Origin of the sequence: Methylomonas koyamae, from assembly GCF_019669905.1 — a bacterium.
In the GTDB taxonomy this organism is placed as follows: Bacteria; Pseudomonadota; Gammaproteobacteria; order Methylococcales; family Methylomonadaceae; genus Methylomonas; species Methylomonas koyamae.
The window spans coordinates 4,470,958-4,586,300 of the sequence record NZ_AP019777.1; the positions used below are offsets into that span (position 1 = coordinate 4,470,958).

Here is a 115,343-nt window from a genome sequence, read left to right on the forward strand (position 1 = left end):
AACGAGGATAGCCATTTGTCTCCTAGCGCGTCCTGGCTGGCGCGTAACGAAGATTGCAGCCATTGGTCCCAGGGTTCGATGAATTGGCGGGGCAAACGCCGGCTGACGAAATCGCCTAAGCTAGGAACTTTGCCGAAAAAACCGACTGCCGCCGGCTCGACGTTGGTCACAACGCCTCCGGACAACGAAAGCTTTGGTATTCGCTAATGCCGAACGGATTGTTTACGCTGGCGGCGTGCAATTCGAAACGGGCGCTGAAACCTTCCACTTGTACCGTCAGATTGAAGCGGTCCGGCAAGCCGGTCGGCTCAATGTTGAATTCGTCGAACATACGAAACAGCGCCCAGGCGCCATCTTTGGCACGGCTGACTTGCTTGCCGTCCAAGGTCTCGAATACCACGCGCACCCCGGCGCTGTTATTGCTTCCCGGCCATTGAAATTTGGTCAACTGTTCCGGCCCGTGGCGATAGACCAATTCCTGGCCTTCAACATTGAGCCGAAAGGTGCCGACCCTGTCGTCCAGCGCCAAGGGTTTCAATTCGAACTGCACCTGAGGTACGGCGCCCCCACCCGGAAAAAACGCATCGCGGATTTTGGCGGCAATCTGGAATTGGCGGATGCTGGCCGGCGCCAAGCCCAACGCATTGTCGGATTTAAGCTCTTGCCACTGTACCGCGGCAATATCGACGAACGGTTTTAAATTGGCATTGAAGAACTGGTCGACGATACCGTTCGCGGCGAATACCTTGGCAAAATCGGCCAGCAACACGTCTTGCTGGGTGTTTTTCGCAAACGGATACCGGCCGGCCAATGCCGCTTTGCATGGTATGGCCACGGCGGTTTTCAACATTTCGTTGAGCTGGTTTTTTGCTCCGCTCTTGATTTGTTGGCCGCCGGTGGCGGTCAAAGCATTTAAAGAAGCCGCAATAGGCCCCGGCAAACGGGCGAATTCCATTTTCGCCGCCTGCAGCGGATCAATACCGCCGCCCGCGGCTTTGGCCGCTTCGGTGGATAACGCCTGGCCACCGGCGTTGCTGGCGGAACCGATTTGCATCAAGTAGTCGTGCAGATTCTTAATACTGGCCAGCGCCGAAGCGATTGGCGCCGGCCGGTCCGCCGCTCCGCGCACTTGCGCGTTAAACGGCTCGAAATACGCCTCCAAGGCTTTTACCGGATCGATGCCTTGTTCGCTTTGTTTAGCGACCGCCAGCAATTTTTGGGTGGCCGCTTCCGGCACGGCGATGCCGCCGGCCGCTTTGCTAAGGCTGTCCGCCAATTCGGCCGAGAGTTTGCTCAACGAAGTATTTTTTTCCACTAACTCGAGCAACAGTTTCAGCGGCGAATCCGGTCTGGACAATAGATCCAAGGTATCGACCAGTTGGCTGGTGCCTGCCTGCGGCCGGAATTTAACGGCGGACAATACGCCGTCCCAGGTTTTTTGGTAGTCGGCCAAGTACAACCGCTTGAAATCGCCGTATAAGCGGTCGATTTCGGTCAACGTGTTGCCGCTTTCTGTCCCCAATACCCAATTCTGCTCGCTGGCTTCCTTGACGTAAGACATGCCCTTCTTCAAAAACAGCTCGGTATAGCCATAGGCGGTGAACACGCCAGGCACTACGATCGACTCCAGTTCTTTGCCGTTGGCCGCGACGAAAACCCTGCCGCCATTGGGCGCCAATTGAGCGGCAACGATCAGGTCGCGGCTATGGTCGAACAACGCTTCGCTTTTAAAGCGGCTGTAAACTTGGTTGACCAATGGTATCTGGCTGAGCTTGTTGCGAACCGCGCCGACAAAGTTGTTATCGATCGCGACCGGGTCGAGCGGAAAAGCCAGCAAATTGTCCAAATGGATTTGCAGTTTCGCCTGCGTCTCCGGGTCGGTCGCGAACATTTGTTCCCAATCCAGTTTGACCCAGGGCTGAGCAACCTTAGCGTCCATCCGCTGCGGTTCGCCGAACATCAGATAGACGCGCAGCAATTGGTACAGTACGTCCAGATTGGCGCCTTCTTCACTCTGCATGCGCTGTTGCAAGCGCTGCACGATTTGTACGGCAAAGCCTTCCCGTAACAAGCGCTGGTAAGCCATGTCCACGCCGGAACCGATCTTATCGCCCTGATCCAAACCGAAACCTGTGGTCCAGCCGGCTTGCCGGTAAACGTCCGCCGCAGCTTGTAACGCGTTCAGCTTCGGCAGCAATGCCAAAAATCCGGTGCGTGCATCCCGAGCCACGATATTGCTGGCACGGTAAGCTTCTATCTGTTTATCGACCTCGGCTATCGCCATTTTGTTGGCGGTAAAACTGACCGACCAGACCAACGCCGCAATCGCGACAAACACAAAGGTTGCGCCATAAGCGGCGAGCGTCATCAGCCGGTATCGCCGCTCGATCCGCGGGTCGGTGCCGACCAGGTCCGCTTCCGGAAACACCACCTGTTTCAATAACTTGGTCAGAAAATAGCTTTTGCCGCGGCCGCTCAACAGCGGTACCGCTTGGCGGTCCAGTCTGAAACTGGCGGCCAGGGCCGACATGATGCGGTCGATCGGAGTACCTTCCTGCGTACCGCTGCTGAAGTACACGCCGCGTAATAAAAACGGCTCTTCATAACGATTGGTCGAAAACGTGGCTTGCAAGAAATCACTAGCCACTGTTTTGAACAGCCGCATTTGCTGCGGGAAGTCGAATATGGCAGCACGCCGCTGAACATCGCGCTCTTCCTGCATCCGTTTCAAGCGCCGTTGTACCAGACGTTCGACCAGTTCGTCGTAACCGCGATCGAACTGTTGGATGTGCTCGGCCGGATTATCGCTGGCGGAATCGGTACGCAGAAAGGTTTCACCCCAAACTTGGCTGCGCTCGTCTTCGGTCAAGTTTGCGAAGAAGTCGTTAAATCCGGCAATCAAATCGGTTTTGGTAAACAGCACGTAAACCGGCAACTGCACGCCCAAGCGGTCGTTCAGCTCCATGATTCGACGCCTGACCGCGGCCGCGTGCTGCCGCAACTCTTCTTCCGTTTGTTGCATCAAGTCGCTGACGCTGACCGCAACGAATACGCCGTTTAAAGGCCGACGCGGCCGGTATTTCTTCAGTAATTGCAAAAAACCTTGCCAAGCCGAGGCATCGACTTCCTTGTGGCTGTCCTGCGTGGTATAGCGGCCGGCGGTATCCAGCAGCACCGCTTCGTCTGAAAACCACCAATCGCAGTCGCGGGTACCGCTGACACCCTTGACGGAGTGTTTACCCAAGCGCTCCGCCAACGGGAAATGCAATCCGGAGTTGATCAGTGCCGTGGTTTTTCCGGAGCCCGGCGCGCCGATAATCGCGTACCACGGCATTTCATAGAGAAACTGCGAGCCGCGTTGTTGCTTACGTCCGCTGGTTTTCAACAAAGCCAACGCTTCGTCGAAGCCGCGGCTCAACACATCCAACTCGGCTTCCGCTGCCGCTTCGGTGCCATGGGCGTTATCGGCGGGGTCTTTTCCTGTCAAATCGGCCATCAAATTTTGGTCGCGCTGCCGCGAGAAACGGTAGGCCAATATTCGATAAATCAGCCATACCGTTACCAATAAGCCGATCGATATACCTCTAGCCAATTCCGCTTCCAGTGGCGCAACCCCGGCAATTGCAACCAATGGCCCGATAAACCAGATCAACAGCGCCAGAAACAGCACTCCGATCAGTTCCAACACCCATTTACGTTTGAAAAAATTGATTATCGGTTCCACGCGCAATACTCACTTAATCAGGATGTCGACACGGCGGTTAAACGCTCGATGTTCCGGGCTGTCGTTAGGCTCCAACGGCTCGCCGTCCGCCCGGCCTTCGGCGCGGACGCTTCCGCGCAATTGGGCGGAAGCGGTCAGAATTGCCAAAACATTTTTCGCGCGGGCGGTCGACAAATGCCAGTTGGACGGAAAGCGGGCAGACACAATAGGCCTATCGTCGGTATGGCCGGTAACCAAAATCGAGTCTTGCTGGTTCTCGAGTTCTTTGGCGATTTTTTTTAACATCGGGATGAATTCGGGTTTCACTTGGTCGCTACCCGAGGGGAACGAATTACGAACCCGGATAATGCTGTCGTCTACCACTTCCACCATGTTCTTGGCTATTTCGTCGCGCAATAATGGAATGAAGCGTTGTGCGCGATTAGGGCTTGGCAGGGGAATAACCGGCGAAACCGGAGTGGCAGTTTCAACCGCTGCCAACAAAATTGGCTCTTTGCTCAGCTTGAGCAACTCCTTGTAGGTAGGGTCGGAAGCGGTATTGATAAAAAATGCGAAGCCCAAATAACACAGTAGGGCCAAACCTCCGGCAATGGTCGCAAACACCCATAGCGGCACTCGAGATATTAGAGGATGGACTGCAGTTTTCTGACCTTGCCAACGGGGCGACAACTCCGCCGGATAGTCGCCGCGGACGCGTTGGATTAACTGGTAAAGTTCAAGCCTTTGCTTTTCCAGCTCGTTCATGCCATTCGCCATGATACGAAATTTGCCTTCGAAACCGAAGCTCAATAGTGCATAGCCGAGTTCAATCAGAGCCAGATTCTGAGCGGGTTGCTTTACTAATTGATCGAGAATTTGAAAAAACCGTTCGCCGCCCCATGCTTCCTTGTGAAAAACGATCAATAAGCTCTGATGCCCCCAGTTGCTTTGCGATCCCCAAGGCGTGTTCTGAATGATCTCGTCGAGAAAAGTACACAAGCCGTAACTGGCGATGCGGACGTGTTCTTGCTGTAGGCCCGCGGCTAGCGCCCGATTCTCGAACTCGCTGATCTCTTTAGCCAGTTTTTGTTTTAATTCGTCCACCGCCGCATAAGCGACCGTCACCCTTAATCTGGCGGCCAAAGAAAGCAACCCGGCGGCCAAATCCAACAACGAAGCGGACGCGGACGGCGCCAAAGCACTTATCGGCGGAATATTTTGGTAGCTGGCGGGCGGTGGCGTTGTCGGCTTTTGCCCGGCTCTGCTGATCGTGGCCGAGTCGGGTGAGCGCCCGCCCGGAGAAGGCCGTAAAACGGTTTTATCGTCGTCACCGAATGGACCATTTTGTGTCATCGCCGCCTACCCTTTTTTTATTGCCCAAAACTCCAGTTCCAAACCGGGAAAATTGCCACCGATATGGAACGCAAAACCGCCTGATTCAGCCATTTTCTTCCAATAAGGACTCTGCTTATCGAGTTCGAAATACGAACAGCCCGCGTGGTATGGCAATTGCCTGGGCGCGACCGGCAAAGGGTGTATCGCAATTCCGGGCAAAGCCGCCGTGACTAATTGCGTTATCTCTTCAACCGGGCCGATTTTAACTTGGGGCGGGAAGTGCATGCGCAGCATCTCCGAAGACACTTGCGCACTAGCAGCGAGTATATAGATCGCATTCTCCAACAGCTTTACGTCCGGACGCCCGGAGTAATAAACCGATTGGCTATGCTTGGTAAGCGGTATTTGAATTGCATTTTGTTCCAATACCATACTTAACAAACGCCGTAACTCGTCGATTAACGGGATAAAACAACGACGCAAATCATCGTGCTGGTAGGGTGGAATATTGGCCGGACGCTTGTTCTGTCGGTAAAAAGTTGAGAGGTCGCCCATTATCTGAAGACATAAAGAAAACAGGCTTTCAGGATGCAATGAACTATCGGCCGCCAGATGTTCGAGCAGGGGTTCGTAGCGATTGATGGTTTGCAGCAACAAAAAATCGGCAACTTCGGCAACAGCGGCGCCATGCGACGCTCCTGCAACGCGTGCCGCCAGTGCTTCCCCCCGGGTGTGCAGCAAGCCTTGCAATTCACGGACAAACCCCGCCAGGATGCGACTAGCTGTGGATTGCAATGATGCGGGAATGTACTTTTCGTCCAGTACGACTGTTTTATCCGCTCGAACTTCGACGATATTGGCGACACCGAGGCACAAATAGCCGGAACGCTCCTGCGAAGCCAGAAGTAAACGAGGCCGCATACTCGCAATTTGCACCGGATACCGGCCATCATATCCGGCGTTATTGTCTCTGACTTCCCGATGGTTTATTCGATAACGAGCGAGTCCGTCCGGATTGTGTTCGCTATCGACCTCAATGCCATCCGGCCGCACCAGCGGCAACGCTAAGTAAACTATTTCATTACTTGTTCCCGGTGGGACATCCAAGGGCAACGGCAATTCGTCTTCATGCGGCATATAAAACGGCGTACCGTCTTGGAAAATCCCTCTGGCTTCATTCAGACAAATTTTGCCTATTGCCAATTGGCTAATGTCGATTGCAAGGGTAGACAGCCCCCAGTCGTGAGACCGAATTCCGCGGCAGCGCCCGTCAACCAGCGTATGCAGATAGCGGTCATGCTGTTGAAAGTGCTGCGGCCGCAGAAACATGCCTTCAGTCCAAACAATCCTATTATTTATAGACATACTCTGTTGATCTCTGATTTGTTGGCTTGCATTCGAACCTTGGGCTCTTTAACTCTCAGCGTCGGCTGAATAAATGCATTTGTTTCTCGTACGCGTCGGCGAATTCGTCCCCAAAAAACTCTTCTACGGCTAACGTCTTTAGTTCCGGATATTTTTCACAATAAAGCTCCCAACATCTCGCTTTCTTCTGAAATAACAATCCTTCTCCCAATGTTTTTTCGAAGGCTTCGGGTTCAAATCTCCGCAATATCTCCGCCAATGACGCTTGAATACCCGCTGTGACTGCCATCTGATGGTACTTGATATCCCTGAAGGCTTCACTCACTGCGGCATCCGGGGCGATGAATGCTGGATTGTTTGGCGCCAACATAAGTTTAAGCACACTTTCCACATCGGGATTGAATTTTAGCGGGTTATTTTCCGTTGACCGGATTGTTGTCACCGAAACGCGGAATTCGCTTTTCATCTCCGCACGTACGCGCAAGACATCCATCAAGCCCTCAATCAGATTTCGGAATAATTTCCCTGCGGCGTTCATCGCGGCGCGGCGCTGGGATTCTGGCACAAAATCCAAATCGCTAATTCCAGCACCTCGCATAAAACAACTAAACAACTCAGCGCTATCGGCCGTTGATTCAGGTTGGGGCCTCGGAGCTACTGGGCTCGCGCTTTCGTTTAACTCCGCGAGCGGCGTAAGGTTCTGTGGCTGAGCATTGAATTGCTGATTCGTGCCGGCATTTATGTCTTGAACTGGTTGATCCGAATAAGACGTATCGTCCACTTCGAATGGGGCTGGCGCCGTGGCACCTGGATTATTCCCGCTAGCTAACGGGTCAATTATCGACGCTGCCGATAACGAATCCAACCCTTTTAAAAATTCAGCGATGTCTTTTTCCTGGGCTTCAATTACGTGTACGTTCGCCGATTCGACTTCTGGTGGCGAAAAACTATCTTGGAATGGTTGACTGGGTCCTAACTCTTGGAACGGGAACGGCTTTTCCACCTGTTGTTCGAATACTGAAGGGCTTGACGAGTAAGCAAACGGCGAATCAGGCTCGGTGGCAAACGACTGCGAAAAAGGCCCACGGTCGATTGCCGCTAGATCTATTGCTGGAATATCTCCAGACTCAATTTCAACCTCGACCAGAACCTCGTATTCCCCTATACGCAATATCTCCTTGTCTTGCAGCCTAATTTGCTGGCCTGTTACGTTAATATCGGCATTGACCAGATATGTGCCATTTTTGCTAGTATCTTTTAACTGATATTGACCATTTTGGTACAAAACCTCTGCATGATGGCCTGAAACGAAATTTTCCGGGTCGATCAGTACTAGCGTATTCCCATTTTTCCTTCCTATTGAACCACCGCACTGATTGAATGTAGCAGATAAATTAGTACTTGAAGGAGCACCCTTATATGAGATAACTCTTAGTCTTAGAGGCACGGCGTCATTCCTATATCAGAAGAACTATTAATATAGTATGTTATTGCAAGCAAACCCAAAATAACAAAATTACAAGTTATTAGCTTCCTCATACCGAACCAGAACAATCAAGCCCGCAACTTCATCAAACCCAAAGCGTACCCAACTCTTCGCCTACAAATCTGTAGTTATTTGGAATTAGTAGAGGCGCATTTATTCGCAACTTTGTCTTTTACCAGTAGTATTTCCTCTCCGGGACGAATTAACTTCCCATAATCTGATCTGGCGACGCCTTATAGCGGCGTACTCGACATTAGCCTAATAACTTAAATTGCTATTTTTGTTTGTTTTGAGCTTCTTCGGTAGAAGATACCAAATTTGACATACAATCGACTACACTCTCAACGTAGTTAGAATGCGCATCTGCAAGCGTCTTTGCATCTCCAAAGTCTTGTCGTAACTCCTCTAAGGTTTTTTTCGGATCACCCGACTTATTGAGCTTCAACATTTTTGTATAGTTTTTATAAGCCCGCCTGCGCTGAGGGTCTATTAAAAACAAACCTGGCATATTTGATGACGACGTGTCCACGACGCATTTAGTCATTTCTTCCGGAGCTATTTTATAGTCTTTAATATCCTTTTCCGTTTTCATCTGCTCCAAAATCTCATTTTGATACTCGTCCTTTTCTGCACACCCCATTAATAACAATAGTGAACAAACCAATATAACTTTCTTCATTTCGCCACTCTTAAATTCGAAATATTAATTCTGATTAAAATTATTTCTAATCCGTATTTTTATCAGAAGTTTACACCAAAAAAAACCCCCGCTATTTTTCAATAGCGGGGGTTTGTCGTTAACCTCTAAGCTTTTGATCGCTTAGAGCACTTTCAAGTTTTAGATGAAAGTCGGGATCAGCGGAGCGTCAACAGTTACCAATTGACGGTTGCCGTTTGCATCCCAGAAGAACAACAAGCCAGCGAAACGGCTGTCTGGGTCATAGATCAAGTCAGCCAGACGGTAAACTTCCCAAGCAGCATCAGAAGCGGTAACTTCGATAGTACGGGTTTCACCTGGAGCCAGCGGGCTGTTATCGCTAACAGTCAGACCCTCTTCAGCCAACAAGTCGTCAGGATAGTTGGTGTCATCTTCGTGAACAGCAGGATCCAAGAAGCGAACGCCAGCTGTGTTGAATTCACCCAAACGGACAGCAGAATCGCCGTTGTTTGTTACTGTCAAGGTCATTTGCATTGCACGACCTGGTACACGGTATGTAGCGTCATCAACTTTAACTGAAACAGTAGCTTCAGGCATTTGATAAGTTTTCATACCACGCAACAAACCAGCTTGCAGCGGAGTAGTAACAGGGTATTTTTCGTTAGTAGAAGCCATAGAAGCCGCTACGATAACCATGGTACCAACGCCGAACAACATACCGACTTTTTTGTCACCAGACGAGATCAAAGAGTCTGCTTTACCTGTGCTAACAGCGATGTGACGTGGAACGAAAATCGGACGTTTGACCCAAAAGATCAACCAAGCGAACGCGATTGCGAACCATACAGCGTGCCAGAAGTAAACGTTATCCAGAGCGTAGTTTTCCAAGTTGATGGTTTGACCAGTCAAAGTGGTAACAGGGTTTACGAACTCGCTCATAGAACCAGTTACAGTTACCCATTTACCAGGACCGATGATTGGACCACCGCCTTGTACGTTCATCATAGAGTGAACGTGCCAGTCGCCAGGACGACGAGCTTTCAACAGTACTTTAAACTCATAAACTTCGCCCAGTTCCAAAGAAACAGAACGTGGAACCAGTTGACCGCCGATCCAAGAACCAGCACGAATGAATACTGGACCAGGGATACCAACGTTCAAAAATGAAACTTCTGGTTTATCAACAGTTTCTGGCCATCCTGCGAATACCAGGAATTTACCGGAAATTGTCATAGTATCGTTGACAGCTACTTCTTCTTTTGACCAGTTCAAGTCAAACCAGTGAATAGTACGCATACGCATGAACGCAGCCTGTGACTTTTCACCATGAGCAGATGCTGCTGGAGCGTAGAACATCGCTGTTGCCATTGCAACCAACAGTGCGACAAAGGACAGTTTTGCAACTTTGTCTTTTATTATTTTCATATTTCCTCCTCTATTACTAGAGAATCTTGTAATTAAGACCTGCTGGCACTTTTATGGTGCTCAGCTTTCATTTTCAATCAAAACTTCAGATTAGGATGCGTCGTCGGCGATGAATCCGGTTTGAGCGAACCATCTGCCAAAGAAGTGCCACAAGAAGTAGATGATGATAGAAACGAATCCAGAGAAGAACGCTGATACAGGAGCAACGTCTTTACCGAAAGTTCTTAATGTACCTTTCTCAACCATACGGATGTACTCAGGTGTACCGGTACGAACATAGTGGTAACCTTGCAAGTCAGCCAGGGTCATCATCATGCCGTTGTACTCTACAGGAACGTGCAGAGGAGCAATTACCGGCCAGTTGCCTGGGTAGAACAACAAACCGTAAGCCAAACCACCCAAAACAGCAGTCAAGGTCATGCTGTTACCCAACATCAGGATCACGTCAAGAACGATAGCGCCTGGCAGCAGGTTAGATGGGAAGCAAATGTTTACTGGGAAGTAAGTCCAACCCCAGAAGTTCATGTAACGGTTGATCCACTCACCAACCATCAGAGCAACAACAGAAATGGTTGCACCGATTGGCAAACGGTATCTCCACCACAAGCAAGCTTGAACAGCCGCAGGAAATGTAATAGAAACGATAGGCGCTACGGTTACCCACAGACGTCTGTCTTTCCAGTCGGTCCAGAAGTCCCAGTCACCACCGGTCAACATGTAGTGAATGTGGTAGCCACCCAGAACCGCGGTGAACAGTGTAAAAAGAATCATCCAGTCGAACGTACGGGAAACTTGAACCGCTTCCGCACGAGAACGTACAGCTGATTGAGATGCGCTCATTAGCTTACCTCCTAAAGAATTAAAATTATATTTTTTTCACTTCTCTTTATCCTACCGCCACCCTTTAGATTAGAGCAGCGGCAGGAAAGGAGATAGTATTTTACTTTTTAAAGATAAGCTATTAAGCCAGATCTTTTTTCAACAACTTGGCGATGCACATTACTTCGTAGTTCACAACACCCATAACAGCCAGAGCCGCCCAACCAAAGAATACGAAACCGTAGTGCAATGGAGCAACGAACAACTCTTCCATAAACCAGAATGTGTGACCCCATTCATTCAAACCAACGTTTGGCAGAATCATGAATGGACCGATAACCACAACCAAGTACATCAGGTGCAGACCTTCTTGGTAAGAAGGCAGTCTGGTTTTTGCATACATGAAAGAAGCTGAACCAGTGATGATGTAGATTGGGTATGACAGGTAGAATTCGATGATGTGACTTGGAGTAAAGTCAGTATCACGAACGATTGTTTGGTGCCAAGTACCGTCTTGCTCGGTGAAGTAAGAAGCGCCCCAGTAGATAGCCCAACCGTAGCAAACCAACCAAGTCCAGTGTGTGAAATGACGACGCAGTTCTTCACGTGGAGTGATTGACATTACTTTGCGATCACGAGTTTTCCAGATGTAGCCGTTGATACCAGCAAACAACAGTACTTCGATAACGATCTCGATGTACAGCATGTTCATCCAGTATGTTTCAAACTCAGGTGCGAATGAGTCAAGACCAGCGGACCAGCCGTAAACACCTTCATACCAGCGAATGAATGAATAGAAAACCAAGTACAGAGCAACGCCCGCCCATAGGTTTCTTTGATTTAAAAGCGGTGCTTCCGCAGCATCAGCCTTAACTGATTCAGTTGTAGCAGCCATTTCTACCTCCTAAAAGATTATCTAAATCCCCGATCGTATCGGGAGTTCTTTGTTTTTCCTTATTACCAGACTTCTTACGAAGACACCCGCGTCCCTTAAGGTGCGAGGCAGTCTACCACCTAACAAATTGTTGTCAAGCCAAATTCAACTTTTTCCATTCCGTTCTCATCCCCCTAACTTCGTATGATCGGATAATGGATAGATTCATTTGCATTAGCCACTAGAACTCACGCTTTTCGTCTCCTCAAGCCAAATTAACACATGTGCCGAGCAGTTTTTTGCTTAGTCGGGAAGGAAGAGTAGTTTCTCGGGTCGTAGGTCGATTTGATTTCGCAGACTGGCGAGCGCAAATAGACGCGTTGTAGCTGATTCAGCCATAGTGAACTGACCGCCGTGGCTGTAACAGGCGCTTGAGCATGAAGAAGTTGGAGGAGATTCTTCGCGCCTGCTTTGAATCTGCAAGCTCGGCAGGAGACGCTTAAGGCCGGCACGAGATAGCAGCCGCTGCTAAAGGCCGCTATTGCGATGATTCGCTCCTCCGTGCTGGTAAGTTGAAGAAGGTGTGCGATGTTGGCGTGGCTTGCCCGCTGGAGGCGCGTTGTTGGGGCGTTATGAAGGGGGCAAAGCGAGGGGCAAAAAAAAGCCCGTGGTTAGACGGGCTTGATATTTAAGAGCTTGGCGATGACCTACTTTCACATGGCAACCTGCCACACTATCATCGGCGCTAAGCGGTTTCACTTCCGAGTTCGGGATGGGATCGGGTGGTTCACGCTTGCTATGTTCACCAAGCAAACTGGTTTGGTTGGTTTAAGCCAACCGTCATGCACAGGGATCAATCTAGTCTCTGCTAGACCTTTCAAGTAGTTTGACACGTTGTGCCTTGTACTTTTCACCTGTTTTCATGGAAATCTGTATGAGTTGGTATCGTTCTCAGGTTTTGTTCAGCGATTGTCGTGTGACAACCCAAACGCATTGGGTGTTATATGGTCAAGCCTCACGGGCAATTAGTACACGTTAGCTACGCCCATTACTGGACTTCCACACCGTGCCTATCAACGTCGTCGTCTCCAACGGCCCTTCAGGGGACTTATAGTCCCAGTGAGATCTCATCTTGGGAGGGGCTTCCCGCTTAGATGCTTTCAGCGGTTATCCTGTCCGAACGTGGCTACCCGGCAATGCCATTGGCATGACAACCGGAACACCAGAGGTTCGTCCACTTCGGTCCTCTCGTACTAGAAGCAGCTTCCCTCAAATCTCAAACGCCCACGGCAGATAGGGACCGAACTGTCTCACGACGTTCTGAACCCAGCTCGCGTACCACTTTAAATGGCGAACAGCCATACCCTTGGGACCTGCTTCAGCCCCAGGATGTGATGAGCCGACATCGAGGTGCCAAACACCGCCGTCGATATGAACTCTTGGGCGGTATCAGCCTGTTATCCCCGGCGTACCTTTTATCCGTTGAGCGATGGCCCTTCCATACAGAACCACCGGATCACTAAGACCTACTTTCGTACCTGCTCGACTTGTCCGTCTCGCAGTCAAGCACCCTTATGCCTTTGCACTCATTGCCTGATTTCCGACCAGGCTGAGGGTACCTTCGTGCTCCTCCGTTACTCTTTGGGAGGAGACCGCCCCAGTCAAACTACCCACCAGACACTGTCCCTAATCCAGATAATGGATCGAGGTTAGAACTCCAAACATACCAGGGTGGTATTTCAAGGTTGGCTCCACAAGAACTGGCGTTCCTGCTTCAAAGCCTCCCACCTATCCTACACAAGTAGGTTCAAAGTCCAGTGTCAAGCTATAGTAAAGGTGCACGGGGTCTTTCCGTCTAGCCGCGGGTACACTGCATCTTCACAGCGATTTCAATTTCACTGAGTCCCAGGTGGAGACAGTGTGGCCATCGTTACGCCATTCGTGCAGGTCGGAACTTACCCGACAAGGAATTTCGCTACCTTAGGACCGTTATAGTTACGGCCGCCGTTTACTGGGGCTTCGATCAAGAGCTTCTCCGAAGATAACCCCATCAATTAACCTTCCAGCACCGGGCAGGCGTCACACCCTATACGTCCACTTTCGTGTTTGCAGAGTGCTATGTTTTTGCTAAACAGTCGCAGCCACCGATTTTTTGCAACCCCCTTCCGCTTCAGCCGCGAGGGCTTACACGTACCAAGGGCATACCTTCTCCCGAAGTTACGGTATCATTTTGCCTAGTTCCTTCACCTGGGTTCTCTCAAGCGCCTTAGAATTTTCATCCCACCCACCTGTGTCGGTTTAGGGTACGGCCACTATTAACCTGAAGCTTAGAGGTTTTTCTTGGAAGCAGGGCATCTATCACTTCGCGTTTCTTTCGAGACACTCGTCATCACATCTCAGCATAAAGCACCCCGGATTTGCCTAAGATGCCTGCCTACTTGCTTAAACGGCCACTTCCAACAGACCGCTGATATAGCCTTCTCCGTCACCCCATCGCAGTTAATACTGGTACAGGAATATTAACCTGTTTTCCATCGACTACGCTTTTCAGCCTCGCCTTAGGTGCCGACTAACCCTGCGTCGATTAACGTTGCGCAGGAAACCTTGGGTTTACGGCGAGGGGGTTTTTCACCCCCTTTATCGTTACTTATGTCAGCATTCGCACTTCCGATACCTCCAGCCGACTTCTCAATCGACCTTCGCAGGCGTACGGAACGCTCCTCTACCACTCACGCAAAGCGTGAATCCGTAGCTTCGGTACTATGCTTAGCCCCGGTGAATCTTCCGCGCAGACCGACTCGACCAGTGAGCTATTACGCTTTCTTTAAAGGGTGGCTGCTTCTAAGCCAACCTCCTGGCTGTCTGTGCCTTTCCACATCGTTTCCCACTGAGCATAGATTTGGGGACCTTAGCTGACGGTCTGGGCTGTTTCCCTTTTCACGACGGACCTTATCACCCGCCGTGTGTCTCCCGTGCTGACACTTGCTGGTATTCGGAGTTTGCATCGGGTTGGTAAGTCGGGATGACCCCCTAGCCGAAACAGTGCTCTACCCCCAGCAGTGATACACGAGGCGCTACCTAAATAGCTTTCGAGGAGAACCAGCTATCTCCGAGCTTGATTAGCCTTTCACTCCGATCCACAACTCATCCCCTACCTTTTCAACGGGAGTGGGTTCGGTCCTCCAGTCAGTATTACCTGACCTTCAACCTGGTCATGGATAGATCGCCCGGTTTCGGGTCTACACCTTGCGACTAAACGCCCTATTAAGACTCGGTTTCCCTACGCCTCCCCTATTCGGTTAAGCTTGCCACAAAATGTAAGTCGCTGACCCATTATACAAAAGGTACGCAGTCACCCCACGAAGGGGCTCCTACTGCTTGTACGCATACGGTTTCAGGTTCTATTTCACTCCGCTCTCCGCGGTTCTTTTCGCCTTTCCCTCACGGTACTGGTTCACTATCGGTCAGTAAGGAGTATTTAGCCTTGGAGGATGGTCCCCCCATATTCAGTCAACGTTTCACGTGCGCCGACCTACTCGATTTCATGCTGAAGACGTTTTCGTGTACGGGGCTATCACCCTGTATCGCCGGACTTTCCAGACCGTTCCACTAACGTCATCAACACTTAAGGGCTAGTCCCCGTTCGCTCGCCACTACTAAGGGAATCTCGGTTGATTTCTTTTCCTCCGGGTACTTAGATGTTTCAGTTCTCCGGGTTCGCTTCAGTGAGCTATGTATTCACTCAAAGATGACGAGGTTATCCTCGCCGGGTTTCCCCATTCAGACATCTCCGGATCACAGGCTGTTTGCCGCCTCCCCGAAGCTTTTCGCAGGCTACCACGTCTTTCATCGCCTCTTACTGCCTAGGCATCCACCGTATGCGCTTATTCACTTGACCATATAACCCGAATACGTCTGCTTTCACTTAGCTTTCGATTTGCATCTCCGGCTTCGCTAGGCTTACTATTTAAGTTATTTGTCAGCTGACATGTTCGCTGATGTTGCTTGAGAACGATTCGCGGTTTACTTTCGGCGTTTATCTTTCGATAATTGCCTTTCATAAACTGCAACTCGTTTCAGTTTTGATCGTTTCCGATCAAGACTTGGTTACAGATTTCCATATTGTTAAAGAGCGTATTGATCCGAGGACCAATTCTATAAAGTCTGTTGCCAAACGTTATAGAGATGATCGCCTTCACGGCTACGGCAGACGCGGGTGCTTGGTTTGCTTCTGGCTAGTGGTGGAGCCAGGGAGGATCGAACTCCCGACCTCCTGCGTGCAAGGCAGGCGCTCTCCCAGCTGAGCTATGGCCCCGAAAACAGTCAAAAGACTAAAGCCGAAACCCTCAAGATCAACACAGGAGCAATCCAACGACTGTCTCTTGCTTGTTCAGTTGCCTTGCTGCTTTCGTCTTGCTTTTCGCGTTGGTGGGTCTGGGAGGATTTGAACCTCCGACCTCACCCTTATCAGGGGTGCGCTCTAACCAACTGAGCTACAGACCCAGGTGCGTCTTTCAATCGAAATAATTTGTTGTGGATACGTGTAACGGCGTTCTGTCTTTGTAAGGAGGTGATCCAGCCCCAGGTTCCCCTAGGGCTACCTTGTTACGACTTCACCCCAGTCATGAATCACAAAGTGGTAAGCGCCCTCCCGAAGGTTAAACTACCTACTTCTTTTGCAACCCACTCCCATGGTGTGACGGGCGGTGTGTACAAGGCCCGGGAACGTATTCACCGCGGCATTCTGATCCGCGATTACTAGCGATTCCGACTTCATGCAGTCGAGTTGCAGACTGCAATCCGGACTGGGACCGGCTTTGTGGGATTTGCTTGACCTCACGGTTTCGCTGCCCTCTGTACCGGCCATTGTAGCACGTGTGTAGCCCTACCCATAAGGGCCATGATGACTTGACGTCGTCCCCACCTTCCTCCGGTTTATCACCGGCAGTCTCCCTAGAGTTCCCGACATTACTCGCTGGCAACTAAGGATAAGGGTTGCGCTCGTTACGGGACTTAACCCAACATTTCACAACACGAGCTGACGACAGCCATGCAGCACCTGTCTCTCGGTTCCCGAAGGCACCAAGTCATCTCTGACAAGTTCCGAGGATGTCAAGGGTAGGTAAGGTTCTTCGCGTTGCATCGAATTAAACCACATGCTCCACCGCTTGTGCGGGCCCCCGTCAATTCATTTGAGTTTTAGCCTTGCGGCCGTACTCCCCAGGCGGTCAACTTAATACGTTAGCTCCACTACTAAGTTCTTAAAGAACCCAACAGTTAGTTGACATCGTTTACGGCGTGGACTACCAGGGTATCTAATCCTGTTTGCTACCCACGCTTTCGTACCTCAGCGTCAGTTTGAGTCCAGGGAGCCGCCTTCGCCACTGGTGTTCCTTCAGATCTCTACGCATTTCACCGCTACACCTGAAATTCCACTCCCCTCTACTCAACTCTAGTTGCCCAGTATCAAATGCAGTTCCCAGGTTAAGCCCGGGGCTTTCACATCTGACTTAAACAACCGCCTACGCACGCTTTACGCCCAGTAATTCCGATTAACGCTTGCACCCTCCGTATTACCGCGGCTGCTGGCACGGAGTTAGCCGGTGCTTCTTGTATGGGTAATGTCAGTCTACCGGGTATTAACCGATAGGTGTTCCTTCCCATTGAAAGTGCTTTACAACCCTCAGGCCTTCTTCACACACGCGGTATTGCTGGATCAGGCTTTCGCCCATTGTCCAATATTCCCCACTGCTGCCTCCCGTAGGAGTCTGGGCCGTGTCTCAGTCCCAGTGTGGCTGATCATCCTCTCAGACCAGCTACGGATCGTCGCCTTGGTAGGCCTTTACCCCACCAACTAGCTAATCCGACATAGGCTCATCTATTAGCGCAAGGCCCGAAGGTCCCCTGCTTTCATCCGTAGATCGTATGCGGTATTAGCGTGAGTTTCCCCACGTTGTCCCCCACTAATAGGCAGATTCCTATGCATTACTCACCCGTCCGCCACTCATCAAAGGTGCAAGCACCTTATCAGCGTTCGACTTGCATGTGTTAAGCATACCGCCAGCGTTCAATCTGAGCCATGATCAAACTCTTCAGTTTAATTTTGGTTTGCCGCTAAGAAAGATTAGCGACCAATCTTGACTCGATTACAGAACGTAATTTATAAGCTTAAATTGACGTGGTCTGTATCGATAGTTTCTAACAGAAACGTATCGCTACACATACCCACACAAATTATTTCGATTCAGTTTGTTAAAGAGCCAGAGCATTTCGCCCTGTTGAGCCGACATATTCTACAGCAATCAGAAATCATGTCAACCACTTTTTTTTAACCGACTTTCAACTCTCAAAATCCAACACAAGAACCGAAGCCAATCAAAACAAGCAATTTGCCATCACCAAAAGCAACCAGCAAACCACTCGCCCTCACCACTCAAAGGATTTAAACTTCAAATCCCTAAACAGCTCAGCAGTGAAGAGCCGCTCATTGTATTCACTTCAAACCTCACTGTCAACTACTAATCGTCACTCGCGCGACTTTTCTTCACTTTCTCGGGCTTTCCGAGACCGAGGGTGAGCTTTATCGTACACACTGGCCAAGTGCTGAAAATCCAAATGAGTGTAAATTTGCGTTGTAGCAACGCTGCTATGCCCCAGCAATTCCTGCACGGCTCGAATATCCTGGCTAGATTCCAACAAATGACTAGCAAAAGAATGTCTTAACATGTGCGGATGGACATGCTCATCGAAATCGAGCTTCGCAACCCACCGATTCAACCGCAACTGAACGGTTCGTTGAGATAACCTTCTCCCCGCAGACGATATAAACAGTGCCGGGGTAGAAAAATCCGGCCGCACTTTCAGCCAAGTCTTGATCGCTACAGCAGCTTTAGACCCCAATGGCACCTGCCTTTGTTTACCGCCCTTGCCGAAACGCACCCTCAGAAAACCCTCTGCGAAATCAAGATCGACATCATCCAGCATTACCAACTCGCTCAATCTGAGCCCGGACGAGTAAAATAGCTCGAACATAGCAACGTCTCTGATTTCAAGCACGGAACCGGCTTCGGCATCCAATATTCCAGCCATCTGGTCAACATCCAATACCTTCGGTAATCGCTTGGGCGCCTTAGGCGCTTTGACGTGCAAAGCTGGATTGACAGCAACCCGATTACTTTTCAACAAAAATCGGTAAAAACTGCGCAACGCCGCCAGATCGCGGCGAATGGTTTTACTACTGATTCGGTCCTTATGCCTCGCGGCTATATACTGGCGGACATCGCTAGCCTGCACGTCAGTCCACTGCAAAATATCCTTCGCTTTGCAGTAATCGGCAAACCGCCTCAAATCTGATTGGTAGCTGATCGCCGTATGCTCTGCAACCCTTTTTTCTTCGCGCAAGTAACGCAGAAATAAATTAACTGCTTCGTCTTCAGCGACATACACAGCGTTAATCCAATTGCTGCAACAACGAAATCAATCGCGTCCCGATAATCTCGCTCATCTGAGTCAGAAACACGCTCCCCATGCTGTAATGAAACCGGCCCTCATCGCGACTACCGATGGCCAATATGCCTTCTAGCTGAGTAAACACCATCGGAATAATCGCACATGACCTGACTTCCATAGCTGCATCACCGAACAAGAAAGTCGCTTGCGCCAAAGTCGGCCGCCCGCATTTCGGCTGATTGGTCGCCAATTCGTTTGCAAAATGCTTCAAATTCGGCTCGTCCGCTGTGACGAACAAATTACTGATTGGCGAGCACCCGCCGTCTCTGACGATTTTGATACCGACAAAATCGGTCAAAAAGCATTCCGCCAACACCTCGCTCAAATTAGCCACCGCATCCTCCAGAGAATTCGCTTCCAACATCGCCAGCGTCAGTTCGTGCATCCGATTAAACGAAGCATCGTTCTCCCTGGCAATATCGATCAACGCATTCAATTGGCTCTCTTGCTCTTGATGTTTGGCTCGAAAAATCTCCAGTTGCTTGGATATCAACGAAATTGCGGTACCGCTGGGGTGCGGAATATGCATTTGTTCCAGCAAATCCAGATGCCGGTGAAAAAAATCCGGATGAAGGCGTAAATAGTCGACCACCGCTGCATCCGTGATCTCTGTTTGATGCTCTTCGATCATATGCTTATTCGTCCTTCAAATACCTTAACCGCCGGCCCGGTCATCAACACCGGACACCCTCTGCCCTGCCAGGCGATCTGTAACTCGCCGCCCGGCAAACACACATTAACCTGGCTATCCAACAATCCCTGCTCGATACCCGCGACCGCCGCCGCACAGGCACCGCTGCCGCAGGCCAGAGTTTCCTCCGCCCCCCTTTCGTAGACCCGCAATTTAACGCGCGAACGATCGATGACTTGCATAAAACCGATATTCGCTCGCTGCGGAAAAACCTCATGGCACTCCAAACGCTTTCCCAAACTCGCCACCGGCGCTTGCTCGACGTCGTCGACAATCAACACCGCGTGCGGATTACCCATGGAAACCGCCGCAAACGCAATCGATTCGCCATCGATTTCCACGTGGTAAACCGGCAACTGCGTTGGCGCATTTAGCGGAATTTGAGCAGGGTCGTGCCGGGGCAACCCCATATTAACCGTCACCAAACCGTCCCGACCAATGCCGAGCACCAACTGACCCGCATCGGTATCGACGACTATTTCATCCTTATCGCACAAGCCTTTATCCCACACGAAGCGGGCAAAACACCTGGCACCGTTGCCGCATTGCGACACTTCTCCGCCATCGGCATTAAAAATGCGATATTTAAAATCGGCATTTGCGCTAACCGGTTTCTCCACCAACAACAATTGGTCGCAACCGACACCGAAATGGCGATCGGCCAAAAAGCGAACTTGCTCGGCGTTCAAATCAATCTGCTGCGAAACGGCATCGATGACGATGAAATCGTTACCCAAGCCATGCATTTTGGTAAAAAGAATCTCCATAACTTTCTCTATGACAACAACCGTTCCCCGGCCCACAGTTGTTGAACGGTCTCCCGCTCCCGGACCAGATGGCAACTGTTGCCGTCCACGATCACCTCAGCAGCCCGCGGCCTGGAATTGTAATTCGAGCTCATCGAGAACCCATAGGCGCCGGCAGAACGCACAGCCAATAAGTCGCCTGGAGCCAGTTTCAATAAGCGGCCTTTACCCAAAAAGTCGCCGGTTTCGCAAACTGGACCGACAATGTCCCACTCCAACTCCTGTCCTGAATCTGCCAACTCGGCCGGCACGATATCCTGCCAAGCACTATACAGTGCCGGCCTGAGCAGGTCATTCATCGCCGCATCGACTATCGCAAAATTTTTATTGGCAGTTGGCTTTAGATACTCCACTTTGGTCAGCAAAATACCGGCGTTGCCGACAATCGCCCTGCCGGGCTCCAACAAAATCTCGAAATCACGACCACCCAGGCGCTGTAGCAACGCTGCGACGTACTCCGCCGGCGAAGGCGGAAATTCGTCGCGATATCTAATTCCCAAGCCGCCGCCCAAATCCAAATGCTGCAGATTGATCCCTTCCGCCGCCAGCAAATCCACCACAGCCAGCACCCGATCCAGCGCATCCAGAAAGGGATTTAGCCCGGTCAACTGCGAACCAATGTGGCAATCGATGCCAACCACTTTAATATTCGGCATAGCGGCAGCGCGCCGATACTCGTGAATAGCACTATCGATGTCGATACCGAATTTATTCTCTTTCAACCCGGTTGAGATATAAGGATGGGTTTTGGCATCGACATCGGGATTAACTCGAAATGATACCGGTGCCAATACGCCCACTTGTCCGGCCAACTCGTTGATACGATCTAGCTCGCCGCTGACTTCGACGTTAAAGCAGCGAATGCCGGCTTTCAGCGCCGCCAGAATTTCATCCGCTCGCTTACCTACACCGGAAAATACGATATCCCCAGGGCGACCGCCAGCCGCCAATACCCGCTGCATCTCGCCGAGCGAGACGATATCGAACCCGGAACCCAAGCGGGCTAACAGATTGAGCAGCGCAATATTCGAATTGGCCTTCACGGCGTAACAAATCAAATGCGGATGCGCACCGAAAGCCCGGTCGAAGGCCTGCCAATGTTGCTCCAATGCAGCGCGGGAATAGACATAACAGGGCGTGCCGTAATCGGCGGCAATAGAGGAAGCCGCAACGTCTTCGGCAAACAAGGCCTGTTGCCGGTAGCTAAAAAAATCCATGTTTATTTTTCTTGTTTGGGAACGTAAATCGGTGGCGGACTATCCGGCATATATAAAGGTCCAGTTTGGCCGCAGGCCTGCAATAGCAGACACCATAGAATCACAGTAAGCAGTCGTTCGGTTGGCATGAGTAAAGAATACAGGTTACGTTGGTCGGCGGAATATACCATAGCCCGCAAACCGAAAGAACGCGGCACCGCCCGGCAAGCGGCGAGATCACGAAAAAAGGGGCTAACGCCCCTTTTGCCCGACCGCGCCTTGACCAGGAAGGCAACTATTTGGCGCTCAAAGATTCCTTGACAATTTTAGGCGTTATGAACACCAACAATTCTTTCTTGTTGTCGGTTTTTATGCTCTTTTTGAACATCCAACCGATGACCGGCAGATCGGATACCCAGGGCACGGTGTTGTACGAATCCTGCACCGTGGACTCGTAGATCCCGCCCAGGACCACGGTCTCGCCATCCTCGACCTGCACCTTGGTTTTCAACTGCCGGGTATCGATCGGTACGGTAGCATTGCCGCCTGTCGCCAGCGGCGTACCCGGCGAATCCTTTTTGATATCTAGTTGCATAATCACACTGCCGCTCGGCGTAATTTGCGGAGTGACGTTCAGTTCCAACACTGCGTCGACCAACTGCGTGACCGGGCCGGTTGCCTGGCTTTGGGTTTGATAAGGAATCTGCACACCCTGTTTGATCGAAGCCTGCACCCGGTCACTGGTCATGACGCGCGGGTTGGATACCAATTCACCCTTGCCGTCGTCTTGCAAAGCATTGATTTCCAGATTCAATAAGTAGTCTGCGCCCCTCGCCAGAGTCAACGCCAACGCCCCCCCGCTGGAAGCGGCCAATGCCGATCCCAGATCCGCCAAAATTTGCGAGTTTTCACTCGTATCGACACCGGCGCCGGTCATACCGTATTGCGTCCCGCCGTTGACGTCGGTCTTATGGGCGACGCCAAATTTGGTTCCCAAATTCTGGGCAAAAGAGGTATCGGCAATCACAATGCGCGACTCGATCAACACCTGCCGAACCGGAACGTCCAGCAATTTGATCATCTTGCGCACATCCTCCATCGCTTTCGCAGTGTCTTTAACGATCAAGGTATTGGTCCGCGCATCGACTATCGCGGTACCGCGCGGCGACAACAACCGCATACTCGCCGCCCCGCCCAATGCACCGGCTTGGCCGCCGACACCCAAGCCGGAGGGGCTGGAAGTAGCTCCACCGCCGCATCCGCCAGCACCACCGCTAGAACCGCCTGCTCCCGACTGTCCGCCTTGGGAATTATTGCCAATACCCATCAGTACGCCACAGATTTCTGAAGCTTTAGCGTAATTGATCTGGATATTTTCGGTTTTTAACGGCTCCAGCTCTTCGAAAATTTTCTTCGAGTCCAGTTCTTCCTGCTCGATTTTCATAATCTCGGCCACCGGCGCCACCATTACCACGTTACCGTTTTGCCGTTTCGCTAATCCTTTGGCTTTTAGTATCAATTCTAAAGCCTGATCCCAAGGCACATCGTTCAAGCGCAACGTGACGTTACCGGCCACCGAATCGGCGGCGATAATGTTCAACTCGGTAAAATCGGCGAGAATCTGCAACACCGAGCGAACCTCGATATCTTGAAAATTCAAAGACAGCTTGTTGCCGACATAGGGAAACTTTTCCTTTTGTTGAGCTTCCTTTTCCGCCGGAGTCAGCGGCCGAAACTCCACCGTCAACAAGTTATCCGCTTGATACGACGAGTAGTCGTAATTGCCGTTGCTCGGCGTTATGGTGATGTTGACGCTATCGCCCTTCGGCACCGCCTCGATTCTTTGCACGGGCGTAGCGAAGTCCGACACGTCGAAGTTCTTGACCAAGGATTCCGGCAAACGGGTGTTCAGAAAATTCAATACCACTTTGCCGCCGCTCTGTTTGGTATCCACCACGGTATTGGCTGCGGACAAGCCCAGCAACAGACGCCCTTCGCCATTCGGCCCGCGCCTGAAGTCGATACTCTTGATATTTTGCTCAGGCAAAAACTTGCTTATGGCGGAATTCTTAACCGCAGATGGCGCTTGTTGGACTGTGCTATTGACAGCGGAAACCGTACCGGCCGATTTTAAAATCACGTAATACTTGTCGCCTTCCACCCGGGTTTCGTAGGGAACCTTCTCGACCAGGTTGATAATGACCCGGGTGCGGCCCGACGCCTCCACCACGTATACGGTACCGGCCGCACCTTGATTGATCGGAAAACTTTTTTTCGCCAGATTACTTTTGACGCCGGCAAAATCCAATGCAATTCTGGACGGATTATCGGTTTGAAAAATTTTCGGTTCAACCAAGCCGCCGCTGGTTTCCAACTGAATTTGGACTTGGTTACCGGCCAAAGAAGAAAACTCCAGATTATTGATTGCCGCATCTTCGGCACGTACCGATAACCCTGCCAACCACAACACCAGAAACAAAAGGCATTGTTGGCTCGCCAACCGTCCCAATCCAATCCGTACGTTACTATTTAGTTCAATGCTCATTATTTATAACCCTTTGTCATCGGCCATCGCCAACGCGGACTGTTGTTCGCGCCAGGAGCCCGGTTTGTCCGGAACGATTTCCATCAGCTCTATCCTGTCGTCGAGAATGCGCAAAATTTTGCCGTAGTTTTGCCCCATGTGGTTACCTACTTGCACCCGGTGTATGGTCCCGTCATTCGCCCTGACCAACCCCCAAAGCCCGCTCTCGTTGCGCAGAGTACCCACCATGCGCAAGGTATCCAGCGGATAAGCCTCCAGCTCTTCCTTTCGCCGTTCGATGTCGGGATGAATGCCGCTGACCCCGGATACGTCGACGTTACTGTCTTCGTTGGCTCTCTCGCTCGGCCGAAACGGGTCGCGCAAACCGTCCGGCTTGAAAATAAACGACTCTACCACTTTGATTTCCGGCAAAGGCTCGATCGGCGCCTTGGGACGCGCCTTGACTTCCTGAATATACTTATTCAGATCGCTGACATCGTCGCCGCCGCAGCCACCCAACAGCAACAGCGCCAAACACGCCGGAGCGATTCTGCATTCAACGCCCATCACTGACCTCTCCGTTTTTTCGCTGCCGCAGCACCGGCTTGCGCGGACTCGCCCTCGTTATAGGTTTTGATCGTCGCCGACATGCTCATCCCGTCTTTGCCGTCTTTACCCAACGGCGTAATTTGCACGTCGTGTACCGTAACGATACGAGGCAAGGAAGCCAAGCCGCTGACAAACAAGCCCAGTTCCTCGTATTTACCGAGTACCTGGATGCTGATCGGCAATTCGGAATAAAACTCGCGATTGATCTCGCCGCCGGGCTGGAACAATTTGAACTCCAAGCCGCTAGCCAGACCGGTCTGAGAAATATCCACCAACAAACTGGCAACCTCGGCTTTGGTCGGCATCTGTTTCAACATATCGCCCAACGAGGCCTCGATCTGCTCCAACTGGTCGCGGTAGTCCTGCAAATTGATCGCTTTCTTCTGCTTAACTTCGAACGCACTCTTCAAACTGGCCTCTTGTTTTTCCAAAGCATCCAGTTCATCCAGTTGCGGAATCGTTACAAAATACACGCCGGCAGCACCGGTCAACAGTGCAAATATAACGATGACGATAATTTTCAGCGGCGTCGGCCAGCTACCGGCGGCGTTTATGTCCCAATTGACTTCCGACAAATTCATTTAGCCGCCCCTCCCTGAGCCTTATCGGCTTTCTTGCCCTGTTTAGCCGTCAAGGTAAAGTCATTCATCGTGCCGCTTTTTTTACCTTCGCCGCGAATCACTGTAAGCACCGAACTGTTCAACCACTGCGAACTATCTATCGCCCGCATATAAGCCGACACGCGGGCGTTGGATTCGGCTTTGCCGTCTAACGTCAACAGCGAACCCGCTTGGACAAACTTGGTCAGATAGACCCCTTCGGGCGTAGTTTTGGCCAACTCTTCGAACAGATGCACAATTTCCGGTCGGCTTTCCTGCAACTTTTGAATGACTTCGATCTTGGTCAACAGCTTATTTTTCTTGTCTTCGATTTCTTTGATTTCCTGAATACGCTTGTCCAGAACGGCAATTTCGTTTTGCAGCATCGTGTTGCGTAAGGTTTGGTATTCCTTCAAGCCCTCTATGTATAAATAGACCGCTACCAAAACGCACGCCGTCGCCAATATTCCGGCGCCGATACCGGCAACGAATTCCTGTTGCCGCCGTTTCCTGAGCTCCTCTCGCCAAGGCAGTAAGTTAATTCTGGCCATTAGTCGAAACTCCTTAACGCCAAGCCGCAAGCGATCATCATCGCCGGCGTATCGTTACTGAGACTTTGCGGCTTAACCCGATTGGACAGCGCCATATTGATAAACGGATTGGCGATATAAGACGGTATGCCCAAATCGCGTTCGACCAATTTGTCCAAACCCGCGATAGATGCGCAGCCGCCGGCGAGAATTAACGCATCCACGCCGCGGTTGGCACTGGACGAAACGAAAAACTGCAATGACCGGGCAATTTGCTGCAACATGGCTTTTTTGAACGGTTCCAACACATCTGCCGCATAGTTGTCGGGCAAGCCGCCATGTTTTTTGGCTAATCCCGCCTCTTCGTAGGAAAGTCCGTAGCGGCGCTGGATTTCCTCAGTCAATTGTTTGCCGCCGAACCCCTGCTCGCGAGTGTAAACCGTCTTTCCGGCATGCAATATATTCAATGAGGTCATCGTGGCGCCGATATCGGCAATCGCCACGGTCATGTCGCCGGTCCCCTCCGGTAGCTGGTCCACCAGCAACGAAAATGCGTTTTCCATGGCGAATGCCTCGACATCGACCACTACAGTCTTCAGTCCGGCATAGGCCAACGCGGCAACGCGGTCTTCGATATTTTCCCGCCGGGAAGCGGCGAGCAATACGTCGACCATGTCCGGATTGCTTTTGGTAACGCCTTGGACTTCGAAATCCAAATTTACCTCGTCCAGCGAATACGGAATATATTGGTCCGCTTCGACCATAATCTGTTCTTCCATCTCGGCATCGGACAACGACGCCGGCATCGATATGATCTTCGTCATCACCGAAGAGCCGGCGACGGCGACGCTGGCGTGCTTGGCTTTAGTGCCGGACTGTTTGACTGCGGCCTTGATCGCTCCGCCAATTTGCTCGACATTAGTGATATTCTTGTCGACGATGGCATCCTGGGGTAGCGGCACGACGGCGTAACTCTCGACTTTGTATCGCGCCCCGGCTCTACTTAGCTCCAACAACTTTACCGCCGCAGTACTGATGTCCACACCCAACACGGCCGACGGATTCCTGCTGAACCAGCTCATGAACAAACCCTTTTTGAATCATAAAAGACTAAACTTAGCTCGCACAGCACAACCTCGGCTCGCAGAAGCTCTACGGGCCAAGTATAGATGGTTTTTTTATTTTCATCCTGTTAGATGAACCACTTTATAAGTAACTTTAGCTTATCGGACACATGTGCAGGAATTTCCTGAACCGATATCTGGAAATTCCCTAGCGCATTTTTACTGCTGTGCCGATTAAAAAAGCTCCGAAATCAGGCTCTTTGCTAAAGTCGCTGATCAAGTGGCTAGTCTTTTTCGTTTTTGCGTTTTTTGCCACGTTCGCCGTGGCGAGTTATTTTTTCTTTGTCGAGCTCGACAAAGAACTGCCGGACATCGAGCAGTTGCAAAACGTGCAATACCAGATGCCTTTCAGCATCTACAGCCAGGACAATTTGTTGATAGGCCAATTCGGCGAAAAACGCCGAATCCCGCTAACCATCGGCAAAGTACCGCCGCAACAAATCAAGGCTTTTATCGCCGCGGAAGACGACCGGTTTTTCACCCACATCGGCATCGACCCGACCGGTTTGGCTCGGGCAGCCACCCAACTTGTAATGACCGGCAAAAAACGCCAAGGCGGCAGCACCATTACCATGCAAGTTGCGCGTAATTTTTTGCTGAGTAACGAGAAAACCTATTTGCGCAAACTCAAGGAAATCCTGCTGGCCTTGAAAATCGAACGCCGCTACTCCAAGGACCAGATACTGGAACTTTATCTGAACAAGATCTATATGGGCCAACGCGCATACGGTCTGGCCGCGGCCGCTCAAACTTACTACGGCAAGGACCTTGCCGAATTGAGCCTTGCCCAACAAGCCATGATCGCCGGACTGCCCAAGGCCCCATCCATATACAATCCGATCACCAATCCCGAACGCGCGCTGCAACGACGCAATTACGTGTTACGGCGCATGCTGGAATTAAAACACATCGACGAAAACAGTTACCGATCGGCGCTCGGCACGGCCGACGACGCTGCTTTGCAACCGGTTAACGTCGAATTTCAAGCGCCTTACGTCGCCGAAATGGCCAGACAGGAAATCATGGCGCAATTCGGCGACTCGGCCTATACCCAGGGCCTGAAAGTGTATACCACCGTACCCAGCGAATTTCAGCGCGCTGCCGACCGCGCATTGCAGCAAGCCGTACACGAATACGACGAACGCCACGGCTACCGCGGCCCATCGTTCAAAAACGCACGCAGGGAGGGCGCCACGTTGACGGATAGCATTATCGGCGACTGCCGCCAGGCGCAAATCGTCGAAATCGCCGAATCCGGCATTACCGCAAAAATTCACAACGGCAACCAGATTCAGGTAGACCGCCATAATCTCGAATGGGCAATGCGCACCAATTCCCGTCGGCTACCGCTGCAAGCCGGTGACATCATTTGGGTCAGACAACTCGAGGATGGCGAATGGGCGCTGACCCAAGTACCGGAAGTGGAAGGCGCATTTGCAGCATTGAATCCAAACAACGGCGCGATTCTAGCGCTCTCCGGCGGCTTCGATTTCTACCACAGCAAATACAATCGCGCCACGCAGTCCAAACGCCAACCCGGCTCCGGATTCAAACCAATCATTTACACCGCGGCTTTAGAGAAAGGATTTACGCCGGCCAGCATCATAAACGACGCACCGATCGTGATCGAAGACCCTTCGCAGGAAAACGACTGGCGACCGGAAAACTACAACCGCCGTTACCTCGGCCCGACACCGTTGCGGGTTGCGCTACGCGAATCTATAAACCTGGTGTCGATCCGACTATTGCAGCAAATCGGCATTCCCCAAGCCATCGACACCGCAAAGCGCTTCGGATTCGATAAAGACCAGCTACCCGGCACCTTATCGCTGGCCCTGGGCAGCGGTTACGCCTCACCGCTAAGAATGGCAGCCGCATACGCGGTTTTCGCCAACGGCGGCTTTCTGGTAACGCCCTACCTGATCGAACGCATCGAAGACAATGAAGGCAATGTTCTGTTTCAAGCCCAACCGGCGACAGCCTGTGCCGATTGCAGCGAAACCCCAAATTTGCAAGGCACCGCGTCAGCGCGGGCGATCTCGGCGAAAACCAACTTCCTGATAAACAGCTTACTGCGCGATGTCGTCCAACGCGGTACTGCGACGCAAGCCAAACAATTGGGTCGTAACGATCTGGCCGGAAAAACCGGCACCACCAACGAACAGAGGGATGCTTGGTTCAACGGCTTTGCCACCGGTATCGTCGCCTCGGCCTGGATCGGTTACGACAACTCGCTACCGCTTGGCCACGGGGAAACCGGAGGCAAAGTTGCATTACCGATGTGGATTAAATTCATTCGCGCGGTGCAACACCATTTTCCAGAAAAACCGGAATCCGTACCCGACGGCATCGTGCAAGCCTATATCAATCCCCGCGACGGCTTGTTACTAGATCCGAACGAAAAAGGCGGGATATGGGAATATTTTACTGCGGAAACCGTACCGACGACGTTGTCGACACCGGCTCAACCGGAAGAAGACTTGGAAGAGGAATTTAACGAGGAAGGATTGTTCTGACAGTGGCCGACACTCAAAGCCGCCAAAAGCTTGGCGGCCGAGCGCAAGCCGGAAACGATATTATTTTCCGAATTTTTTGCGGAATTTATCCACGCGGCCGGAAGTATCGACTACGCGTTGCTTACCGGTATAAAACGGATGGCACGAAGAACATACTTCGATATGCAAATCGGAACCCAATACGGAACCGGTTTGGAAAGTATTGCCGCAACCGCATGTCACGGTGATTTGTTTATATTGTGGATGAATTTCTGGTTTCATAGCGCTCACATACCCTTTTCGGGACACATACTTGATAGAGAACTGCTTATGATACGATTTAGCTAACGGTTCCGCAAGCCGAAGGCAAGCGCGGCGGTTAATTTCGATTTTATGGCGTGGCAGGCCGGGACCGCATCAACAATATCACCAAGACAATTGCCGGCACACCGATAACAGCGGAGTACACGAAAAAAGCGGCGTAACCAAACTCGGCGACCAAATCCCCTGAAATACTTCCAATCAGCTTAGCCGGCAAAGTCATCAAAGAGCTGAACAGCGCGTACTGAGTTGCAGTGTAAGCGGAATTCGTCAAACTCGACAAATAGGCAATGAACGCAGCCGAGGCTATGCCGCCGCTTAAGTTGTCCGCACTAATCACTCCGGCCAACAACAGGATATCCGGCTTCGCCAGCGCCAAAGCGGCAAACAGCAAGTTGGTTGCAGCAACGATCACCGCACCGAACAGCAGCGGACGCATAATGCCGAAGCGCGCCACCAGCACGCCACCGACCGAGGTACCGACGATAGTCATCAGAAAACCGAACACCTTGGTGACGTCGGCGATATCCTTTTTGCTGAACCCCAGCTCCAAATAAAACGGATTCGCCATAATCCCCATTGCAATATCGCTCATCTTATAGACCGCGATCAGCAGCAAAATCCGCGCGCCGCTCCTGCCGTTGCGTTGGAAAAACTCGACAAACGGACCGACAACGGCGTCCGAGAACCAACGCAACAATCTGGTAGGCAAGGCGCCCGACTCGGACAAACCAAGCGCAATCTCCACGCTTTGCTCGATCCGCCCGACCCGCTCATCCTCCAGCCGAATCGGCTCCGGCGCCAACAACGTCGCCACCATACCGATGGACATCGCCAGCGCCATAACCTGATAAGCCACGGCCCAGTTCTGGTATTCCGCGATATAAAACACTCCAGCCCCGGCAAGCAACAGCGAAAGGCGGTAGCCGAATACGTACGTCGCCGCCATCGCGCCTTGCAGTTCCGGCGCCACAATTTCAATCCGATAAGCATCGATTGCAACGTCTTGAGTCGCGGAGCAGAACGCCACCCAAACAGCCAACCAAGCCATGCGCGTCAACTCTTGGTGAATATCCAAGCCGCTCATAGCAAACAAGCCCAACGCTATACCGACCTGAGCGCCGAATATCCAGCCACGCCGTTTACCCAGCCATCGGCATAACAGCGGGAACGGCAAGCGATCGACCACCGGCGCCCATAAAACTTTCACCGAATACGCAACGCCGACCAAGCTGAAATAGCCGATTAGGGATAACGACACATCCTCGTCAGCCAACCATGCCGACAAGGTCGATGAAGTCAATGAAAATGGCAGACCGGCTGAAAAGCCTAGAAAGATCATTCCCAGCACGCGCGGCCGGGAATATATAGAGAAAGCGTTGCGCCAACTGCTTACAGCTTTCGCCACACGCTTTCTCTAATACCTCAAGCGGGTGAATCTAAATCAACCGTTGATCAAATAATGCGTCACGATACTGGCCGCATAACCGGCGGCGATCACCGGAGTCCATTTCAAGTGGCTGAAGAATGTGTATTTGTGATTAGATTGCCCCATCAACGCCACACCCGCAGCCGAACCGACCGAGAACAGGGATCCGCCAACGCCGGCGGTCAACGTGACCAGCAACCATTGGTAAAGATCCATATCCAGATTCATGTTCAATACAGCAAACATTACAGGGATGTTATCGACTACCGCAGAAATGATACCGACCAGAATATTGGCTGTGGTTTGGCCCAGACCGTCATACATTGCGGCAGACAGCAATTCCAGATACCCGATGTAGCCCAAGCCACCGACCGCGAAAACCACGCCAAAGAAGAACAACAGCGTATCCCACTCGGCTTCTTTTACCCGGTCGAATACATCGAGACGCACCTCATCCGCTGCGGAGAAGCGAACCTTAACGTAATAAATGAATAGCATCAGGATGGACAAACCAGCCATCATGCCCATGAACGGCGGCAAATGCAGGAACTGTTTAAAGCTGACCGCCAAACCGATGGTGATGCCGAACAAGCCGCACACCACCCAGCCGCCCGGCTTCAATTCCACTGCAGCTTCGTTGGTAGCCTCGGGCTGACCGCTTGGAATCGCTTGGGACATGAAAAACGCCGGCACGACAAAGTTCACTACCGACGGAATAAACAACTTGAAGAAATCAAAGAATTCCGCGTAACCAGCTTGCCACACCATCAAAGTGGTGATGTCGCCGAACGGACAAAACGCACCGCCGGCATTCGCCGCAATAACCAAATTAACAAAACCGATAGAGACGAATTTTTCGTTATCCGCACCTACCGCCATTACCACGGCGCCGACCAATAAAGCAGAGGTCAGGTTGTCGGCTACCGACGACAGGAAGAAGGTAATGATGCCGGTAATCCAAAACAGCTGTTTATAACCAAACTGTTTTCTAATCAGCCACGAACGCAGGGCTTCGAATACATTGCGCTCGGCCATAGTGTTGATATAGGTCATCGCCACCAGCAAGAACAACATCAACTCGGCATATTCTTTCAAGTCGTGTTCGAAAGCCTTATGCAGCTCTTCCCCGGATACACCAGCCTCCTGCGCCAGGATTGCCACATGCCCCCAAATCACGGCCGCCGCAAAAATAACCGGCTTGGATTTACGCAAATGCGTAAATTCTTCGGCCATCACGAAACCATAAGCCACCAAAAAGATCAGAACGGTGTAAATGCCCCGCTCGGTTCCGGTTAAACCGAGGTTATGAAACTCTTCGGCCATGGCCACTTGCGGCAAAAACAACAGCCCGGCCAAAATCAACAATAAGCGCAACAAGGTATCCCCCTTTATCCTCTATGTTTTAGTCGTTATTAAAAGCAAAAAAACTAACCGGGCATGTTATCACCATACAATATTCTTTGTCATTTAATCCCGGCCGTTATATTATTCAGATACCTAGCAAAATAGTCAGTAAACCACGCATCATCGCTAAATGTATCAATATAACGAGCAAGATCAAACACTTATTGAAGAACGCGCCAATGAGTTTCGCGGCCAAACCCAGCGTTTTTTGAACGGAGACCTGGGAGCCGACCAATTCAGAGCGCTACGTCTAATGAATGGGCTGTACCTGCAGACGCACGCGCCAATGCTGAGGGTCGCAGTCCCGTACGGCCTGCTTTCCTCTAAACAATTACGCAAGCTGGCTTCGGTGGCCCGCGATTACGACCGCGGATATTGCCATTTCACGACCCGGCAGAACGTCCAATACAACTGGCCGGCCCTGGAACGGGTCCCGGACCTGCTGGCGGAATTGGCGACAGTACAGATGCACGCCATTCAAACCAGCGGCAACTGCTTAAGAAACACAACATCCGACCACTTGGCCGGCATTTGCAAGGACGAAATCGAAGACCCGCGGCCTTACTGCGAAATTATCAGGCAGTGGACAACGCTGCATCCAGAATTCGCCTTCCTGCCACGTAAGTTCAAGATTGCCGTTAGCGGCGCCACCCATGACCGGGCCGCAGTGCAACTGCACGACATTGGCGTTTATTTGGTGAAAAACGCGGCTGGCGAAACCGGTTTTCAAATTTTGGTCGGCGGCGGCCTGGGCCGTACCCCAATCATTGGCCAAACCATCCGCCCCTATCTGGAAAAGCAGCATTTGTTGTCCTATCTGGAAGCCATCGTGCGGATATACAATCTATTCGGCCGCCGCGACAACAAATACAAAGCCAGGATCAAGATACTGGTCAAAGAAACCGGCCTGGAGAAATTCAAGACCATGGTCGAGCAGGAGTGGGAACGCATTCGCGACAGCATGCCGCTCAGCGAGCAACGCATCGCCGAAATGAAGGCGCATTTCGCGCCGCCAGCTTACGAGGCCACCGCAAACGACGCCCCCGACTTCGCCAAACAGCTTGCCGATAACGCCGACTTTGCCAAATGGGTTAAATACAACACGGTCGAGCACAAAATCAGCGGTTACCAAGGCGTCTACATCTCTTTGAAAGCGCCCGACTCGCCGCCAGGCGACATTACCGCCGAACAACTTGAAGCCGTCGCCGACCTAGCCGACCGACACAGCTTCGGCGAAGTCAGAAGCAGCCACCGCCAAAACCTGGTATTGGCCGACGTCAAACAAACCGACTTGTTTGCGGTTTGGCAAAAGCTCGACGCAAACAAATTGGCCACGCCCAACATCGGCACGGTCACCGACATCATTTGCTGCCCCGGCTTGGATTTTTGCTCGCTAGCCAACGCCAGCTCCATCAGTGTCGCTAGAGAATTGAACTCCCGATTGGACGATATGGATTACATCCACGACATCGGCGACATCAAAATCAACATGTCCGGGTGCATGAACGGTTGCGCGCACCAAAGCGTCGGCCATATCGGCATCCTTGGCGTCGACAAGCACGGCGAAGAGTGGTACCAGATTACACTGGGCGGATCATCCGAAAACGAAGCCGCCATCGGCGAACGCCTGGGGCCGGCCGTTGCCAAGGACCAAATCGCGACGGTAGTAACCGATATACTCGACGTTTACGTTCAGCAACGCTTGGAAGACGAAGCATTCCTACAAACCGTAAAACGTGTCGGCCTGGAGCCGTTTAGGGAAAGAGTTTATGCAAATCATTAAAGACCAACAGCTAATCGAGAATACCTGGTCCTTTATCGAGGACGACGCCCCTTTACCCGAAGGCGATATCACGGTCAGCTTGCCGCGCTGGCTCAGCGAAAAAGAACAATTGCGTCAGCGTAGCGGCAGAACCGGCATTCGCTTGGTGCCTGGAGATCAAACCGAATCTCTGTGCGCCGACTTTGACAAAATCGATCTGATCGAACTGGACTTCCCGATCTTCGGTGACGGCCGTCTGTTTTCGGTAGCCCGCTTACTGCGTAGCCGGGACGCTTATCGGGGCGAAATACGCGCTGTAGGACAATACCTTCCCGATCAGGTGTTTTATTTATCCAGAGTCGGCATCAACGCTTTCGACTTGAGCAGTCAGAACGACGCAGACCTGGTTTTGGCCGCCATGAGCCAGTTTTCCGTGCGCTACCAAGCATCGACCAACTAAGCCGGGGTAGAGAGGGCAAGACTACACCTCTCACCCCCTGAAAACAAAAACCCCGGCTTGGCGTCAGCCAACCGGGGTTTTATTTTGCCAGGAGCCCGCCGGAACCAGGCTGAATTCCGGCGGCAAACACTTGGACGAAACGACTAACGCCGCATGATGCTGATCCCTTTCAATAAATTCAGCGCCTCATGCAAAGGATAGTCTCGCATATCGGCATCGGACACCTCGGCCGCATCGCCATCCTTCTCCGGCGCATCCTTAACGTCATCACCATCCTCTTCTTCGGACTTTTTCTCCGGCTTGGCATTGCCGTTGGTCAGGTGATGAGTCAAATCCGCTTCTTTGACGGTATCCAGCTTAGCCTTATCCATCGCAGCCAACTTCACTCTGGCCAACGTCACATCGGGCTCGATGCCTTCGGCCTGAATCGAACGTCCGGACGGCGTAAAGTAGCGCGCCGTCGTCAGCTTGACCGCCGCACCGTTACTGGTCGGCAAAATGGTTTGCACCGAGCCTTTGCCGAACGACTTTTCGCCCATGATGATGGCGCGTTTGTGGTCTTGCAACGCACCGGCGACGATTTCCGATGCAGAAGCCGAACCGCCATTGATCAGCACCACGATCGGCGCACCGTTGATCACGTCGTCCGGAGTGGCGTTAAAGCGCATTTCCGAATTTTTAATCCGGCCTTCGGTGTAGACGATCAAACCAGACTCGATAAAAGCATCGCTGACATCAACCGCCGCGTTCAACACGCCGCCCGGATTGTTGCGCAAATCCAGCACAATACCCTTTAACGGGCCTTCGTTTTCTTTTTTTAGCTCGTCGATTGCGTCCAACAAACTCTGACCGGTGCCGGATTGGAAACTACTGATACGCAGATAACCGTAGTTTTTTTCCAGCAGCCTATTCTTCACGCTCTTAACTTTAATGATATCGCGGGTCAATGCAAACTTCAGCGGCGCCTCTTCCCCCTCGCGAATCACGGTCAACACGATCTCGCTGCCGGGCTCGCCGCGCATGATTTTCACCGCATCGGCCAGCGTCATGCCTTTTACCGGCTTGTCGTCGAGACGAACGATCAAGTCGCCGGCTTTGATACCGGCCCGTTGCGCCGGCGTATCGTCAATCGGCGAAACCACTTTGACGAAGCCGTTTTCCATGCCAACTTCTATACCCAGACCGCCGAATTGGCCGGTAGTGCCTTCTTGCAGCTCTTTGTATTCTTCGCTGGCAAGATAAGCCGAATGCGGATCCAAACCGGACAGCATGCCGCGGATGGCGTCTTCCAAAAGTTTTTTGTCGGAAACGGGTTCGACATAGTCCTGTTTGATACGGCCGAAGATTTCGGTAAACGTGCGCAATTCGTCGAACGGCAATGCCTGTAGCTCATCGCTTTTAGCCGCAGCCGGCGCCGCTTTCTCGGCAAAGACGCTACTGCACAAACTCAGCGCGACACCCAAAATAAATCCGACCAACAAGACCAATATGTTTCTGTTTTTTAACATCTGAATTAAAACTCCAACAACCTGTTTCCTAAAAATGATTAACCTTTGGTCGGTTTACGGCACCATTGCTCCGGGTCGACGGGCCGCCCGTTCTTGCGGATGCCGAAATACAAGGCCGCGTCGGCTCGGCCGCCACTCCGCCCCACCGAGGCCAATACCTCCCCGGCTCTAACATGGTCGCCCACGTTTTTATGCAGACTTTGGTTGAATGCATACAAACTCATATAACCCTTGCCGTGGTCGACAATAATCATCAACCCGTATCCGCGCAACCAATCGGCATAGACGACCTTACCGCCGGTCACCGCACGAATATCTGCCCCTTCCCTGGCGCTGATAACGACGCCGTCCCAGGTCGTTTCGTAGCGACGACTGCCAAACCGGGCCGTCAGGGCGCCCTGCACCGGCCAAGGCAATTGGCCGCGCAACTCCGAAAACGGCTGGCTTGCGAGCTCGCTAACCGGTCTAGCTGGCATTTGCTTGGGAAGTTCCCGCTGCTGAACCGAGGCAGGTTCGGGTTTTCGCGGTTCGGGCGCAGGCAAAGATTCGTCGGCGGCATTATCATCAGTTTTCTGCAAAGACGCCACCAAGGACTGCAATTTTTTCTCGTCCGCTACAAGGCGTTCCAACTCGCCGGCCTTGGCCGCATAGTCCCGTTCGATCCGAGCCAACAACGTTTCGCGCTGGTTCTTCAGCGCTTGCATGGCATCGGATTCTTGCTGTTTTTTTTCCAACGAGGCCTGAAGGAGCTGGGCTTCGGTATCCTTTTGCGCCTCCAACTGCCGCAACTCTCGAAAAGATTCGGCAACCGCGTTAAGTTTTTCGACCCGCGCCTTGCTGATGTAATCGTAGTAAACCAACATGCGGCTGGACACGGCCGGATCGCGTTGGTTCAGAATCACCTTCAAACCTTCCTTATCGCCGCCCATGGCATAAATTGCCTTGATCAATCCTTCGAGCTCCTGCTGCTGTTCATGCATGCTGCGTTGCGTGGCAGCGCTTTTGCCCCGCAAATCCTGCAGAGACTGCTCCTGCTGCCTGATCTCGGCTTTCAACGAACGCAGACTATTAGCCAGCTCACCGTATTGCAGCTCTAATTTTTGCAACTGGTCCAATGCCCGATTTTTTTCAGCTTGCAAATCGCGGACTTCACCGCCGACGCGGTCGATTTTCGACTGGACATCGGCCAAGGTTTTTTCTCCGGACGGATCGGCCGATAGCGGCAAACTGACTGCAACCCCGAAAACAGCCCCAAGCATGTAGCGAGTCAACGCTGCCAACCTAATCGACGCGAATTCGACAAGCCATAAATCGCCGAGGCGGCACCGGGATTCGTTTTTTTTGCAATTTGCAAACTGGTTAGGAAGCGGCGGCAGGCAGCTTGACCGTTCTAGCATAAGATTAAGAATCTCCAAGCTTTAACAATATGAATCGGGCCACGGTTAGACAGACTTTGGCGGTTTATTGCGCCGGCTCAATTTCCAGGTATTGAACAATAAAGCCTACTCTGTTAGATTTGCTCGCCTCTTTTTGCTGATTAGGTTCGCAGCCTGACCGCTCCAAACTCAAGCAAGGCATTATACCAGCACCGCCAGCCGCCATAATCCGAAAAAAAATGCCGCGGCCCGCTTAGCGGCCACCTTTGCCACGCTCTATCGTAATTAAATGGAAGACCAAGACGATAATATTCAATATGACGACAGCGATATCAGCCGCGCGGCCCGCTGCCTGAAAGCCATGTCCCATCCTTTGCGCCTGAAAATTCTTTGCGTATTGGGCAGCAACTCGATCAGCGTACAAGACATTGTGGAACAGGTCGGAACCAGCCAGAGCAATATCTCGCAACATTTGGCGATATTGCGGGATAAAGGCATTCTCGACTATAAAAAGGAAGCCAACCGAGTTTATTACTTCATCGACGACGAACGCGTCATTCATCTGATTCAAATGATGCGCAGCATATTTTGCGGCGTTTAAACAGCGAAAACCACCAACATGAATGCACCCATAGAACAATATATCGAATTTGCCACCAACCATTATTTGCTGGTATTTGCACTGGTCTGCGTAATTTTCCTGCTCATTCAGGACTTGATTGCCAATTCTTTCAATAAGTACGAAAACATCTCGCCGCTGATCGCCGTCACCAAAATGAATAGCGACGACGTTGTGGTCCTGGACGTCCGGGAACAGCACGAATTCACCAAAAGCCATATCGAGAATGCGCTGAACATCCCGCTCGGCAAAGTCGAAGAACAGCTGACCGCACTGGAAAAACACAAAAAACACCCACTGATCGTTACCTGCCAAACCGGAGCCCGTTCGACCGCCGCTTGCAAAACCCTGACCAAAGCCGGCTTCGAACAGGTCTACAACATGATTGGCGGCATGCAGTCATGGGAAGATAACAAACTGCCGATCAAGCTCGGCAAAACCAAAGATTAACCAACCAACCCGCAAATCAAGACCATGGCCGAAAATAACGCATCCAGCGAAAAACAATTCATCATTCAAAAGATCTACACCAAAGACATTTCTTTTGAAACCCCAAACTCACCAAAAATATTCACCCAAAAATGGGAACCGGCGCTGGACCTCAACCTCGGTACTAACGTATTACCTATCGAAAACTCAATGTTCGAAGTCTCGCTGACATTGACCGTAACCGTCAAAGTCGGCGAAAGCACAGCCTACCTGGTTGAAGTCAACCAGTCCGGCGTGTTTCTGATCGCCGGCTTTACCGAGCAGGAAATGGGGCCCATGCTGGGTAGCTTTTGCCCGAACATCCTGTTTCCCTACGCTCGCGAAGTGATTTCCGACTTGGTCAGCAAAGGCGGATTCCCGCAATTGATCCTGGCTCCGGTCAATTTCGACGCTCTGTACATGCAACATCTGCAGCAGACACAACAATCTCCGCAAAACAGCGAAACAAAAACCCTGAACTAAGAGCAGGATGCCGCCATCAATCAGCATCCTGGGCGCCGGATCATGGGGAACCGCCTTGGCGATCCAAGCGGCCAGAAATGGCTGCGCCACATCGCTATGGGGACATAATCCGCAACACATCGCAGCGTTGCAGCGAGCCCGCGAAAACCACCGTTACCTGCCCGGCGCCCAATTCCCGGTGACTCTCGAGCTTACCGGCGACATCGGCAAGGCGGTAGCGTTTAGCCCGCTGCTGTTGATTTCGGTTCCGAGTCACGCCTTCCGCGATACTTTGGCAACCATAAAACCCTTGCTAGCGGAAAAACCGATGATCGCCTGGGCGACCAAAGGTTTCGACGGCCGCGATGGCGCCCTGTTAAGCCGGGTCGTTGCCGAAATTCTGGGTGAGGATATCGAGACCGCCGCACTATCCGGGCCGACTTTCGCCGGCGAAGTAGCCGCCGATCTGCCCACCGCAGTGACTGTGGCCTCGGCATCCGATGCCTTTTCCTCCCGCCTCAGTGCGATACTGCACAACCAGCGCTTCCGGGTCTACACCAGCCGCGACATCATCGGCGTCCAGGTCGGCGGCGCCTGCAAAAACGTTTTGGCTATCGCAGCCGGAATCGCCGACGGCCTGGGCTTCGGCGCCAACACGCGCGCAGCACTGATCACTCGAGGCCTGACCGAAATCATGCGCCTCGGCATCCGCCTTGGTGGCCAAGCCGACACCTTTATGGGCCTGGCCGGCCTAGGCGACTTGATCCTGACCTGCACCGACGACCAATCCCGCAACCGCCGCTTCGGACTGGCGCTGGGACGCGGACTCGGCCAGCCCCAGGCGCTAGCGCAAATCAACCAGGAAGTGGAAGGCATCTCCGCCGCCCGCGAAACCTTCGGGCTATCGCAAAAATACGGAGTCGAAATGCCTATCACCGAGCAGGTCTATAACGTGCTCTTCGAGAATCTCCCACCCAAACAAGCCGTACAGAATCTGCTGAACCGGGACCAAAAGCCCGAACAAGCCTGATTCATCTCTCCCTGCTGGCAACATTCGCCCGGATAATCTCGCCCATCCAAGCGCAATTTCTTCCGATAACCCCGACTCCCGGCAAGCCTCGAAATCCGGCTTTTCGGCAAAATCACCTTATAAAATTGAGTATTAGCACGTATTAATTGCGATTTACATCAAAAATCGGCATTAACGTTTTGATACCAATCGATTTTACCCCATTCCCCACCAGCCGCCCGCACCGCCCCCCCCAACACAGCGTAAGTCATTGTAGAAAAAGAAAGAATTTAATTTGACTGCCTCTTGACTAAGCCCATTTTGAAAACTATAGTGGTGCAAAAATGATGTAAAGTGGGCATAAATGGATTTTTTTGGCTTTTTGAGGATTTGATTTGTTTCGAGGCATTAGTTCAATCAGTTTGGATGCGAAAGGGCGCGTTGCGATTCCTACCCGCTATCGGGAGGAGTTACAGGAGTGCTGCGACCGCCAATTGGTTGTGACTGTTGCGGTCGACGACAAATGCGTGGGCGAGCCCGGCTGCCTCTGGCTTTACCCGTTGCCGGAATGGGAAAAACTGGAACAGACCATCAGCAAATTACCCACGCTGAACAAAATGGCCGGAAAGCTGCGCCGTTTTGTCATAGGCAACGCCTCGGAATGCGAAATGGATGGCCAGGGCCGGCTGTTGCTACCGGAAAAATTGCGCGAGTTCGCCGGCTTGGAAAAACACATTGTGCTGGTCGGCCAGCTCAACAAATTCGAGATTTGGAACGAAGACGCCTGGAAGGCGAAAGAACGGGAATGGATGGACGGTAACGACAACGAGGGCCTCGAAGAACTTGGCTCTTTGTCGTTTTGACGGAGATGCCGGCCCACCAGACCGTTTTATACGCCGAAGCGCTTGAGCAACTCGCGATAAAACCGGACGGAACCTATCTGGATTGCACTTTCGGCCGCGGCGGCCATAGCCGCGGCATTTTGGCCGGTTTGGACGAATCGGGCCGGTTGCTGGCACTGGATAGAGATGCGGATGCGATTGCCAGCCCGGAAGCGAAGAAATTGCGCCAGGACCCCAGATTCGAACTGCACCACGCCAGCTTTGCCGAATTGGCCGCAGTGGTCGGACGCAAAGGATATGCCGGCAAGATCGACGGGATTTTGATGGACTTGGGCGTATCGTCGCCGCAACTGGACATCGCCGAGCGCGGTTTCAGTTTTCTACGCGACGGGCCATTGGACATGAGAATGGATACCGGACGCGGCATGTCGGCGGCGGATTATCTGGCTCGGGTTGAAGAAAACGAACTGGTGCGGATTTTATTCGAATACGGCGAAGAACGGTTTGCCAAACGCATCGCCCGCGCGATCGTCAGCCAGCGCCAACAGGCTCCGATTACGACCACGCTGGAATTGGCGAGATTGATAGAACACAGCGTACCGTTTCGCGACAAGCACAAACATCCTGCCACGCGCAGTTTCCAGGCGATCAGGATCGAAGTCAACCAGGAGTTGGAACAGATAAAAGCCGGTTTGCAGCAAGCGCTCGACACGTTGGCGCCGGGCGGGCGGCTGGTGGTCATTTCTTTCCACTCGCTGGAAGACCGGATCGTCAAACGGTTTATCCGCGACCAATCCGGCGCGAAGACCGACCCCGGCAAATTGCCGGTCAGAGAACAAGACATAGAACAAGGGCAGCTACGCAAAATCGGCAAGTCGATTCGTGCCCAAGCGCAGGAACTGCGCAATAACCCCAGAGCGCGCAGCGCGGTAATGCGAGTCGCGGAGAAGCGTTAATGGTATTTGCACGAAACATCCTGCTAACGATATTGGTGGCGGCGCTGCTGATTTCCGGCATTGCCGTCATTTACAGCAAGTACCAATCGCGCCTGCTGTTTATCGATATCCAAAAAAAGGAAAAAGAACTCGACGATTACGAAGTCGAATGGGGACGTTTACAACTGGAATTGACCACGCTGACCGAAGAAAACCGGGTTGAAGTCGAAGCCAGATCGCGGCTAATGCTGACCCTGCCGGCGCAAGACAAAATTATATACATCAAGCCGTAATGCGAATTTTTACCGGTTCAGCCCCAGCGCCGCGCCTTAATACCGATTTTCCGATACGGCGCAAGTTGCTGCTGTCGACGATGATGCTGGCGATGGCGGCCCTGGTAGGACGCGCGGTTTACCTGCAGATCCTGGACAAGGATTTTTTGCAGGACAAAGGCGACATGCAACACGTCGGCGTGGTTTCCGTGTCCGCTTACCGCGGCCAAATCAAGGACCGTAACGGCGAGCCGTTGGCTATCAGCACCCCGGTGCAATCGATCTGGGTCAATCCGCGGCAATTGAAGGACAGCGAACAAGACAAACTGACGCCGATGGCCAGAATTCTCGGCTTCCCGGAAAAGGAACTGCGTGCGCTGTTGAAAAAGGAAAAGGACGCCAACAAGCGTTTCGTCTATTTGCGCAGGCAGATCAATCCGGATATCGCCGAAAAAGTTAAAGACCTGGAAATTACCGGCGTGTATTTCGAACGCGAGTTCAAGCGCTACTATCCGGCCGGCGCAGTATCCGGCCATTTGCTGGGTTTTACCAACATTGACGATATCGGCCAGGAAGGCATCGAACACGGTTACGAACACATATTACGCGGCCAACCCGGCAAAAAGCGGGTGATCAAGGACGGCAAAGGCCAGATTATCAAGGACGTGGAGAACATCGAAGAAGCGGTGCCGGGCCGCGATCTGATTCTGACGATAGACGAACGTTTGCAATATCTGGCCTATCGGGAATTGCAGAACGCGGTGATCCAGAACAAGGCGCATTCGGCCTCGCTGGTGGTATTGGACGCTAAAAACGGCGACGTATTGGCTAGCGTCAGCCAGCCGGCATTCAACCCGAACAATCGCAAGGAATTGAGCAGCAACCGTTACCGTAACCGGGCCATCGTCGACAGCTTCGAACCCGGCTCGACGGTAAAACCGTTCGTGATCGCGGCGGCGCTGGACGGCGGTTACATCCATCCGAACACGATGATCGAGACCCACGGCGTTTACCACCTGGGTCGCAACGTGGTCAAAGACGTGCACAACTACGGCACGATGGATTTGACCCACGTATTGCAAAAATCCAGCAATATCGCCGTCACCCAGATCGCGATGACGATGCCGCCGGAATATTTTTGGGGGATATACAACAAGCTGGGCTTCGGTACTTCGGCCGGCGTCGGCTTCCCCGGCGAAGCCAGCGGCTCGTTGCTGGATTACCAAGGCTGGCACGAATTCGACCAAGCGATTTTGTCGTTCGGTTACGGCGTATCCACCTCGATTTTACAACTGGCCAGAGCCTACACGGCGCTGGCCGACGACGGCATCATTCACTCGGTGACCTTATTGAAGCGCGACGAAGACCCGGACGCACAAAGGGTGTTTAAACCGGAAACGGCCAGAAAAGTTAGGGAAATGCTGGAACACGTCATCAGCAAGGAAGGTACCGCTTACCAAGCCAGAGTCGAAGGCTACCGGGTCGCCGGCAAAACCGGCACCGTGAAAAAGGCCACGGCCGGCGGTTACTCCGACGACAAGTATTTATCGGTCTTCGTCGGCATGGCGCCGGCGAGTAACCCGCGTTTCATCATCGCGATCGTGGTCGACGAACCGACCAGCGGCCAATACTACGGCGGTCTGGTCGCCGCGCCGGCCTTCTCCCGGGTTATGGCCGGAGCGTTGAGAGTTTACGGCGTAGAGCCGGACGGCATGGAAAACATGCACTTACTGTTGAGCAAACGATGAAGCTGAGCGAATTGCTGAACGGATATAGCGAAACCGAAACCGATGCTGACATCTCCGGCCTGTCCCTGGATAGCCGCCGGACGGCAGAAGGCGATGCGTTTTTCGCCCTGAGCGGCTCCCGGCAGCATGGCCTGGCCCATGCCGAACAGGCGGTCGGAAGGGGCGCCAAAGCGGTGGTATTCGATCCGCAAGGCAGCGCGCGGCATTTAACGGCACTAACCGGTGTACCGTTTATCGCGGTTACCGGGCTGGCGCAAAAACTCGGCGAAATCGCCGCCCGTTTTTACGGCCGGCCTTCGGAAAAACTCGACGTCATCGGCGTGACCGGCACCAACGGCAAAACCACCTGTAGCCAATTGATCGCGCAGGCGCTGCCGGATTGCGGCGTGATCGGCACGTTGGGCTGGGGCGACGTTGGCCGCTTGCAGGCCACGGCCAACACGACGCCGGACGCGCTGGACATACAACGCATATTGGCCGAATTCGTCAGCCAAGGTAAACGCGCCGCGGCAATGGAAGTGTCCTCGCACGGTTTGCAGCAGGGCCGAGTTAATGCCGTGCGCTTCAAAGGCGCGGTCTTTACCAATTTGAGCCGGGACCACCTGGATTACCACGGCGATATGCAGAGCTATCTGCAAGCCAAGCTGGAATTGTTCAAAACGCCGGGCTTGCAATTTGCCGTGGTCAATTTGGACGACCAAAGCAGCGTGCAGGTATTGGACAGTATCGGCCAAAACGTACAGGTCTGGACCTTCAGCACTGGCGGCCGCACGGTAGCAAACGCGGAATGCGTCACGGCCGAAAATGCGGAATTTAGCGCAGCCGGCATCGAATTCGACGCCGTTTGGCGCGGCCAACGGCATAAAGCCGCCAGCGGCATTGTCGGCCGGTTCAATTTGGAGAACCTGCTGGCAGTGTTGTGCGTATTGCTGGCCCAAGGCACGCCGTTCCCGACCGCGGTAGCGCGCTTGGCTAATTTATCGGCAATTGCCGGCCGGATGGAAAAGTTCGGCGGCCACGGCAAACCCACCGTTTTCGTGGACTACGCCCATAGTCCGGATGCGTTGGAAAAAGTACTGAAAGCCATCAAAGGCAAGCAACGGCTGCGGCTGGTGTTCGGCTGCGGCGGCGACCGCGACAAAGGCAAACGCCCGGAAATGGGCCGGATTGCCGAGACCTGGGCGGATCAGGTCATCGTCACCGACGATAATCCGCGAAGCGAAGCTCCGGCCGCCATCGTCGCCGACATTTTGGCCGGCTGCCGCAGCGAAAAAGTAACCGTAATTAACGACAGAGCCACGGCCATCAACACAGCCATACAACAAGCAGCCCCCGACGATTGCGTACTGATCGCCGGCAAGGGCCACGAAGATTACCAAGAAATCGCCGGCGTAAAATGGCCGTTTAGCGATAGCGCGCTGGTGCAACAGACCTTGGCGGAGTGGCGTAAATCATGAAAATGCTGCTCAGCGAAATCGCCCAAGCCGTCAACGGCACCCTGGTCGGCGCAGACTGCACCGTCGAATCGGTCAGCATCGATACCCGCACGTTGAAACCCGGCGAACTTTACCTGGCCTTGAAGGGCAAGAATTTCGACGGCCACAGCTTTATCGACAAAGCCGAGCAGGCCGGTGCCGGCGCGCTGCTGCTGGCACACGCCTGCGCTTCCGAGTTACCGCAAATCGTCGTCGCCGACACCCATCTGGCGCTGGCCGAGCTGGCCGGCTACTGGCGCCGGCAATTGCCGGTCAAAGTCGCCGGCGTCACCGGCAGCAACGGCAAAACCACGGTCAAAGAAATGATCGCGGCGATTTTTGCGACCCAGGGGCCGACCTTATCGACCCAGGGCAACCTGAACAACGATATCGGCGTGCCGCTGACCTTACTGAAACTCGATGCCTCGCACCGTTACGCCGTGATCGAAATGGGCGCCAACCATATCGGCGAAATTGCCTATACCAGCCGCTATGCCCAGGCCGATGTCAGCGTCATTAACAACGTCGGCGCGGCCCATATCGAGGGATTCGGCGACCTAAACGGCGTCGCCAAAACCAAGGGCGAGATCATCGAAAGCCTGGGACCGGAAAGCGTCGCGGTGTTGAACCGAGACGACGCCTTCTTCGACTTCTGGCTGACCCTGGCCGCCCCGCGAAAAACCTGTAGCTTCGGTTTCCATCCCGCTGCTGACGTGCGCGCCGAGCAAATCGAAACCGGCCTGGACGCCGCGGGCTTTGCCACCCGATTTCGAATGCAAACCGGCGGCGAATCCGTCGATATTCGGTTAAACCTGGCCGGCGCCCACAACGTCAAAAACGCCCTGGCGGCAGCGGCGGTAGCGCTGCAATTCGGCATCGGCCTCGACGCTATCAAAACCGGCCTGGAACGCTTGCGGCCGGTCGTCGGCAGGATGCAACCGTTACGCGGCCGCCGCAACAACATCGTCGTCGACGACACCTACAACGCGAACCCGAGTTCGCTGCGCGCCGCCTTGGAAGCCATCGCCGCGTGCGGCGAATCGGAGATTTGGCTGGCATTGGGCGCGTTCGGCGAACTGGGCCCGGATAGTCCGGCGATACACCGGGAAATGGGCGAATCGGTCAAAGCCATGGGCGTCAAGCGCCTGTTCGCCACCGGCGAATTGGCCCGGCACAGCGTCGCCGGCTTCGGCGCCGGCGCTCGTTATTACGACACGCAGGAACAATTGATTGCAGACCTGACCGCGGAACTGAGCGGCAAGGAAACTTTATTGGTTAAAGGCTCGCGCGCCCAAAAAATGGAAAACGTGGTGGCGGCGCTGGTCGACAATTTTAGAGCGGCATAATGTTACTTTTACTCGCAGACTTTTTAAGCAGTATCGACAGCGGCTTCCGGGTCTTACATTACCTGACCTTCCGCGCCATCTTGGGCGTATTGACCGCATTGGCGATTTCGCTACTGAGCGGGCCGATGGTGATCGAAAAGCTAACTCGTAAAAAAATCGGCCAAAGCGTGCGCGACGACGGTCCGCAAAGCCATTTCTCCAAATCCGGCACGCCGACGATGGGCGGCGCGATGATTCTGTTCGCGGTTGCAGTTAGCACCCTGCTCTGCGCCGATCTGAGCAATCGTTACATCTGGGTGGTGCTGCTAGTGACGCTGGCGCACGGCGTAATCGGTTTTATCGACGATTACAAAAAAGTGCTGCTCGGCAACAGCGTCGGCCTGTCCGCCAAAGCCAAGTATTTCTGGCAATCGGTGGTCGCGCTGGGAGCCGGCATCTATTTATATAGCACCGCCCAAGTCGCCGCGGAAACCCAGTTCATCGTGCCGTTTTTCAAGAACGTCACGTTGGATATGGGCTGGATGTATATCGTGCTGACCTATTTCGTCATCGTCGGCTCCAGTAACGCGGTCAATCTGACCGACGGCCTGGACGGCTTGGCGATCATGCCCACCGTGATGATTTCCGCAGCGCTGGCGATCTTCGCCTATTTGTCCGGCCACGCCAATTTCGCCCAATACCTGCAAATTCCGCACATCCCGAAATCCGGCGAATTGGTGGTGTTCTGCGCGGCGTTGATCGGTTCCGGCCTCGGTTTCCTTTGGTTCAACGCCTATCCGGCCATGGTGTTCATGGGCGACGTTGGCGCGTTGGCGCTGGGTGCCGCGCTGGGCATCGTCGCGGTACTGGTGCGCCAGGAAATCGTGCTGGTCATCATGGGCGGCATTTTCGTGGTCGAAACGATATCGGTGATCATTCAGGTCGCTTCGTACAAAACCCGCAAAAAACGGGTATTCCTGATGGCGCCGATTCACCACCATTACGAACTGAAAGGCTGGCCGGAGCCGCGCATCATCGTCCGTTTCTGGATCGTTTCGGTAATTTTGGTCCTGATCGGCCTGGCGACATTGAAACTGAGATAGCCATGGATACCGCGCAACTACTCGCCAATCTCGAACGCCACTTCCAACTGGATCCGGCTAATGCCCGGCTGCTGATCGTCGGCCTGGGCGCGACCGGTTACTCGGCCGCGCAATTTTTGCAAAAAACGCCGATCAAATTCGCCGTGGTCGACAGCCGCAAGCAGCCGCCATTGATCGACAATCTGCGCGAACAAATGCCGGATGTACCGGTATTTTCCGGCGGCTTCGACCAAGCCGCGCTGGATGTCGCCACCCACTTGCTGGTCAGCCCCGGCGTATCCTTGCACGAAACCGCGATCCATAAAGCCGTGCAGGCCGGAGTCGTCGTGATCAGCGACATCGATTTATTCGCCTGCGCCACCGACAAACCGATCATCGGCATCACCGGTTCGAACGGCAAAAGCACCGTCACGACGATGCTGGGCGAAATGGCCAATGCCGCCGGAGTGAAAACCGCCATCGGCGGCAATCTGGGTACGCCGGCGCTGGACCTGTTGCAACAGAATGCCGATTTATACGTGCTGGAACTGTCCAGTTTCCAATTGGAACGCACCCGAGCTTTGAACGCCAAAGCCGCAACCGTGTTGAATGTCAGCCCGGACCATCTGGATCGCCACGCCAGCATCGAAAGCTACGCCGCCGAAAAGCAGCGCATATTCCGCGGCAGCGGCACCATGGTTTTAAACGCCGACGATGCGCTGGTGATGGCGATGCGCGACGCTAGCCGGCCAACGTTGACGTTTTCGATCCAAGGCCCCGCCGATTTTTATCTGCAACGCGGCGAATCCGTCAATCTGATGCACGGCAACCAAGTCTTGATGCCGGCCGCTCACCTGCGCCTGGAAGGTTCGCACAATCTGGCCAACGCCTTGGCTGCCCTGGCCTTGGGCAGCGCGGTCGGTCTGAGCATGACCGCGATGTGCTCGGCGCTGCGCAATTTCAAAGGCCTGCCGCACCGGATGCAGAAAGTCGCCGAAAGAGCCGGCATCAACTGGATCAACGATTCCAAAGCCACCAACATCGGCGCCTGCGTCGCCGCGTTGCAAGGCTACGACCGTAAAGTGGTGCTGATCGCCGGCGGCGACGCCAAAGGTGCCGACATGGCCGAATTGGCACCGGCAGTGCGGGAAAAAACCAAAGCCGTCGTTCTAATCGGCAAGGACGCACAATTGATCGCCGATGCGCTGCAGGATTGCGTGCCGGTCAGATTCGCCGGCACCATGAAAGAAGCGGTCAAAACCGCCGCCAGCCTGGCCGATGCCGGAGACAGCGTGCTGTTGTCGCCGGCCTGCGCCAGCCTGGACCAATACCGCAGTTACGTCGACCGCGGCAACAAATTCGCCGAAGCGGTGATGGAGCTGCCGTCATGTTGAAGCCGACGCCCGCGCCGAAGCCGCGGCAAACCCGCTTGCATACCGATCCGCTGCTGATGCTGGCCTGCTTCAGCCTGCTCGGCATCGGCTTCATGATGGTGACGTCGTCTTCGCTGCACCTGGGCGTGAAGATGGCCGACGACATCTCGCATTATCCGTTCAAACAATTGGCCCACATCGCCTTCGGCTTGGCCTTTGCCGGCTTCGTGTTGAACGTGCCGATGAAAAGTTGGGAAAAGATGGGCCAAACCCTGTTTATCGCCGGCCTGGCTCTGTTGCTGGTCGTGTTGATCCCCGGCGTCGGCGTCAAAGTCAACGGCAGTATCCGCTGGCTGTCGATTCTCGGCTTGCGGATTCAAGTGTCGGAGGTGGTCAAATTCATTTCGGTGATCTATATGGCCGGCTACGTCACCCGCCACGCCGAGCATGTAAGGCGTTCCGCCTTCGGCCTGGTCAAGCCGCTGATGCTGTTTTCGGTGGCCTGCGTGTTGTTGTTGCTGGAGCCGGACTTCGGCTCGGCCGTCGTAATTCTGATCATCGCAATGGGCATGATGTTTCTGGGCGGGGCGCGGATTTCGCAATTCATTATCCTGTTGGCACTGGTCGCCGGCCTGGCGGTGATGCTGGTCATCGTCTCGCCCTACCGGCTGGCGCGGGTCACCAGCTTCCTCGACCCGTGGGCCGACGCCAAGGACACCGGCTTCCAGTTGACCCAAGCCTTGATCTCGTTCGGCCGCGGCGAATTCTTCGGCGTCGGCCTGGGTAACGGCCTGCAAAAATTGTTTTATCTACCCGAAGCCCATACCGACTTCTTGTTCTCGGTGCTCGGCGAAGAATTGGGCTTGCTGGGCGTGCTGACCATCATCGGTTTATTTAGCGCGCTGGTGGTGCGCGCTTTTGCCATCGGCGAACAGGCGGAACAGGCCGGCCTGCGCTTTTCCTCGCTCGCAGCCTACGGTTTGGGCATCTGGTTCGGCTTCCAGTCCTTCGTCAACATGGGCGTCAACATGGGCATGCTGCCGACCAAAGGTTTGACGCTGCCGCTGATGAGTTACGGCGGCGGCAGTATGATCGTGATGTGCGGCGCGATGGCTGTGTTGTTTCGGATCCATTACGAAGTAACCGAACACAACAAGAGCAACGTCAAGGGGAAACTAGCATGAGCGGCCGCATCGTGATCATGGCTGGCGGCACCGGCGGCCACGTATTTCCGGCATTGGCGGTGGCCCAGGAAATGGCGGCGCGCGGCTGGCAAGTGAGCTGGCTGGGAACACAGACCGGCCTGGAAGCCAAAGTGGTACCGGCGGCCGGCATCGACATCGATTGGTTGGCGGTGGCCGGCCTGCGCGGCAAAGGCTTGCCGGCTAAATTCGGCGGCATCTTCAAATTGATCCAAGCCTGCCGCCAAGCCAGACGGATTTTGCGCCAGCGCCGGCCGAACGTGGTGTTGGGCATGGGCGGCTTCGTCGCCGGTCCCGGTGGCCTGATGGCAAAACTGCTGGGCATCCCGCTGGTAATCCACGAACAAAACCGCGTCCCCGGCACCACCAACCGTTGGCTGGCTAAACTGGCGGCAGGCAAAATACTGGAGGCCTTCCCCAACAGTTTCCCGGCCGGCGTCGGCGCCGAATGTACCGGCAACCCGTTACGCCGGACCTTCGCCGCCCTGCCGGACAAGCAGGTATGGACGCCGGAATCGGGCCGCAACTTGCGTGTTTTGGTACTGGGCGGCAGCCAAGGCGCCAAAGTATTGAACGAGACCGTGCCCGCGGCATTGGCCGGCTTCGCCAAGCTCGACGTCAAACATCAAACCGGTGCCGCGATGCAAGCCGAGGTAGAAAACGCTTACCAGTCTTCAAATATGAATGCCGAAGTCGCGGCCTTCATCGACGACATGGCGGCGGCCTACCAATGGGCCGATCTGATTGTTTGCCGCGCCGGGGCGATGACGGTCAGCGAGGTCGCGGCAGCCGGTTTGCCGGCGATCTTCGTGCCGTTGTTGCACGCCATCGACGACCACCAGACCGCGAATGCCAACTTTTTAGCCGAGGCCGGCGCCGCTTTGCTGCTGCCGCAACCCGAATTGAACGCGGAAAATCTGCGTAACACCATCCAACAAGCCATGACATCTTTACATTCCATGAGCCTGGCCGCAAAAGCCAAAGCTCGGCTCGCCGCCACCCAAACCGTGGCCGATATTTGCGCCGCAACCGCGGCTTTCCAGCCGGAGGCCGCGCAATGAATCGGCCCAACATTCCTGCCGCCAACCAAGCGCTCGGCGACATCGACAAAATCCATTTCGTCGGTATCGGCGGCACCGGCATGAGCGGCATCGCCGAAGTATTGAGCAACCTGGGCTACAGCGTATCCGGTTCGGACATTAAAGCTTCGGCCGTGACCGACCGCTTACAAAGCCTGGGCGTCAAGGTTTATTTGCAGCACAAAGCCGAAAACGTGGCCGATGTCGATGTCGTCGTCACCTCCACCGCAGTGGACAAAACCAATCCGGAAGTGGTCAGGGCCTATGAAAACCGGATTCCGGTGATTCCGCGCGCGGAAATGCTGGCCGAACTGATGCGCTTCCGCTTCGGTATCGCCGTCGCCGGCACCCACGGCAAGACCACCACCACCAGTTTAACCACGATGATGCTGGCCGAAGGCGGCCTGGACCCGACCTTCGTCATCGGCGGCCGTTTGAACAGCGCCGGCGCCAATGCCAAATTGGGCCTGGGAAAATATTTGGTGGCCGAAGCCGACGAAAGCGACGCCTCGTTTCTATTCTTGCAACCGATGATGGCGATTGTGACCAACATCGACCAGGACCACATGGAAACCTATGGCGGCAGCTACAGCAAGCTGAAGGACACCTTCCTGAAGTTTCTGCACCAATTGCCGTTCTACGGCCTGGCCGTGATGTGCGTCGACGATCCGGGCGTCTGCGAGGTGCTGCCGAACATCTCGAAACCGGTGAAAACCTACGGCGTCAGCAGTTATGCCGACGTCCGCGCCGTCGACATCAAACAGGACGGCCTGCGCACCCATTTCACCGTATTGCGCTGGGGCAGCCTGCCGCCGTTGCAAGTCACGCTGAATCTGCCCGGCTGGCACAACATGCTGAACGCCTTGGCCGCCACCACGATTGCCACCGCGCTGGGCGTCGACGATGCCGCCATCGTCAAAAGCCTGGCCGAATTCAAAGGCGTCGGCCGCCGTTTCCAAATCAACGGCGACGTCGATTTCGCCGGCGGCAAACTGACTCTGGTCGACGATTACGGCCACCATCCGCGCGAACTGGCCGCGACGCTGGAAGCCTTGCGCCAAGCCTGGCCGGAGCGGCGCAAAGTTGTGGTGTTTCAGCCGCATCGCTACACCCGCACCCGCGATTTGTTCGAAGACTTCGTCGAAGTCTTGTCTAGCGTCGACGTATTGATTTTGCTGGACGTCTATTCGGCCGGCGAGAGCCCAATCACCGGCGCCGACGGCAAGGCCTTGAGCCGCTCGATTCGGGTGCGCGGCCAGGTCGATCCGGTGTTCGTACAAAACCGCGAGGATCTGGCGACGATTCTGGCCGGCATCGTCGAAAAAGACGACGTGATCCTGACCATGGGCGCCGGCAACGTCGGCCAGATCGCCGCCGAATTGCCGCAAAAGCTGACCGAGGCGTTAGCGGCGCAACGGGGGCAGCCATGATGGCGTCCGCGGTCTGGAAAGGCACATTACTGAACGACGAACCGCTGGCCAAATACACCAGTTGGCGGGTCGGCGGCCCGGCGCAGCACATGTACATCCCGGAAAACAAAGCCGACCTGATCGATTTCATTTCCGGACTGCCGGAAGGCGAACCGTTGTATTGGCTGGGTTTGGGCAGCAACCTGTTGGTACGCGACGGCGGCATTAAAGGCACCGTGATCAATACTCGCAACCGCCTGAAAGAAATGCGCTTGGTCGACTCGGAACGGGTGTACGTCGAAGCCGGCGTCCCCTGCGCTCACGTCGCCCGCTTCTGCGCCGACTTGGGCCTGACCGGCGCCGAATTTTTGGCCGGCATCCCCGGCACGATGGGCGGCGCGCTGAAAATGAACGCCGGCGCTTTCGGCGGCGAAACCTGGCGCATCGTCGACCGGGTGGAAATGGTCAACGCTCGCGGCCAAGTCGTCGAGCGCGACCAAGCGGAATTCGAAGTCGCCTACCGCTCGGTCAAGGGGCTGGACGGCGAGTGGTTTTTGTCGGCGCAATTGAAATTGGCCAAGGGCAACAGCGAAGCTAGCCAGCAACACATCAAAGCGTTGCTGGAGAAACGCAACGCGACCCAACCGACCAACAAGCCGACCTGCGGCTCGGTGTTCAAGAATCCGCCGGGCGATTTCGCGGCGCGGCTGATCGAAGCCTGCGGCCTGAAAGGCTTCGCGGTCGGCGGCGCGGTAGTATCGGAAAAGCACGCCAATTTTATCGAGAACCAGGGCAACGCCAGTTCAGCCGACATCGAAGCCCTGATCGAACACATTCAAACCCAGGTACAGAGCAAGTTCGGCATCAGTTTGCAAACCGAAGTTTGCCGGGTAGGTGACAAAGCATGAAACCTTTACGGATAACCAATCCCGCCGAATTCGGCAACGTGGCGGTGATGATGGGCGGCTCGGCTGCGGAGCGGGAAATATCGTTGAACAGCGGCAATGCGGTTTACCAAGCATTAACCGCCCAAGGCATCGCCGCCACCGCGCTCGACGTAACCGGCAGTCCAATCGACGCGCTGGCAGGTCGCCAATTCGACCGCGTGTTCAACATCATCCACGGTCGCGGCGGCGAAGACGGCGTGTTGCAGGCCGTATTAGCGACGCTGGGCCTGCCTTACACCGGCTCCGGCGTGCTGGCTTCGGCGCTGGCGATGGACAAGCTGCGCACCAAATTATGCTGGCAAGGCGCCGGCCTGCCGACGCCGCGTTGGTTTTTGTTGCATGGCGAACAGGATATCGACACCTGTATCAATGCGCTGGGTTTTCCGGTCATCGTCAAACCGGCTCAGGAAGGCTCCAGCATCGGCATGAGCAAAGCCCATAACCGCGACGAGTTGGCCGCCGCGTTGAAAATCGCCAGTCAGTACCGCTGCGACGTTTATGCCGAGCAATGGATCCAAGGCCAGGAATTTACGATAGGCATGCTGGACGGCGAAGCGCTGCCGGCGATCCGGCTGGAAACGCCGCATACCTTTTACGACTTCGACGCCAAATACCGCGCCAACACCACGCAATACCATTGCCCGTGCGGTTTGAGCGCCGAACGCGAACGCGAATTGCAAGCCTTGGCGCTCAGAGCCTGCCAGACCGTCGGCGTCGAAGGCTGGGGCCGGGTCGATGCCTTTATCGACGACAGCGGCCGCATGCAATTGATCGAAGTCAATACCGTACCCGGCATGACCGACCATAGTCTGGTGCCGATGGCGGCTAAAGCGGTCGGCGTCGGCTTCGAGGAATTGGTTTGGCGGATATTGGAGACCAGCGTGGCGGGAACGGCGGGTGCGGCTTAGGTTTTTGCTACTGACCCTGATCTTGTTGGGGGGCGGCTGGTGGAGTTGGCAGCAGTTCGGCGAGAACGCCCTGCGCGGCCAGCCAATCCGTTACGTGCGGATCGAAGGCGCGTTCCAATACACCAGTAAGGACAGGTTGAAGCAGGTATTGGCGCCGCAGATGAAGCTGGGCTACTACCACGCCGATATGCAGGCCATCCATCAGGCGATCAAGGCTCTGCCCTTGGTCGATAAGGTCGACGTAAAACGGGTGTGGCCGGACGCGGTGCACATCAAGATCACCGAGCAAAAACCGGTAGTGCGTTGGGGCAACTCGGCATTATTGAACAAACAGGGCGATTTGCTGGTTCCGGACTCTATCGAGGAGTTCAAGAACCTGCCGTTGATTACCGGCCCGGCAGGCCAGGAGAAGAAGCTGCTGGAAATCATGAAGGGCGTTTACATCGTGTTGAAGGATAAATCGATGCAATTGGCCGAGTTCCACGTCAACGAACGCCGGGCTTGGCGGATTAAATTGGCCAATGGCATGGAAATGCAATTGGGCCGCAAAGCGCCGCTGGAGAATATGCAGCGCTTTTTGAAAACCATGGATTTATTGGGCGAGGAGCAGATCGCCATGATAGCGAGCGTTGACACCCGCTATCCGAACGGCTTTGCGGTGACCTGGAAACCCGAAGCCCCCGCGATCGATTGGAAAGCAATCGCGGAAAAGAATAAGAACCTGATTTAAACGCTTACTGAGCACACAACAATGGCCAAAAAGACAGATCGAAATATTTTAGTGGGATTGGACATAGGCACGTCGAAGGTCGCGGCCATCGTCGGCGAATACCGCGGCGGCGACGAAATCGAAGTGATCGGCATCGGCACCGCGCCGTCCAAGGGTTTGAAGAAAGGAATCGTCGTCAATCTGGAATCGACCGTGCATTCGATCCAGCGCGCGGTGGAGGAAGCCGAATTGATGGCCGGTTGCCAGATCAAGTCGGTATTTGCCGGCATAGCGGGTAGCCACATCAAAAGTCTAAATTCGCACGGCATCGTCGCGATCAAGGAAAAGGAAGTCACCCAGCACGACATCGACCGGGTGATCGATTCGGCGCGGGCGGTAGCGATTCCGGCCGATCAGAAAATCCTGCACATCCTGCCGCAGGAGTTTGTGATCGACCAGCAGGAAGGCATCAAGGAGCCGATCGGCATGTCCGGCATCCGCCTGGAAGCCAAGGTACATATGGTCACCAGCAGCGTCAGCGCCGAGCAGAACATCGTCAAATGCATCCGCAAATGCGGCTTGGATGTGGACGACATCGTGCTGGAGCAACTGGCTTCCTGCTCGGCGGTATTGACCGACGACGAGAAGGATTTGGGCGTCTGCCTGATAGACATCGGCGGCGGCACTACCGATTTGGCGATTTTTTCCGAAGGGGCGATCAAGCACACGGCGGTAATCCCGATCGCCGGCGACCAAGTCACCAACGACATCGCCGTGGCCTTGCGCACGCCGACCAAAAACGCCGAGGACATCAAGCGCCAATATGCCTGCGCCTTGACCCAATTGGCCGACCCGCAACAAACCATCAACGTGCCGAGCATCGGCGACCGCGAGCCGCGCAAGATCTCGGCGCAAAACCTGGCCGAGATCGTCGAGCCGCGTTACGAGGAGTTGATGCTGCTGGTGCAAGCAGAATTAAGAAGAAGTGGATATGAAGATCTGATCGCCGCCGGCATGGTAATCACCGGCGGCAGCTCCCAAGTGAAGGGATTGGTCGAATTGGCGGAGGAAATCTTCCACATGCCGGTTCGGATGGGCGTACCGCTGCATGTGTCGGGATTGACCGATGTGGCGGAAAACCCGATTTATTCGACCGCGGTCGGATTGTTGCTGTACGGCAAGGATCACCACGGCCGGGCGTTAGGTATAAACGATGACGGCGCCGATCTGTTATCGAAAATAAAAAGCTGGTTTCAAGGTAATTTTTAAACATTTGTCTGGAGGGCGTGAATATGAAATATGAATTATTGGATAGCAGCGGCAGTGCTGTGATTAAAGTGATCGGCGTCGGCGGCGGCGGCGGCAATGCGGTCAACCACATGGCGGCCGACGGCATCGACGGCGTGCAGTTTATCTGCGCCAACACCGACGCCCAAGCCCTGCGAGAAATGAACGTCGAATCCATCGTCCAACTCGGCGTCGAGTTGACCAAAGGCCTGGGCGCCGGTACCCGGCCGGAAATCGGTAGAGCCGCTGCCGAAGAAAACCGCGACCGCATTCGGGAAGTCATCTCCGGCGCCGACATGGTGTTTCTGACCGCCGGCATGGGCGGCGGCACCGGCACCGGCGCAATCTCAGTATTCGCCGAAGTAGCCAAAGAGTTGGGCGTACTGACCGTTGCCGTAGTATCCAAACCTTTCGACTTCGAAGGCTCCAAGAAAAAAGGCGTGGCCGACGCCGGCTTGCGCGAACTGGAAAAACTGGTCGACTCGTTGATCATCATTCCCAACCAAAAATTGTTACCCACACTGGGCAACAATAAATCGTTGGTGGAAGCGTTCCGCGCCGCTAACGACGTGCTGCGCGACGCGGTACAAGGCATTACCGAGCTAATCACTCACCCTGGTCTGATGAACGTCGACTTTGCCGACGTCCGCACCGTGATGTCTAACATGGGCAGCGCGATCATGGGTACCGGCGTGGCCAGCGGCGAAAACCGGGCACGGTTGGCCGCAGAAAAAGCCATTGCCTGCCCGTTGTTGGACGACAACAACCTGCAAGGCGCGCGCGGCATCCTGGTCAACGTCACCTCTAACGGCGACTTGGGCTTGAACGAGTTCGACGAAATCGGCAGCATCATGCACGCCTTCGCTTCCGAAGACGCCGACATGAAAATCGGTATGGCGGTCAATCCGGCCATGGGCAACGAAATCAAAGTGACCGTGGTTGCGACCGGCATGGGCGACAAAGCCAAGCATGCCGCCCCGATCAGCCTGGTGAAAAAAGTCGCGGCCGGCGAAGTGGATTACGGCCAACTGGAAAAACCGACTGTAATCCGCCAGCAAAAGCAAGAATCGACCAGAGAATCGCGTTTCGGCGCCCAGCCGCGCAACGATGTCGATTTGGACTATTTGGATGTGCCGGCCTTTTTACGCCGCCAAGCGGACTAACCGAGTTAGCCGCTTAACGGTTCAGGCAGCCCACCAAGTTCGGGGGGAGCTATCGCCTAATCTGTGATAGACTCCCCCGCCTTGTTTTACATATTGTCGGCATTTCATGATTAAACAGCGCACTTTAAAGAACACGATCAGAGCCACCGGCGTCGGCTTACATACCGGCGATAAGGTCTATTTGACCTTGCATCCCTCCGAGCCGGATACCGGCATCCGCTTCCGCCGCGTCGACCTGGAAACGCCCGTGACAATAACCGCGCGCCCGGAAAATGTCGGCGAGACCAAGCTATCCACGACCCTGGTTCGCGAAGGCGTCAAGGTCTCTACGGTGGAACATTTATTGTCCGCGCTGGCCGGCTTGGGCATCGATAACGCGATAGTGGATGTCAGCGCCGCCGAAGTACCGATCATGGACGGCAGCGCCGGACCTTTCGTGTTTCTGCTGCAATCAGCCGGCGTCGTCGAACAGGATGCGCCTAAGCAATACATCCGGATCAAACGCGAAGTTAAGGTCGAAGACGGCGACAAATGGGCCGCTTTTTTACCGTTCGAAGGCTTTAAAGTGACCTTCACCATCGACTTCGAACATCCGGCATTTTCCGACCATTTGAAAACCGCGGTGATGGATTTTTCGACGACGACATTCGTCAAGGAAGTCGCGAGAGCCCGCACCTTCGGCTTTATGAAAGATATCGAATTTTTGCGGGAAAACAATCTGGCGTTGGGCGGCAGCCTGGATAACGCCATTGTCGTCGACGACGACAAGGTATTGAACGAAGACGGCCTGCGTTACGCCGACGAATTCGTCAAACACAAAATTCTGGATGCGATCGGCGACCTATATCTGCTGGGCCACAGCCTGATCGGCGAATACCAGGGCTTCAAATCCGGCCACGCGCTAAACAACAAATTGTTATTGACGCTGCTGAACGAGACCGACGCCTGGGAAAAAGTTACGTTCGAAAACGCCGAGGACGCGCCGATTTCGTTCCTGAATTCCGCGCAGTCTTCCGCTCGGGCCACAGGCTGATTTAGCCAACCTCTCGACTTTACGCCGCCTGAATAGTTAACCCGGGCGGCGCGTTCCCACAGTTCAATCATCTTGCGCCCGTCGGCGCAGCGTATTTCCCAAGCGCATCAAAGCCACGGCCAACACATCGTTGTTGTCGGTGAGCTCCCCGTCGCGGCACAGCGATGCGATAGTTTCCGCAGATGGCAACTTCGGCTTGCCTCCTCTGCCAGATACGCCGACATCCACCGGCATAATTCGAACCTGCAGCTTGGCCACGTTCGTCTGGCCGGCGTCGCGCAGCTTTTCCAGAATATTGTTAGCCAAAAACCGGATTTGCGACGCCCAACTGGCTGAATCGCTGTAAAGCAGAATAACCGAGCCCGACACTAAACAATGCAAGACGTGTTTGGATAGCTCAGCAGGCAAACCGATTCGAACTAAGGCCAACAATTCCCGTTGCTTGGCTATATCGTTTAGACATAAACTGAGCTGATGATTATTAAACTCCGCAGCGGGTTTAAAACCGAATGTCTTTCGCTTATTCATATTAGGTTAATAAGTTATCTGCAAAAATGCAGTAATCATGTTTCAACGCCCCCCGATTGAAAAATTTTAATTTATCTGGGCCGAAAACAGATGTCGGCATTCTCAAGTGCTAACCATGCCACCAAGAAATAAGCCAAGCAAAATAGCCACCAATAGCCGTTAAAATGCGTAAAAACAAAAAACAAAAAAGACAACGCAGAATAAAGGGAAGCCCACGTTATATTGAAGTCCCCAGTAAAACAGCGAAGCTTTCCAATCAAACCAAATCGCAAATATTAAAATTTGCTATCGTCGGCGGACTGGCAACGGCAACGCATGCGGGTTTATTCGCGCTTGTACTCGAAGCTCAATTAGCCGGGGCATTACAAGCCAATTTCATCGCCTTTGCCGTCGCGTTCCTTATTTCTTTTCTCGGCCAATATCATTGGACCTTTCGAAATATCAGCAAGACTCACTGGACAAGAAAGATGCTCAAATTTCTGATTGTAGCTTTAATTGGTTTGGGCATGAATACTGCCGGGGTACTGGTTATCGTAGATTGGTTGCTGTTACCTTACCCTTACGCCGTACTATTCATGGTAACAGTAGTTCCGGTGACGACATTTATTGTCAATAAGAACTGGGCGTTTGCCTAACAGGTTGGTGAAAAACTCTTTTTAAGACCAATTGACTCTATATTTAGTAATAAACCAGAAAATTTGCACTAAATGGAGCCACTTCCTGTTAGATTGGAGGCTGGGACATGGATTTTCACCACCCGGCTAACCTATACTAATCGACTTCCAAATAAAAACGTTAACCTGCAGATTGCCAGACGCTAGCCTTACGAAAAATAAGCTTTCGCCCACTCTACAAAATTATTTCCTCAAGACCTTATTAACAAAATACAACGGACGCCGCTTGGACTCGGAAAAAGCTCGAGCTAGGTATTCGCCTAATATACCGATAAATACCAATTGTATTCCGCCGAGAAATAATATAGTAACGATTAACGACGGATAACCGGCAACCGGATTACCATACAACAGAGTATTGACGATAATATAAATTCCGTAACAAAATGCGAAAAAAGCAATAAAACCTCCAACGTAACTTGCTACCTTGAGAGGAACCTCGGTAAACGAAGTAATCCCTTCCAACGCAAAATTCCATAACTTCCAATAATTCCACTTTGTGTCGCCTGCATAACGAGGATCGCGTCGATACTCAACTGCGATAGCCGGATAACCAATCCAGGCATATAAGCCTTTCATAAAACGATTTCGCTCGGGTAATTGCTTCAGTGAATCAACGGCACGCCGGCTCAGAAGACGAAAATCGCCAGTATCGGCGGGGATATCGATATTGGTTATCATGCGAATAAACCGGTAAAACAGATACGCAGTTACTTTCTTAATTGTCGACTCGCCGTCCCGACTAACTCGCCGCGCATAAACGTTATCGAAACCATTTTGCCATTGCCTCACAAATTCCGGTATTAACTCGGGCGGATCCTGCAAATCCGCGTCGATAATAACCACCGCATCGCCCCGTGCAAAATCAATTCCGGCGGATACAGCGATTTCCTTACCGAAATTCCTGCTTAAATCGATAACCACGACCCGCGGATCCGATTCCGCGAATTTCTCCAATAATGGCAAAGTTCCATCGCGGCTACCGTCATTGACAAAAATTAACTCGTAGTCGGAAACCATGCTATCTAGTACAGCAGTCACACGCGCATAAAACTCGCCTAGCACCTCTTGTTCGTTATACGCCGGAATTATAATCGACAACATCATTTCACCATTGAATATTTATTGTATTTTACAGTGGCCACTTTAACAAAATCGTCGAAAATGCGTTTCCGGCCAATAAGAAAAAAGCCCACTTTTTCATTTCCGCGGGCATTTGTGCAGCGCGCCGATTAGCGATCAATTATAGGCAACTTCTACAGCATCGCCAGCCTCAGTTTACAGAGGCTGACATCTGCCTTACCGGCCTAAATTTATTGATATACAATACTATATATCTTGAGAATCATTGGAATAACCATGAAGAACGGTCTAACAACTTGCTTGCAGAACCGGCCCAAACTACGGGATTTTTTCTACATATACCTACCCTTGCTGCTCCTAAGCACAATTATGGTGCTGCAACTGACAGCATTGATCGATTCGATAAGATTCTATCCGAGTAATGACAGTTACTACGAGGAGGCTCAAAATTTCATCAAGGGCCGCGGTTTAACCAGAACACCTTGGGCGACAAAAAATTACACAGTGGATTATGAACCTACGATATATCAACCGCCCGGCTACGGGATACTGATTTATCTAACAACGCAGTTCGGCTTAGCACCCAACGTCGGCGACCTGTGGATATCTCGAATCAGTTGGATATTAACCCCCCCCACCCTAGTCTTTATCCTGCGACCGCTGCTCGGCCTGCCATTTTCGATTTTGAGTGCGGCAATCATCGCCAGCGCACCCAGCGTCTATTTAGTCAGTCCGGCCCCATTAACAGAACCTGTTTATAGTTTTCTAATTTTATTTTCTCTTAGCATAACTATTAGAAGCCTACAAAACATAGACACGCCGGAAACATTAAAAAAATTTATTTTATCCGGCTTAATCGCCGGCGTTGCCTATGCCGTTAGAAATGTTGGATTGGCATATTTTTTATCTCTTTTTTCAGCTTTAATATTACTAGCTGCATTAAGGCAACACCCCCTAAAAAATATTGCCAGGATATGCGGATATTTTTTATTCGGATTAACGCCTATAGTAGTAGCGTTATTCTGGAGAAACATCACTCTATTCGGCGAAGCGCTACCCTACAAAGTTAATCAAGGCTATTTTTCACCCCCTATTGTTTCGTTGCGCGTTTTAATAGAAGCCATCCTCCTGGACATAAGTGGATCGCGCGAAATCTCCATGCTAGCATGGGATTTTTTTAGATTTATTTCAATTACGCTACCGTTAGCAGTTCTAATTCTTTATTTTGGGCGGCAACATTGGCTCCGCTATAACTTAACCGAAAAGTTCTTCATTATATTTTCGGCATTATTGTTTGCATCTTCGAGCGGGATGCTCGTCATTGCCCACACTTACCACGGCTTGGACCCTGGCGATCTGATACGCCACGTATCTCCTTTTAGCTGGATATTTTTCCCTCTGCTTTTAGTTGTGTTTCGAGTTAAAACACAAGGCTTATATTACAAAACTGGCGCCGTTATAATTGGAATCATTATGATTACAGGTCATTTGTATTTTATTAATTACGACATTAAAAAAACCAAAGATATACTCAGATACCTTAACCGGTCTTCGGATATCATTGCCGCCGTGCAGCCTATTACCGCCAAGTATAAAATACTATCGAACGAAATTAACTTCAAAATCGCCCAAGATCCTGCGATCGCTAAAATAGTATCCGACCTTCCCGAAGAAGCATTATTAATCTCCAATGTTGGCGGTTCATTGCGCCGCGTGACCGGACGGCCGGTCAGAACCCTGGATTTTAACGCCAGAAACCTGGAAAAGAGCTTGCTGGACGTTATCGAAATGTCCAATCCAGTGATAGCGGTCAGGCCGTTTTATTTTATAGTGTTGCCCAGCAACGATATTGCCAGATCGCCTATCAATATCCATTGGCAGGAAAAAATTGCGGACATACTTATCCCGCATGGTTTTTCGGTTGCGGCACAAAATACCAATATCATCGTATTTGCCAGGCCCAAGCTGCTTCCCCCCCTTGCAAACAGCCAGGAGACTTTATGAACCGCCTAACGAAATCAGTACTGGCAACAGTACCAATCGCAATCTGCGCTATATCGGCCAATGCCGCCGAATTAAGCCGCACTCAAGTCGAACAACTGCTCGCCAAAGCCGACAAGCAGCACCCCGCAGACCTGCGCCGTAAAGACCTGACCGACCTGGACCTGTCGAATCTGGATTTTCGTAACGCCGACTTGTGGGGCGCCGATCTGCGCCGCTCCAATTTAAACAACAGCAACCTGCAAGGCCTGACGCTGGACTTGACGGTAATGACCCGGATCAAGCTGAGCGGCGCCAATCTGGCCAATACCAGCATTTTCGGGGTCAGTCTGATGCACGCCGACCTCAGCAACGCCGACATGAGCGGTAGCCGGGTGGTGGCCATTATGGACGGCGCCAATTTAAGCCATGCCAATCTGAGCAATGTGCAATGGGCGGCGGACATGAAGAATCAATCGATGGGCCTGATGCGCGCCAGCTTGAAAGGCGCCAATTTGACCGGCGCCAACCTCAGCAATGCCCAACTCGGCCGCGCCATGTTGAAACACGCCAAATTAAATAACGCCAACTTACAGAACGCCGATCTGTATTCCGCTGAAATGGATGGCGCCAACCTGACCGGCGCCAATCTGACCAATGCCAATTTCTCGCAAGCCAAACTGCACGACGCGATTTTCACCGAGGCGGTGACGACCGGCACCCGCTTTGACGGCGCCCAAAACCTACCCGATTCAGTCAAGCCGGCCCCTTCCAAATAATCGAGACCACTTCATGCACATCCCCAAGCAGTTACTGCAACGCAAATCCGTCGAAGCCCTGACCGGTGTCCAGCATGGCTTAAAGCAAACCCTCACCGCCAAGGACTTAACCATCCTGGGCATCGGCGCCGTCATCGGCGCCGGTATCTTTGTGCTGACCGGCATCGCCGCCGCCAAATATGCCGGTCCGGCCATCGTGGTGTCGTTCATTTTGGCCGGCATCGCCTGCGGCCTGGCAGCCATGTGTTACAGCGAACTGGCGGCCATGATTCCCGTGTCCGGCAGTGCCTACAGTTACGCTTACGCGACCATGGGCGAACTCATGGCCTGGATTATCGGTTGGGATTTGATTCTGGAATACGCCCTCGCCAGCAGCACCGTCGCGATAGGCTGGGCCGGCTACCTCACCAGTTTTCTGGAAAACTTTGGGGTGCATTTACCGACCTATCTGACCACGGCTTATCTCGCCAACCCCGAGGCCGGCTTCATCAACTTACCCGCCGTGAGCATCATCTTGCTGCTAACTGGGTTGTTGGTGATCGGCATCCGCCAATCCGCGATCTTCAATTTCGTGATGGTGTTGATCAAACTCTCGGTGATCGTGGTGTTTATCGTCGCCGGTTCCGGGCATATCCAAGCCGACAACTGGGCTAACTTCACCCCCTTTGGTTTCGGCGGCGTTTTGACCGGTGCCGGGGTGATTTTCTTTGCCTACATCGGCTTCGATGCCGTATCCACCGCCGCGCAGGAAGCTATCAACCCGCAACGCGACGTACCCATCGGCATCATCGCCTCGTTGGCGGTCTGCACGCTGCTCTACATCCTGGTGGCCGGGGTGTTGACCGGCATTATTCCTTACACCGAATTAAACGTGCCGGCGCCCATTGCGCTGGCCGTCGATCATGTCGGCATGGGCTGGCTGTCGCCGATTATTAAAATTGCCGCCATTGCCGGCCTGACCTCGGTGATGCTGGTACTGCTGATGGGCCAGAGCCGAATCTTCTTTTCGATGGCCAAAGACCAATTGCTGCCGCCGCTGTTCGCCCAAGTCCACCCCAAATTCCAAACCCCGCATTTGTCGACGATCCTGGTCGGTGTCGCCGTGTCTTTGTTGGCCGGCTTCATGCCCATCGAAAAGCTCGGCGAGTTGGTCAGTATCGGCACTTTGTTTGCGTTTGTGCTGGTCTGCGGCGGCGTCTGGATCTTGCGTAACAGCCACCCGGAAATGGAACGCCACTTCAAATGCCCGGCCGTACCTTACGTGCCGATTGGCGGGATTTTGGTGTGTTTGAGTTTAATGGCGGGATTGCCGATTGATACATGGATCAGGTTGTTTGTTTGGCTGGCGATTGGGTTTTTGATTTATTTTGGGTATGGGGTGAAACATAGTCAGCTTCGGTCTTCTTAGGTTTGTGTCGCTGGCGCGACGGCTATGTTGAAGTCGGGTCTCGGCCAGACAGCCGCGATACTTTCTTTTGCACCGCCAAAAGAAAGTATCCAAAGAAAAGGCCGCCCGAATGCCGCTTAAATCACTCGGCACAGCCATGTGCCTCGCCCTCCGGGTGCATAGCATGCAAATCGGCTATCCTGCCGCTTTGTCCTGCGCCCTCGCTTTTGAACGGGGTTGCCGAAAGGGGCTTCCTGCCCCTTCGGCAACGCGATGCATCCCTGCATCGCCCCTACGGGCTAATCCGTTCAAAAGCTCCGGTGCTCGGCGGGGCATACGGGGGAGCCCCATCCCGAGTGGCGTAAGGCGCATTAGCGATAGCGTAATACGCCGAATTATTTAAAGCCAACATGCGGCGCAATACGGCGACGCCTTACAGATTGCGCATTATGGCCGGAAAAAAGTCGGAAAGCAGTCATTCAGCGCTTGAATCGACGAATTAATTACTTGGTTTTCTTGAAAATATAGCGAGCAGCGACCAAAACAACAATTACGACTATCGCTAATCCAGCAAACAAAAGTAACTTTTGTGGACTGGTGTCAAATTCAGAAATAGATAGCACAATAAGAGTCGTTGCCACTCCGAACGCCATAATGGATATAGCAATGCCAGACCATAATTCATGACGATCCGCGCATTGCTCACAGTAAATATACCTTCCGCCTCGGTGGTGATAAATAACTCGATATTCAGTCATCGAGACGGGGCCCCCGCATGAATAACATTCCTGTCGAATATTTCTGGCTTTTCCACGTAAGTCGCGGAATATATGTATAAGCAATGCCAATATAACTGGCGAGATCAGAATGAAAAAAAAGATAAAAAATCCCATAGAGCACTCAAATAGTTAATCTCGTTCCCACGCGCCGCGTGGGAATGCAATCCTGCCGCGCTGCGGTCAGCTAAAACCAATCCCGATAAACCGGCAATAACCCTTCCCACCCCGCATAATTCCGGGCACTCGAATAACACCAATGTTCCGGTAAATCAACATAATCGCGTTTGACCGGATTCAGGTGGATATACTCCAATTTCTGCCTCAAGACGTCGGGGTTATCGATCAACTGCGGATGGCTACCCTCTTCCCATAACTGATAATCCCGAGCAGTTTTATGCGCCTTGCAGAACCAGTTCAATTGCTTCAATAAGCGCTCGGCGTTATTGCCTTGCAAATAATCGATAAACTGGCGGGCGGTGTAAGACTTGAAGTGGGGCAGTTGATTGAGTAAATCGTCAGTTTGACCAGCAGGTGCAAATGGTTTTCCAGAATGACGTAGCCGTATATTCACCAATTGTGCTGCTGTTGGCGGTAAAGCAACGCGTCCAACACAATTTACACGGTCGCCGGACGCGTGAATAACAGAATCCAGTTCAGTACGGTGTAGGTTATGAAATGCGGCTGTTGGGATTAGAGAATGCGGTAACGACTGCGGCCCATGGGCTTGACCTCGTTTGATAGCTTTGTCGTATGTTACCGCTGGCGCGGTTAATCTGCATTCCCACGCGGCGCGTGGGAACGAGGAACTAACCGACTTTTAATTCCGGGACGGTTTTCTCCCGTATGCCGCGCCGAGCACCGGAGCGTTTATCGAGATCAGCCCGAAGGGGCGCCGCAAGGATGCGGCGCGTCGGCGGAGGGGCTGGGAAGCCCCTTCTGCCGACCCTCGATAAACGCTTCGGCGCGCAGGGAATAAGCGGCGTCCGGGCCGCCTTTCTTTTGGGTACTTTTCTTTGGCGGAGCAAAGAAAAGTACCTCGGCTGTCGGGCCGAGACCCGACATCAAATCCAGCCGTCGCGCCAGCGACACCTTTAGAACTCCTCACCCCAACCCTCTCCAGCAAGAGAGGGAGAGAGTTACCGCCCAATCGCGTAATACTGCAACCCAAACTGCCTAACCAACCTAGGCTCATACATATTCCGCCCGTCGAAAATCACTTTGTCTTTCAACAAACGCCCCAAATCGTCGAAATCCGGACTGCGGAACTGCTTCCATTCGGTGACGATGACCAGCGCGTCGGCATTATTCAGGGTTTCGGTTTGTTTGGTGCAATAAACCAGACCGGCTTTGTCGCCGTAGATGCGTTGCGCTTCCCGCAGCGCTTCCGGATCGTAGGCTTGGACCACTGCGCCGGCCTCGGTCAATGCTTCCAGTAACACCCGGCTCGGCGCTTCGCGCATGTCGTCGGTATTGGGTTTGAACGCCAGCCCCCACAGCGCAAAGGTTTTGCCTTTAACGCCAGCCGGATAATGCGCGCTGATCTTCTCGAACAAGCGGTGCTTTTGCCTATCGTTGACGTTCTCGACCGCACTGAGCAATTCCGCGTGGTAGCCGTTGTCGCGGGCGGTACGCTCCAATGCTTTGACGTCTTTCGGAAAGCAGGAGCCGCCGTAGCCGCAACCGGGATAGATAAAGCTGTAACCGATCCGACTGTCGGAACCGATGCCGTGGCGCACTTGCTCGATGTCGGCACCTAAGCGTTCGGCCAGATTGGCCAGCTCGTTCATGAAGCTGATCTTAGTCGCCAGCATCGCGTTGGCGGCGTATTTGGTCAATTCCGCGGAACGGATATCCATCGTGATCACCCGCTCCCGGCTGCGGTTGAACGGTGCGTACAAGGCTTTCAGCAATTCGGCGGTACGCGGATTGTCGGTACCGATGATGATCCGGTCCGGTTTCATGAAGTCGTCCAGCGCCGAACCTTCCTTCAAGAATTCCGGATTCGACACCACGTCGAATTCCAGACTCTGCCCGCGCTGCGCCAGCATGTCGGCCACGGTTTGCTTGACCTTGTCGGCGGTTCCGACCGGTACGGTGGATTTATCGACGACGATTTTGTAATCGGTCATGTGTTCGGCGATGCTTTGCGCCACTGCCAACACGTATTTCAAATCGGCCGATCCGTCCTCGTCCGGTGGAGTGCCGACGGCGATGAATTGGAACAAACCGAAATCGACCGCCTCTTTGACGTCGGTGGTGAAACGCAGGCGGCCGGCAGCGACATTATCTTTAACCATTTCGTCCAGACCCGGCTCATAGATCGGGATAATACCTTGCTTCAGCTGATCGACCTTACGCTGATCGACGTCCATGCACAGTACTTGATTCCCCACTTCGGCCAAGCAGGCTCCCGTGACTAAACCGACGTATCCACTGCCAAATACCGTAATTTTCATTGTTACATCTTGTAAGCTGATTGAAAGATCATTGCAGTTTTAACCGGTACAGCGCCGAGATATCCTCGTCGCCGTACCCTTGCGCCATCAGTTTGGCATAATCCGCCAAAGTCGCTGCCGTTAACGGACACACCACCCCAACCTGCGCCGCCATCCATTCGGCGACGAGCAAATCCTTATGGTGCAGCGCCAATTTGAAGCCGGGCGCAAATTGGTTTTTCGTCATGGTTTTGCCGCGATGCTGCAGAAACCAATTGCCGGCCGCGCCGCCGGCTATCACGTCTACCACCTTATCCAGCGGCAATTGCTGGGCGGCGGCGAATGCCAGCGCTTCGGTCACAGCTTGATTGATACCGGCGCACATGATTTGGTTGACTGCCTTGCAGGCTTGGCCGGCGCCGACACCGCCCATGTGCTCTATCCGCGCCGTCATCGCCGCCAATATCGGCCGCACCCGTTCCAATACCGCCAAGTCGCCACCAACCATCATCGCCAACGTGCCGCTTCTGGCGCCTTCGACGCCGCCGGAGACCGGGGCGTCGAGAAATGCCGCTTGTTTTTCGGCGAGTCTTTCCGCAGCCATTCTGGCCGTTTCGCCGCTGACCGTCGACATATCGACGACAACCGAACCCGGCTCGATGCCGCTGCAGATCGCATCGACCACATCCAGTACATCTTGATCGGCCGACACGCACACCAATATCACGTCTACGCCAACGGCAAGCTGGGCGATACCGCGACAAGCCTCGACGCCCAACTCCGCAGCCAACGCATCCGCTTTTTCTGCGCTGCGGTTATACACTGCGGACAAATGGCCGGCTTTGACCAGATTACGCGCCATACCCTGTCCCATTGCCCCCAAACCGATAAAACCCGCCTTCATAATGTATTCCCGCCCCGTTTACCGATGCCGCCGCTATTTTTCCAAATAGGTATAAGCGTTCAACCCAGCTGCCAACTCCTGTTCGAAGCTGATTTTCTGTTCCGCGGTCAACGCCGCCCCGTCCAGTTTACGCCGGTAGGCCGTTTTCAGCGCCTCGGTGTCGATATGCACGTAATCCAGCAATTCGCTGACGTCTTCGCCTTCCATGAAATCGCCGAAGCGGTAACCGCTGCCGTCCAGCTCGATATTGACCGAATGGGTATCGCCGAACAAATTGTGCATGTCGCCCAGAATTTCCTGATAGGCGCCGACCATGAAAAAGCCGATCAGATAGTCTTCATCGTCGCCGATCGCATGCAACGGCAGCGTATTGCTGATATTGTGCCGGTCCACATACTGGTCGATCCGGCCGTCGGAATCGCAGGTCAAATCCTGTAATACCGCACGCCTGACCGGTTGCTCGTGCAAGCGGTGGACCGGCATGATCGGAAAGATCTGATCGATTCCCCAAATATCGGGCATCGATTGAAACAGCGAAAAATTGCAAAACACCTTGTCGGCCAGCTTTTCGTCGAGCTCCTGCAAAATTTCCCGATGATGGTGGTTGTCCAGATTCAACTGCGCCTGAATTTGCTGGCACAAGCCGACGTAGCGTTGTTCCGCAACTGCGAGTTCCGCCAAATCGATATCGCCTTGCACGAAACTGGCGCGGGCCTCGGCCATGTCGAACTGGGCATTATGGTAAGCCTCGCTGACATTGCGGAAATGCTTGGCCGCCAATCCTGCGCCCTGCAAACGCTCGACTTCGGTGACATTGGTGATCAATACCGCGTGGTGGGCAGTAATGGCCCGGCCCGACTCGGTGATGATGTTCGGTTGCGGCAGATCGTGCTGCCGGCTGACCTCGGCAAAGGCACGGACGATATTATCGGCGTATTCGGACATGCTGTAGTTGATCGAACATTCCCGCCGCGAGCCGCTGCCATCATAATCCACGCCCAAACCGCCGCCGGCGTCCACCGTATTAATCTCTGCGCCGAGCCGGCGCAACTGCAGGTAAAACTGGCCGGCTTCCTTCAAGGCCAATTTAATGTCGTGTATGTTGGCGATCTGCGAGCCCATGTGAAAATGCATTAGCTGCAGACAATCCAACATCTGCACCTGCCGTAGGCGTTCGACCAATTGCAGCACCTCGCTGGCGTGCAGGCCGAACTTGGATTTCTCGCCGCCGCTGTTTTGCCACTTGCCGGCACTGATCGTCGCCAACCGCACCCGCAGGCCTATCAACGGCCTGACTCGCAATTTGGCGGCTTCCTCCAGAATCAATTCCAGCTCGGACGGTTTTTCGATGACAATGAACACCGATAAGCCCATCAATTGGCCCATCAACGCCATCCGGATGTAGAACCGGTCTTTGTAGCCGTTGCAGACGATGGTACCGTTGGCCTTGGCTAAGCCCAGAATCGCCAGCAATTCCGGTTTGCTGCCAGCTTCGAGGCCGATATTGTCGGCGGAGACGATAGCCTCGACCACGTTGCCTTGCTGGTTGACCTTGATCGGATAAACCGGCGTGTACTCGCCGCCGTAGCTATGCGCCGCTCTAGCCTGGTCGAAAGCCTGTTGCAGCCGGCGGATGCGATCCGGCAGGATATCGGTGAAGCGCACCAGCACCGGCAGTTTCAGCCCTTTTCCGCGCAGAGTTTCGGCGACTTCGAACAGATCGATTTCCGCGGCGTTATCGCTGCGCGGTTTGACGCAAACATGACCAAGTTGGTTAATCGAAAAATAACCGTCGCCCCATTGTTGGATCGCATAGAGCTGTTTTGCCTGTTCAATCGACCATGCTTGTGCCGGCACTCGGGTTCCCCGTACTGTCATAAAGATGCCGGAATTCTAAAGTATAATGCCGCGACTTTTATGACTTTTTGAGGACAACTCATGCTCGACGCCACCTGGTTCAGCGAAGCGCAGGAGCCGTCAGGCTCCGCCTTCTCATTAAAAATCAAACGCAAATTGCACGAAGAGCAATCGGAGTTTCAGTTTCTGGAAATCTACGAGACCGAACAGTTCGGCAATTTGATGGTGATAGACGGCTGCACCATGGTTTCGACCCGGGACAATTTCTTCTACCACGAGATGATGAGCCACCCGGTATTGTTTACTCACCCCAACCCGAAGAACGTGTTGATTATCGGCGGCGGCGACTGCGGTACGCTGCGCGAGGTACTGAAGCACCCCGGCGTGGAAAAAGCGGTGCAGATCGACATCGACGAACGCGTCACCCGTCTGTCCGAAATCTACTTCCCGGAATTGTGCGAGTCCAACAACGATCCGCGTGCCGAGCTGAAATTCATCGACGGCATCAAATGGGTCAAAGATGCGGCACCGAACAGCGTGGACATCATCATCATCGACAGTACCGATCCGGTCGGGCCGGCAGCGGGCTTGTTCTGCGCCGATTTTTACAAAGACTGCTTCAGAGCCTTAACCGAAAACGGTATCGTCGTCCAGCAAAGCGAATCGGCTTTGCTGCATATGCATATTCTGCAAGAGATGCGCGGCGAGATGCGGGCCGGCGGTTTTAACCATTACCAAACCGTGTTCTTCCCGCAGTGCATCTACCCATCCGGCTGGTGGAGCGCGACGATGGCCGGCAAGAACGCGTTCGCCGCGTTCCGGGAGCAGGATGCTATCAACAAAGGCTTCGACACCGTCTATTACAACCACGAGATCCATAAAGCCAGCCTGGCGATGCCGGAGTTTTTCAAAAAGGCATTCGCATAAATTCCCCCAAGTTGCCGCAGCAGCGAACTGCGGCAACAAGCGTTTTAAGCTCCGAAACGCCGGCAACTTGCGAGCCAGCGGCCTATCTGCGACACTGGCAAGCGTATCAGCAGATAACGAATTATTAACCATGCAAAACCGCTGTTGGCCGGCCTCTGAAATCCTCTATCACCGATTGGACCAGGCATGGGGTTTTACAGTACCGAATCAACCGGCCCCTCCGGCTAGCGTTGCGGTGCCGCTGCCGCTGCCGGAGCGTACGTTGCCAGCTTGCGGAATCGCGCAATGACCACGCCTCCCGATTCCACTCTAAACGCATTTTCGAACACGCTGACCGGCAACGCCACCCAAACCGGCCGTGACAGTGCGAATTTGCAACCTTATCTGGTAGTGCTATCCGGCCGAGACCAGGGCAAGCAATTTCCGCTGGCGGCCAATCGCCATATTCTGGGTCGAGAACTCAGCGCAGACATTCCGATTGCCGACCCGAAAATCTCCCGCCGCCATTGCCTGCTTGCGATAAACGGTAGACAGGCTCATCTGGAAGACCTCAATTCCACCAACGGCACTTTCGTCAACGATAGGCGCATTTCCAGGCATCCTTTGCAATTGCTGGACCGGATCCGCATCGGCGACACTTACCTGAAAGTCGATTACAAACTGCCCAGCGAAGCGGTCTCGGAACAGGCGCTGTACGAGGCCGCCAACATCGACTCGATGACCAAGGTTTTGAACCGCAACGCCTTTATTTCCAGAGCGCAGCAGGAATTTTCCTATTGCAAACGCAACCGGAGCCGTTTGACCGTGATGATGTGCGACGCCGACCACTTCAAACTGACCAACGACAACTACGGCCATCTGGCCGGCGACCAGGTACTGCGCGATTTAGCCAAAATCCTGCAGGCCGAAATGCGCCACGAAGACTTGCTGGCGCGTTACGGCGGCGAAGAGTTCATCATACTGCTGCGGGAAATTTCGGCCGAAGCCGCCGTTGCACTGGCGGAGCGCATCCGCTTGACCGTACTGAAGCACACCTTCCGTTACCAAAATTTAACCATTCCGTCGACGCTGTCGATCGGCCTGTGTACCCGCCGGGTCGATGCGCCGATGACACTGGACGACATCGTCCGCACTGCCGACGACGCCTTGTACCGGGCCAAGAAAAACGGCCGCAACCGGGTGGAAATAGGCAACTGACCCAAAACCGCATCGTCTAAACCAAGCGCTTTCAAGCAGCCACCCTACTCCCACCAGCCGTTTCAGGCGGCGCAAGACGGCCGCCCATCGCTTGGCTCCGCCATCGATGTTAGGGTTTGCAAATGCCTGCAACATGGGTTAGTGTCTGACTTCCAGTGTTTTTGGCATTTTACTGCTATGCTTAGTGTGCTAAGCGGAATCATCATTGCAACACCATGGGAGATACTAAAATGAAAAATAACAAATTCCTTTCCACCTGCCTTCTGACCGGCATGCTGCTGGCGCCGGCGGCCAATGCCGACGGGCACCAAAGCTACTTGTCCGGTTTCACCGACAAAGTCAGCCAAGGCTTTTTTAACATGGCCGGCGGTGTCCTCGAGTTGCCCAAAAACATTGCCAACATCAGCAGCGAGCAAAACATCCTGGTTGGCATGAGTTGGGGCTTGCTGCGCGGAGTGGCCCATACGGTTGACCGCACGTTGATCGGCGCGGTGGAATTTATCAGCGCCCCTATCCCTAGCGACGAGTTTATCTCTCCGGCTTACCCTTGGGAGCGGTTTAGCGAGGATACCCGCTATTTCGGTCTGCATTTGCCGGGCTATTGGACCCATTACGGTCCGCTGGACGACGGCGAATAAGCTAAGCGCTAAGAGTTTAAGGAGATTACAACCATGAAAAAACAATATACATATCTGCCTGCCGCGGCCATCGCGTTAACGCTCAGCGCTTGCAGCACGCCCAAGCAAGATACTTCCGCTCTGAAAGCCGAAATCGACGCGGCCATGGCCGGCCATTACGGCCAATCCATGTTGCATGAGGAATTAGCGGAAGAAAATCTGGAAACCGCCAACGAGATCCTGGAACACTGGGAAAAAGGCTATTACTGGAACATAGACGAGAAGCAAGCCGCGCTGGAAGCCGCTCAGGCAGCCGCTCAGCATCGTTTGCAATCGGAAAAGGAAATGTGTGCGTGGCTGACAGAGGCGCATTCACAAAACCACCACCATGTCGAAACCATTCATGAAACGGTGGCCTATTTCAAATCGGGTAGCCATGTGCCGTTTAAAACCAAGGAAGACACCATCAGCCATATCGGCCACTTTTTACACGACCATCCCGATGCCACGGCGACTGTCACCGCTTCCACCGACACAGTAGGCAAACCGGCCGCTAACCAAGCATTATCGGAAAAACGGGCTAAAACCGTCAGCGAGCTGCTGATCAATAATGGCGCCAGAGCGTCGCAATTGATCGTCAAAGCTATCGGCGAAGCGGGTGGACCGGATAACACGGCGGATCAAAAACACCGCGTTGCCGTGGTTATTTCCGCGCATCCCGATTATATCGACTGCCCGAAATTGAAATAACCCGCGAATCCTGCCCCGTCGGTTCCAATCCGGCGGGGCGGGCCGCTCTTACAGCTCTTCTGCCTGCTTTTTCTGCCGTTCGGCACTTTTGAACACTTCGCTTTCCGCTTGCTTGGCCTGATCCAACGGCTCAACCACCGCCTCGTAAACCGGCTTATTTTTTTGCGCCGCATCCGCCGCAGTTGCATCCGGTTGCGAACCGCCGCAAGCCGCCAGAAAAACGCTCAAGCACGATACCGGCAACACAAGCCTCATGGCTTATTGCTCCCGGTCCTGGCGCGGCCGGCTCGTGACTTGCCGTATCGCCTGTTCGATGGCACTGTTCACCGCGGCAACCATTTCCAAATACTGCGCCTCGCTGACATTAATCCCTTTATCGATAGTATTGCGCACATAACACGGCGGCAATCGGTTCAAGGCCAGACAGGCGACATCTTCTTGAAATGCCTGGCTGAAAGGCTGGTCAGCCTGTTCGCCGAGTTTCCACAATTGGTCCATGACCAGCCGTTCGTAATAGTTATTGATGTTCAACATAAAGGTCTCTCTGTCGGATAATCGGTAGCCGGTTAAGCATAGCCGAGAATCCGCCGCCGCTGGCGGCGGACGGAACGCCGTTTGTTGCGGAACCGGGTTATGAAAACGGCGCCCCGGCCTGCAGCAGCGTTACACTAGCGACGCTTGCCGTTTGCGGCCAAGGCCCAACAGGCCGGCCAGAGCGGTTCCCAATAGCCAGACGCTAGCCGGCAGCGGCACCGCGGTCAATTGAAAATTGACGATGGGATTAACCAGAGTGGTCGTTACCGAGCCGGAACCGCTACTCAACACGACACTGCCTCCTCCCGGCAATTCGGTCTGGCCGCTGGCAGTATCTGCGGCCGACGCGGCGACCGCGGCGGAGAAATTCAACACGTCGCCGTTATTGACGATTACCCCTACCGATAGCACGCCCTGCTTACTGTCCGATGTTAACGGCGATTGCCAGTAATTGCCCAGATTTAGCGACTGCGCGGAGTGGGACTGGTGGCTTTGCGAACCGTTGGCGGAGACGTTGCTTAAATCGAAGCTGACGCTGGCATTGGCACCGGAGCAGTAGTAATAGTCGTAGCAATTGATACCGTTGATCTCCGCGCTGAGCGAATAATTTGCCGTCAGCATCAAAAAGCCGCTACCGGATATCGTGAAATTGGCGCTACGCTGCGCCGAGGCCGAACCGCTGCCCTGGCCGCTGCCGCCCACACCGGCGCCGAACACGCTACCCGAAGTGGACGTATCGCTGCTCCAACGCAACCAGTCGCCGGTGTTGGTGTTGGAATTGCCGCCCAGTCCGCTTAACGTGTAGGTCGGAGCGACGTCGCCCAAGCCGACGGTCTTGATCGTTAACGAGCTCCAATCGATCAACGCCGTCGCTTGCGTCGGCGAACTCCAGGCCGCCCCGGCATTCACTGCCAACGCCAGACCGCCGATAATCGCCAGAGAAGTTTTTGTTGTGGTTTTCATAAATTACTGATCCTGTTCCATGTAAGTATTTTGAAAGCAAGCGACCCGCGATCCTCTCGCCGGTTCAGTTGCCATGACGACGACCCGAGTTTTAAAAAGCCTTAAGCATCCAGGCCACTCAGACCGCGCGCAATTATCATGGACACATCGGACAAATACTAGCCCGCATGCTAAGTTGCCTTAATTCGATGGCGCGCTGGCGGAATTTCGGGATCAACCGCAACCGCCGCACCAGCCGGCTTTCGCTTCACTCGGCGCGCAGGGCATCCAACGGCTTCAGGCGGGCGGCTTTAACCGCCGGCGCCACGCCGGCCGCGGCGCCGATCGCCAACGACACTGCAAACGCCAAACCGATATAATTCCAGGCCAACTGCACCGGTAAAGCCGGCAGCAGCACGGCCACCAGTTTCACGACGCCGACGCCCAACCCAACCCCGCCGGAACCGCCGGCCAGACTGAGCAATACCGCTTCCGCAAGAAACAAACGGAACACGGTGCCGCGCTCGGCGCCGATCGCGCGCAACAAACCGATTTCCGCCACCCGCTCCGAGACGGCAATAGTCATGATCGTCAAAATCCCGACCGAGCCGACCAGCAGCGAGATCCCGCCCAACGCCGCCACCGCCAACGTCAGCACGCTCAATACCGAGTCCATCTTCTCCAGCATCTGGTTCTGAGTGACGATGGTAAAATCCTCCGCGCCATGCCGGGCCAACAAGCGTTGCTTGACGGCCTGCTCGACCCGTTCCGCGCTGGCGTCCCCCCGGTACAACACGTCGATTTCCATCAGGCCTTGGCGGTCGAACATCTCCATCGCCCTGGCACTGGGAATAAACACCGTGTCGTCCAGATCGAAACCCAGCATCTGCCCCTTGCTACGCATTACGCCGACCACGCGAAACCGGTCGCTGCCGATACGGATGCGCTGCCCTAACGGACTGGCTTCGCCGAACAATTCCTGCCGCACTTTACTGCCGAGTACCGCGAACGGCCTGGCGTTATCGGCACCCTCCTCCGGCAGAAAGCGGCCGATATCGACCCCGATCCGCCACACTTGCGGCAATGCCGGCCCGACGCCGAACACATTGCTGCGCCGTTGCTTGCCGCAGGCTTCGATTCGGGCATTGCCTTGCACCAAAGGCATCGCCGCCAACACGGATTCGACCGACTGCAGACTTTCGGCATCGGCCGCCGTCAACGGCCTGACCGTACTGATGGTCGCGCCCGACAAGCCGAAGGTGGTGGTCTTACCGGGATAGACCGCCAACAAATGGGTACCGAATTGGGTGAACTCGCCCAAGACAAAACCGTGGACGCCGCGGCCGATCGAGGTCAAGATCACAACCGCGGCAATGCCGATGATCAGCCCCAACGCAGTCAACAACGAGCGTTGTTTATGGCTAGTAATACTGCCCAGCGCCAGCCTGAATAAGTCTTGCCAAACCATCGCTCAACGCCTGTTCAAAGCCGCGACCGGCTCCAGCGCCGCGGCTCGTCGCGCCGGCATCACGCCGAACACCAATCCCGTCGCCAACGCCACCGCTAACGCCGCCAACATCGCCCAAGCCGGCAATGCGACCGGGAAATTCGGAAACCACCACTGCAGCGCCTCGATGCCGATCCGCCCCAGCAGACTGCCGCACAACGCACCGGCCAGCGACAACAGGGCGGCTTCGCACAGGAACCAGCGCAGCAATTGGCCGCGTGTCGCCCCCAATGCCTTCAGCAAGCCGATTTCGGCGGTACGCTGGCTGACGCTGACCAACATCACGTTCATGACCAACACGCCGGCCACGGCCAAACTGACCGCGGCAATGCCGGCCACGGTCAAGGTCAATGCAGTCAGGATTTTGTCGAAGGTATTGACCACGCTGTCCTGGGTAATGATGGTCACGTCGTCTTCCCCTTCGTGGCGTAATTTGATAATCGCCCGCACTTCGTCGACCGCTTTATGCATCGCCGCCTCGGAATGCGCTTCGATCAATATCCGAAACAACGAATGGCTATCGAACAAGGCCTGCGCCGAGGCCACCGGCACGATCACCAACTCGTCGAAACCGGTGCCTATCGACTGGCCCTCCTTGGCCAAAACGCCGACGACCCGAAAGCGGCGGTCGTTAATGCGTAGCCACTCGCCGACGGCCTTACGCCGGGCAAATAACTCGTCGGCGATTTTTTTACCGATCACGCACACCGGCAGTTCCTTATCCGCTTCGGCTTCCGGTAAAAACACGCCTTGTGCCATCGTCAAATGCCGCACCCGCAGCAACGAATGGGTCGACCCCATAATATTGGTTTCCCGCTCTAACCCAGCCACCGATACCGGCGCAGAACCGATGCTGACCGGAGCGATTGCCGCGACCTGGCGGCTGCGGAATAAGGCCGCGGCGTCGTCCAGCGTTAAATCGCGCGGCGTTTCGCCGAATAGCGGCGGATGGCCGCCGGTGGTTTCGTTGCGGCCGGGCAGAACGATGACCAGATGCGTACCCAGTGACTCGAATTCATGCACCACATAGCGCCGGGCGCTGTCGCCCAACGCCGTCAAGACGTTGACCGAGGCCACGCCGATGCTCATCGCCAGGATAATCAGCGCGGCCCGCAACGGTTGGGTGCGGATGGCCTTGACGGCCTGGATCAGTAAATCTCGGTGCAGCATGGCCCTTGCCGATACGGTGTTGGCAACAGTTTACCCCAAGCCGGCGCCGGCGCCTGTTGCCGGCGGCACCCACATTCGCATCAAGACGATTTAGCGCTTGTCCTCGCCGCGTGGCTGAACACCGCCCGCTTTGGCCGAAATGACGCATAGTTCAGGCCTATTCTCGCCGTAAACCCGCGGTTATAACGCTGGAAAACCTGCCGCCACGACATCGCCGGCAATGTTTAAAAACCGCGCGAAATTAATTACCCGAAAACCGGCCAAACTACCTGTCCGGATAGTCTTTTATGGTATAAACAATTATCGAGATAACTCGCAATAAAATTGCCTTAAAATACGCCAAATAACACAGTTTAATAAAGCCCGCTATATGCCGCACCCCGCCGTAAGAACTGCCGGACATTATAAAATCGATCAACACGATTTGCCGTTACAACAATTGGCGGATCAATCCATACAATCGTTACCCGGCTTACTAGGCAGCGGCCATACGGCGGTTTACCAGCTCGACGCCGATCTGAGTTACATCGAGACCCGCTACACGCCAAACCGCGACTTGGCGGTCTCGACCCGCATCGAACGCCAGGAACCGCGCCTGGTCGTCACGCTGGGCATGCAAGGCGGCTCGCGCTTCGTCGAGCAAGGCGGCGAGGCTATCGTTTTCAACCAAGGCTATACCTCGATCACGGCCTTCAATTGCAGTAACGGCGAACGCCAATACCGCGCCGATACCGAACTGGTGCAGTTACGTTTTTCGCTGACGAAAACCCGACTTGAGCAATATATCGGCGAATCCGCCGCGGCGCGTTTATTTAATAATGGCGGCGTCAAATTACTAAGCTATAAACCCATTTCAAACTCGGCATTAATTGCCGCCAGACAATTAGCCGCATGCAATATTGCGCCACCTTTGAAACGCATGTTCATACACGGCCAGGCTATGTCTATATTAGCTGCCGAAATACACCACCTCTGGCAAAATACTCCGGACGGCCAATACCGCTTTACCGAGAAAGATCGGGCCTTGGCCTACGCGGCGCGCGAGATTTTAATTAACGAATTTCGCACGCCGCCGTCGGCCGCGCAATTAGCCAAACGCATCGGCAGCAATCAATTCAAATTAAAACAATTATTCCACCATTATTTCGACAACACGCCGTACGGCATTGTGCTGGATACTAAAATGCATACGGCTTACCGTTTGCTGGAAACCGGCGCTGGCCATATCGATGCCGTTGCCGAATTAGTCGGATATAATCACGCCAGTAATTTCAGCGCTGCCTTCAGCAAATATTTTGGAATCCCACCTCGCCAAATCGCCAAACCCGCCGGTGCGCCGCCCAAGGGAACCAATCCCGTGTAAAGCCAACGGACCGGCGTGAAAGATAATTTTCCGCCGCCAAACTCCAGAACCTTAATTCGCCGCGGCCTGCTGGATATGGTGCTGGCCTGCCTGTTGTTTTCGTTGATGAATGCCAGCGTTTATGCGGTCCGTTGGTTCGATGCGGCCTTAGCGGCAGGTGTGATCAGCTTTTTCCGGATTCTGGCCAATTTACTGATCCTGCTGTTACCGGCCTTGCTTCGCGGCCGGACCAAGGCGCTGTTCGGCGACGGCCGGCCCTCGCTATGGTTGCGCGGCCTGTTCGGCGCGTCGGCATTGATGCTGTCGTTCGCCGCTATAGTCCGCATCGGCCCCGGCGAAAGCGCGTTTTTAACGGCCAGCAGCGGCATATTCGTCGCATTGTTGGGGCCGTTGGTGCTGGGACAGCGCAACTCGCTACGCGCCTGGCTGGCGATTATCGGCGCGTTTAGCGGCGTATCTTTGTTGTTCGATATTGACGACAGCCACAATCTGCTGGGCCAATCGATGGCGCTGCTCTCCGGCCTACTGTCGGCACTGGCGTATTTGATGGTGGCCCGGGCCGGCCGCAGCAACCCGCCGCAAACGGTGATTTTTTATTTCTGCCTAGTCGCATTGCCGTTGCACGCGCTTTATTTCGCGGTTTTCGGCGCAGAACTGCCGCAGGCTTACCCTGTCTGGGGCTTGCTATTGCTGGTCGGCATTTTCGGCAGCGGCGCCCAGCATTTCATGACCCGCGCCTACCAACGGGCACCGGCCGCGCTGGTCAGTTCGATCGGCTATCTGGCGCCGGTTTTGAGCCTGGTCTGGGCGGTAGTCCTGTTCGGCCAGATTCCGGCCCAAAGCGCTTTGCTTGGCGCGGCGCTGATCGCCGTGTTCGGCGTTTTGTTGCCGTTTTTGCGCTAAAGCCCCTAATCGGCCAAGCGGCCGTCGACGATTTTAAGCTGGCGTCCGGCTCGCTCGCCGATTTGCCGGTCGTGGGTAATCACCATCAGCGTCACGCCCTGCCGGTTCAGGTCTTCCAATAGATTAACGATATCCCGGCCGGCCTTGCTGTCCAGATTGCCGGTCGGTTCGTCGGCCAACAGAATCGGCGGTCGCATGACCATGGCCCGGGCGATGGCAATACGCTGCAATTGGCCGCCGGACAATTGGTTGGGCCGGTGCTCGGCGCGGTCGCTCAGGTTAACCTCGGCCAGGGCCTGCCGCACCCGTTCCCGGCGTTGCTTGGGATCGATTCCGGCCAGAACCATCGGCATTTCCACGTTCTCGGCCGCGGTCAGTCGCGGAATCAAATGAAAAAACTGGAACACGAAGCCGATGTTATCGCGGCGAGTACGCGCCAATTCATTGTCGGTTTGGCGGGTGACATCGCGGCCGTTCAGCCAATATTGGCCGGCGGAAGGCAGGTCCAGCAAGGCGATGATGTTCAGCAATGTCGATTTGCCGGAGCCGGACGGTCCCATTACCGAGACGTATTCGCCGGCGGCGACGGCAAGATCGATACCGTTCAAGGCATGCACGGTCTGCTCGCCGACCTGAAAGCGGCGCTCGATACCGCTGAGCCGGATCATGGCTTGGCGCGCACCGTCGCGCCGGCGGCCACGCCTTCCTTACCCAGCGACAACACCACCCGGTCGCCGGCCTGCAATCCGCTCAATACTTCGGTGTAATTCCAGTTGGTCAGCCCCGCTTCGAAGCTGCGTTCGCGCAACACGTTATCGGCACCGACCAGCAACACCCGATTACCTTCCAGGATAGCTTCGGCCGGCAGCCGCAGCGCCTGGTCTTTACTGGCCAGCAGCACTTCGATATCGGCACTGTAACCGGGCAGCAATTCGGCCAGATCTTTCGGCTCGCGTAACGTCACTTCCACTTCCACGGTCCGCGCCTGCTTCTCCTTTTCCAGCACATAGGGCGCGACCCGAGTCACGACGCCGGAACAGCGTTTGTCCGGAAACGCGTCCAGCGAGACGCAGGCCGGCATGCCGGTTCTAATCCGGGCCACATCGACTTCGTCGATCGGCGCCGACACGGTCAGGCAACTGAGATCCAGCAAATCGATCGGCGGCAGCGTCGGAATGCCGGGCGGCGACGGCGTAACGAATTCGCCCAGTTCGGCATTGACTTCGGCCACGGTGCCGTCGAACGGAGCCCTGACCAAGGTGCGCTGCACGGCGGCTTCGGCGACGGCCAACTGGGCCTCGGCCACGCCGATAGTGCGTAAAGCGGCGCGGCAGGCCGCACGCTGCGACTTACCGCCGGTTAGCGACTTGTCCACCTGTTCTTCCGACACCACGTTATTGCGCTGTTGCAATTTGCTCATCCGCGCCGCCTCGCGCTCGGCACCGCCGGCCAATTGGCAGGTTTGCTCGGCGCTGGCCCGGCTGGTTTGAATTTGCGCTTTTTGCAACGCGACCTGCGCCTTCAAATCCTGATTCCAGACTTCCAGCAACACTTGGCCCTGGCCGACTTTGTCGCCTTCCTTGACGTGCAATGCGGCGACTTGGCCGCCGGTAGCCGGCGCCAGATAGGCCCGACGGCAGGCTTTGACCGTACCGACCCGGGTATTGGAGACACTGGCCCGCACTTCGCCCGCGGCCAAGGTATAGGTGTCGACTTCCAGCGGCGGCGGGCGGCGGGCATAGATAAAGGCAATGCCGGCCAGCAACAATGCAGCGGCAATTAGCAGTTTTTTTCCAGTCATACGAGGCGTGGTCCAATGGGCTTTGCCGGCTAGCCTACCGCGTCGCGGCGGGATTTTCAAAACGCCGCCGGCAGAGCCACTTTCAGTTGGCTGCCGGATTCCGGGCTCTCAAGCTGAACGAGATCCGGGTTTCCTGGCCGGCCAAGTCCAGAAAGCGGTTGAATTCGGCAAATTTGTCGACCGGCACTTCCGCCCGCGGCATTTGCAGATCGGTATAAGCGGTGACGCTGTCGCCGTCCTGGCGGTAATACCGGTGCAGGGAACCCCATTGCGACAGGTAATCGGCTTTCGGGCCGACATTGCCGACGCTTTTCCCGGCTGGTAGCCGATAGCGGATTTCGCTACGGTAATGGATGCCCTTGAACGAGTACGGATAGTATTGGTTACGGGACCTGACGTCCTTCGCCAGCGAATTCAACCAGGGTTCGTAATCGCGGTAGATTTTCAGTAAAGCCGGATCGAACACGTTACGGTATTCGGCGGTCGACGCCAGCGTTATACCGGCGTCTGGCGTATCCAGCCCTTGGGCGCTGAACGCCGGCTTTACTTTATCCCCCATCACCGAACGGTAATCGTCTTGTAGCCAGCGCTCGCGTTCTTCCTGCGACTTAACCGCCAACGCCCGCCGCACTTCCGCCGCCCAATGGGTATCGTAAGTCCGAGCCAGACTTTCCTGCACGCTGCCGTCTGGGTGCAGACGGTTATCGGCCGTGGTTTGCGCCACCCAGGTGAAGGTTTCGCTGGCCAGATTATGCGGCGCTTTGGCATCTCGCCCGACCGCCAAAGCCACCGCGCCCTGCAACGCGTAAGGCAAACGGCCGCCGCCGGTGTCGGGATCGGTCAAATCCACGCAGATTTCGCCGGCCTGCACCGACTTCACGCAGGCCAGCATATGGTTGAAGTAAACCCCGCTCGGCAACAACAGTTTGGCCAGCGACATCCGCCCGGTCGAAGCCAGCACCGGATACGCGTCCAATCCTGCGTTGCGGGCCAGATTGACGAACAGCATGGTCTTGTCCTTGCAATCGCCGAACCGGCGCTGCAACGTCGCCGCGGTCGGCCTGGGAATAACGTTGCCCTTGCCCCGCTCCAGCCCGACGTAACGGATCTCGCGCGCCACGAAGCCACTCAAGCGGCTGACGATATCCTTAACATCGCGGGCATCGCCGCGCAAACGCAACGCCAAGTCCGCGATGCTGCCGTCCCGGCTCAAGGCCGGCTCTGCAAGTTTGTCCATACTCGCTGCGACCGCCGCCCAACTAGTCGGCTCGGCCAGCACCAATACCGGCAACAGGTCGAAAGCGGACGGCATCTGGTTGTCGACCGGAAGAGGCGCGGCGGCGGCCGTGGTCGCGCAAACCAATTCCTGTTTGCCTTGCCGGCAATCCAGCTTTGGGTAGTCGGTTTGCCACGCCGGCTGCGGCACCGCAACATCCCAGCGGACTTCCGCACGGAAACGTTCCAACGGGTAAAAATTGGCCGGAAACAAGGTGCGCGCCCACGGCATCGGCAGTTTATTGCGGTCCGACACGATCTTATAGCGCAACACCGCGATACTACCCGGCCGCAGTTGGGCAAACGGCACCGTCACGTACACGGTGTCGGTGAATATGTTGTAGACATTCTGATTGTTGAGTTGCAGCGTGCTCGGGTCGATGTCGGCGATAGCGCCGTCCGGTTGCACCACGTAGGCGGCTTCGATTTCGGCGCGCTGGTGGTTGGCGTCCAGCCAGAAGCCGTTGTTGCCGTCGCTCTCTATACCTTTTGCCGTCAAATACAACTGGGCGACGCTGACGGTTTCCTCTATCCGGCGGTCGCGGCCGAGATATAGCTGGTGAGTTTCGCCGACGGCCACGCTGCCGTAACCGAGCTGTTTCAGTTCCGTAATCCGCGCCGCCGCCGGCGCCAGCGCCGCGTAGTCACTATGCTCGGCCCGCGGCACCCAGCGCACCAGATCCGGCGCATAGCCGGCCAATTTCAAATCGCGCCCGGCCGCCGCCGCATAGGCCACGCCATGCCACCAGCACAGGGCGGCCAACACTAAAATCCTCATGATTCGTTCCCGCCGGCAGCCAAACGAAAACTTTCGACCAATTGCGCCGCACTGGCGTTCGCCAGGTTACCGGCGTGGCTGACCACTTCGAATACCCGTTCCGGCGTCAATACGGTCGCAACCAGCAGCGGCGAATCCCGCGACGTCAGCGGCCCCTTGTAACTGTAGCGCGCCAACGACATCGGAATATTGTCGCTGCCGTCCGCGAAGCGCCGGGTCTCCTGCATCTCGTAATCGTTCCAATTGGCGGCGACCAAAGCCTGGCGCTGGTCGACGAAGCCGTCCAGGCTTTGCTGCTGGCTGGGACTGATGCGCACCACCACCCATTCGCCGCTGGTGCGATTGACCAGTTCGATATCGGTATCTGGGTACAAGGTGCCGCGCTCGACCACGCGCCACTGGCGGTCGGGTATCGTCAAAAAATAATCGGCGCCGGGGCCGGCAACCTGCTGCTGCGCCGCCAACGCCGGGGCGGCGAAGTAAGCGAACTCGGTTTTGCTGCCCAGCAAACCCAAGACGATCAAAGGAGCGCCGGCCAAAAACACGCTGCGCTGGCGCCAGGTATAACGATCGGGCGCCGCCCGCCACTGCGCAGGCTGCGCAGTGCGCAACCGATTCATCCAGGCGTTCAACACCAGCCAGGGTATGGACGCCAGCAGGCAACTGAGCAGGAACAAAAATTGCGGTATCGCGAAATTGGCCAACGTCGCCGCAACCAACATCAACGCCAAGGCCGCCGGCGATAACTTGAGCGCCATGCCGCCCGCTTGCGCCAAGCGCCCGGCTTGCCCGGCAACCCGGTAAAACACGTTGAAATTGTAAAGCGGAATCAACATCTGCCAGGCGCAGCGCCGCGGATTCAATCGCGAGCCGGCCAATACCGCTATATCGCTGGCAATCCGGTACATTAAAAACGGTGCATACAACGTTGCGCTGAACAGCATCAACCACAGCAAGCGCCAATTACTATGCGGCGGGTAGAGCAAAAGCGGGGCGTTTGCGGCCGGCGCGGCCGGCTCGGGACTGATCGCGGCCGCCGGTTCGAATTCGGCAAAACCCTGAACGACCCGCCACCAGCGCCGGTGGCGTTGGTGGCCGCGCCAAAGCAGCGGCAAAGCCGCCAACGTCGCCACTGCGGCGACTACTCCAGCCCCTAACATGGTGTTGGGATTGGCGGTACGGTAACCCTCGTACAGCACAGACAACATCAACACTGCCAAAGCCAACAACACGTTGCCGGCAACAAACCAAGCGCCGCCCCGGTAACGCTTTAGCGCTGCGTAGCCGCTGTACCATGCAATCAGGCCGAACCCGGCCGGCGCCAGGTAAGCCAGTGCGTCGCCTGCCGCCGGCGATTGCCCGGCCCCTACGGCGGACCAAACCGTTACTGCCAGATAAAGCAAACTTTGCGCATACAAACCAAAGCAGCCCTTTTTGCGATGATGTTCTTCCATGTCCGTTCCGAATGAATAAAGCCTGCCGGCTACTGCCGATTCGAGCGCGATTCCGTAGGGCCGGCCTCGCGCCACTCAGCACAAACTCTAAAATGAAACCGGACATTTGACAAACCGATTTATCGGCGAGCCGCCGCCAGTCCGAAATTTCGCACTTTGCTTGGTCACGGCGGTCGTAATCGACAGCATTGAAAGGTTTGTGAAAGCTTTTCGGGATAGACTGGATACCAATCCATAAATTTACTGGGAGAATACGCCGCCACATCCGGCTACGGTTGTTCGGCAAGCCTGTAAGGACTTAACCGCAGCGTCCCGGACGGCCCAACCCAGTCCGGGTAATCGCGGCTTGTTCATCCCGGCCAATACCATCAGGAGTGCGCTATGTCCCACCAACCATTTAGCAATTTGCCGCAGGCCGACTGGCACGCGATCTCGGCGGACGAGGCGCTGGAACGGCTCGACTCGGACCGCCGCCACGGCCTGACGAGCGAAGCAGCGCAACAGCGCCTGAAGCGATTCGGCCGCAACCGCTTGCCCAGCCGGCGCGTCCGACCGGCATGGCTGCGCTTCCTGATGCAATTTCACAACGCCTTGATATACATCATGCTGGCGGCCGCGGCGACCACGGCATTCCTCGGCGACCTGGTCGATACCGGCGTGCTGCTGGCCGCGGTTCTGGTCAACGCCATCATCGGTTTCATTCAGGAAGGCAGAGCCGAACAAGCGATGGACGCGATACGGCATATGTTGTCGCTGCGCACCAGCGTAATCCGAAACGGCGTGCGTATCGAAATCGAAGCGGAGGCGCTGGTACCCGGCGACTTGGTCCTGCTGGCTTCCGGCGACAAGGTGCCGGCCGACCTGCGTTTGATCGCCTGCAAGGGGCTGCGCGTCAACGAAGCCATCCTGACCGGAGAATCGGCAGCGGTGGAGAAAACGCTGGCGCCGGTAGCCGCCGACGCGTTGCTGGCCGACCGGCTCTGCCTGCTCTATTCCGGAACGCTGGTGGCGTCCGGCCAGGCGACCGGCCTCGTGGTCGCCACCGGCGTCAATACCGAACTGGGCCGCATCAGTACGATGCTGGAAAACGTACAGGCGGTGACCACGCCCTTGCTGCGCCAGATCGCCGGTTTCGGCCACTGGTTGGCGCTGGTCATCGTAATCATGTCCGCGGCGACATTCCTGATCGGCGTGCTCTGGCACGGCCATTCGCCGCAAGAAATGTTCATGATGGCGGTGGCGCTGGCCGCTTCGGCAATCCCGGAAGGCCTACCGGCGATTATGACCATCACGCTGGCGCTCGGCATGAAACGCATGGCCAGACACAACGCCATTATCCGCCACTTGCCGGCCGTGGAAACGCTGGGGTCGGTGACCGTTATCTGCTCGGATAAAACCGGTACGTTGACCCGCAACGAAATGACGGTACAGCGCCTGGTCACGGCGGACCGGATTTTCGACATCGGCGGCGGCGGCTACTCTCCGGAGGGCGGCGTCTTTTTCAACGGCGAACCGGCCAGCGCCGAGCAATACCCGGAATTGCAGCAGATCGCCCGCGCCGCGGTATTGTGCAACGACGCCGAACTGCGTAAAAACGCCGACGGCATTTGGCAGATCGAAGGCGACCCGACCGAGGGCGCGTTACTGGCCTTCGCCGCCAAAGCCGGCGCCGACCTCGACTGGACCCGCCGTAACCATCCGCGTGCCGACGTGATTCCGTTCGAATCCGAACACAGGCTGATGGCCACGCTGAACCGCAACCACGAGGGCCAAGCGGCCATCTACGCCAAAGGCGCACCCGAGCGGATTTTGGCGATGTGCGGCCAACAACTCGGCACCGATGCTGCGGCGGTGAATGTCGAATACTGGCAACAAGCCGCCGGCGAAGCGGCGGCACTCGGCCTGCGCTTGCTGGCCATTGCCGCCAAACCCGCCGCATCCGGCCAGTACGACCTCAGCTTCGCCGACCTGGAAGGCGGTTTCGAATTGCTCGGTGTGGTCGGCATTATCGATCCGCCCCGCGACGAGGCGATTTCGGCCGTGGCGGCCTGCCAACGCGCCGGCATCAAGATCAAAATGATTACCGGCGACCACGCGGATACCGCCCGCGCCATCGGCGCGCAACTGGGCATCGGCCGCAATCTGTCGGCCTTGACCGGCGCCGATATCGAATCGATGGACGATCCGCAATTGCGCGAGGTGGTCAACGACGCCGACATATTCGCCCGCGCCAGCCCCGAGCACAAACTGCGTCTGGTGCAGGCCTTGCAGGCCGGCGGAGAAGTGGTGGCGATGACCGGCGACGGCGTCAACGACGCACCGGCCTTGAAACGGGCCGACGTCGGCGTGGCAATGGGTTTGAAAGGCACCGAAGTCGCCAAGGAGGCGGCCGACATGGTCCTGGCCGACGACAATTTCGCCACCATCGCCAACGCAGTACGCGAAGGCCGCGGCATTTACGACAATATCCGTAAATTCGTGCTATTCATGCTGCCGACCAACGGCGGCGAAGCGCTGGTCGTGATCGCGGCCATTCTGTTCCAATTGACCTTGCCGCTGACGCCGGCGCAAGTGCTTTGGATCAATATGGCCACATCGAGCACGTTGGGTTTGGCCTTGGCCTTCGAGCACCCGGAACGCGACGCGATGCGCCGGCCGCCGCGCAGCCCCGAAGAGTCCTTGTTGTCCTGGTTCTTCGCCTGGCGGGTGTTGATGGTTTCCGTGCTGATCATGGCCGGCTCGCTCGGTTTGTTTTTATGGGAAATCGAACGCGGCTCCAGCCTGGAAACGGCACGGACCATGGCAGTCAGCTCGGTCGTGGCCGCGGAAATGTTCTACCTGGTCAACAGCCGTTATATTTACAAATCCGCACTATCGCTGGAAGGGCTGTTCGGCAACCGCTACGTGCTGGTCGCGATATTCGCCTGCGCCTTGCTGCAACTGGCCTATACCCACGCCGGGCCGCTACAGGCGCTGTTCGGTTCCACCGACCTGTCCTTAGAAGAATGGAGCAAAGTGTTACTGGCCGGCGCCGGCGTGTTCGCCGTAGCCGAGTTCGAAAAAGCCGTGCTGCGCGGCGCGAAACGGTTAAAGCGCCACAGAGCGGCCACGCGCGCCGAATCGCAACAGCCGCCGCAGCAACGGCCGATTTCCGTGCCGCGTTCGCTGTTGGTCGCAGTCGACTTTTCCGACGACGCCGGCAATGCGGCGCACCAGGCCGCCCTGCTGGCCGCCACCCATAACGGCGTGCTGAAATTGTTGCACGTGGTGGACGAGACTTCCTTGAATGCGGTGGCCGAATTGATCCGTTCGCACGATGCCGCCGAAACCAAACTCGTCGCGGATGCCCAACATAGGCTGGACGAGGTCAGAACCGAAATCGCGCGGGAAACGCAAGTGGCCGCGGTGTCGCGGGTCAAAATCGGCCGGGTATTCGACGAAATCCTGTCTGCCGCCGAACGCGCCGATTTGCTGGTGCTGGGTGCGCGCGGCGCCAATCCGATCCGCGACATGTTATTGGGGTCGACGACCGATCGGCTGCTGCAGGTTTATCAAGGCTCGGTGTTGGTCGTGAAACGCCCGGCGCAGGCGGCGTACCGCAGAGTGCTGGTACCGGTGGATTTCTCGCCGCACTCCGTGGCGGCACTGAAAACCGCAATGCTTATCGCACCCGACGCCGAAATTTGGCTAATTCACGCCTTTACGATACCGTTCGCCGGCGAACGCCATATCGTCGACCAACTCGATGCGGAAATGCAGCGTTATTGCGAAGAGGCCAGACAACATGCCTACAGCAAGATCGGCAATCTGATGCAGCAGACCGCGAGCGGGCAGGATTGCTTTGTCCGCCTGGTCGAACCTGGCAGCCCGGCCACGGTAATTTTGGCCAAGGAAGCGGAGTTTCAAGCGGACTTGATCGTGATGGGCAAACAGGGCCAGTCCATCGTCAAGGAAATGCTGATCGGCAGCGTAACCCGGCACGTTCTGGCCGATTCGAAATGCGACGTGCTGATTGTGCGCTGACCGCCGCGGCCGGCCTCGGGCCGGCCGCGTTGAAGGGGTAAGCTAAAGGAAAGCTAATTTTTCGAGGACGGCGAAGACGCTTTTGTCAGCCACTCGGAGAATTTGCCGAAGATGTAATGGCTGCCGCGCAGAGAAAGATGGTCGTCGTCGTAAAAATAGGACACGCCGTCTTCCAAGCCGGCTCCGCATGACGACTCGTCGCACAAGTATTCGTAGGCCGGGAATATCTTGATCCGGTTTTCGGTAGCGGCATTGATCGAGCCTACCGCATGGCGGTAGTTGGTATTTCTCTGGTCGAAAGATTTGCGCGGGACGATGCAATCCGGACGCTCTTTGTCGGTAATTTTTATCGGCCGGTCTTCGACGCAACTCCTGGCTTCCACGCCTATTTCAGGAACGTCCTCGACAAAAATAACCTGCTTACCAAATTTGAGAATCTCGTTAATCGAGGCCACATAACCGGAAATAAATCGGTTGTAGTTTTCCGGCAGCAAGTCGTTCGGGTCCTTGATGATGCGGTAGGTATTTTTCTTCTCGACGTCGCCATAGCCGGAGCCATCGACATACATCGCCCCGCGGGTGGCGAACACCACTTGCTGGATCGACGGAAAGTCTCTGAGCACCTTTAACACGATCGGCATCACGACTCTACAGCGCGAGGCCTTATCCGAGAACTCTTCGTACGGATTGATCGCAACCAAATCGACAAAGGGCAAACAGCCGTTTACCGCCACCAACGCCAAATCGTTGGCCCCTTTCGATATCGAATCGTAAACGAATTGCGCGGCGTGGCTGTCGCCGACCACCAAGGTTTTCGGGGTCGAAGTGGTAAAACGACAAATCAGATACTCGTAACTGGCACCCAATTCGGCTTTGCAGATATCGTCGACCCAATCGTCCGGCGTGTTGAACAACACAGTGCCCTTTACGTCTGCGAACAGCTTGGTTTTACTCGGTGCATCGGCTTGGCGAAATTCGAAACCGTCTTTCAAGTAAGAGAAGTAACCGATATTGCCGATGATTAACATCATGCCCATCAGCACGGCGGTTTTGGATTTATTACCCTTGCCGAAACGTATCGGCTGCTCGACCAGCCGGTACGTCAGCCAAGCCAATAAGACGGACAACGCCACCGCGACCAACCGGATATTGACGCTGGGCACTTCCGTTTCCAGAACCCGGGCAAAGGACAGCAAAGGCCAATGCCACAGATAAAGCGGAAAACTGATCACGCCGACCCAAACCGCCAGCCGGTTGGACAGAACAGTCCGGTTAAACCAGGCTTGCGGCCCGGCCGAGATGATCAAAACCGCACCCAGCATCGGAATCACGGCCCATTTGCCGGGAAAGTAGAAATTGCGGTTGATGATGGAGAATCCGTAAACCAGCAGAAACAAACCGATAAACGATAGCGCGTTGGCCAGCGTCCTGCCGTCGGCTTCGTGGGTTTCGCGGTACACCACGCTCGCCAACCAGGCATCGAGTTTGGCCCGGAAAGGTGCGTAGGCGCCTTTGCGGTAGAGGGCGAGCCAGGCCAACATGCTGCCGCACAGCAGTTCCCAAAACCGGGTCTGCGGCGAATAGAACGTGGCGACGCTATCCAAGCGTATTCCCCTCATGTTCAGGTAAAAAGACGCCAGCGCGACCAGCACGGTGACGGTCAAAATATTGAAGTTCCGCCGCCAAGCCAGCCAAATCAAGAAGGGCCAAACGATATAAAATTGTTCCTCGATTCCCAAGCTCCATAAATGCAGCAACGGCTTGGTTTCCGCCGAATAATCGAAATAACCGTCTTCGCCCCACAATATAAAGTTGGAGACGAAGCCGGCGCCGGCGGCGATATGCTTGCCCAGCTCTTTGTATTCGTCGGCAAATAGCGCAAACCAACCGAACGCATAGCTCGCGGCCAATACCAAAATCAGCGACGGAAAGATGCGTTTGACCCGGCGGGCGTAGAATTCGCCGAAACTGAAAGTACCTTTTTCCAGGTTCTGAAAAATGATGCTGGAAATCAGGTAGCCGGAAATGACGAAGAAAATGTCGACACCGATAAATCCGCCTTTCAAACCGTTGGGAAAGGCGTGAAAAACGACGACGGAAAGCACCGCGACGGCACGCAAGCCGTCGATGTCGGGGCGGTATTTGATGTGGAGCAGGTGGGGATTGGCAGAAGTCATGAAGTCTCGTCTCGCTAAGCCAGGCTCGGATTCGTCCTAAGCCTGCTGGCACGAGGAGGCTCTGGGCGGCGTGGTTCCTGGAAATTGTTGGTCGTTCCAACTGTAAGTTTCCGGTCAGCCCCTTTATCCGGCGGCCAGGCTTTGAGGATAGGCGGCGCCTGTTCCTCGATACCTCTTGCCGCCAAACCACTCCCGCGGAGAACAGTTATCGGATTGCTACAGTCCCGGTTCGGAAACGGCATCGCCGGAACGGCGAAAAGGCGACATTTCCAATTCGGTCGCGCGATCTTAGCACCGTTTTCCTGATAAACAATGTGAAATTTGCATGATTAATTGCACTGAATCACGTTCTGAAATAAGCCAAACAGATTTCGAATCGATATTTATTAAACAAATCAATCGGTAACGTAAAACGGCCAAATTCGCGGCCGAAAAGATTTTTTTTCGCCGATTCGGCCGTCCGATCGAAAACCCTGAGCAGCCGAATCGGAAGCCGGTTACAGCGCCAAATTACGTTCCAAATTCGCTTGCAATGCCGCCAAAAAAGCCTCGGTGGATAAATATTGCGATTCGTCGACCGCATCGCCGTGGATGCATACCGCCAGATCCTTGGTCATCAGTCCGGCTTCGACAGTATCGACGCAGACTTGCTCCAGCGTTTGGCAAAAATCGATCAACTCCGAATTGCCGTCCAACTTGCCGCGGAACGCCAGACCGCGGGTCCAGGCGAAGATCGACGCAATCGGATTGGTCGAGGTCTGCTTGCCTTGCTGGTGCATCCGGTAATGGCGAGTGACGGTACCGTGCGCGGCTTCAGCTTCCATGGTCCTGCCGTCCGGCGTCACTAGCGTCGATGTCATCAGCCCCAACGAACCGAAACCTTGGGCGACGGTATCCGATTGCACGTCGCCGTCGTAATTCTTGCAGGCCCAAACGAAGGCGCCGCTCCATTTCAAGGCCGACGCCACCATGTCGTCTATCAATTTATGTTCGTAAACGATGCCTTTGGCAGCGAACCGGCCTTTATATTCCGCTTGGTATATGTCCTCGAAAATATCCTTGAAGCGGCCGTCGTATTTTTTCAGGATGGTGTTTTTGGTGGACAGGTACAGCGGCCAGCCCCGGTCCAACGCGACGTTAAAGCAACTGCGGGCGAAACCGGCAATGGATTCGTCGGTGTTGTACATTGCCAGCGCCACACCGTCGCCTGCGAAATGGTACACCTCGTGGCTTTGCTCCGGCCCGCCGTCGTCCGGTTTGAAGGTAATGGTTAATTTGCCTTTGCCCTTGGTAACGAAGTCGGTGGCGCGGTATTGGTCGCCGAAGGCATGGCGGCCAATACAAATCGGCTGAGTCCAGTTCGGCACCAAGCGCGGTACGTTTTTGCAGATGATCGGTTCGCGAAACACGGTACCGTCCAGGATGTTGCGGATCGTACCGTTCGGCGATTTGTACATCTTCTTCAACCCGAACTCTTTGACTCTGGCTTCGTCCGGCGTAATCGTCGCGCATTTGATGCCGACGCCGTGTTTTTTAATCGCGTGAGCAGCATCTATCGTGATTTGATCGTCGGTAGCATCGCGCTGTTCGATGCCCAAATCGTAATATTCGATCGGCAATTCCAGGTAAGGCAGGATCAATTTGTCCTTGATGAAACGCCAGATAATCCTGGTCATCTCGTCGCCGTCGATTTCCACTACCGGATTGTCCACCACTATCTTTTTCATACCTTGCTCCTGACGGATTGCTATTCGTGCCTGCAGTATAGCGCCGCCGGCCGGAATCGGCGCCGACGGGCTCCATAGTTAACCATCGAAGTCAATTGCCAATTGGTCTATACTGGCCCGACCGAGTCGGCTGACCATTGTGCAAGGCTTTGTAATATTGGGCTTTTTGCAAGTTAATTAGTTAACAGGCGAGCTCGGCCCGTTCCAATAATAATAAAAATCTTTCCCGAGGAGGTATCAATGGCCGGTCCGAATTTAGATTACGAAGCCATCGTCATAGGCAGCGGCTTCGGCGGCTCCATCAACTTTTGCCGCCTGGCCCAGAAATGGGGCAATAAAGTCTTGCTGCTGGAACGCGGCCGGCGCTATCCGATGGCGTCATTCGCCCGTTCGCCGAAACAGATTGCCGACAGCTTTTGGAGCATCGACGGCAACGCGGTAAAGCGGCCCAAGCACATTCAGGATAAGAAGTTGCGCGGCCTGTTCGACATCCGCAACTACAAAAAAATGGACGCCGTGATTTCGGCCGGCCTGGGCGGCGGCTCGCTGATTTATGCCAACGTGTTTCTGGAGCCTCCGGCGCACGTCTTCGAACAAGGCTGGCCGGCGGGCATAGACAAAGCCGCATTGCAACCTTACTACCAAATCGCCAAGCAAGTGCTCGGCGCCCGGCCGGTCCCGCCATGGCAAACCGACCCGCGCCGCAAAATCGTCCGTACCGAATTGTTTCAGGAGTTCGCCGCCCACGATAACCGCACCAGTAAGCTGGCCGACATTTGCGTATTTTTCGGCAACGATTACAGCTACAACGGCCGGGAGCAACCGCTGGCCATCGGCCTTCAGGAGAAAAACCGCTATGGCGCCACCCAAACCTCCTGTACCTACTGCGGCGAGTGCGACATCGGCTGCAACACCCATTCCAAAAACACGCTGGACCTGAACTACCTGTATGCGGGCGAACACAGCCACGGCGGCCAAATCCGCACAGACTGCCAAGCCGAAAAAATCGTCCCGCTCGGCGCCGCCGGCAGCGACGATCCGCAAGCCGGCGGCGAATACGGCTACCGGGTCGAATTCCGTGACCTGGAATCCGACACTGTGCACAGCTTCACCGCACGGCGCGTGGTCGTGTCGGCCGGTACCTTCGGCAGCAACGAACTGCTGCTACGCTGCCGCGACGTATTCGGCACCTTACCCAAATTAAGCGCGCAACTGGGCCGTTGGTTTTCCGGCAACGGCGATTTTCTGTCATTCGCGATCGAAGGCAAAAAAGAAGCCGATCCGAACTACGGCCCGGTCATCACCCAATACACCGATTACCACCTGTTCGACCGCTTCCAGCGCAACCGCGCCTTCATATTGGAAGACGCCTCGTATCCGGCCACACTGGCCTGGTATATCGAAGGCGCCTTCCCGACCAGCCTGCTGCGTAAACTGGTCCGAGCGGTTAAGGCCTTGATCGCCTGGTTGAAGAAATATCTGGCCAGCGGCGTCTGGAACGGTTCGTTGGGTTTTTCGCTGCACGAAATATTGAAAGACGACTTGTCTTCGAAAAGCGGGGTATTGCTCTGCATGGGCCTGGACAACGGCGACGGCAGCTTGACGTTGAACGCGGAAGGCCGCATCGACCTGGACTGGCCGCAAGACACTAGCATGCCGCTTTACCAAGCCATTTTAGAGGCCGGCAAACGCTTCAACGCCTTCATTAAAGGCAAACTGTTTCTGCCGCTTCCGACTTGGGAACTGCCGGTCAAGCATAACGTTACGGTCCATCCGCTCGGCGGCTGCATTTTGGCCGACTCGGCGGAAAAAGGCGTGGTTTCCGCCGATCCGCAAAGCCGCGGCCAAGCCTTCGGTTACCAGGGCCTATACATAGCCGACGGCTCCATCCTGCCCAGCGCAGTCGGCGCCAACCCGATCGCCACGATTTCCGCTACCGCCGAATGGATTGCCGAAGGCATCACCGGCATCGCACCCGACGCCAGCCTGGGCGTATAGCCCCACAGCCAGAGGACACAGACATGACCGATACCACAGCAAAAACTTCGTTCGAATTCACCGAAGAGATGAAAGGCTATCTCAGCCCGGGCCAAACCGCATTTCAGGACGGTTACGACCAAGGCAAAACCGACGGCCATTACTTCATGTTTCATTTAACGATCCAGAGCGACGACCTCGATACGTTTTTGAACAACGACCGCCATCAGGCCGCCGCGATCGGCTGGGTCGAAGGCGACCTGGTCGGCGGCCGGCGCACTGTCGACCAAGGCGTGTTCAACCTGTTCGTCGACAGCGCCGACGCCAACCGTAAACAAATGCTGTACCGGCTGTTCTTTACCGACGACAACGGCCAGAAACTGACGCTGAGCGGCGCCAAGCAAATCCAGAACAACGTCGGTCCCGATTTATGGGCCGACACCACGACCTTGTTCACCAATTTGTTCAAAGGCCATGTCGAAGCCGAACAGGAAGCCAAGGCCAAGGTTTACGCCACCGGCATTCTGCACATCGAGGTCATGGACTTCGCCAAACAACTGACTACAATCCACGCCAGCGGCGACAGCGTGGCCGACCGGCTGCACGCCGTGGAACGCTTCGGCGGCTTTTTCCTCGGTGCGTTATGGGAAACCTACAAACCGGCGCTGACGCCGAAAATGGGCGCCTTCGTCCGCGAAATTCCGCTGTATACGCTGGAAGGCGTCAAGGACGCCGAAGTTTCGACCCATCCCTTTACGACCGCCGACCGGCTCGGCTTGAGCCTGCTACGTTTCCAACGGGCGCCGAGCAAAGATGTGGTGGTGCTGATTCCGGGCCTGACCGCCGCCAGCGACATGTTCATCATGCCGGAACATTACAACCTGACCAGCTACCTGCTGGATCAAGGCTTTACCGACGTCTGGACCCTGGACGGCCGGATCAGCAACCGCTATTCGTACAATCTGCAACGCCACCGTTACAACGTCGACGACCTGGCGTTGTACGACATGCCGGCGGCGATCTCGACCGTGCGCCAAGCGGTAGGGCCGGATGCGCGGATACACGTGATCAGCCATTGCTTCGGCGCGCTGGCGTTCAGCATGAGCCTGTTCGGCAAGGCCGTAACCGGCATCCGCAGCCTGATCGCCAACGGCGTATCGTTGACGCCGTGCGTACCGCTGCCAGCCAAAATCAAACTGTATCTGGGACCGTTGGCCGCCGATTACATTTTGGGCGTGGACTATTTGAATCCGCATTGGCGGCGCGATCCCGGCTTCGGCGCCGGCAAATTGCTGGCAATGGCAATCTCCGCCTTCCACCACGAATGCGATTCGCCGGAATGCCACATGCTCAGCTTTATGTGGGGCTGGGGTTTTCCGGTGCTGTACAAACACGAAAATCTGCACGACGTCACCCACCGCCGCTGCGGCGACTTGTTCGGCGGCAGCGCCGTCAATTACTACCGCCACGTGTTGAAGATGGTCAACGCCGGCAACACTGCCGTCAAATATTTGCCCAACGAACCGCGCTACCGCAGCCTGCCCGACAACTATCTGGCCGACGCCGCCGACATTCAAACCCCTTGCCTGTTGGTTGCCGGCCAGGACAACGCCTTGTTCCGCGACTCCAACATCGTTTGCCACCAGCGCCTGGAAAAAATCGCGCCCGGCCGCCACGAACTGGCCGTGATTCCGGATTACGGCCACGCCGACGTCATCATGGGCAAAAACGCCGCACAAGACGTGTTCCCGCGCTTTGTAGAATTTTTGAATAAACACCGGAATTGAGGAAAACGACGATGGCAATCACTGAAGAAGACCTGCAATTGACGCTGGCTACGCTACAACCGGCGACGGCCGGTTCCGGCGACATGCTGAATCGACTCTGCGTCGTGATCAGCGACGTGCATTTCACCGACGGCACGGTCGGCACCCAAAGCGCCGAAGAAACGGTCTGGGCCGATTTTTTCGCGGACTTGGCCAACACTTGCGATACGCAGCATATAGACCAATTGACGCTGGTATTGGACGGCGACGTGGTGGATATGATCCGCACCTCGGTTTGGGCCGAAGCCGAGGTTTACCCGTGGCAACGCAACGATCCCAAATTTAAGGAGAAATTCAAGCAATGCCTGCACAAGATCATGGACGGGATTCTGTGCCTGCATGACAGACCGCCGAAAAAAGGCGAGCAGTCGGGCGGATTTTTCTACCACCTGAAAGATCTTCCCAAGCAATTGCTCGAGACCAAGAAGACCAAGCTCAAGACCGATACCGATACCGATACCGATACCGATACCGATACCGATACCGATACCGATACCGATACCGATACTACGGCTACGAAGGTAGAAGTTCTGGTATTGCTCGGCAACCACGACAAGGAAATATTCGCCGATCCGGAGGTTCTGCGGCGGTTTTACGAGGACGGCTTGGGCCAGCCGCTTTCCAGTCTGAAACCCGAATATCGGGCCTGGATCGGCAACATGTATTTCGGCGACGCCGACCGTTTCAAGGCAGCCGACAGCGTGCCGTGGCTGCCGTTTTACTGGGGCGACGCCGACCTGCGGCTGTTCCTCACCCATGGCCAATGGCGCGACCGGGCCAATTGCCTGGCCATCGCCGCCGCCGACGGTCTGCCGGGCTGGAACACCAAAGCCGGCTGGGCGGTAAAAACTTGGCAAAAGCTTAATTACCGGCCGTTCACGGAAGCTTGTTTCGGCGACACGGTGGCGGCCGGCGTGCTATCCACCTTCATCTGGCGCAGCAAAACCAAGTTGGCTGAAGCCTTTAACGCAACCGATACAACTGCGCCGGATCTGACCCGCATCAACCGGATTTTGGACGAATTGGATCTTTACCGGCCCAGCTCGGCTGCGGTAAGCCGGATTTTGCACGAAACCGGCCGCTCTTCGACCAACGCCAGAGTTCGCGACATCATCGAAATTCAGCTGTTCCGGGCATTGAAAAACTGGCTAAATTGGGACTATACCTTGGCCAGCGCGCCAAGCTCGCAACGCCTGGGGTTGACGCTAGCCAGGTACTGGTTGAAATTCACCGAATCCTTCCTGATGTACCGCATTCAACTACAGTTCGTACGCGGGGTACTGAAAGTGCTGGACTGGCTGGAACAGATTCGGCCGAGCTCGGTGTACAGCGAGGACGGCGCCAGTTTGAAAAACTTACTGGCTTTCCCGACCTTTCAAGAAGCATTATTGAAACAGGGCTTCCAAATCCACGGCGAGGGACACACCCATATCCCGCTGCAAGCCGAGGCCGACATCGACAGCCCGACGCGCAAAAACTTCACCTACGTCAATTTCGGCGCCTGGCGCGACCAAATCGTCGACAAGGAAAACGGCGGCTACCGCCGGCGCGGCATCGGTCGGGCTCTGTACGTGCTGAACCTGCAGAAACAGTCCGAATACCGCTATTTCGTCCGCGACAACCTGAATTGGAGCGATCGGATGGATACACTCGACTGATTTAAGCCCGATAATCCGCTACAGGCCGGCCGCAGCTCGAGGCGATGCGGCCGGCCTGTGTTAAAATCGGGCCGATGCACGAATTAGAAACCTTCAAGCTGATCGAGCGGATCAGCGCACTGTTGCGTTCCGAAGAACGCCGAAAATACGCAACCATCGGCTTACAACCGGTTCACGGCCAGGTCCTGGAATACTTGGCCCGCTGCAATCGCTACAGCAACACGCACGCGGCGGTTGCCGAATATCTGGGCCTGACCAAGGGCACCGTGTCGCAAAGCATCCAAGTTCTGGAACGCAAACAGTATCTGGAAAAATCGGTCGACACGCTGGACGGCCGCATCTTCCATTTAACCCTGACCGCCGCCGGCAAACGCTTGATCGACGAATTGAAACCGTTGGACATCTTCAAGCAAGCCGAATCGCGCATCAGCCGCCAGGAAGTGGACAGCGTCGGCGAGGCTTTGCAAAATGCGCTAGGCTTATTGCAAAAGGTCAACCAATCCAAAAGTTTCGGTTTATGCCGTTCCTGCCATTATTTCCAAGTGGAACAGCACCATTACCAGTGCGGCTTGACCGAACAACCGTTGGACCGCGATGATACCGACAAGATTTGCCGAGACCACTTACCGACACCCAACCCCTTCATAGACCGAGAGTAATTACCATGTTCGATCCCAAAGCCATTGATAACTTAGCCGAGCGTATCGCCGGCGCCATTCCACCCGGCCTGACCCATCTGAAGGACGACGTCGAAAAAAACGTCCATGCCTTGCTGCAAAGCGGTTTGGCCAAACTGGATCTGGTCAGCCGCGAAGAGTTCGAAGTGCAAAAAGCCGTGTTGGCCAAAACCCGCGCCCGCCTGGAAGAATTGGAAACACGCGTCGCCGCACTGGAACAGCGCCTGTTGCAAGAATAAGTAATGTCGCTGGCCGTGGTTTACAGCCGGGGCCGGTCCGGCATCGATGCGCCGTTGGTTACGGTGGAGGTGCATGTCAGCAACGGCCTGCCGGCGCTGAATATGGTCGGCCTGCCGGAAACCGCGGTGAAGGAAAGTAAGGATAGGGTGCGCGGCGCCATCGTCAATTCGCATTTCGAATTTCCGATCCAGCGCATCACGGTCAATCTGGCGCCGGCCGACTTGCCCAAGGAAGGCGGCCGTTTCGATCTGGCGATTGCGCTGGGAATTTTGGCCGCTTCCGGCCAGATCCCGAAAAATGCGCTGGCCGACTACGAATGCATCGGCGAGCTGTCGCTGGGCGGCGAACTGCGGCCGATACCCGGCGCCTTGCCGGTGGCGATCCATTGCCGCAACGCCCATAGGCAACTGATTCTGCCAGTTGGCTGCGTCGCCGAGGCGGCTTTAATCAAAGATGCCGGATTACTGCCGGCCGGGCATTTGCTGGAGGTTTGCGCGCATTTGTCCGGACACAAACCGATCGAACCGCCCATCCCGAACCCAAATAGCGCGACCGCGGCCTTCAACGTCGACTTCGCCGACGTTCACGGCCAGTACCACGTCAAGCGGGCATTGGAAATTGCCGCCAGCGGCCAACATAATCTGTTGATGCTGGGTCCGCCCGGCACCGGCAAATCCATGCTAGCGGCGCGGCTGCCGACCATTTTGCCGGAACTGAGCGAACAACAGGCCCAGGAAACCGCCGCCATCGCCTCGATCAGCGACCACGGCTTGGATATCCAACGCTGGCGGCAACCGCCGTTTCGGGCGCCGCACCATACCGCTTCGGCTGCAGCCTTGGTTGGCGGCGGCAGCAATCCTAAACCGGGCGAAATCTCGCTATCGCATAACGGCGCGCTGTTTTTGGACGAACTACCCGAATTCGACCGGAAGGTGCTGGAAGTTCTGCGCGAACCGCTGGAAACCGGCCATATCACGATCTCCCGCGCCAACCGCCAAGCCGATTTCCCGGCCCGATTCCAACTGATCGCGGCGATGAATCCCTGCCCGTGCGGCTATCTGGGCGACGCTTCCGGCCGCTGCCGCTGCACTTCGGAGCAAGTCGTCCGCTACCGGGCACGCGTCTCCGGGCCGTTGCTGGATCGGATCGATATGCATCTGGAAGTGCCGAGAGTGTCATTGGAAATGTTGCGCAAAGGCGCGGCGGCAGGCGAGGAACGCAGCGAAACCATCCGCCGCCGAGTAGTCGCGGCCCGACAGATCGCCGCCGCCCGCAGCGGCAAACCGAATGCGGCGCTGACCGCCGCCGAAGTCAAAACCATATGCAAACTGACGGACGCCGGCCACCAATTGCTGGAACAGGCCATGGAGAAATTCGGCCTGTCGCACCGCGCCTACCACCGCATCCTGAAACTGGCGCGCACCATCGCCGACATGGCCGACGCGCCGGCCATCGAAATTCCCCACCTCAGCGAAGCAATCGGTTACCGCAAGCTCGACCGCAACCGCTAGCGCCTCAATCCTTCAGCAACTGGTCGCGAATCGGCAACTGGCGAATACGCTGGCCGGTAGCGGCAAATATCGCATTGCACAAAGCCGGCGCTATCGGCGGCACGCCGGGCTCGCCGACGCCGCCGAGCGGTGCGTCGTATTCCGCCGACGGCAACAAATGCACCCGAATTTCGCGCGGCGCATCGTCGATCCGGGTCAATTGGTAGCTGTGGAAATTGTCCTGCACCACCGCGCCGTCCTTGAAGCTGATCTCGCCCAGCGTCGCCAAGCTGACGCCCATGATGCAAGCTCCCTCCAATTGCGAGCGGATGCGTTCGGGATTGACTTGCGGCCCGCAATCGACGGCGATGTCGACCCGCGGAATGCTGAGTTTACCGCCGGCATCGACGGCAACGTCCACCACCACGGCAACATAGGTGACGAAGCTGTAGTGCGCCGCCAAGCCCAGTCCGCGCCCGGCCTGGGCTTGGCGGCCCCAGCCGGCCTCGCGGGTGGCGGTGTCGATCACCCGGCGCAAGCGGCCGGTATCCAGCGGATACAAAACCGGCGATTCGCCCTGGTTCCACACGTCTTTAAGTTCGCGCGGATCGATTTTCCGAGCCGGGCCGATCAGCTCCAACAAAAAATCGCGGTGGTCGCGTCCGGCCGCAGCGGCCAGTTCGGCGACAAACGATTGAATCGCAAAGGCGCGCGGAATATTGGAAACCGAACGAAACCAGCCGATCCGGGTATGGGCGGCGGCCGGCGGATTTTCGATCCGCAAGTTCGCAATCGCGAACGGATTGTTGATCACGCCCATCCCCAATTCCACCGGCATCTGCTGCTTGCTGTCGGGGCCGAAGGTGGACGAGATCGACGGCGCCGCGGTGCGGTGCAACCAGGCCACGGCTTTACCGGCGGCATCCAGGCCGGCTTCCAGCCGCTCCAACGACACGGTATGAAAATAAGAATGGCGCAAGTCGTCTTCACGGGTCCAGGTCATCTTCACCGGCTTGCCGCGCATCGCTTTAGAGAGCAGCGCCGCTTCGATCACGTAGTCCGGCTTGGACTTGCGGCCGAACCCACCGCCGAGCAGCGTGACGTGCACCGTGACCTTCTCCACCGGCAATTTCAACCATTTGGCGACGCGCTCGCGGGTCAGTTGCGGCGCCTGGGTGCAGGTCCAGACTTCGCAGGTGCCGTCGGCGATACGTACCGTCGCGGCCGGCGGCTCCATCGGCGCCTGAGCCAGATGCGGCGCGTAATATTCGGCGTCCAGGCGTTTGGCCGCGCTTTGCAAAGCGGCATCGACGTCGCCTTCGTTTCGTACCACTTTGCCCGCCGCCCGCGCCGCGGCTTCCAATTCGGCCTTGTACGCCGCCGAATCGTAAGTGGCGTGCGGACCGTGGTCCCATTCGATCTTCAAGGCCTTACGTCCCTGAATCGCCGCCCAAGTGTTGCGGGCAATCACCGCAATCCCGCCCAGCGGATTGAAGTCGGCCGGCAGCGGGCTGCTCGGCAATTCGACGACTTTCACCACGCCCGGTACTCGCAATGCCGCGCTGGCATCGTAACTCGCCACCTTGCCGCCCAACACCGGCGGCCGCGCCGCAACGGCGTAAAGCATATCTTTCAAGCGGACGTCGATACCGTATTGCGCCGTGCCGGCTACGATGTCGCGACCGTCGTACAGGCCTTGCTTGCCCTTGCCGACGTAACGAAACTCCTCTGCGCTTTTCAAACGCAGGCTATCGCGCGCCGGCACCGGCAATTTCGCGGCGGCTTTGGCCAATACGCCGTAATCCAGTTTGCGGCCGCTGGGTATATGCAACACGGCATGCCGTTCGGCCCGCACTTCACTGACAGCCACCCGCCAATGCCGGGCCGCGGCGGTCTCCAGCATCAGTCGGGCGGCAGCGCCAACCCGGCGCATCGGTTGAAAAAAGTGGCGGGTGCTACGCGAACCGTCGGTATCCTGGTTGCCGTAACGCACCTCATCGCCGGGCGCTTGCACGACCTTGACCCGCTCCCAATCCGCTTCCATCTCGTCGGCGACCACCATCGGCAGGCTGGTGCGGATGCCCTGGCCCATTTCGGAGCGGTGACAAACGATGGTCACGGTACCGTCGGCGGCGATCGCGACGAATACCAAAGGATTGTCGACCCAGCCGTGCGGCATCGCATCGGCACCGAATTTCTCGGGTTGAGACGGAGCCGCGGCTTCGTCGGCGCGCAGCACATTCGGCAAACCGACGGCCAGCACAAAACCGGTCAACGCCAGATCCTTCAAAAATTCGCGGCGGCTGATGTTGGCAATTTCTAGGTCGTTGGCGCCGGCCTGACCGAGACCGAGGTTTTCGCTATGTTGCGCCGTCCGCTTCATGATTTCGCCTCCGCTTGACCGGCCGCCTGTTTGATCGCGGCCCGAATGCGCGGATAGGTGCCGCAGCGGCAAATGTTGCCGCTCATGGCTTTATCGATGTCGGCATCGTCGGGTTGCGGCTTTTGTTTCAACAACGCCGTTGCGGCCATGATCTGGCCGGACTGGCAGTAGCCGCATTGCGGCACGCACAGTTCCAGCCAGGTTTCCTGAACTTTCTTGCCGGTAGCGTCCTGGCCGATGGCTTCGATGGTGACGATGGATTTTCCTTCCGCAGCCGAAATCGGCGTTACGCAGGCGCGGGCGGGCTGGCCGTCCAAATGTACGGTGCAGGCTCCGCACATGGCGATGCCGCAGCCGAACTTGGTACCGGTCAAGCCCAATTCGTCGCGTAACAACCACAGTAACGGCGTGTCGGCGGGCAATTGGGTTTTCCGGCGTTTGCCGTTGATGTTGAGTATGGTCATCTGGCACTCCCCTGGTTTATTGGATGCGGTAACTATCGCGGCTGCGCCGGAATTGGCCGTGGATGTTACACGCCGGTTGGCAGCCGGTAAAGACGGCCTCAGGCCGCCGCCGACGGCCGGCTCAGCGGCAAACCGCTACCGCCGCGGCGCACGGCGACCATTTCGCTGATAATCGACAGAGCGATTTCTTCGGGCAGTTTTGCGGCCAAATCCAAACCGGCCGGTGCCCTGATCGTCCCCAATTTAGCTTCGGAAAAACCCTCGGCCGCCAGTCGGTCCAACACTAATTTTGCCCTTTTGCGGCTGGAAATCAGGGCGACGTAACATGCTTCGGAATGCAAAGCTTGGCTCAGCGCATCGTAATCGCCTTTATGGTGGGTAGCGATCACAACGAAATCGCCGGGGCCTGGCTGAAGTTGCTGGTAGCGGACATCGTCGGTAATCAGCTTGGCGGCGGCCGGGAAGCGGGAGCCGGCCGCTTGCGGGTCGTCGACGATCACATCGAAACCAAGCTGGTAGCCAAACTCGCACAGGCTCTCGACGATACGGCCATGCCCCATCAGCCATAACCGGGGCTTAGGCACCACCGGCTCCACGTAGACCCGCATCGCGCCGCCGCAAGGCATGCCGGCGCCGAACACTTCATCGTTCAAATCGATGTCTATCACGCAAGGTTCTCCCGTTTCCAGACAGTCCAGCCCGGCCCGGGCCACCATGGACTGAGCGCAGCCGCCACCGACCCAACCGGCCAATACCTTGCCATTTTGATCCAACAACGCTTTCGCCGCCGGCTTTGCCGACGACGAGCCCAAAATTTCGGTAACGGTGGCCAACACGTAAGGCTGGCGTTGTTCGCGCAACGAAAGTTGCAAATCGAGTATGTCGGGAATCACGCAGTTTTTAAGTTTGGATTAGATCGTCTGGAGTATCGATATCGCGCAGAATACCGGGATCGGCGACTTCGACCAATTGCAATTGCGGTCGGTAGCGCTCGATCACGCTTTTCGCACCGTTATCGCCGTGCAAATCGAGCAAATCGGCAGCCAAGTGCCCGGCAAACCCGACCGGATGGCCGCGCCGGCCTTGCCGGCAGGGTGCGGCGATGGCGGCTCCGTTTCGCAATGCGGCCGCCACCGAATCTATGGTTTGCGGCGCAATCCAAGGCATATCCGCCAACGCCACCAACCACGCCTCGGCGTCGGCGCTGGCCGCAACCGCACATGCCAAACTGGCGCCCATCCCGTTATCGGCGTCTTCGCAGACGATTACCCGGGCTCCGGCCGCCTCCAGCATCGCGGTCACACCGTTGGCTCCGGGGCGTACGACCGCCACCAGCCTGTCCACCGCTTGGGCCAAATTGCGGCAAGCTTGTTCGGCAACCGCAGAACCGTTCGGGAGTCTATAACTGAGCTTATCGCCGCCAAAACGCCGGCTCGCTCCCGCCGCCAGTAGTATTCCGGTAATTTGCGCCATCTGCCGCTTAAGGTCGAGTCGAATCACATGCCATTCGCGGCACCTTAGCATTGGCTTGGCCGGCAGGCAATATTCCGGCTGGGTCCGCCCTGTGCCAATGGTTTACTGCCTCCGCAAATTTTGCCGGGCAAAAAAAAAGGCGTATCGCCGAAACGATACGCCCTGCTTTCCGATGCCGGCTAATGCTTACAGTTTGTCAGCATTTTTGCTCAGGTATTCCGCCACACCCGCTGGGTTGGCATTCATACCGGCGTCGCCTTTGTTCCAACCTGCCGGGCAGACTTCGCCGTGCTCTTCGTGGAATTGCAGCGCATCGACCATACGCAACATCTCGTCGAAGTTACGGCCCAGCGGCAAATCGTTGACGACTTGGTGGCGCACGACGCCGGATTTGTCGATCAGGAAGCTGCCGCGATAGGCTACGCCGCCTTCGGACTCTACGTCGTAGTCTTGGGCAATCGTGTGTTTCAGGTCTGCCGCCAGGGTATAGCGGACCGGGCCGATACCGCCTTGGTTGACCGGTGTGTTACGCCAGGCGTTGTGAGTGAAATGCGAATCGATGGAAACGCCGATCACTTCGACGCCACGGCTTTTGAATTCGTCGATGCGGTGGTCCAACGCGATCAATTCGCTGGGGCAAACGAAAGTAAAATCCAGCGGATAGAAGAAAAGTACCGCATATTTGCCGCGTGTCGCTTCAGAAAAGCTGAAAGAGTCAACAATTTGGCCATCGCCCAACACCGCAGGAACTGTAAAATCAGGGGCTTGCTTACCTACTAAAACGCTCATCGATTTTTCTCCATATTTATTTATAAAACAGAAGGTTAAGACATTTTTTCCGCCTCTGCGAGAAGGCTGAATCCTATTCTACACTAAATTAGTTGGTAATCGCCTAATAATCCCCGCAATTTCCGCTTGCAAGACAGTAAATTTCGCGCTAACGTGTAATCCACGGCTTACATAAATAACAGACGGTCTGCGTACATTGTTATTCCGACTATGCGGGCTGTTGTCAAACACCTGGTTTACGACGTATGGCAAAAGTAAAACACATCACTGAACCCGACGCATTCGGCTTTCAAGTCCGCATCGTCCGCCGCGGCAAAGAAAGCAGCCGTTATTTTTCCCACAAATTGTGGGGCAGCAAAACCAAATCGCTGAAGGCGGCCATTACTTGGCGCGACCAGATGTTGGTGGTGCTGAAAGGCAGTAAAACCCGCTTTCTGAAACCGCCGAAGAATAAAACCACTACCGGCGTAACCGGCGTTTCCAGAACCATTAAATTCGATCACCGCAAGGACAAAAGCTATCTTTGTTACACGGTGTTCTGGGTCAAAGACGGCAAGTCGCGCAACAAGACCTTCCAGGTCGGCAATGTCGAAACGGTGACCGCGGACGACGAATTGCATGCCTTCAGAACCGCTCGCCTGTTCCGCAGTTGCTACGAACACGCCATCGACCACGACGCGGAATTCGACGACAGCAAATTCGCCAACTGGAAAAAATTGCGGCTCTACGAAAACGAGATGCTGAACGCGGTCAACTGACCGCGCCCGCGAGACTGGATCAGCCGATGCGCATATCGATGCGCATCGACAAATCCACAGCTTTGATATTTTTGGTCAACGCGCCGATCGAGATAAAATCCACGCCGGTCTCCGCAATGCTGCGAATGTTGTCCAGCGTAATATTTCCGGACGCCTCCAGTTCGACTCGGCCTCGATTAAGACCCACCGCTTTCACCAAGTCGGCACGACTGAAGTTGTCCAGCATCACCCGATCGGGTTTTGCCGCCAAGGCCTGTTCGAATTCTTCCAGATTCTCGACCTCCACCTCCACCGGCACGTTTGCCAGGCTCCTGGCGGCACGCACGGCGTCGGCGATGGAGCCGGCAGCCAGGATATGGTTTTCCTTGATCAAAACGGCGTCGAACAAGCCGATCCGATGGTTGAAACAACCGCCGCACTGTACCGCGTATTTTTGCGCCAACCGCAATCCCGGCAAGGTTTTACGCGTGTCCAGCACCTTACAGCCAGTACCGGCCACCGCGTTCGCGTATTCGCGGGCGACGCTGGCTGTCGCCGACAGCGTTTGCAGCAAATTCAGCGCTGTGCGCTCCCCAGTTAACAACGCCCTGGCCGGACCGCTCAGACGGCACAACACCGCCTCGGCAGCCAGCCAATCGCCGTCGCCGCACTGCCACTCTATCGCCACTTGCAGGTTGAGCCGTTCGAACACGGCATCGAACCAAGCCGTGCCGCACAACACCATGCCTTCTCGGGTCACAACGGTCGCGCTGGCTTGAATCTGTTCGGGAATGATGTTAGCGGTTAAATCGCCGGCGCCGATATCTTCGGCTAAATAGCGGTCTATCTCTGCGGGGTTGGGTTGCATGGCACGGTTGATTGTCGGAAACGGTGACAGCATTATAAACAAAGCCGGCCGGCCGCGGCTTATCCGGCCGAGTTACAATGGCGCAATTACCGGAGCGAGAACGATGAAAATCCAAGACCATTACCTGGATCGGGCCCACCAAGTCCCGTCGCCCAATTGCGATGACAGGCCGAATCCGCAAGACATCTCGCTGTTGGTAATCCATTGCATCAGCTTGCCGCCGGAACAATTCGGCGGGCCTTGCATCGACCAACTGTTCTGTAACCGGCTCGATCCCGACGCCGATCCCTATTTCCGGGATATTCACCAATTACGGGTGTCGGCTCACCTGCTGATCCGCCGCGACGGCAGCATCCGCCAATACGTTCCGTTCAACCGCCGCGCTTGGCATGCCGGCGTTTCCAACTATCTGGGCCGCGAGCGCTGCAACGATTTCTCGATCGGCATCGAATTGGAGGGCTCCGTGACGCAAGCCTATACCGATGCACAATACCTGCAATTGGCCGAGGCGGTTGCTGCCCTGTTGGCGGCCTATCCCGGATTATCCGCCCAGAGGATAGCCGGCCACAGCGACATCGCCCCGCAGCGCAAGACCGACCCCGGCCCGCTATTCGACTGGCGGCGTTTTCACGATTTGTTGAAATTGCGCGTAGAACCGAGCCAAAACCCGGCATAAAAACAAAACCGGCTAGTCGGCCGGCTCCAAATGCACCGATTTCATGATATCCAGCAACTCCTGGTACTGGGTTTGCAACGGCCCCAGTTCGGCTTCCAGCTGGGCGATACTTTCCGCCAAGCCGCCTTTGGATTCGTTGATCTTGCGCAACATGATCAACCGGCTTTCGATCTGCCGTTTATGGTCTTTGATCTGGTGCATCAACGGCGACAATACGCTGTTGCTCCAGGTTACCGCGTCGCGTTGCGCCTGTTGCAAAATGTTGCGGGCCTTGGCGATCAAGGTGTTGTAAAGCTTATTGACCACGATGCTTTGTTCGGTCATCGTGGTTCTGGCGCTATTGCGGAAGGCTTCGCCTTCCTCGAATATCTGCTCCAACTCGAATTGGTGCTGTTTGATCGAGAACAATTGCGGCTCGATTTCCTTGAAGCCGTATTCGTCCTGGAATTTCTTATGAATAGCCTTGATCAGGCGCCGGGTTTCCTCGGTCAAATCCACCGAATCCTGCAATAAATCGCGCAATTCGTCGAACAACTTGCGCATGTTTTGTTTCATGCCGTAGGTAGTCAGGCTCTTGCTCATGTCTTCCTTGGTACGGCGGATGATTTCGTCGATTTTTTCCTTGGCGAACGAATCGATCAGCATTTTCGCCTGCACGGCAAACACTTTCCGGCTGGCCTGAAAGTTTTCGATATTCGCCATATAGGCGTTTTGCCGGTCGCGGGTTTCCGCCATCAACTTGCCGGTCAATTCCTGGTTCTCGAAATCGACTTGCTTGAATTCTTCCAACTGCTTCTGGGCATGGTTGATCTTGGCCTCCATCAGCTTGACCGACTCGCTGATTAAAAAACCGATTTCCTTGTCCACCACGCCTTTCAGAATATCGCGGCGTTGGTTCAAAATATCTTCGGACAGGTAATTCTCGAGCTGGCGCAAGCGGCTTTTTTCCAACAAGGCCTCGTCGCCTTTGACTTTCGCCAGCAGCGCCTGCTTGGCCGAAACCGGGAAGATCACCTCTTTTTCCAGATTCAGAATCATCGCCGAGGTTTCGATCTGCTTCTGGATCGCCGCTTCGTAGCCGGTTTCGCCGGCCAAGTCGTCCCACATCGAGTCGATCTTATTCATCACCACGGCCAAACCTTGGCGGCGGTTGCCTCGGGAACCGCAGACGTGGCTTTTCCACATTTCCAAATCGCTCTTGGTCACGCCGGTATCGGCCGCCAGCACGAACACGATGGCCTGGGCGCTGGGCAGCATGCTCAAGGTCAACTCCGGCTCGGTACCCAATGCATTAAGGCCCGGAGTGTCCAGAATACACAAACCCTCTTTCAACAAGGGATGCGGAAAACTGATCATGGCGTGGCGCCAGCATGGCACTTCGACGGATTCCGGATTGATGATGCCCTGCTCGGCGGCTTCGCGCTCGTTCCAGAGTCCGAGCTTGTCGGCCATATCCTTGGACACCTTTTTCGTCGCGATCAACTCGCGGAACGCTTCCTGCATCTGGGTCGGCGAGTCGCAATTCAAATCGATCTGGGTCCAGCGATCCGGATTACGCTTGTAATCCATCAGCGAAATGTCTTCCAAGCGGCTTTCGATATTCAACAAACGGATGTAACTGCCGCCTTTTTCGTCCCAAAACAATTCGGTAGGCGACATCGTCGTGCGTCCCGGCGAGGACGGCAGCAAACGCACGCCGGTTTCGGCGAAAAACAACGAGTTGATCAACTCGGTTTTGCCGCGGGAAAACTCGGCGACAAAGGCCAGCGTCACGCGGTCGTTATGCAAGCCCTGCAAAATATTGAGCAAGGTATCGGTACTTTGCGGATCGTTGAAGCGGTAGCGATTGCGCCAGTCGCGATACATCTCGATGCCCTGAATCAGTTGTTCGCGCCAATGCGTGTACTCGTGCAACTGTTCTTTAAATTCCAGATTTCTCATGGCTCGCCTTTGTGCTGACTGTACTCAATATGGGGGCTAATAGTAACGGCTAAGTGTAGACCAATAATCCACAAGCATTAGCCGGTAGCGCGCGTCGCGGCTCAAATTCCGTATTGTTGGCGGTAAGCGCGAATCACCGGCAATTTGTCGGCATAAGCCGGATCTTGAGCGATAAACTCGATGATGTCGGCCAGGCCGATAATCGCCAGTACCGGAATGCCGAATTGGGCCGACACTTCTTGCACCGCCGACAACTCGTTTTGGCCTTTTTCCTGGCGGTCCAGCGCGATCACCACGCCGGCCACGGTCGCGCCGGCGCCGCCGATGATGTCCACCGATTCCCGCACCGACGTGCCGGCGGTGATCACGTCGTCCAGAATCCAGACCTTGCCTTGCAGCGGCGCACCGACCAGCGTGCCGCCCTCGCCATGGTCTTTAGCTTCCTTGCGGTTAAAGGCGAACGGGATGTCGGCTTTCAACCGGGAATAAGCGATCGAAGTCGTGCTGACCAACGGGATGCCCTTATAGGCCGGGCCGTACAGCACATCCACGTCTACGCCGGCATTAATCAAGGTCTGCGCATAGAACTGGCCCAACCGGTCGAGTTGGGCGCCGGTATTGAACAAACCGGTATTGAAAAAGTAAGGGCTGATCCGCCCCGACTTTAATTGAAATTCGCCGAACTTCAGCACCCCGCAATCCAAGGCGTACTGAATGAACTGTTTCTGGTAATCGAGCATGATGGGAATGTTACAAAATCAAATAGGGCTCATTATAACCGTGCCCCTCTAATCGATGAATTTTTCTAGGACCAGATCCAACAAATCCCAGCCCCGCTCGGTGCAGGTATAGTGCGTTTGTTGCCGGCTCAACAAGCCTTGCTCCAAGCAAATGGCCAAACCGGGCTGCAGACTGGACTCCGCCAAACCGGTTGCGGCATGAAATTGCGCCAAATCGAAGCCGGCCTTCAAGCGCAATTGGTTCATCAAAAACTCCAACGGCAATTGTGCTACCGGAATCGGCTCCGGTTTTGCCGCCCATCCGCCGCGCAAATAGTGCTCGGGGCTTTTCGGCTTGACGGTACGCACGATATCGCCCGGCAAAGTCCGACTGATTTTGCCGTGGGCGCCGGCACCGATACCCAGGTAATCGCCGAATTGCCAATAGTTTTTGTTATGCCGGGATTCCCGGCCGGATTTGGCGTAAGCAGAAACTTCATATTGACGAAAGCCGTGGCCGGCCAATAATTGCTGGCAACGTTTCTGCGCAGCGAATATGGCATCGCCATCCGGCAAGCTGGGCGGAAATTTATGGAAGTAGGTATTGGGCTCCAGCGTCAACTGGTAGAACGAGATATGTGTCGGCGCTAGATCGATCGCAGTTTGCACATCGGCCAGCATCTGTTCGGGACTTTGTTCCGGCAAACCGAACATCAGATCCAGATTGAAGTTGTCGAATCCGGCCTTTACTGCAATCTCCGCCGCCGCAACGGCTTCATTGGCGGAATGCACCCGCCCCAGGATTTGCAAATGCCGATCCGAAAAACTCTGGATGCCGATGGACAAGCGATTGATGCCCAAAGCGCGGAATTCGGCAAATTTGGCGCTCTCGAAAGTTCCGGGATTCGCTTCCAGCGTGATCTCGCAATCGGCTGCCAACTCCACCATCTGTGTTATCCCGGCAAACAAACGGCTTAGCGCATCCGGCGAAAACAAGCTAGGGGTGCCGCCGCCCATGAAAATACTGCCGATTTGGCGCGGCGTCGGCAGCAAACTCAAGTCCGACCGCAAATCGGCCAGCAAGGCATCGATATAAAGTTGCTCCGGAATCGGTTCCTTAACGGCGTGGGAATTGAAGTCGCAGTAAGGGCATTTGCGGATGCACCACGGAAAATGAATGTACAGGCTTAACGGAAGCAAAGCGCTATGCCTTACCAGACGCCGGTATTCGCCATAGAGGCCCAAGGCTCTTGCGGTGCCAACGCCGCGCCTTTTTGCAGCAATTCGATGGAAATTTGGTCCGGCGAACGAATGAAAGCCATATGGCCGTCGCGCGGCGGCCGATTGATGGTAACGCCTTGGTCCGCCAATTTTTGGCAAATTGCGTAGATGTCGTCCACTTCGAACGCCAGATGGCCGAAATTCCGGCCGCCGCTGTAATTTTCAGGATCCCAGTTGTAAGTAAGCTCGAGCAGCGGCGCATCGTTCGCGGCGGCGCTCTGCCGATCTAACGCTGCCGCCAAATACACCAGGGTAAAGCGCCCGGCTTCGCTATCCATGCGCCGAACTTCGGCCAGACCCAGTTTGTTGCAGTAAAAATCCAGCGATTCGGCGAGATCTTTCACCCGCACCATCGTATGTAAATAACGCATGATTGCCGTCCCGGAAACAAAACGCCAATTATGACCGAGACCGCGGCGCAGTTTGCTTTTTTTGCACGCAATTACTTGCCGTACTGCTCGATCAGGCCGGCAATCGCCTGCAACGGCAGCTCCTGTTGCACTGCACCCAGTTTTACCGCTTCCTTGGGCATGCCATACACCACGCAGGTTTTTTCGTCCTGGCCGGCAGTGCGAGCCCCGGCCGCGTACATTTCTTTCAAACCGCGCGCGCCGTCGTCGCCCATCCCGGTCATGATGATGCCTAACGCATTCTTGCCGGCCCATTTCGCCACCGACCGGAACAGCACGTCCACCGACGGCCGGTGCCGGTTTACCAACGGGCCGTCCTGCACTTCCACCACGTATTGCGCGCCGCTGCGCTTTACCGTCATATGTTTGCCGCCCGGTGCGATCAAGGCGCGGCCCGGTATCACCCGGTCGCCGCTGACCGCCTCCTTGACTTCGATTTCGCAGATGCTGTTCAAGCGGGCGGCAAAGGCGCCGGTGAACTTCTCCGGCATATGCTGCACGATGACAATACCCGGTGCGATCCGGGACAACTGGGTCAACACCACCTCTAAAGCCTGAGTGCCGCCGGTCGACGTGCCGATAGCCACCAAGCGGTCGGTGGTCGCGGCCATCGCCGAGGCCTGAAGGGTGCCGGCCGCGGCGGGAGCCGGCTCAAACGGTTTCGCCGGCCGAGCGTGAACCGCCATGGTCATGGCCTTCATCCGCCGCATATCGGTCATTGCCGCCGCTTTCACCGCATGCACGATGTCGCCGCTATCGTCCTCCAAAAAGGCTTTCAAGCCGGCCTTGGGCTTGGTAACAATGCCTGTAGCGCCGGCCGCCAAGGCC

The 115,343-nt window shown here is 55.3% G+C and carries 94 protein-coding genes, 2 tRNA genes, 3 rRNA genes and 1 pseudogene (2 of these 100 only partly in view); 43 read left to right on the forward strand and 57 right to left on the reverse strand.

Features of this window, described 5'->3' with window-relative positions:
- The 24 genes from tagF to MKFW12EY_RS20275 all read right to left on the reverse strand — a co-directional run.
- A protein-coding gene (tagF, locus tag MKFW12EY_RS20160) for a type VI secretion system-associated protein TagF (RefSeq protein WP_157199325.1) crosses the window boundary here: on the reverse strand, positions 1-170 show its beginning. It extends 1,363 nt beyond the left edge of the window; only the first 170 of its 1,533 coding nucleotides appear in the window; its start codon is at positions 168-170; its stop codon lies beyond the left edge, outside the window.
- The gene (tssM, locus tag MKFW12EY_RS20165) at positions 167-3,724 is read right to left on the reverse strand and encodes a type VI secretion system membrane subunit TssM (RefSeq protein ID WP_221053649.1); all 3,558 of its coding nucleotides are present in this window, start codon (positions 3,722-3,724) and stop codon (positions 167-169) included. Before tssM ends, tagF begins: the two co-directional genes overlap by 4 nt.
- Before the next feature lie 9 nt (positions 3,725-3,733).
- Entirely contained in the window at positions 3,734-4,900 is a 1,167-nt protein-coding gene (icmH, locus tag MKFW12EY_RS20170) for a type IVB secretion system protein IcmH/DotU (protein WP_245006364.1), read from the reverse strand.
- Between the two features lie 162 nt (positions 4,901-5,062).
- A complete protein-coding gene (gene tssK / locus MKFW12EY_RS20175) occupies positions 5,063-6,403 on the reverse strand; it encodes a type VI secretion system baseplate subunit TssK (protein WP_096876564.1) in 1,341 nt (446 codons plus the stop codon).
- 55 nt (positions 6,404-6,458) lie between these two features.
- Positions 6,459-7,850, reverse strand: a complete 1,392-nt coding sequence (gene tagH, locus MKFW12EY_RS20180; RefSeq protein WP_082409769.1) for a type VI secretion system-associated FHA domain protein TagH — start codon at positions 7,848-7,850, stop codon at positions 6,459-6,461.
- A 313-nt stretch (positions 7,851-8,163) separates the two neighbouring features.
- Positions 8,164-8,568 (reverse strand): hypothetical protein, encoded by a 405-nt coding sequence (locus MKFW12EY_RS20185; RefSeq protein WP_054761033.1) that lies wholly within the window; start codon positions 8,566-8,568, stop codon positions 8,164-8,166.
- A 159-nt stretch (positions 8,569-8,727) separates the two neighbouring features.
- On the reverse strand, positions 8,728-9,972 hold the full coding sequence (amoB, locus tag MKFW12EY_RS20190; protein ID WP_054761031.1) for a bacterial ammonia monooxygenase, subunit AmoB: 1,245 nt from the start codon (positions 9,970-9,972) through the stop codon (positions 8,728-8,730).
- Between the two features lie 90 nt (positions 9,973-10,062).
- Positions 10,063-10,812 carry a bacterial ammonia monooxygenase, subunit AmoA gene (gene amoA, locus MKFW12EY_RS20195; protein ID WP_054761029.1) on the reverse strand — a complete coding sequence of 250 codons (750 nt, stop codon included), beginning with the start codon at positions 10,810-10,812 and terminating at the stop codon, positions 10,063-10,065.
- Positions 10,813-10,933: 121 nt separating this feature from the next.
- Positions 10,934-11,686, reverse strand: a complete 753-nt coding sequence (gene amoC / locus MKFW12EY_RS20200; RefSeq protein WP_054761027.1) for a bacterial ammonia monooxygenase, subunit AmoC — start codon at positions 11,684-11,686, stop codon at positions 10,934-10,936.
- 673 nt (positions 11,687-12,359) lie between these two features.
- Positions 12,360-12,475, reverse strand: a 5S ribosomal RNA gene (rrf, locus tag MKFW12EY_RS20205).
- A 194-nt stretch (positions 12,476-12,669) separates the two neighbouring features.
- Positions 12,670-15,563, reverse strand: a 23S ribosomal RNA gene (locus MKFW12EY_RS20210).
- 341 nt (positions 15,564-15,904) lie between these two features.
- Positions 15,905-15,980, reverse strand: a tRNA-Ala gene (locus MKFW12EY_RS20215).
- Between the two features lie 111 nt (positions 15,981-16,091).
- Positions 16,092-16,168 (reverse strand) — tRNA-Ile (locus MKFW12EY_RS20220).
- 60 nt (positions 16,169-16,228) lie between these two features.
- A 16S ribosomal RNA gene (locus MKFW12EY_RS20225) occupies positions 16,229-17,764 on the reverse strand.
- The 16S, 23S and 5S rRNA genes sit together here with 2 tRNA genes alongside, the layout of an rRNA operon.
- Before the next feature lie 426 nt (positions 17,765-18,190).
- The gene (gene xerC, locus MKFW12EY_RS20230; RefSeq protein WP_221053650.1) at positions 18,191-19,111 is read right to left on the reverse strand and encodes a tyrosine recombinase XerC; all 921 of its coding nucleotides are present in this window, start codon (positions 19,109-19,111) and stop codon (positions 18,191-18,193) included.
- Positions 19,112-19,115: 4 nt separating this feature from the next.
- Complete coding sequence (locus tag MKFW12EY_RS20235) at positions 19,116-19,805, reverse strand: DUF484 family protein (RefSeq protein ID WP_054758950.1); 690 nt, start codon at positions 19,803-19,805, stop codon at positions 19,116-19,118.
- Positions 19,802-20,632: a diaminopimelate epimerase gene (gene dapF / locus MKFW12EY_RS20240; protein WP_054758948.1), complete on the reverse strand. Its 831-nt coding sequence runs from the start codon at positions 20,630-20,632 to the stop codon at positions 19,802-19,804. Before dapF ends, MKFW12EY_RS20235 begins: the two co-directional genes overlap by 4 nt.
- An 8-nt stretch (positions 20,633-20,640) precedes the next feature.
- Entirely contained in the window at positions 20,641-21,888 is a 1,248-nt protein-coding gene (lysA, locus tag MKFW12EY_RS20245; protein ID WP_221053651.1) for a diaminopimelate decarboxylase, read from the reverse strand.
- Positions 21,889-21,890: 2 nt separating this feature from the next.
- Entirely contained in the window at positions 21,891-22,058 is a 168-nt protein-coding gene (gene lptM, locus MKFW12EY_RS23340) for an LPS translocon maturation chaperone LptM (RefSeq protein ID WP_197495914.1), read from the reverse strand.
- 104 nt (positions 22,059-22,162) lie between these two features.
- Positions 22,163-24,412 (reverse strand): type IV pilus secretin PilQ, encoded by a 2,250-nt coding sequence (locus MKFW12EY_RS20255; protein ID WP_054758946.1) that lies wholly within the window; start codon positions 24,410-24,412, stop codon positions 22,163-22,165.
- Between the two features lie 3 nt (positions 24,413-24,415).
- Positions 24,416-24,958 (reverse strand): pilus assembly protein PilP, encoded by a 543-nt coding sequence (locus MKFW12EY_RS20260; RefSeq protein WP_221053652.1) that lies wholly within the window; start codon positions 24,956-24,958, stop codon positions 24,416-24,418.
- Positions 24,958-25,581: a type IV pilus inner membrane component PilO gene (locus MKFW12EY_RS20265; protein WP_064023022.1), complete on the reverse strand. Its 624-nt coding sequence runs from the start codon at positions 25,579-25,581 to the stop codon at positions 24,958-24,960. Before MKFW12EY_RS20265 ends, MKFW12EY_RS20260 begins: the two co-directional genes overlap by 1 nt.
- Positions 25,578-26,150 (reverse strand): PilN domain-containing protein, encoded by a 573-nt coding sequence (locus MKFW12EY_RS20270; RefSeq protein ID WP_054758945.1) that lies wholly within the window; start codon positions 26,148-26,150, stop codon positions 25,578-25,580. The genes MKFW12EY_RS20265 and MKFW12EY_RS20270 overlap by 4 nt, the downstream gene beginning before the upstream one ends.
- On the reverse strand, positions 26,150-27,211 hold the full coding sequence (locus tag MKFW12EY_RS20275) for a pilus assembly protein PilM (RefSeq protein ID WP_064023024.1): 1,062 nt from the start codon (positions 27,209-27,211) through the stop codon (positions 26,150-26,152). The genes MKFW12EY_RS20270 and MKFW12EY_RS20275 overlap by 1 nt, the downstream gene beginning before the upstream one ends.
- Before the next feature lie 242 nt (positions 27,212-27,453).
- On the opposite strand from MKFW12EY_RS20275, the gene MKFW12EY_RS20280 reads away from it, so the two are divergent.
- Positions 27,454-29,769, forward strand: coding sequence for a penicillin-binding protein 1A (locus MKFW12EY_RS20280; RefSeq protein WP_245006365.1), 2,316 nt, complete (start codon positions 27,454-27,456; stop codon positions 29,767-29,769).
- Between the two features lie 60 nt (positions 29,770-29,829).
- Here the strand turns inward: MKFW12EY_RS20280 and rpmE are convergent, their stop codons facing one another.
- From rpmE to nhaD, 3 genes are all read right to left on the reverse strand, one after another.
- Positions 29,830-30,030, reverse strand: coding sequence for a 50S ribosomal protein L31 (rpmE, locus tag MKFW12EY_RS20285; protein ID WP_054758943.1), 201 nt, complete (start codon positions 30,028-30,030; stop codon positions 29,830-29,832).
- Between the two features lie 109 nt (positions 30,031-30,139).
- Positions 30,140-31,411, reverse strand: a complete 1,272-nt coding sequence (locus MKFW12EY_RS20290) for an AmpG family muropeptide MFS transporter (protein WP_221054634.1) — start codon at positions 31,409-31,411, stop codon at positions 30,140-30,142.
- 102 nt (positions 31,412-31,513) lie between these two features.
- A complete protein-coding gene (nhaD, locus tag MKFW12EY_RS20295; protein WP_064027546.1) occupies positions 31,514-32,875 on the reverse strand; it encodes a sodium:proton antiporter NhaD in 1,362 nt (453 codons plus the stop codon).
- Between the two features lie 157 nt (positions 32,876-33,032).
- Between nhaD and MKFW12EY_RS20300 the strand changes: the two genes are divergently transcribed.
- Both MKFW12EY_RS20300 and MKFW12EY_RS20305 read left to right on the forward strand, forming a co-directional pair.
- A complete protein-coding gene (locus MKFW12EY_RS20300; protein WP_054758941.1) occupies positions 33,033-34,685 on the forward strand; it encodes a nitrite/sulfite reductase in 1,653 nt (550 codons plus the stop codon).
- Positions 34,672-35,124: a DUF934 domain-containing protein gene (locus tag MKFW12EY_RS20305; protein ID WP_054758939.1), complete on the forward strand. Its 453-nt coding sequence runs from the start codon at positions 34,672-34,674 to the stop codon at positions 35,122-35,124. The genes MKFW12EY_RS20300 and MKFW12EY_RS20305 overlap by 14 nt, the downstream gene beginning before the upstream one ends.
- 143 nt (positions 35,125-35,267) lie before the next feature.
- Here the strand turns inward: MKFW12EY_RS20305 and MKFW12EY_RS20310 are convergent, their stop codons facing one another.
- Both MKFW12EY_RS20310 and MKFW12EY_RS20315 read right to left on the reverse strand, forming a co-directional pair.
- A complete protein-coding gene (locus MKFW12EY_RS20310; RefSeq protein ID WP_064023030.1) occupies positions 35,268-36,632 on the reverse strand; it encodes a S41 family peptidase in 1,365 nt (454 codons plus the stop codon).
- A 38-nt stretch (positions 36,633-36,670) separates the two neighbouring features.
- Positions 36,671-37,891: a murein hydrolase activator EnvC family protein gene (locus tag MKFW12EY_RS20315; RefSeq protein ID WP_054758959.1), complete on the reverse strand. Its 1,221-nt coding sequence runs from the start codon at positions 37,889-37,891 to the stop codon at positions 36,671-36,673.
- Between the two features lie 406 nt (positions 37,892-38,297).
- Here MKFW12EY_RS20315 and MKFW12EY_RS20320 point away from each other — a divergent pair, with 406 nt between their 5' ends.
- From MKFW12EY_RS20320 to lpxC, 21 genes are all read left to right on the forward strand, one after another.
- A complete protein-coding gene (locus MKFW12EY_RS20320; protein ID WP_054758937.1) occupies positions 38,298-38,609 on the forward strand; it encodes an ArsR/SmtB family transcription factor in 312 nt (103 codons plus the stop codon).
- 18 nt (positions 38,610-38,627) lie between these two features.
- Positions 38,628-39,077 (forward strand): rhodanese-like domain-containing protein, encoded by a 450-nt coding sequence (locus MKFW12EY_RS20325; RefSeq protein ID WP_306305956.1) that lies wholly within the window; start codon positions 38,628-38,630, stop codon positions 39,075-39,077.
- Between the two features lie 24 nt (positions 39,078-39,101).
- Entirely contained in the window at positions 39,102-39,578 is a 477-nt protein-coding gene (secB, locus tag MKFW12EY_RS20330) for a protein-export chaperone SecB (protein ID WP_054758936.1), read from the forward strand.
- Positions 39,579-39,585: 7 nt separating this feature from the next.
- Positions 39,586-40,587, forward strand: a complete 1,002-nt coding sequence (locus tag MKFW12EY_RS20335; RefSeq protein WP_054758934.1) for an NAD(P)H-dependent glycerol-3-phosphate dehydrogenase — start codon at positions 39,586-39,588, stop codon at positions 40,585-40,587.
- A gap of 374 nt (positions 40,588-40,961) precedes the next feature.
- Positions 40,962-41,429 carry a division/cell wall cluster transcriptional repressor MraZ gene (mraZ, locus tag MKFW12EY_RS20340; RefSeq protein WP_054758932.1) on the forward strand — a complete coding sequence of 156 codons (468 nt, stop codon included), beginning with the start codon at positions 40,962-40,964 and terminating at the stop codon, positions 41,427-41,429.
- 5 nt (positions 41,430-41,434) lie between these two features.
- Positions 41,435-42,364, forward strand: a complete 930-nt coding sequence (rsmH, locus tag MKFW12EY_RS20345) for a 16S rRNA (cytosine(1402)-N(4))-methyltransferase RsmH (RefSeq protein WP_221053654.1) — start codon at positions 41,435-41,437, stop codon at positions 42,362-42,364.
- Entirely contained in the window at positions 42,364-42,636 is a 273-nt protein-coding gene (gene ftsL / locus MKFW12EY_RS20350) for a cell division protein FtsL (RefSeq protein ID WP_054758930.1), read from the forward strand. The genes rsmH and ftsL overlap by 1 nt, the downstream gene beginning before the upstream one ends.
- Entirely contained in the window at positions 42,636-44,363 is a 1,728-nt protein-coding gene (locus tag MKFW12EY_RS20355; protein WP_221053655.1) for a peptidoglycan D,D-transpeptidase FtsI family protein, read from the forward strand. The genes ftsL and MKFW12EY_RS20355 overlap by 1 nt, the downstream gene beginning before the upstream one ends.
- Positions 44,360-45,820, forward strand: coding sequence for a UDP-N-acetylmuramoyl-L-alanyl-D-glutamate--2,6-diaminopimelate ligase (locus tag MKFW12EY_RS20360; RefSeq protein WP_221053656.1), 1,461 nt, complete (start codon positions 44,360-44,362; stop codon positions 45,818-45,820). The genes MKFW12EY_RS20355 and MKFW12EY_RS20360 overlap by 4 nt, the downstream gene beginning before the upstream one ends.
- Positions 45,817-47,184, forward strand: a complete 1,368-nt coding sequence (locus MKFW12EY_RS20365; RefSeq protein WP_221053657.1) for a UDP-N-acetylmuramoyl-tripeptide--D-alanyl-D-alanine ligase — start codon at positions 45,817-45,819, stop codon at positions 47,182-47,184. Before MKFW12EY_RS20360 ends, MKFW12EY_RS20365 begins: the two co-directional genes overlap by 4 nt.
- The gene (mraY, locus tag MKFW12EY_RS20370; protein ID WP_054758928.1) at positions 47,184-48,266 is read left to right on the forward strand and encodes a phospho-N-acetylmuramoyl-pentapeptide-transferase; all 1,083 of its coding nucleotides are present in this window, start codon (positions 47,184-47,186) and stop codon (positions 48,264-48,266) included. Before MKFW12EY_RS20365 ends, mraY begins: the two co-directional genes overlap by 1 nt.
- Before the next feature lie 2 nt (positions 48,267-48,268).
- Positions 48,269-49,639 carry a UDP-N-acetylmuramoyl-L-alanine--D-glutamate ligase gene (gene murD, locus MKFW12EY_RS20375; protein ID WP_221053658.1) on the forward strand — a complete coding sequence of 457 codons (1,371 nt, stop codon included), beginning with the start codon at positions 48,269-48,271 and terminating at the stop codon, positions 49,637-49,639.
- On the forward strand, positions 49,633-50,802 hold the full coding sequence (gene ftsW / locus MKFW12EY_RS20380) for a putative lipid II flippase FtsW (protein WP_221053659.1): 1,170 nt from the start codon (positions 49,633-49,635) through the stop codon (positions 50,800-50,802). Before murD ends, ftsW begins: the two co-directional genes overlap by 7 nt.
- Positions 50,799-51,881, forward strand: coding sequence for an undecaprenyldiphospho-muramoylpentapeptide beta-N-acetylglucosaminyltransferase (murG, locus tag MKFW12EY_RS20385; RefSeq protein ID WP_221053660.1), 1,083 nt, complete (start codon positions 50,799-50,801; stop codon positions 51,879-51,881). The genes ftsW and murG overlap by 4 nt, the downstream gene beginning before the upstream one ends.
- Positions 51,878-53,329 carry a UDP-N-acetylmuramate--L-alanine ligase gene (gene murC / locus MKFW12EY_RS20390; protein WP_221053661.1) on the forward strand — a complete coding sequence of 484 codons (1,452 nt, stop codon included), beginning with the start codon at positions 51,878-51,880 and terminating at the stop codon, positions 53,327-53,329. The genes murG and murC overlap by 4 nt, the downstream gene beginning before the upstream one ends.
- Complete coding sequence (gene murB, locus MKFW12EY_RS20395; RefSeq protein WP_221053662.1) at positions 53,326-54,216, forward strand: UDP-N-acetylmuramate dehydrogenase; 891 nt, start codon at positions 53,326-53,328, stop codon at positions 54,214-54,216. Before murC ends, murB begins: the two co-directional genes overlap by 4 nt.
- Positions 54,213-55,163 carry a D-alanine--D-alanine ligase gene (locus MKFW12EY_RS20400; protein ID WP_221053663.1) on the forward strand — a complete coding sequence of 317 codons (951 nt, stop codon included), beginning with the start codon at positions 54,213-54,215 and terminating at the stop codon, positions 55,161-55,163. Before murB ends, MKFW12EY_RS20400 begins: the two co-directional genes overlap by 4 nt.
- Entirely contained in the window at positions 55,153-55,893 is a 741-nt protein-coding gene (locus tag MKFW12EY_RS20405; protein WP_064027522.1) for a cell division protein FtsQ/DivIB, read from the forward strand. Before MKFW12EY_RS20400 ends, MKFW12EY_RS20405 begins: the two co-directional genes overlap by 11 nt.
- 21 nt (positions 55,894-55,914) lie before the next feature.
- Entirely contained in the window at positions 55,915-57,141 is a 1,227-nt protein-coding gene (gene ftsA, locus MKFW12EY_RS20410; protein WP_054758926.1) for a cell division protein FtsA, read from the forward strand.
- A gap of 23 nt (positions 57,142-57,164) precedes the next feature.
- A complete protein-coding gene (ftsZ, locus tag MKFW12EY_RS20415) occupies positions 57,165-58,322 on the forward strand; it encodes a cell division protein FtsZ (RefSeq protein WP_064023046.1) in 1,158 nt (385 codons plus the stop codon).
- Between the two features lie 106 nt (positions 58,323-58,428).
- Positions 58,429-59,355 carry a UDP-3-O-acyl-N-acetylglucosamine deacetylase gene (lpxC, locus tag MKFW12EY_RS20420; RefSeq protein ID WP_054758925.1) on the forward strand — a complete coding sequence of 309 codons (927 nt, stop codon included), beginning with the start codon at positions 58,429-58,431 and terminating at the stop codon, positions 59,353-59,355.
- 63 nt (positions 59,356-59,418) lie between these two features.
- On the opposite strand, the gene MKFW12EY_RS20425 is transcribed toward lpxC, so the two are convergent.
- Positions 59,419-59,883: a DciA family protein gene (locus tag MKFW12EY_RS20425; RefSeq protein ID WP_082409628.1), complete on the reverse strand. Its 465-nt coding sequence runs from the start codon at positions 59,881-59,883 to the stop codon at positions 59,419-59,421.
- A 164-nt stretch (positions 59,884-60,047) separates the two neighbouring features.
- On the opposite strand from MKFW12EY_RS20425, the gene MKFW12EY_RS20430 reads away from it, so the two are divergent.
- Entirely contained in the window at positions 60,048-60,518 is a 471-nt protein-coding gene (locus MKFW12EY_RS20430; RefSeq protein WP_054758921.1) for a GtrA family protein, read from the forward strand.
- Positions 60,519-60,740: 222 nt separating this feature from the next.
- On the opposite strand, the gene MKFW12EY_RS20435 is transcribed toward MKFW12EY_RS20430, so the two are convergent.
- Positions 60,741-61,664, reverse strand: coding sequence for a glycosyltransferase family 2 protein (locus MKFW12EY_RS20435; RefSeq protein WP_245006368.1), 924 nt, complete (start codon positions 61,662-61,664; stop codon positions 60,741-60,743).
- 252 nt (positions 61,665-61,916) lie between these two features.
- Between MKFW12EY_RS20435 and MKFW12EY_RS20440 the strand changes: the two genes are divergently transcribed.
- The 3 genes from MKFW12EY_RS20440 to MKFW12EY_RS20450 are packed head-to-tail and all read left to right on the forward strand — an operon-like array spanning position 61,917 to position 65,807.
- The gene (locus MKFW12EY_RS20440) at positions 61,917-63,644 is read left to right on the forward strand and encodes a hypothetical protein (protein ID WP_221053664.1); all 1,728 of its coding nucleotides are present in this window, start codon (positions 61,917-61,919) and stop codon (positions 63,642-63,644) included.
- The gene (locus MKFW12EY_RS20445) at positions 63,641-64,399 is read left to right on the forward strand and encodes a pentapeptide repeat-containing protein (protein ID WP_054758917.1); all 759 of its coding nucleotides are present in this window, start codon (positions 63,641-63,643) and stop codon (positions 64,397-64,399) included. The genes MKFW12EY_RS20440 and MKFW12EY_RS20445 overlap by 4 nt, the downstream gene beginning before the upstream one ends.
- Before the next feature lie 13 nt (positions 64,400-64,412).
- A complete protein-coding gene (locus MKFW12EY_RS20450; RefSeq protein WP_221053665.1) occupies positions 64,413-65,807 on the forward strand; it encodes an amino acid permease in 1,395 nt (464 codons plus the stop codon).
- A gap of 942 nt (positions 65,808-66,749) precedes the next feature.
- Here MKFW12EY_RS20450 and MKFW12EY_RS20455 read toward each other — a convergent pair.
- From MKFW12EY_RS20455 to speA, 4 genes and pseudogenes are all read right to left on the reverse strand, one after another.
- Positions 66,750-67,237 (reverse strand): annotated as a pseudogene (locus MKFW12EY_RS20455) (transposase).
- Positions 67,238-67,701: 464 nt separating this feature from the next.
- On the reverse strand, positions 67,702-69,021 hold the full coding sequence (locus tag MKFW12EY_RS20460; RefSeq protein WP_054758915.1) for a UDP-glucose dehydrogenase family protein: 1,320 nt from the start codon (positions 69,019-69,021) through the stop codon (positions 67,702-67,704).
- A 28-nt stretch (positions 69,022-69,049) separates the two neighbouring features.
- Complete coding sequence (locus MKFW12EY_RS20465) at positions 69,050-69,904, reverse strand: NAD(P)-dependent oxidoreductase (RefSeq protein ID WP_054758913.1); 855 nt, start codon at positions 69,902-69,904, stop codon at positions 69,050-69,052.
- A 33-nt stretch (positions 69,905-69,937) separates the two neighbouring features.
- Complete coding sequence (gene speA / locus MKFW12EY_RS20470) at positions 69,938-71,761, reverse strand: biosynthetic arginine decarboxylase (protein ID WP_245006369.1); 1,824 nt, start codon at positions 71,759-71,761, stop codon at positions 69,938-69,940.
- Positions 71,762-71,842: 81 nt separating this feature from the next.
- Here speA and speE point away from each other — a divergent pair, with 81 nt between their 5' ends.
- The 4 genes from speE to MKFW12EY_RS20490 all read left to right on the forward strand — a co-directional run bounded on the left by speE (position 71,843) and on the right by MKFW12EY_RS20490 (position 75,252).
- The gene (gene speE, locus MKFW12EY_RS20475) at positions 71,843-72,688 is read left to right on the forward strand and encodes a polyamine aminopropyltransferase (RefSeq protein WP_054758911.1); all 846 of its coding nucleotides are present in this window, start codon (positions 71,843-71,845) and stop codon (positions 72,686-72,688) included.
- A gap of 285 nt (positions 72,689-72,973) precedes the next feature.
- A complete protein-coding gene (locus MKFW12EY_RS20480; RefSeq protein WP_064028005.1) occupies positions 72,974-73,885 on the forward strand; it encodes a GGDEF domain-containing protein in 912 nt (303 codons plus the stop codon).
- A 230-nt stretch (positions 73,886-74,115) separates the two neighbouring features.
- The gene (locus MKFW12EY_RS20485; RefSeq protein ID WP_054758907.1) at positions 74,116-74,523 is read left to right on the forward strand and encodes an exosortase system-associated protein, TIGR04073 family; all 408 of its coding nucleotides are present in this window, start codon (positions 74,116-74,118) and stop codon (positions 74,521-74,523) included.
- Positions 74,524-74,556: 33 nt separating this feature from the next.
- Positions 74,557-75,252, forward strand: a complete 696-nt coding sequence (locus MKFW12EY_RS20490) for an OmpA family protein (protein WP_054758904.1) — start codon at positions 74,557-74,559, stop codon at positions 75,250-75,252.
- Between the two features lie 48 nt (positions 75,253-75,300).
- Here the strand turns inward: MKFW12EY_RS20490 and MKFW12EY_RS20495 are convergent, their stop codons facing one another.
- The 5 genes from MKFW12EY_RS20495 to MKFW12EY_RS20515 form a co-directional block, all read right to left on the reverse strand.
- Positions 75,301-75,507, reverse strand: coding sequence for a hypothetical protein (locus MKFW12EY_RS20495; protein ID WP_054758902.1), 207 nt, complete (start codon positions 75,505-75,507; stop codon positions 75,301-75,303).
- 3 nt (positions 75,508-75,510) lie between these two features.
- On the reverse strand, positions 75,511-75,786 hold the full coding sequence (locus MKFW12EY_RS20500; protein WP_054758900.1) for a late competence development ComFB family protein: 276 nt from the start codon (positions 75,784-75,786) through the stop codon (positions 75,511-75,513).
- Positions 75,787-75,915: 129 nt separating this feature from the next.
- Positions 75,916-76,749 (reverse strand): VPLPA-CTERM sorting domain-containing protein, encoded by an 834-nt coding sequence (locus tag MKFW12EY_RS20505; protein ID WP_054758898.1) that lies wholly within the window; start codon positions 76,747-76,749, stop codon positions 75,916-75,918.
- 247 nt (positions 76,750-76,996) lie between these two features.
- Positions 76,997-78,196 (reverse strand): ABC transporter permease, encoded by a 1,200-nt coding sequence (locus MKFW12EY_RS20510; RefSeq protein ID WP_221053667.1) that lies wholly within the window; start codon positions 78,194-78,196, stop codon positions 76,997-76,999.
- 3 nt (positions 78,197-78,199) lie between these two features.
- Positions 78,200-79,405 (reverse strand): ABC transporter permease, encoded by a 1,206-nt coding sequence (locus MKFW12EY_RS20515; RefSeq protein ID WP_064042414.1) that lies wholly within the window; start codon positions 79,403-79,405, stop codon positions 78,200-78,202.
- Between the two features lie 370 nt (positions 79,406-79,775).
- Between MKFW12EY_RS20515 and MKFW12EY_RS20520 the strand changes: the two genes are divergently transcribed.
- Both MKFW12EY_RS20520 and MKFW12EY_RS20525 read left to right on the forward strand, forming a co-directional pair.
- Positions 79,776-80,768: a helix-turn-helix transcriptional regulator gene (locus tag MKFW12EY_RS20520; RefSeq protein WP_054758895.1), complete on the forward strand. Its 993-nt coding sequence runs from the start codon at positions 79,776-79,778 to the stop codon at positions 80,766-80,768.
- 15 nt (positions 80,769-80,783) lie between these two features.
- Entirely contained in the window at positions 80,784-81,671 is an 888-nt protein-coding gene (locus MKFW12EY_RS20525; RefSeq protein WP_231879495.1) for a DMT family transporter, read from the forward strand.
- Positions 81,672-81,676: 5 nt separating this feature from the next.
- Here MKFW12EY_RS20525 and MKFW12EY_RS20530 read toward each other — a convergent pair whose 3' ends face one another.
- The 4 genes from MKFW12EY_RS20530 to MKFW12EY_RS20545 form a co-directional block, all read right to left on the reverse strand.
- The gene (locus MKFW12EY_RS20530) at positions 81,677-82,339 is read right to left on the reverse strand and encodes an ABC transporter ATP-binding protein (protein WP_054758893.1); all 663 of its coding nucleotides are present in this window, start codon (positions 82,337-82,339) and stop codon (positions 81,677-81,679) included.
- Positions 82,336-83,472, reverse strand: a complete 1,137-nt coding sequence (locus MKFW12EY_RS20535; RefSeq protein ID WP_221053668.1) for an efflux RND transporter periplasmic adaptor subunit — start codon at positions 83,470-83,472, stop codon at positions 82,336-82,338. The genes MKFW12EY_RS20530 and MKFW12EY_RS20535 overlap by 4 nt, the downstream gene beginning before the upstream one ends.
- An 82-nt stretch (positions 83,473-83,554) precedes the next feature.
- Positions 83,555-85,525, reverse strand: a complete 1,971-nt coding sequence (locus MKFW12EY_RS20540; protein ID WP_221053669.1) for a DUF3857 domain-containing transglutaminase family protein — start codon at positions 85,523-85,525, stop codon at positions 83,555-83,557.
- A complete protein-coding gene (locus MKFW12EY_RS20545) occupies positions 85,522-86,979 on the reverse strand; it encodes a hypothetical protein (protein ID WP_221053670.1) in 1,458 nt (485 codons plus the stop codon). The genes MKFW12EY_RS20540 and MKFW12EY_RS20545 overlap by 4 nt, the downstream gene beginning before the upstream one ends.
- Positions 86,980-87,360: 381 nt before the next feature.
- Between MKFW12EY_RS20545 and MKFW12EY_RS20550 the strand changes: the two genes are divergently transcribed.
- Positions 87,361-91,002: an HAD-IC family P-type ATPase gene (locus MKFW12EY_RS20550; RefSeq protein WP_221053671.1), complete on the forward strand. Its 3,642-nt coding sequence runs from the start codon at positions 87,361-87,363 to the stop codon at positions 91,000-91,002.
- 53 nt (positions 91,003-91,055) lie between these two features.
- Here MKFW12EY_RS20550 and MKFW12EY_RS20555 read toward each other — a convergent pair whose 3' ends face one another.
- Positions 91,056-93,179: an acyltransferase family protein gene (locus tag MKFW12EY_RS20555; protein WP_221053672.1), complete on the reverse strand. Its 2,124-nt coding sequence runs from the start codon at positions 93,177-93,179 to the stop codon at positions 91,056-91,058.
- A gap of 497 nt (positions 93,180-93,676) precedes the next feature.
- A complete protein-coding gene (locus MKFW12EY_RS20560; RefSeq protein ID WP_221053673.1) occupies positions 93,677-94,906 on the reverse strand; it encodes an NADP-dependent isocitrate dehydrogenase in 1,230 nt (409 codons plus the stop codon).
- A 240-nt stretch (positions 94,907-95,146) separates the two neighbouring features.
- Between MKFW12EY_RS20560 and MKFW12EY_RS20565 the strand changes: the two genes are divergently transcribed.
- The 6 genes from MKFW12EY_RS20565 (at position 95,147) to MKFW12EY_RS20590 (ending at position 102,795) form a co-directional block, all read left to right on the forward strand.
- Positions 95,147-96,904, forward strand: coding sequence for a GMC family oxidoreductase N-terminal domain-containing protein (locus tag MKFW12EY_RS20565; protein WP_221053674.1), 1,758 nt, complete (start codon positions 95,147-95,149; stop codon positions 96,902-96,904).
- A gap of 23 nt (positions 96,905-96,927) precedes the next feature.
- Complete coding sequence (locus MKFW12EY_RS20570) at positions 96,928-98,670, forward strand: alpha/beta fold hydrolase (RefSeq protein ID WP_054758878.1); 1,743 nt, start codon at positions 96,928-96,930, stop codon at positions 98,668-98,670.
- 11 nt (positions 98,671-98,681) lie between these two features.
- Positions 98,682-100,367 (forward strand): hypothetical protein, encoded by a 1,686-nt coding sequence (locus MKFW12EY_RS20575; protein WP_221053675.1) that lies wholly within the window; start codon positions 98,682-98,684, stop codon positions 100,365-100,367.
- A 74-nt stretch (positions 100,368-100,441) separates the two neighbouring features.
- The gene (locus MKFW12EY_RS20580) at positions 100,442-101,026 is read left to right on the forward strand and encodes a MarR family winged helix-turn-helix transcriptional regulator (RefSeq protein WP_054758954.1); all 585 of its coding nucleotides are present in this window, start codon (positions 100,442-100,444) and stop codon (positions 101,024-101,026) included.
- A gap of 5 nt (positions 101,027-101,031) precedes the next feature.
- On the forward strand, positions 101,032-101,283 hold the full coding sequence (gene ubiK, locus MKFW12EY_RS20585; RefSeq protein WP_054758874.1) for a ubiquinone biosynthesis accessory factor UbiK: 252 nt from the start codon (positions 101,032-101,034) through the stop codon (positions 101,281-101,283).
- Between the two features lie 3 nt (positions 101,284-101,286).
- Entirely contained in the window at positions 101,287-102,795 is a 1,509-nt protein-coding gene (locus MKFW12EY_RS20590) for a YifB family Mg chelatase-like AAA ATPase (RefSeq protein WP_054758872.1), read from the forward strand.
- Between the two features lie 4 nt (positions 102,796-102,799).
- Here MKFW12EY_RS20590 and MKFW12EY_RS20595 read toward each other — a convergent pair whose 3' ends face one another.
- The 5 genes from MKFW12EY_RS20595 to MKFW12EY_RS20615 all read right to left on the reverse strand — a co-directional run bounded on the left by MKFW12EY_RS20595 (position 102,800) and on the right by MKFW12EY_RS20615 (position 107,883).
- Positions 102,800-105,157: a xanthine dehydrogenase family protein molybdopterin-binding subunit gene (locus MKFW12EY_RS20595; protein WP_221053676.1), complete on the reverse strand. Its 2,358-nt coding sequence runs from the start codon at positions 105,155-105,157 to the stop codon at positions 102,800-102,802.
- Positions 105,154-105,621, reverse strand: a complete 468-nt coding sequence (locus MKFW12EY_RS20600; protein WP_054763734.1) for a (2Fe-2S)-binding protein — start codon at positions 105,619-105,621, stop codon at positions 105,154-105,156. Before MKFW12EY_RS20600 ends, MKFW12EY_RS20595 begins: the two co-directional genes overlap by 4 nt.
- Positions 105,622-105,719: 98 nt before the next feature.
- The gene (locus tag MKFW12EY_RS20605; RefSeq protein ID WP_221053677.1) at positions 105,720-106,514 is read right to left on the reverse strand and encodes an XdhC family protein; all 795 of its coding nucleotides are present in this window, start codon (positions 106,512-106,514) and stop codon (positions 105,720-105,722) included.
- A 7-nt stretch (positions 106,515-106,521) separates the two neighbouring features.
- Complete coding sequence (locus MKFW12EY_RS20610) at positions 106,522-107,145, reverse strand: nucleotidyltransferase family protein (protein ID WP_342394025.1); 624 nt, start codon at positions 107,143-107,145, stop codon at positions 106,522-106,524.
- A gap of 135 nt (positions 107,146-107,280) precedes the next feature.
- On the reverse strand, positions 107,281-107,883 hold the full coding sequence (locus tag MKFW12EY_RS20615; RefSeq protein ID WP_054763204.1) for a peroxiredoxin: 603 nt from the start codon (positions 107,881-107,883) through the stop codon (positions 107,281-107,283).
- 245 nt (positions 107,884-108,128) lie between these two features.
- Between MKFW12EY_RS20615 and MKFW12EY_RS20620 the strand changes: the two genes are divergently transcribed.
- Complete coding sequence (locus tag MKFW12EY_RS20620; RefSeq protein ID WP_054763203.1) at positions 108,129-108,641, forward strand: hypothetical protein; 513 nt, start codon at positions 108,129-108,131, stop codon at positions 108,639-108,641.
- Between the two features lie 19 nt (positions 108,642-108,660).
- Here the strand turns inward: MKFW12EY_RS20620 and nadC are convergent, their stop codons facing one another.
- A complete protein-coding gene (nadC, locus tag MKFW12EY_RS20625; RefSeq protein ID WP_221053679.1) occupies positions 108,661-109,488 on the reverse strand; it encodes a carboxylating nicotinate-nucleotide diphosphorylase in 828 nt (275 codons plus the stop codon).
- 103 nt (positions 109,489-109,591) lie between these two features.
- Between nadC and ampD the strand changes: the two genes are divergently transcribed.
- Positions 109,592-110,164 (forward strand): 1,6-anhydro-N-acetylmuramyl-L-alanine amidase AmpD, encoded by a 573-nt coding sequence (ampD, locus tag MKFW12EY_RS20630; RefSeq protein ID WP_221053680.1) that lies wholly within the window; start codon positions 109,592-109,594, stop codon positions 110,162-110,164.
- A 12-nt stretch (positions 110,165-110,176) separates the two neighbouring features.
- Here ampD and MKFW12EY_RS20635 read toward each other — a convergent pair whose 3' ends face one another.
- From MKFW12EY_RS20635 to MKFW12EY_RS20655, 5 genes are all read right to left on the reverse strand, one after another.
- Positions 110,177-112,105: a dynamin family protein gene (locus MKFW12EY_RS20635; RefSeq protein WP_064023083.1), complete on the reverse strand. Its 1,929-nt coding sequence runs from the start codon at positions 112,103-112,105 to the stop codon at positions 110,177-110,179.
- A gap of 101 nt (positions 112,106-112,206) precedes the next feature.
- The gene (gene pyrE / locus MKFW12EY_RS20640) at positions 112,207-112,845 is read right to left on the reverse strand and encodes an orotate phosphoribosyltransferase (RefSeq protein WP_054763202.1); all 639 of its coding nucleotides are present in this window, start codon (positions 112,843-112,845) and stop codon (positions 112,207-112,209) included.
- Positions 112,846-112,893: 48 nt separating this feature from the next.
- Positions 112,894-114,024 carry a radical SAM family heme chaperone HemW gene (gene hemW, locus MKFW12EY_RS20645; protein ID WP_221053681.1) on the reverse strand — a complete coding sequence of 377 codons (1,131 nt, stop codon included), beginning with the start codon at positions 114,022-114,024 and terminating at the stop codon, positions 112,894-112,896.
- Positions 114,025-114,035: 11 nt separating this feature from the next.
- Positions 114,036-114,476, reverse strand: coding sequence for a VOC family protein (locus MKFW12EY_RS20650; RefSeq protein WP_221053682.1), 441 nt, complete (start codon positions 114,474-114,476; stop codon positions 114,036-114,038).
- 71 nt (positions 114,477-114,547) lie between these two features.
- Positions 114,548-115,343 carry the 3' portion of a protein-glutamate methylesterase/protein-glutamine glutaminase gene (locus tag MKFW12EY_RS20655; protein ID WP_064023087.1) on the reverse strand. It continues 290 nt past the right edge of the window, so 796 of the gene's 1,086 nt are visible here — the last part of the coding sequence; its start codon lies beyond the right edge, outside the window; it ends in the stop codon at positions 114,548-114,550.

What these genes read in the sequence shown, in the direction of transcription:
- tssK (WP_096876564.1), bottom strand. Translation starts at nt 6,403, where the DNA reads ATGTCTATAAATAATAGGATTGTTTGGACTGAAGGCATGTTTCTGCGG.
- MKFW12EY_RS20185 (WP_054761033.1), bottom strand. Translation starts at nt 8,568, where the DNA reads ATGAAGAAAGTTATATTGGTTTGTTCACTATTGTTATTAATGGGGTGT.
- amoB (WP_054761031.1), bottom strand. Translation starts at nt 9,972, where the DNA reads ATGAAAATAATAAAAGACAAAGTTGCAAAACTGTCCTTTGTCGCACTG.
- amoA (WP_054761029.1), bottom strand. Translation starts at nt 10,812, where the DNA reads ATGAGCGCATCTCAATCAGCTGTACGTTCTCGTGCGGAAGCGGTTCAA.
- amoC (WP_054761027.1), bottom strand. Translation starts at nt 11,686, where the DNA reads ATGGCTGCTACAACTGAATCAGTTAAGGCTGATGCTGCGGAAGCACCG.
- MKFW12EY_RS20235 (WP_054758950.1), bottom strand. Translation starts at nt 19,805, where the DNA reads ATGATCGAAGAGCATCAAACAGAGATCACGGATGCAGCGGTGGTCGAC.
- dapF (WP_054758948.1), bottom strand. Translation starts at nt 20,632, where the DNA reads ATGGAGATTCTTTTTACCAAAATGCATGGCTTGGGTAACGATTTCATC.
- lysA (WP_221053651.1), bottom strand. Translation starts at nt 21,888, where the DNA reads ATGGATTTTTTTAGCTACCGGCAACAGGCCTTGTTTGCCGAAGACGTT.
- lptM (WP_197495914.1), bottom strand. Translation starts at nt 22,058, where the DNA reads ATGGTATATTCCGCCGACCAACGTAACCTGTATTCTTTACTCATGCCA.
- MKFW12EY_RS20255 (WP_054758946.1), bottom strand. Translation starts at nt 24,412, where the DNA reads ATGAGCATTGAACTAAATAGTAACGTACGGATTGGATTGGGACGGTTG.
- MKFW12EY_RS20260 (WP_221053652.1), bottom strand. Translation starts at nt 24,958, where the DNA reads ATGGGCGTTGAATGCAGAATCGCTCCGGCGTGTTTGGCGCTGTTGCTG.
- MKFW12EY_RS20265 (WP_064023022.1), bottom strand. Translation starts at nt 25,581, where the DNA reads ATGAATTTGTCGGAAGTCAATTGGGACATAAACGCCGCCGGTAGCTGG.
- MKFW12EY_RS20270 (WP_054758945.1), bottom strand. Translation starts at nt 26,150, where the DNA reads ATGGCCAGAATTAACTTACTGCCTTGGCGAGAGGAGCTCAGGAAACGG.
- MKFW12EY_RS20275 (WP_064023024.1), bottom strand. Translation starts at nt 27,211, where the DNA reads ATGAGCTGGTTCAGCAGGAATCCGTCGGCCGTGTTGGGTGTGGACATC.
- rpmE (WP_054758943.1), bottom strand. Translation starts at nt 30,030, where the DNA reads ATGAAACCAGAAATTCATCCACAATATAAACAAATCACCGTGACATGC.
- MKFW12EY_RS20290 (WP_221054634.1), bottom strand. Translation starts at nt 31,411, where the DNA reads ATGATCTTTCTAGGCTTTTCAGCCGGTCTGCCATTTTCATTGACTTCA.
- MKFW12EY_RS20300 (WP_054758941.1), top strand. Translation starts at nt 33,033, where the DNA reads ATGTATCAATATAACGAGCAAGATCAAACACTTATTGAAGAACGCGCC.
- MKFW12EY_RS20305 (WP_054758939.1), top strand. Translation starts at nt 34,672, where the DNA reads ATGCAAATCATTAAAGACCAACAGCTAATCGAGAATACCTGGTCCTTT.
- MKFW12EY_RS20310 (WP_064023030.1), bottom strand. Translation starts at nt 36,632, where the DNA reads ATGTTAAAAAACAGAAACATATTGGTCTTGTTGGTCGGATTTATTTTG.
- MKFW12EY_RS20315 (WP_054758959.1), bottom strand. Translation starts at nt 37,891, where the DNA reads ATGCTTGGGGCTGTTTTCGGGGTTGCAGTCAGTTTGCCGCTATCGGCC.
- MKFW12EY_RS20320 (WP_054758937.1), top strand. Translation starts at nt 38,298, where the DNA reads ATGGAAGACCAAGACGATAATATTCAATATGACGACAGCGATATCAGC.
- MKFW12EY_RS20325 (WP_306305956.1), top strand. Translation starts at nt 38,628, where the DNA reads ATGAATGCACCCATAGAACAATATATCGAATTTGCCACCAACCATTAT.
- secB (WP_054758936.1), top strand. Translation starts at nt 39,102, where the DNA reads ATGGCCGAAAATAACGCATCCAGCGAAAAACAATTCATCATTCAAAAG.
- MKFW12EY_RS20335 (WP_054758934.1), top strand. Translation starts at nt 39,586, where the DNA reads ATGCCGCCATCAATCAGCATCCTGGGCGCCGGATCATGGGGAACCGCC.
- rsmH (WP_221053654.1), top strand. Translation starts at nt 41,435, where the DNA reads ATGCCGGCCCACCAGACCGTTTTATACGCCGAAGCGCTTGAGCAACTC.
- ftsL (WP_054758930.1), top strand. Translation starts at nt 42,364, where the DNA reads ATGGTATTTGCACGAAACATCCTGCTAACGATATTGGTGGCGGCGCTG.
- MKFW12EY_RS20355 (WP_221053655.1), top strand. Translation starts at nt 42,636, where the DNA reads ATGCGAATTTTTACCGGTTCAGCCCCAGCGCCGCGCCTTAATACCGAT.
- MKFW12EY_RS20360 (WP_221053656.1), top strand. Translation starts at nt 44,360, where the DNA reads ATGAAGCTGAGCGAATTGCTGAACGGATATAGCGAAACCGAAACCGAT.
- MKFW12EY_RS20365 (WP_221053657.1), top strand. Translation starts at nt 45,817, where the DNA reads ATGAAAATGCTGCTCAGCGAAATCGCCCAAGCCGTCAACGGCACCCTG.
- mraY (WP_054758928.1), top strand. Translation starts at nt 47,184, where the DNA reads ATGTTACTTTTACTCGCAGACTTTTTAAGCAGTATCGACAGCGGCTTC.
- murD (WP_221053658.1), top strand. Translation starts at nt 48,269, where the DNA reads ATGGATACCGCGCAACTACTCGCCAATCTCGAACGCCACTTCCAACTG.
- ftsW (WP_221053659.1), top strand. Translation starts at nt 49,633, where the DNA reads ATGTTGAAGCCGACGCCCGCGCCGAAGCCGCGGCAAACCCGCTTGCAT.
- murG (WP_221053660.1), top strand. Translation starts at nt 50,799, where the DNA reads ATGAGCGGCCGCATCGTGATCATGGCTGGCGGCACCGGCGGCCACGTA.
- murC (WP_221053661.1), top strand. Translation starts at nt 51,878, where the DNA reads ATGAATCGGCCCAACATTCCTGCCGCCAACCAAGCGCTCGGCGACATC.
- murB (WP_221053662.1), top strand. Translation starts at nt 53,326, where the DNA reads ATGATGGCGTCCGCGGTCTGGAAAGGCACATTACTGAACGACGAACCG.
- MKFW12EY_RS20400 (WP_221053663.1), top strand. Translation starts at nt 54,213, where the DNA reads ATGAAACCTTTACGGATAACCAATCCCGCCGAATTCGGCAACGTGGCG.
- ftsA (WP_054758926.1), top strand. Translation starts at nt 55,915, where the DNA reads ATGGCCAAAAAGACAGATCGAAATATTTTAGTGGGATTGGACATAGGC.
- ftsZ (WP_064023046.1), top strand. Translation starts at nt 57,165, where the DNA reads ATGAAATATGAATTATTGGATAGCAGCGGCAGTGCTGTGATTAAAGTG.
- lpxC (WP_054758925.1), top strand. Translation starts at nt 58,429, where the DNA reads ATGATTAAACAGCGCACTTTAAAGAACACGATCAGAGCCACCGGCGTC.
- MKFW12EY_RS20425 (WP_082409628.1), bottom strand. Translation starts at nt 59,883, where the DNA reads ATGAATAAGCGAAAGACATTCGGTTTTAAACCCGCTGCGGAGTTTAAT.
- MKFW12EY_RS20430 (WP_054758921.1), top strand. Translation starts at nt 60,048, where the DNA reads ATGCGTAAAAACAAAAAACAAAAAAGACAACGCAGAATAAAGGGAAGC.
- MKFW12EY_RS20435 (WP_245006368.1), bottom strand. Translation starts at nt 61,664, where the DNA reads ATGATGTTGTCGATTATAATTCCGGCGTATAACGAACAAGAGGTGCTA.
- MKFW12EY_RS20440 (WP_221053664.1), top strand. Translation starts at nt 61,917, where the DNA reads ATGAAGAACGGTCTAACAACTTGCTTGCAGAACCGGCCCAAACTACGG.
- MKFW12EY_RS20445 (WP_054758917.1), top strand. Translation starts at nt 63,641, where the DNA reads ATGAACCGCCTAACGAAATCAGTACTGGCAACAGTACCAATCGCAATC.
- MKFW12EY_RS20450 (WP_221053665.1), top strand. Translation starts at nt 64,413, where the DNA reads ATGCACATCCCCAAGCAGTTACTGCAACGCAAATCCGTCGAAGCCCTG.
- MKFW12EY_RS20460 (WP_054758915.1), bottom strand. Translation starts at nt 69,021, where the DNA reads ATGAAAATTACGGTATTTGGCAGTGGATACGTCGGTTTAGTCACGGGA.
- MKFW12EY_RS20465 (WP_054758913.1), bottom strand. Translation starts at nt 69,904, where the DNA reads ATGAAGGCGGGTTTTATCGGTTTGGGGGCAATGGGACAGGGTATGGCG.
- speE (WP_054758911.1), top strand. Translation starts at nt 71,843, where the DNA reads ATGCTCGACGCCACCTGGTTCAGCGAAGCGCAGGAGCCGTCAGGCTCC.
- MKFW12EY_RS20480 (WP_064028005.1), top strand. Translation starts at nt 72,974, where the DNA reads ATGACCACGCCTCCCGATTCCACTCTAAACGCATTTTCGAACACGCTG.
- MKFW12EY_RS20485 (WP_054758907.1), top strand. Translation starts at nt 74,116, where the DNA reads ATGAAAAATAACAAATTCCTTTCCACCTGCCTTCTGACCGGCATGCTG.
- MKFW12EY_RS20490 (WP_054758904.1), top strand. Translation starts at nt 74,557, where the DNA reads ATGAAAAAACAATATACATATCTGCCTGCCGCGGCCATCGCGTTAACG.
- MKFW12EY_RS20495 (WP_054758902.1), bottom strand. Translation starts at nt 75,507, where the DNA reads ATGAGGCTTGTGTTGCCGGTATCGTGCTTGAGCGTTTTTCTGGCGGCT.
- MKFW12EY_RS20500 (WP_054758900.1), bottom strand. Translation starts at nt 75,786, where the DNA reads ATGTTGAACATCAATAACTATTACGAACGGCTGGTCATGGACCAATTG.
- MKFW12EY_RS20505 (WP_054758898.1), bottom strand. Translation starts at nt 76,749, where the DNA reads ATGAAAACCACAACAAAAACTTCTCTGGCGATTATCGGCGGTCTGGCG.
- MKFW12EY_RS20510 (WP_221053667.1), bottom strand. Translation starts at nt 78,196, where the DNA reads ATGGTTTGGCAAGACTTATTCAGGCTGGCGCTGGGCAGTATTACTAGC.
- MKFW12EY_RS20515 (WP_064042414.1), bottom strand. Translation starts at nt 79,405, where the DNA reads ATGCTGCACCGAGATTTACTGATCCAGGCCGTCAAGGCCATCCGCACC.
- MKFW12EY_RS20520 (WP_054758895.1), top strand. Translation starts at nt 79,776, where the DNA reads ATGCCGCACCCCGCCGTAAGAACTGCCGGACATTATAAAATCGATCAA.
- MKFW12EY_RS20530 (WP_054758893.1), bottom strand. Translation starts at nt 82,339, where the DNA reads ATGATCCGGCTCAGCGGTATCGAGCGCCGCTTTCAGGTCGGCGAGCAG.
- MKFW12EY_RS20535 (WP_221053668.1), bottom strand. Translation starts at nt 83,472, where the DNA reads ATGACTGGAAAAAAACTGCTAATTGCCGCTGCATTGTTGCTGGCCGGC.
- MKFW12EY_RS20540 (WP_221053669.1), bottom strand. Translation starts at nt 85,525, where the DNA reads ATGAGGATTTTAGTGTTGGCCGCCCTGTGCTGGTGGCATGGCGTGGCC.
- MKFW12EY_RS20545 (WP_221053670.1), bottom strand. Translation starts at nt 86,979, where the DNA reads ATGGAAGAACATCATCGCAAAAAGGGCTGCTTTGGTTTGTATGCGCAA.
- MKFW12EY_RS20550 (WP_221053671.1), top strand. Translation starts at nt 87,361, where the DNA reads ATGTCCCACCAACCATTTAGCAATTTGCCGCAGGCCGACTGGCACGCG.
- MKFW12EY_RS20555 (WP_221053672.1), bottom strand. Translation starts at nt 93,179, where the DNA reads ATGACTTCTGCCAATCCCCACCTGCTCCACATCAAATACCGCCCCGAC.
- MKFW12EY_RS20560 (WP_221053673.1), bottom strand. Translation starts at nt 94,906, where the DNA reads ATGAAAAAGATAGTGGTGGACAATCCGGTAGTGGAAATCGACGGCGAC.
- MKFW12EY_RS20565 (WP_221053674.1), top strand. Translation starts at nt 95,147, where the DNA reads ATGGCCGGTCCGAATTTAGATTACGAAGCCATCGTCATAGGCAGCGGC.
- MKFW12EY_RS20570 (WP_054758878.1), top strand. Translation starts at nt 96,928, where the DNA reads ATGACCGATACCACAGCAAAAACTTCGTTCGAATTCACCGAAGAGATG.
- MKFW12EY_RS20575 (WP_221053675.1), top strand. Translation starts at nt 98,682, where the DNA reads ATGGCAATCACTGAAGAAGACCTGCAATTGACGCTGGCTACGCTACAA.
- MKFW12EY_RS20580 (WP_054758954.1), top strand. Translation starts at nt 100,442, where the DNA reads ATGCACGAATTAGAAACCTTCAAGCTGATCGAGCGGATCAGCGCACTG.
- ubiK (WP_054758874.1), top strand. Translation starts at nt 101,032, where the DNA reads ATGTTCGATCCCAAAGCCATTGATAACTTAGCCGAGCGTATCGCCGGC.
- MKFW12EY_RS20590 (WP_054758872.1), top strand. Translation starts at nt 101,287, where the DNA reads ATGTCGCTGGCCGTGGTTTACAGCCGGGGCCGGTCCGGCATCGATGCG.
- MKFW12EY_RS20595 (WP_221053676.1), bottom strand. Translation starts at nt 105,157, where the DNA reads ATGAAGCGGACGGCGCAACATAGCGAAAACCTCGGTCTCGGTCAGGCC.
- MKFW12EY_RS20600 (WP_054763734.1), bottom strand. Translation starts at nt 105,621, where the DNA reads ATGACCATACTCAACATCAACGGCAAACGCCGGAAAACCCAATTGCCC.
- MKFW12EY_RS20610 (WP_342394025.1), bottom strand. Translation starts at nt 107,145, where the DNA reads ATGCTAAGGTGCCGCGAATGGCATGTGATTCGACTCGACCTTAAGCGG.
- MKFW12EY_RS20615 (WP_054763204.1), bottom strand. Translation starts at nt 107,883, where the DNA reads ATGAGCGTTTTAGTAGGTAAGCAAGCCCCTGATTTTACAGTTCCTGCG.
- MKFW12EY_RS20620 (WP_054763203.1), top strand. Translation starts at nt 108,129, where the DNA reads ATGGCAAAAGTAAAACACATCACTGAACCCGACGCATTCGGCTTTCAA.
- nadC (WP_221053679.1), bottom strand. Translation starts at nt 109,488, where the DNA reads ATGCAACCCAACCCCGCAGAGATAGACCGCTATTTAGCCGAAGATATC.
- ampD (WP_221053680.1), top strand. Translation starts at nt 109,592, where the DNA reads ATGAAAATCCAAGACCATTACCTGGATCGGGCCCACCAAGTCCCGTCG.
- MKFW12EY_RS20635 (WP_064023083.1), bottom strand. Translation starts at nt 112,105, where the DNA reads ATGAGAAATCTGGAATTTAAAGAACAGTTGCACGAGTACACGCATTGG.
- pyrE (WP_054763202.1), bottom strand. Translation starts at nt 112,845, where the DNA reads ATGCTCGATTACCAGAAACAGTTCATTCAGTACGCCTTGGATTGCGGG.
- MKFW12EY_RS20650 (WP_221053682.1), bottom strand. Translation starts at nt 114,476, where the DNA reads ATGCGTTATTTACATACGATGGTGCGGGTGAAAGATCTCGCCGAATCG.